The sequence below is a fragment of the Citrobacter koseri ATCC BAA-895 genome (assembly GCF_000018045.1).
GTDB lineage: Bacteria > Pseudomonadota > Gammaproteobacteria > Enterobacterales > Enterobacteriaceae > Citrobacter_B > Citrobacter_B koseri.
This window is the reverse complement of record NC_009792.1, coordinates 922,742-1,038,084: the sequence shown is the minus strand read 5'-3', so window position 1 is coordinate 1,038,084 and position 115,343 is coordinate 922,742. Positions and strand designations below refer to the sequence as shown.

114 protein-coding genes, 6 tRNA genes and 1 pseudogene (2 of these 121 running past the window's edge) are annotated in these 115,343 nt (G+C 51.2%); 56 read left to right on the top strand and 65 right to left on the bottom strand.

What is annotated here, in order from left to right:
• Together flhC and flhD are read right to left on the bottom strand one after the other, a co-directional pair.
• Positions 1–222: the 5' end (the start) of a flagellar transcriptional regulator FlhC gene (flhC, locus tag CKO_RS04605; RefSeq protein WP_024130246.1), read on the bottom strand. Its footprint begins 357 nt before the window's first position; the window shows 222 of its 579 coding nt (coding positions 1–222); it begins with the start codon at positions 220–222; the stop codon falls past the left edge of the window.
• Positions 223–224: 2 nt separating this feature from the next.
• Positions 225–575: a flagellar transcriptional regulator FlhD gene (gene flhD / locus CKO_RS04600; protein WP_024130245.1), complete on the bottom strand. Its 351-nt coding sequence runs from the start codon at positions 573–575 to the stop codon at positions 225–227.
• A 793-nt stretch (positions 576–1,368) separates the two neighbouring features.
• Between flhD and uspC the strand changes: the two genes are divergently transcribed.
• The gene (gene uspC, locus CKO_RS04595) at positions 1,369–1,797 is read left to right on the top strand and encodes a universal stress protein UspC (RefSeq protein WP_012131952.1); all 429 of its coding nucleotides are present in this window, start codon (positions 1,369–1,371) and stop codon (positions 1,795–1,797) included.
• A gap of 6 nt (positions 1,798–1,803) precedes the next feature.
• Here uspC and otsA read toward each other — a convergent pair whose 3' ends face one another.
• The 6 genes from otsA to CKO_RS04565 form a co-directional block, all read right to left on the bottom strand.
• The gene (otsA, locus tag CKO_RS04590; protein ID WP_024130244.1) at positions 1,804–3,225 is read right to left on the bottom strand and encodes an alpha,alpha-trehalose-phosphate synthase; all 1,422 of its coding nucleotides are present in this window, start codon (positions 3,223–3,225) and stop codon (positions 1,804–1,806) included.
• Entirely contained in the window at positions 3,200–4,003 is an 804-nt protein-coding gene (otsB, locus tag CKO_RS04585) for a trehalose-phosphatase (protein ID WP_024130243.1), read from the bottom strand. The genes otsA and otsB overlap by 26 nt, the downstream gene beginning before the upstream one ends.
• A 165-nt stretch (positions 4,004–4,168) precedes the next feature.
• The gene (gene araH, locus CKO_RS04580) at positions 4,169–5,155 is read right to left on the bottom strand and encodes an arabinose ABC transporter permease AraH (protein ID WP_024130242.1); all 987 of its coding nucleotides are present in this window, start codon (positions 5,153–5,155) and stop codon (positions 4,169–4,171) included.
• A gap of 15 nt (positions 5,156–5,170) precedes the next feature.
• Positions 5,171–6,685 (bottom strand): arabinose ABC transporter ATP-binding protein AraG, encoded by a 1,515-nt coding sequence (araG, locus tag CKO_RS04575; protein ID WP_024130241.1) that lies wholly within the window; start codon positions 6,683–6,685, stop codon positions 5,171–5,173.
• Positions 6,686–6,799: 114 nt separating this feature from the next.
• Positions 6,800–7,789: an arabinose ABC transporter substrate-binding protein AraF gene (gene araF, locus CKO_RS04570; protein ID WP_012131947.1), complete on the bottom strand. Its 990-nt coding sequence runs from the start codon at positions 7,787–7,789 to the stop codon at positions 6,800–6,802.
• A 318-nt stretch (positions 7,790–8,107) separates the two neighbouring features.
• Positions 8,108–8,665 carry a DJ-1/PfpI family protein gene (locus CKO_RS04565; protein ID WP_012131946.1) on the bottom strand — a complete coding sequence of 186 codons (558 nt, stop codon included), beginning with the start codon at positions 8,663–8,665 and terminating at the stop codon, positions 8,108–8,110.
• 487 nt (positions 8,666–9,152) lie between these two features.
• Between CKO_RS04565 and CKO_RS04560 the strand changes: the two genes are divergently transcribed.
• Positions 9,153–9,656 carry a non-heme ferritin-like protein gene (locus tag CKO_RS04560; RefSeq protein WP_012131943.1) on the top strand — a complete coding sequence of 168 codons (504 nt, stop codon included), beginning with the start codon at positions 9,153–9,155 and terminating at the stop codon, positions 9,654–9,656.
• 62 nt (positions 9,657–9,718) lie between these two features.
• Here CKO_RS04560 and yecJ read toward each other — a convergent pair whose 3' ends face one another.
• Positions 9,719–9,970: a DUF2766 family protein YecJ gene (yecJ, locus tag CKO_RS04555; RefSeq protein WP_012131942.1), complete on the bottom strand. Its 252-nt coding sequence runs from the start codon at positions 9,968–9,970 to the stop codon at positions 9,719–9,721.
• 111 nt (positions 9,971–10,081) lie between these two features.
• Positions 10,082–10,720, bottom strand: a complete 639-nt coding sequence (locus tag CKO_RS04550) for an RpiB/LacA/LacB family sugar-phosphate isomerase (protein ID WP_012131941.1) — start codon at positions 10,718–10,720, stop codon at positions 10,082–10,084.
• A 259-nt stretch (positions 10,721–10,979) separates the two neighbouring features.
• Between CKO_RS04550 and CKO_RS04545 the strand changes: the two genes are divergently transcribed.
• Entirely contained in the window at positions 10,980–11,315 is a 336-nt protein-coding gene (locus CKO_RS04545) for a YecR-like family lipoprotein (protein ID WP_012131940.1), read from the top strand.
• A gap of 194 nt (positions 11,316–11,509) precedes the next feature.
• Positions 11,510–12,007: a non-heme ferritin gene (gene ftnA, locus CKO_RS04540; protein WP_012131939.1), complete on the top strand. Its 498-nt coding sequence runs from the start codon at positions 11,510–11,512 to the stop codon at positions 12,005–12,007.
• A gap of 33 nt (positions 12,008–12,040) precedes the next feature.
• Here the strand turns inward: ftnA and CKO_RS04535 are convergent, their stop codons facing one another.
• Complete coding sequence (locus CKO_RS04535; protein ID WP_012131938.1) at positions 12,041–12,280, bottom strand: YecH family metal-binding protein; 240 nt, start codon at positions 12,278–12,280, stop codon at positions 12,041–12,043.
• Between the two features lie 228 nt (positions 12,281–12,508).
• Between CKO_RS04535 and tyrP the strand changes: the two genes are divergently transcribed.
• Complete coding sequence (tyrP, locus tag CKO_RS04530; protein ID WP_024130240.1) at positions 12,509–13,720, top strand: tyrosine transporter TyrP; 1,212 nt, start codon at positions 12,509–12,511, stop codon at positions 13,718–13,720.
• A 32-nt stretch (positions 13,721–13,752) separates the two neighbouring features.
• On the opposite strand, the gene CKO_RS04525 is transcribed toward tyrP, so the two are convergent.
• The 7 genes from CKO_RS04525 to uvrY all read right to left on the bottom strand — a co-directional run bounded on the left by CKO_RS04525 (position 13,753) and on the right by uvrY (position 18,145).
• Positions 13,753–14,418, bottom strand: a complete 666-nt coding sequence (locus tag CKO_RS04525; RefSeq protein WP_012131936.1) for a YecA/YgfB family protein — start codon at positions 14,416–14,418, stop codon at positions 13,753–13,755.
• Positions 14,419–14,602: 184 nt separating this feature from the next.
• A tRNA-Leu gene (locus CKO_RS04520) sits at positions 14,603–14,689 on the bottom strand.
• Between the two features lie 12 nt (positions 14,690–14,701).
• Positions 14,702–14,775, bottom strand: a tRNA-Cys gene (locus CKO_RS04515).
• Positions 14,776–14,827: 52 nt separating this feature from the next.
• Positions 14,828–14,903, bottom strand: a tRNA-Gly gene (locus CKO_RS04510).
• Between the two features lie 151 nt (positions 14,904–15,054).
• Positions 15,055–15,603 (bottom strand): CDP-diacylglycerol--glycerol-3-phosphate 3-phosphatidyltransferase, encoded by a 549-nt coding sequence (pgsA, locus tag CKO_RS04505; RefSeq protein WP_012131934.1) that lies wholly within the window; start codon positions 15,601–15,603, stop codon positions 15,055–15,057.
• 56 nt (positions 15,604–15,659) lie between these two features.
• Positions 15,660–17,492, bottom strand: a complete 1,833-nt coding sequence (gene uvrC / locus CKO_RS04500; protein WP_012131933.1) for an excinuclease ABC subunit UvrC — start codon at positions 17,490–17,492, stop codon at positions 15,660–15,662.
• Complete coding sequence (gene uvrY / locus CKO_RS04495) at positions 17,492–18,145, bottom strand: UvrY/SirA/GacA family response regulator transcription factor (RefSeq protein WP_012131932.1); 654 nt, start codon at positions 18,143–18,145, stop codon at positions 17,492–17,494. The genes uvrC and uvrY overlap by 1 nt, the downstream gene beginning before the upstream one ends.
• A gap of 395 nt (positions 18,146–18,540) precedes the next feature.
• Between uvrY and CKO_RS23775 the strand changes: the two genes are divergently transcribed.
• Both CKO_RS23775 and CKO_RS04490 read left to right on the top strand, forming a co-directional pair.
• Positions 18,541–18,588: a hypothetical protein gene (locus CKO_RS23775; protein WP_418222342.1), complete on the top strand. Its 48-nt coding sequence runs from the start codon at positions 18,541–18,543 to the stop codon at positions 18,586–18,588.
• A gap of 19 nt (positions 18,589–18,607) precedes the next feature.
• Entirely contained in the window at positions 18,608–18,832 is a 225-nt protein-coding gene (locus tag CKO_RS04490; protein ID WP_012131931.1) for a DUF2594 family protein, read from the top strand.
• Positions 18,833–18,898: 66 nt separating this feature from the next.
• Here the strand turns inward: CKO_RS04490 and sdiA are convergent, their stop codons facing one another.
• The 14 genes from sdiA to CKO_RS04420 all read right to left on the bottom strand — a co-directional run bounded on the left by sdiA (position 18,899) and on the right by CKO_RS04420 (position 34,486).
• A complete protein-coding gene (gene sdiA, locus CKO_RS04485) occupies positions 18,899–19,621 on the bottom strand; it encodes a quorum-sensing transcriptional regulator SdiA (protein ID WP_012131930.1) in 723 nt (240 codons plus the stop codon).
• A 233-nt stretch (positions 19,622–19,854) separates the two neighbouring features.
• Positions 19,855–20,607, bottom strand: coding sequence for an L-cystine ABC transporter ATP-binding protein TcyN (tcyN, locus tag CKO_RS04480; RefSeq protein ID WP_012131929.1), 753 nt, complete (start codon positions 20,605–20,607; stop codon positions 19,855–19,857).
• Complete coding sequence (gene tcyL, locus CKO_RS04475) at positions 20,604–21,272, bottom strand: cystine ABC transporter permease (protein ID WP_012131928.1); 669 nt, start codon at positions 21,270–21,272, stop codon at positions 20,604–20,606. Before tcyL ends, tcyN begins: the two co-directional genes overlap by 4 nt.
• Positions 21,273–21,293: 21 nt before the next feature.
• Complete coding sequence (gene dcyD, locus CKO_RS04470; protein ID WP_024130239.1) at positions 21,294–22,280, bottom strand: D-cysteine desulfhydrase; 987 nt, start codon at positions 22,278–22,280, stop codon at positions 21,294–21,296.
• A 107-nt stretch (positions 22,281–22,387) separates the two neighbouring features.
• A complete protein-coding gene (gene tcyJ / locus CKO_RS04465; protein WP_024130238.1) occupies positions 22,388–23,188 on the bottom strand; it encodes a cystine ABC transporter substrate-binding protein in 801 nt (266 codons plus the stop codon).
• 87 nt (positions 23,189–23,275) lie between these two features.
• Positions 23,276–23,827: a flagella biosynthesis regulatory protein FliZ gene (gene fliZ, locus CKO_RS04460; protein ID WP_012131925.1), complete on the bottom strand. Its 552-nt coding sequence runs from the start codon at positions 23,825–23,827 to the stop codon at positions 23,276–23,278.
• Positions 23,828–23,887: 60 nt separating this feature from the next.
• Positions 23,888–24,607 carry an RNA polymerase sigma factor FliA gene (gene fliA, locus CKO_RS04455; protein WP_024130237.1) on the bottom strand — a complete coding sequence of 240 codons (720 nt, stop codon included), beginning with the start codon at positions 24,605–24,607 and terminating at the stop codon, positions 23,888–23,890.
• Positions 24,608–24,753: 146 nt separating this feature from the next.
• Entirely contained in the window at positions 24,754–25,926 is a 1,173-nt protein-coding gene (locus CKO_RS04450; RefSeq protein ID WP_024130236.1) for a DegT/DnrJ/EryC1/StrS family aminotransferase, read from the bottom strand.
• Positions 25,927–25,970: 44 nt separating this feature from the next.
• Positions 25,971–26,660 carry a WbqC family protein gene (locus CKO_RS04445; RefSeq protein ID WP_012131922.1) on the bottom strand — a complete coding sequence of 230 codons (690 nt, stop codon included), beginning with the start codon at positions 26,658–26,660 and terminating at the stop codon, positions 25,971–25,973.
• Positions 26,657–27,724 (bottom strand): FkbM family methyltransferase, encoded by a 1,068-nt coding sequence (locus CKO_RS04440; RefSeq protein ID WP_012131921.1) that lies wholly within the window; start codon positions 27,722–27,724, stop codon positions 26,657–26,659. The genes CKO_RS04445 and CKO_RS04440 overlap by 4 nt, the downstream gene beginning before the upstream one ends.
• Before the next feature lie 11 nt (positions 27,725–27,735).
• Entirely contained in the window at positions 27,736–29,016 is a 1,281-nt protein-coding gene (locus CKO_RS04435; protein ID WP_012131920.1) for an ATP-grasp domain-containing protein, read from the bottom strand.
• Positions 29,003–30,013: a hypothetical protein gene (locus CKO_RS04430; RefSeq protein ID WP_134863674.1), complete on the bottom strand. Its 1,011-nt coding sequence runs from the start codon at positions 30,011–30,013 to the stop codon at positions 29,003–29,005. The genes CKO_RS04435 and CKO_RS04430 overlap by 14 nt, the downstream gene beginning before the upstream one ends.
• A 66-nt stretch (positions 30,014–30,079) precedes the next feature.
• A complete protein-coding gene (locus tag CKO_RS04425) occupies positions 30,080–33,322 on the bottom strand; it encodes an O-linked N-acetylglucosamine transferase family protein (protein ID WP_048902382.1) in 3,243 nt (1,080 codons plus the stop codon).
• A 291-nt stretch (positions 33,323–33,613) separates the two neighbouring features.
• Complete coding sequence (locus CKO_RS04420; RefSeq protein WP_012131917.1) at positions 33,614–34,486, bottom strand: flagellin N-terminal helical domain-containing protein; 873 nt, start codon at positions 34,484–34,486, stop codon at positions 33,614–33,616.
• A gap of 337 nt (positions 34,487–34,823) precedes the next feature.
• On the opposite strand from CKO_RS04420, the gene fliD reads away from it, so the two are divergent.
• The 4 genes from fliD (at position 34,824) to amyA (ending at position 38,589) form a co-directional block, all read left to right on the top strand.
• A complete protein-coding gene (fliD, locus tag CKO_RS04415) occupies positions 34,824–36,251 on the top strand; it encodes a flagellar filament capping protein FliD (protein ID WP_012131916.1) in 1,428 nt (475 codons plus the stop codon).
• Positions 36,252–36,260: 9 nt separating this feature from the next.
• Entirely contained in the window at positions 36,261–36,671 is a 411-nt protein-coding gene (fliS, locus tag CKO_RS04410) for a flagellar export chaperone FliS (protein WP_012131915.1), read from the top strand.
• Positions 36,671–37,033 (top strand): flagella biosynthesis regulatory protein FliT, encoded by a 363-nt coding sequence (gene fliT / locus CKO_RS04405; RefSeq protein WP_012131914.1) that lies wholly within the window; start codon positions 36,671–36,673, stop codon positions 37,031–37,033. The genes fliS and fliT overlap by 1 nt, the downstream gene beginning before the upstream one ends.
• A gap of 68 nt (positions 37,034–37,101) precedes the next feature.
• Positions 37,102–38,589, top strand: a complete 1,488-nt coding sequence (gene amyA, locus CKO_RS04400; protein WP_012131913.1) for an alpha-amylase — start codon at positions 37,102–37,104, stop codon at positions 38,587–38,589.
• 80 nt (positions 38,590–38,669) lie between these two features.
• Here the strand turns inward: amyA and yedD are convergent, their stop codons facing one another.
• Positions 38,670–39,083 (bottom strand): lipoprotein YedD, encoded by a 414-nt coding sequence (gene yedD / locus CKO_RS04395; protein ID WP_024130233.1) that lies wholly within the window; start codon positions 39,081–39,083, stop codon positions 38,670–38,672.
• Positions 39,084–39,269: 186 nt separating this feature from the next.
• Here yedD and yedE point away from each other — a divergent pair, with 186 nt between their 5' ends.
• A complete protein-coding gene (gene yedE / locus CKO_RS04390) occupies positions 39,270–40,475 on the top strand; it encodes a selenium metabolism membrane protein YedE/FdhT (RefSeq protein WP_012131911.1) in 1,206 nt (401 codons plus the stop codon).
• A complete protein-coding gene (yedF, locus tag CKO_RS04385; protein ID WP_000790504.1) occupies positions 40,472–40,705 on the top strand; it encodes a sulfurtransferase-like selenium metabolism protein YedF in 234 nt (77 codons plus the stop codon). Before yedE ends, yedF begins: the two co-directional genes overlap by 4 nt.
• Before the next feature lie 63 nt (positions 40,706–40,768).
• On the opposite strand, the gene fliE is transcribed toward yedF, so the two are convergent.
• The gene (gene fliE, locus CKO_RS04380; protein WP_012131910.1) at positions 40,769–41,083 is read right to left on the bottom strand and encodes a flagellar hook-basal body complex protein FliE; all 315 of its coding nucleotides are present in this window, start codon (positions 41,081–41,083) and stop codon (positions 40,769–40,771) included.
• A 216-nt stretch (positions 41,084–41,299) separates the two neighbouring features.
• Between fliE and fliF the strand changes: the two genes are divergently transcribed.
• The 14 genes from fliF to rcsA all read left to right on the top strand — a co-directional run bounded on the left by fliF (position 41,300) and on the right by rcsA (position 52,796).
• A complete protein-coding gene (gene fliF, locus CKO_RS04375) occupies positions 41,300–42,976 on the top strand; it encodes a flagellar basal-body MS-ring/collar protein FliF (RefSeq protein WP_012131908.1) in 1,677 nt (558 codons plus the stop codon).
• Positions 42,966–43,964 (top strand): flagellar motor switch protein FliG, encoded by a 999-nt coding sequence (fliG, locus tag CKO_RS04370; protein WP_012131907.1) that lies wholly within the window; start codon positions 42,966–42,968, stop codon positions 43,962–43,964. Before fliF ends, fliG begins: the two co-directional genes overlap by 11 nt.
• Positions 43,957–44,661: a flagellar assembly protein FliH gene (gene fliH, locus CKO_RS04365; RefSeq protein ID WP_012131906.1), complete on the top strand. Its 705-nt coding sequence runs from the start codon at positions 43,957–43,959 to the stop codon at positions 44,659–44,661. The genes fliG and fliH overlap by 8 nt, the downstream gene beginning before the upstream one ends.
• On the top strand, positions 44,661–46,031 hold the full coding sequence (gene fliI, locus CKO_RS04360) for a flagellar protein export ATPase FliI (RefSeq protein WP_012131905.1): 1,371 nt from the start codon (positions 44,661–44,663) through the stop codon (positions 46,029–46,031). The genes fliH and fliI overlap by 1 nt, the downstream gene beginning before the upstream one ends.
• A gap of 21 nt (positions 46,032–46,052) precedes the next feature.
• Complete coding sequence (gene fliJ, locus CKO_RS04355) at positions 46,053–46,496, top strand: flagellar export protein FliJ (protein ID WP_012131904.1); 444 nt, start codon at positions 46,053–46,055, stop codon at positions 46,494–46,496.
• A complete protein-coding gene (gene fliK / locus CKO_RS04350; protein ID WP_012131903.1) occupies positions 46,493–47,707 on the top strand; it encodes a flagellar hook length control protein FliK in 1,215 nt (404 codons plus the stop codon). Before fliJ ends, fliK begins: the two co-directional genes overlap by 4 nt.
• Positions 47,708–47,811: 104 nt before the next feature.
• Complete coding sequence (gene fliL / locus CKO_RS04345) at positions 47,812–48,279, top strand: flagellar basal body-associated protein FliL (protein ID WP_012131902.1); 468 nt, start codon at positions 47,812–47,814, stop codon at positions 48,277–48,279.
• A gap of 4 nt (positions 48,280–48,283) precedes the next feature.
• On the top strand, positions 48,284–49,288 hold the full coding sequence (gene fliM / locus CKO_RS04340) for a flagellar motor switch protein FliM (RefSeq protein WP_012131901.1): 1,005 nt from the start codon (positions 48,284–48,286) through the stop codon (positions 49,286–49,288).
• A complete protein-coding gene (gene fliN, locus CKO_RS04335; protein ID WP_012131900.1) occupies positions 49,285–49,698 on the top strand; it encodes a flagellar motor switch protein FliN in 414 nt (137 codons plus the stop codon). The genes fliM and fliN overlap by 4 nt, the downstream gene beginning before the upstream one ends.
• 2 nt (positions 49,699–49,700) lie before the next feature.
• Positions 49,701–50,075 carry a flagellar biosynthetic protein FliO gene (gene fliO / locus CKO_RS04330; RefSeq protein WP_012131899.1) on the top strand — a complete coding sequence of 125 codons (375 nt, stop codon included), beginning with the start codon at positions 49,701–49,703 and terminating at the stop codon, positions 50,073–50,075.
• The gene (fliP, locus tag CKO_RS04325) at positions 50,075–50,812 is read left to right on the top strand and encodes a flagellar type III secretion system pore protein FliP (protein ID WP_012131898.1); all 738 of its coding nucleotides are present in this window, start codon (positions 50,075–50,077) and stop codon (positions 50,810–50,812) included. Before fliO ends, fliP begins: the two co-directional genes overlap by 1 nt.
• Before the next feature lie 9 nt (positions 50,813–50,821).
• On the top strand, positions 50,822–51,091 hold the full coding sequence (gene fliQ / locus CKO_RS04320; protein ID WP_012131897.1) for a flagellar biosynthesis protein FliQ: 270 nt from the start codon (positions 50,822–50,824) through the stop codon (positions 51,089–51,091).
• A 6-nt stretch (positions 51,092–51,097) separates the two neighbouring features.
• Entirely contained in the window at positions 51,098–51,892 is a 795-nt protein-coding gene (fliR, locus tag CKO_RS04315; protein ID WP_012131896.1) for a flagellar biosynthetic protein FliR, read from the top strand.
• 280 nt (positions 51,893–52,172) lie between these two features.
• On the top strand, positions 52,173–52,796 hold the full coding sequence (gene rcsA, locus CKO_RS04310; protein ID WP_012131895.1) for a transcriptional regulator RcsA: 624 nt from the start codon (positions 52,173–52,175) through the stop codon (positions 52,794–52,796).
• Positions 52,797–52,851: 55 nt separating this feature from the next.
• On the opposite strand, the gene dsrB is transcribed toward rcsA, so the two are convergent.
• Positions 52,852–53,040: a protein DsrB gene (gene dsrB, locus CKO_RS04305; protein WP_012131894.1), complete on the bottom strand. Its 189-nt coding sequence runs from the start codon at positions 53,038–53,040 to the stop codon at positions 52,852–52,854.
• A 130-nt stretch (positions 53,041–53,170) separates the two neighbouring features.
• On the opposite strand from dsrB, the gene yodD reads away from it, so the two are divergent.
• Positions 53,171–53,398, top strand: a complete 228-nt coding sequence (yodD, locus tag CKO_RS04300) for a YodD family peroxide/acid resistance protein (RefSeq protein WP_024130232.1) — start codon at positions 53,171–53,173, stop codon at positions 53,396–53,398.
• 170 nt (positions 53,399–53,568) lie between these two features.
• On the opposite strand, the gene dgcQ is transcribed toward yodD, so the two are convergent.
• From dgcQ to CKO_RS04285, 3 genes are all read right to left on the bottom strand, one after another.
• Positions 53,569–55,284 (bottom strand): cellulose biosynthesis regulator diguanylate cyclase DgcQ, encoded by a 1,716-nt coding sequence (gene dgcQ, locus CKO_RS04295; RefSeq protein WP_024130231.1) that lies wholly within the window; start codon positions 55,282–55,284, stop codon positions 53,569–53,571.
• A gap of 98 nt (positions 55,285–55,382) precedes the next feature.
• Positions 55,383–55,565 carry a YodC family protein gene (locus tag CKO_RS04290; protein WP_024130230.1) on the bottom strand — a complete coding sequence of 61 codons (183 nt, stop codon included), beginning with the start codon at positions 55,563–55,565 and terminating at the stop codon, positions 55,383–55,385.
• 78 nt (positions 55,566–55,643) lie between these two features.
• Positions 55,644–56,555, bottom strand: coding sequence for a DUF808 domain-containing protein (locus CKO_RS04285; protein ID WP_024130229.1), 912 nt, complete (start codon positions 56,553–56,555; stop codon positions 55,644–55,646).
• A 177-nt stretch (positions 56,556–56,732) separates the two neighbouring features.
• On the opposite strand from CKO_RS04285, the gene yedA reads away from it, so the two are divergent.
• A complete protein-coding gene (gene yedA, locus CKO_RS04280; RefSeq protein ID WP_012131887.1) occupies positions 56,733–57,653 on the top strand; it encodes a drug/metabolite exporter YedA in 921 nt (306 codons plus the stop codon).
• On the opposite strand, the gene CKO_RS04275 is transcribed toward yedA, so the two are convergent.
• The 3 genes from CKO_RS04275 to CKO_RS04265 form a co-directional block, all read right to left on the bottom strand.
• Positions 57,642–58,112: a very short patch repair endonuclease gene (locus CKO_RS04275; protein WP_012131886.1), complete on the bottom strand. Its 471-nt coding sequence runs from the start codon at positions 58,110–58,112 to the stop codon at positions 57,642–57,644. The two genes, yedA and CKO_RS04275, sit on opposite strands and share 12 nt — an antisense overlap.
• Complete coding sequence (locus tag CKO_RS04270) at positions 58,093–59,526, bottom strand: DNA cytosine methyltransferase (RefSeq protein WP_012131885.1); 1,434 nt, start codon at positions 59,524–59,526, stop codon at positions 58,093–58,095. Before CKO_RS04270 ends, CKO_RS04275 begins: the two co-directional genes overlap by 20 nt.
• 72 nt (positions 59,527–59,598) lie before the next feature.
• Positions 59,599–60,294, bottom strand: coding sequence for a phosphohydrolase (locus tag CKO_RS04265; RefSeq protein ID WP_012131884.1), 696 nt, complete (start codon positions 60,292–60,294; stop codon positions 59,599–59,601).
• Between the two features lie 408 nt (positions 60,295–60,702).
• On the opposite strand from CKO_RS04265, the gene ompC reads away from it, so the two are divergent.
• Complete coding sequence (ompC, locus tag CKO_RS04260; RefSeq protein WP_012131883.1) at positions 60,703–61,884, top strand: porin OmpC; 1,182 nt, start codon at positions 60,703–60,705, stop codon at positions 61,882–61,884.
• A 64-nt stretch (positions 61,885–61,948) separates the two neighbouring features.
• On the opposite strand, the gene CKO_RS04255 is transcribed toward ompC, so the two are convergent.
• Both CKO_RS04255 and CKO_RS04250 read right to left on the bottom strand, forming a co-directional pair.
• Positions 61,949–62,845: a siderophore-interacting protein gene (locus tag CKO_RS04255; RefSeq protein ID WP_012131882.1), complete on the bottom strand. Its 897-nt coding sequence runs from the start codon at positions 62,843–62,845 to the stop codon at positions 61,949–61,951.
• 15 nt (positions 62,846–62,860) lie between these two features.
• Positions 62,861–64,072 carry an MFS transporter gene (locus CKO_RS04250; protein ID WP_012131880.1) on the bottom strand — a complete coding sequence of 404 codons (1,212 nt, stop codon included), beginning with the start codon at positions 64,070–64,072 and terminating at the stop codon, positions 62,861–62,863.
• Positions 64,073–64,204: 132 nt separating this feature from the next.
• Here CKO_RS04250 and iucA point away from each other — a divergent pair, with 132 nt between their 5' ends.
• The 8 genes from iucA (at position 64,205) to mrkJ (ending at position 74,524) form a co-directional block, all read left to right on the top strand.
• The gene (gene iucA, locus CKO_RS04245; protein ID WP_024130228.1) at positions 64,205–65,929 is read left to right on the top strand and encodes an aerobactin synthase IucA; all 1,725 of its coding nucleotides are present in this window, start codon (positions 64,205–64,207) and stop codon (positions 65,927–65,929) included.
• Entirely contained in the window at positions 65,930–66,877 is a 948-nt protein-coding gene (gene iucB, locus CKO_RS04240; RefSeq protein WP_012131876.1) for a N(6)-hydroxylysine O-acetyltransferase IucB, read from the top strand.
• Positions 66,877–68,610 (top strand): NIS family aerobactin synthetase IucC, encoded by a 1,734-nt coding sequence (gene iucC / locus CKO_RS04235; protein WP_012131875.1) that lies wholly within the window; start codon positions 66,877–66,879, stop codon positions 68,608–68,610. The genes iucB and iucC overlap by 1 nt, the downstream gene beginning before the upstream one ends.
• A gap of 3 nt (positions 68,611–68,613) precedes the next feature.
• Complete coding sequence (gene iucD / locus CKO_RS04230) at positions 68,614–69,948, top strand: NADPH-dependent L-lysine N(6)-monooxygenase (protein WP_012131874.1); 1,335 nt, start codon at positions 68,614–68,616, stop codon at positions 69,946–69,948.
• A 25-nt stretch (positions 69,949–69,973) separates the two neighbouring features.
• On the top strand, positions 69,974–72,175 hold the full coding sequence (iutA, locus tag CKO_RS04225; protein WP_012131873.1) for a ferric aerobactin receptor IutA: 2,202 nt from the start codon (positions 69,974–69,976) through the stop codon (positions 72,173–72,175).
• A 176-nt stretch (positions 72,176–72,351) separates the two neighbouring features.
• Complete coding sequence (locus CKO_RS04220) at positions 72,352–73,065, top strand: flagellar brake protein (protein ID WP_012131872.1); 714 nt, start codon at positions 72,352–72,354, stop codon at positions 73,063–73,065.
• Between the two features lie 15 nt (positions 73,066–73,080).
• Complete coding sequence (locus CKO_RS04215; RefSeq protein WP_024130227.1) at positions 73,081–73,665, top strand: helix-turn-helix domain-containing protein; 585 nt, start codon at positions 73,081–73,083, stop codon at positions 73,663–73,665.
• 142 nt (positions 73,666–73,807) lie between these two features.
• Positions 73,808–74,524, top strand: a complete 717-nt coding sequence (mrkJ, locus tag CKO_RS04210; protein ID WP_012131870.1) for a cyclic-di-GMP phosphodiesterase MrkJ — start codon at positions 73,808–73,810, stop codon at positions 74,522–74,524.
• A 59-nt stretch (positions 74,525–74,583) separates the two neighbouring features.
• On the opposite strand, the gene CKO_RS04205 is transcribed toward mrkJ, so the two are convergent.
• From CKO_RS04205 to CKO_RS04180, 6 genes are all read right to left on the bottom strand, one after another.
• Complete coding sequence (locus CKO_RS04205) at positions 74,584–75,234, bottom strand: fimbrial protein (RefSeq protein WP_012131869.1); 651 nt, start codon at positions 75,232–75,234, stop codon at positions 74,584–74,586.
• 14 nt (positions 75,235–75,248) lie between these two features.
• Entirely contained in the window at positions 75,249–76,244 is a 996-nt protein-coding gene (locus CKO_RS04200; RefSeq protein WP_012131868.1) for a fimbrial protein, read from the bottom strand.
• Positions 76,235–78,721 (bottom strand): fimbria/pilus outer membrane usher protein, encoded by a 2,487-nt coding sequence (locus tag CKO_RS04195; protein WP_012131867.1) that lies wholly within the window; start codon positions 78,719–78,721, stop codon positions 76,235–76,237. Before CKO_RS04195 ends, CKO_RS04200 begins: the two co-directional genes overlap by 10 nt.
• Positions 78,722–78,732: 11 nt before the next feature.
• Complete coding sequence (locus CKO_RS04190; protein WP_012131866.1) at positions 78,733–79,434, bottom strand: fimbrial biogenesis chaperone; 702 nt, start codon at positions 79,432–79,434, stop codon at positions 78,733–78,735.
• A gap of 95 nt (positions 79,435–79,529) precedes the next feature.
• On the bottom strand, positions 79,530–80,138 hold the full coding sequence (locus tag CKO_RS04185) for a fimbrial protein (RefSeq protein ID WP_024130226.1): 609 nt from the start codon (positions 80,136–80,138) through the stop codon (positions 79,530–79,532).
• A 609-nt stretch (positions 80,139–80,747) separates the two neighbouring features.
• Positions 80,748–80,837, bottom strand: a tRNA-Ser gene (locus CKO_RS04180).
• Positions 80,838–80,930: 93 nt separating this feature from the next.
• Between CKO_RS04180 and mtfA the strand changes: the two genes are divergently transcribed.
• Positions 80,931–81,728 carry a DgsA anti-repressor MtfA gene (gene mtfA / locus CKO_RS04175; protein WP_012131863.1) on the top strand — a complete coding sequence of 266 codons (798 nt, stop codon included), beginning with the start codon at positions 80,931–80,933 and terminating at the stop codon, positions 81,726–81,728.
• A 100-nt stretch (positions 81,729–81,828) separates the two neighbouring features.
• Positions 81,829–81,904: transfer RNA gene (locus CKO_RS04170), tRNA-Asn, on the top strand.
• A 37-nt stretch (positions 81,905–81,941) separates the two neighbouring features.
• Here the strand turns inward: CKO_RS04170 and cbl are convergent.
• Together cbl and nac are read right to left on the bottom strand one after the other, a co-directional pair.
• Positions 81,942–82,892, bottom strand: a complete 951-nt coding sequence (gene cbl / locus CKO_RS04165; protein WP_024130225.1) for an HTH-type transcriptional regulator Cbl — start codon at positions 82,890–82,892, stop codon at positions 81,942–81,944.
• A gap of 101 nt (positions 82,893–82,993) precedes the next feature.
• Positions 82,994–83,911 (bottom strand): nitrogen assimilation transcriptional regulator NAC, encoded by a 918-nt coding sequence (gene nac / locus CKO_RS04160; protein ID WP_012131861.1) that lies wholly within the window; start codon positions 83,909–83,911, stop codon positions 82,994–82,996.
• Between the two features lie 327 nt (positions 83,912–84,238).
• Between nac and CKO_RS04155 the strand changes: the two genes are divergently transcribed.
• From CKO_RS04155 to aztD, 7 genes are all read left to right on the top strand, one after another.
• A tRNA-Asn gene (locus CKO_RS04155) sits at positions 84,239–84,314 on the top strand.
• 161 nt (positions 84,315–84,475) lie between these two features.
• The gene (locus tag CKO_RS04150; RefSeq protein ID WP_000059621.1) at positions 84,476–85,732 is read left to right on the top strand and encodes a tyrosine-type recombinase/integrase; all 1,257 of its coding nucleotides are present in this window, start codon (positions 84,476–84,478) and stop codon (positions 85,730–85,732) included.
• Between the two features lie 184 nt (positions 85,733–85,916).
• On the top strand, positions 85,917–87,890 hold the full coding sequence (locus CKO_RS04145) for a PhoX family protein (RefSeq protein WP_004175379.1): 1,974 nt from the start codon (positions 85,917–85,919) through the stop codon (positions 87,888–87,890).
• Positions 87,891–88,168: 278 nt separating this feature from the next.
• On the top strand, positions 88,169–88,906 hold the full coding sequence (aztA, locus tag CKO_RS04140; protein WP_000544020.1) for a zinc ABC transporter ATP-binding protein AztA: 738 nt from the start codon (positions 88,169–88,171) through the stop codon (positions 88,904–88,906).
• Positions 88,903–89,760 carry a zinc ABC transporter permease AztB gene (gene aztB / locus CKO_RS04135; protein ID WP_024130223.1) on the top strand — a complete coding sequence of 286 codons (858 nt, stop codon included), beginning with the start codon at positions 88,903–88,905 and terminating at the stop codon, positions 89,758–89,760. The genes aztA and aztB overlap by 4 nt, the downstream gene beginning before the upstream one ends.
• 31 nt (positions 89,761–89,791) lie before the next feature.
• The gene (gene aztC / locus CKO_RS04130; RefSeq protein WP_004175378.1) at positions 89,792–90,742 is read left to right on the top strand and encodes a zinc ABC transporter substrate-binding protein AztC; all 951 of its coding nucleotides are present in this window, start codon (positions 89,792–89,794) and stop codon (positions 90,740–90,742) included.
• A 38-nt stretch (positions 90,743–90,780) separates the two neighbouring features.
• Positions 90,781–92,031, top strand: a complete 1,251-nt coding sequence (gene aztD / locus CKO_RS04125) for a zinc metallochaperone AztD (protein WP_000746719.1) — start codon at positions 90,781–90,783, stop codon at positions 92,029–92,031.
• Positions 92,032–92,254: 223 nt separating this feature from the next.
• Here aztD and CKO_RS22235 read toward each other — a convergent pair whose 3' ends face one another.
• The 7 genes from CKO_RS22235 to thrS all read right to left on the bottom strand — a co-directional run bounded on the left by CKO_RS22235 (position 92,255) and on the right by thrS (position 99,815).
• The gene (locus CKO_RS22235) at positions 92,255–92,509 is read right to left on the bottom strand and encodes a hypothetical protein (RefSeq protein ID WP_001419900.1); all 255 of its coding nucleotides are present in this window, start codon (positions 92,507–92,509) and stop codon (positions 92,255–92,257) included.
• 363 nt (positions 92,510–92,872) lie between these two features.
• Positions 92,873–94,057 carry an NAD(P)/FAD-dependent oxidoreductase gene (locus CKO_RS04120; RefSeq protein ID WP_004175377.1) on the bottom strand — a complete coding sequence of 395 codons (1,185 nt, stop codon included), beginning with the start codon at positions 94,055–94,057 and terminating at the stop codon, positions 92,873–92,875.
• A 41-nt stretch (positions 94,058–94,098) separates the two neighbouring features.
• Positions 94,099–94,434, bottom strand: coding sequence for a hypothetical protein (locus CKO_RS04115; RefSeq protein ID WP_000230473.1), 336 nt, complete (start codon positions 94,432–94,434; stop codon positions 94,099–94,101).
• Between the two features lie 152 nt (positions 94,435–94,586).
• Positions 94,587–95,609: a porphobilinogen synthase gene (hemB, locus tag CKO_RS04110; RefSeq protein ID WP_004175376.1), complete on the bottom strand. Its 1,023-nt coding sequence runs from the start codon at positions 95,607–95,609 to the stop codon at positions 94,587–94,589.
• A 60-nt stretch (positions 95,610–95,669) separates the two neighbouring features.
• On the bottom strand, positions 95,670–97,016 hold the full coding sequence (locus CKO_RS04105; protein ID WP_004175375.1) for a dihydroorotase: 1,347 nt from the start codon (positions 97,014–97,016) through the stop codon (positions 95,670–95,672).
• Positions 97,013–97,864 (bottom strand): M14 family metallopeptidase, encoded by an 852-nt coding sequence (locus CKO_RS04100; protein WP_000595497.1) that lies wholly within the window; start codon positions 97,862–97,864, stop codon positions 97,013–97,015. The genes CKO_RS04105 and CKO_RS04100 overlap by 4 nt, the downstream gene beginning before the upstream one ends.
• The gene (gene thrS / locus CKO_RS04095; RefSeq protein WP_012131856.1) at positions 97,857–99,815 is read right to left on the bottom strand and encodes a threonine--tRNA ligase; all 1,959 of its coding nucleotides are present in this window, start codon (positions 99,813–99,815) and stop codon (positions 97,857–97,859) included. Before thrS ends, CKO_RS04100 begins: the two co-directional genes overlap by 8 nt.
• Positions 99,816–100,067: 252 nt before the next feature.
• Here thrS and CKO_RS04090 point away from each other — a divergent pair, with 252 nt between their 5' ends.
• Genes CKO_RS04090 through CKO_RS04070 form a run of 5 tightly spaced genes read left to right on the top strand, consistent with a single transcriptional unit; the run spans position 100,068 to position 104,310 of the window.
• The gene (locus CKO_RS04090) at positions 100,068–100,982 is read left to right on the top strand and encodes a metal ABC transporter substrate-binding protein (RefSeq protein ID WP_000939730.1); all 915 of its coding nucleotides are present in this window, start codon (positions 100,068–100,070) and stop codon (positions 100,980–100,982) included.
• A 3-nt stretch (positions 100,983–100,985) separates the two neighbouring features.
• Positions 100,986–101,807: a manganese/iron ABC transporter ATP-binding protein gene (locus tag CKO_RS04085; protein WP_000075719.1), complete on the top strand. Its 822-nt coding sequence runs from the start codon at positions 100,986–100,988 to the stop codon at positions 101,805–101,807.
• Positions 101,804–102,664, top strand: a complete 861-nt coding sequence (sitC, locus tag CKO_RS04080; RefSeq protein WP_000118630.1) for an iron/manganese ABC transporter permease subunit SitC — start codon at positions 101,804–101,806, stop codon at positions 102,662–102,664. The genes CKO_RS04085 and sitC overlap by 4 nt, the downstream gene beginning before the upstream one ends.
• Positions 102,658–103,485 carry a metal ABC transporter permease gene (locus CKO_RS04075; protein WP_004175372.1) on the top strand — a complete coding sequence of 276 codons (828 nt, stop codon included), beginning with the start codon at positions 102,658–102,660 and terminating at the stop codon, positions 103,483–103,485. The genes sitC and CKO_RS04075 overlap by 7 nt, the downstream gene beginning before the upstream one ends.
• Before the next feature lie 15 nt (positions 103,486–103,500).
• Entirely contained in the window at positions 103,501–104,310 is an 810-nt protein-coding gene (locus tag CKO_RS04070; protein WP_000709111.1) for a DUF1460 domain-containing protein, read from the top strand.
• 16 nt (positions 104,311–104,326) lie between these two features.
• On the opposite strand, the gene CKO_RS04065 is transcribed toward CKO_RS04070, so the two are convergent.
• The 5 genes from CKO_RS04065 to CKO_RS04045 all read right to left on the bottom strand — a co-directional run bounded on the left by CKO_RS04065 (position 104,327) and on the right by CKO_RS04045 (position 108,564).
• Positions 104,327–105,193, bottom strand: a complete 867-nt coding sequence (locus tag CKO_RS04065; RefSeq protein WP_001419903.1) for a tunnelling fold family protein — start codon at positions 105,191–105,193, stop codon at positions 104,327–104,329.
• A 129-nt stretch (positions 105,194–105,322) separates the two neighbouring features.
• Complete coding sequence (locus CKO_RS04060) at positions 105,323–105,883, bottom strand: LbetaH domain-containing protein (RefSeq protein WP_000944851.1); 561 nt, start codon at positions 105,881–105,883, stop codon at positions 105,323–105,325.
• A complete protein-coding gene (folE2, locus tag CKO_RS04055; RefSeq protein WP_000020322.1) occupies positions 105,873–106,808 on the bottom strand; it encodes a GTP cyclohydrolase FolE2 in 936 nt (311 codons plus the stop codon). The genes CKO_RS04060 and folE2 overlap by 11 nt, the downstream gene beginning before the upstream one ends.
• 63 nt (positions 106,809–106,871) lie before the next feature.
• Complete coding sequence (gene dksA, locus CKO_RS04050) at positions 106,872–107,294, bottom strand: RNA polymerase-binding protein DksA (RefSeq protein WP_000165782.1); 423 nt, start codon at positions 107,292–107,294, stop codon at positions 106,872–106,874.
• 70 nt (positions 107,295–107,364) lie between these two features.
• On the bottom strand, positions 107,365–108,564 hold the full coding sequence (locus tag CKO_RS04045) for a CobW family GTP-binding protein (RefSeq protein ID WP_000831732.1): 1,200 nt from the start codon (positions 108,562–108,564) through the stop codon (positions 107,365–107,367).
• A 97-nt stretch (positions 108,565–108,661) separates the two neighbouring features.
• Here CKO_RS04045 and CKO_RS22230 point away from each other — a divergent pair, with 97 nt between their 5' ends.
• From CKO_RS22230 to CKO_RS04025, 4 genes are all read left to right on the top strand, one after another.
• Positions 108,662–109,114, top strand: coding sequence for a Fur family transcriptional regulator (locus tag CKO_RS22230; RefSeq protein WP_000211298.1), 453 nt, complete (start codon positions 108,662–108,664; stop codon positions 109,112–109,114).
• A gap of 81 nt (positions 109,115–109,195) precedes the next feature.
• A complete protein-coding gene (gene cysS / locus CKO_RS04035) occupies positions 109,196–110,578 on the top strand; it encodes a cysteine--tRNA ligase (protein ID WP_004175365.1) in 1,383 nt (460 codons plus the stop codon).
• 70 nt (positions 110,579–110,648) lie between these two features.
• Entirely contained in the window at positions 110,649–111,779 is a 1,131-nt protein-coding gene (locus tag CKO_RS04030) for an NAD(P)/FAD-dependent oxidoreductase (protein ID WP_001075587.1), read from the top strand.
• Positions 111,780–111,790: 11 nt separating this feature from the next.
• Positions 111,791–113,440 (top strand): nucleoside recognition domain-containing protein, encoded by a 1,650-nt coding sequence (locus CKO_RS04025; RefSeq protein ID WP_012131854.1) that lies wholly within the window; start codon positions 111,791–111,793, stop codon positions 113,438–113,440.
• Between the two features lie 266 nt (positions 113,441–113,706).
• On the opposite strand, the gene zigA is transcribed toward CKO_RS04025, so the two are convergent.
• Both zigA and hisI read right to left on the bottom strand, forming a co-directional pair.
• A complete protein-coding gene (zigA, locus tag CKO_RS04015; RefSeq protein ID WP_000005768.1) occupies positions 113,707–114,930 on the bottom strand; it encodes a zinc metallochaperone GTPase ZigA in 1,224 nt (407 codons plus the stop codon).
• A gap of 36 nt (positions 114,931–114,966) precedes the next feature.
• Positions 114,967–115,343, bottom strand: a pseudogene (hisI, locus tag CKO_RS23715) (phosphoribosyl-AMP cyclohydrolase) (it continues 25 nt past the right edge of the window).

Below are 115,343 nucleotides of genomic sequence, written 5' to 3'. Positions count from 1 at the left end.
GGAGGCATGAATGTTTTGCTCCCATGTCATAAACCAGTCCGTTGAAAAAGGAAGCATACCTTTTGGCGGAGGACTGCCGCGTAACTCTTTGTATAATTTGATGAGGCGACCACGACTTAACTGCGTTTCGCTTTCCAGCATTTGCAAACGGGCGCCCAAAGAGATCAATTCCATCGCTAACTGGATATCGCGAGCTTCCTGAACAATGCTTTTTTCACTCATCATCAAGCCCTTTTCTTACGCGCCGCATCATCGGCCTGATTCACATCGTGTAACAGGCGTGTTGAAAGCATGATACCGGTATGAATTTGCTGAAGATCGTCAACGCGAGAATCCTGGGTCAGCTGGGTAACTGTCTGGTGGTTGTCAAAACGGAAATGACATACCAGCTGGTTTGTTTCGGCCAGTTTAACCATTTGTGGAAGAGTCAGAGTACCCAACGTGTTCGCCATCTCTTCACTGATACCAAGGCGGAACATCGCGGATGCTTTGTCCTGAACGATCAGACGCTGTGCAAGGAGTAAATATGACAGATTGATGTCATAAATGTGTTTCAGCAACTCGGATGTATGCATTGTTCCCATCCAGAATAACCAACTTTATTTTTATGCGGTGTAACCGCACCCCGTGATGTCGCCGGGAATCCCCGGTAAAAAAAGCAAAAAGGTCAAATGCATAGCCACGCCCAGGCACCGATGCATACAGTAAAACCCCCCTTAATGGGGTGTCAGGTTTTTACACGTTTACATGATTTATTACAAAATGCCTAAGATTTTTCCTAATTCGACGCAACTCTACTCGTCAGCACGAACACATACAACGGAGCCGGGCTGCGAATTTGAGAAATATGTGATCCAGATCACATAAATCATCCAAATACTTAACATAAATCCATCAGTTGAACTTTTATTTTGATTATTTTTTAGCCTTTCGTTCAGTTTTTCTATTCCAGATACACGAATATGTGCGTAAATAATCACTCATGCGTTATGTTTAGCACCGTTAAAATAACATCTGAAAATATCCCCCTTCCTGAATATTCCTGTCGGGGACGTAAAATAATTTAATCGTTTCTAAACAACCACTTAAATATTAAGCAGGGTTAACCAATAGACGGTATCTATGATGCATAACAAGTTAATTTTTGTTACATCGTAATTAACATTTTGTTTTCATAATTGGTCGATTTAAGTTAAAGCGCGCAATAACGTTTACAATGTGCGTTATGCCACTATTCCATTTATAAGAATAATTAATGAATTATTATGATAACCTTCACACTATCGTCACAGGAAAACATTGCAGAATTCGACTAAACAGAGTAAAGCTGAAGAAGAAACCTCATATTCTTGCAATAAGGAGCGAGTTATGAGCTATACGCATATTCTTGTCGCCGTCGCCGTTACCCCCGAAAGTCAGCAGCTGTTAGCGAAAGCTGTCTCCATTGCTCGTCCCGTCAATGCCCGCATTAGCCTGATTACCCTCGCCTCTGATCCCGAGCTGTATAATCAATTCGCCGCCCCCATGCTGGAAGATTTGCGGGAGGTGATGCATGAAGAGACGCAGGATTTTCTCGACAAACTGAGTGCGAAGGCAGACTACCCGATTGAACAAACATTCATTACTTACGGGGAGTTAAGCGCGCATATTCTGGATGTGTGTCGTAAGCAGCAGGTGGATTTGGTCATTTGCGGCAATCATAATCACAGCTTCTTTTCGCGAGCGTCCTGCTCAGCGAAAAGTGTCGTTAGCGCCAGTGAAGTTGATGTATTGCTGGTTCCGCTTGCCGGTGATTAGCGGGCGTCAGGCAAGCTTTGGGAAGGTGGCGACCTTATTGCGATGCAGCGTTTCTGCGCTACGTGGCGCGACATCCTTTAGGTCGCGAATAAACCGTTGCTGCCAGTGATTAATATCATTTTTAATAATCGTCTCAAGCATTTCCGCGTGGCGTGAAATGCGTTCGGCAAGCGGCATGGTCAACGCGCGGTGGAGCGCTACGGCCACATCATCCCGATCATAAGGGTTAACAATGAGCGCGGACGTCAACTCATTCGCCGCACCGGCAAACTGCGACAAAACGAGAACGCCGGGATTTGCCGGGTCCTGCGCGGCGACAAACTCTTTCGCGACCAGATTCATGCCATCCCGCAGCGGGGTCACTAACCCGACATCCGAGTAGCGGAACACCTTCATCAGCAGCTTGCGATCAAAGTGCTGGTTAAGATAGTAGAGCGGCGTCCAGCCAAGCTGTCCATATTTACCGTTGATACGCCCTGCTTCCGTCTCCAGTTGGTGGCGGATATCCTGATAAGCCTGCACTTCACCGCGCGAGGTCGGCGCTATCTGCGTGTAGCGAATTTTCCCGTGGTGCTGGGGGTATTTCTCCAGCAGCGCTTCATACGCCTGGAAACGCTCCGGTAATCCTTTGGAGTAATCCAGACGCTCAACGGAAAAAATGTTTTGCACATTTTTCAGCTCCGCTTTTAGCTGCGCCAGTTTCGGCGGTAACGGCCCGGAAGCCTGTTGTGCGATCTCGTCAGGTTCAATGCCAATAGGATAGACCTCAGTGCGGAAGGATTTCCCCCATGCCGAATGGCTCTTACTGCCGCGCGTGGTTACTCTGGTCTGACTTGACAGACTGTCCAGAAACGCCAGGCGGTCGTTTTCCGTCTGGAATCCCAGTAAGTCAAAATCACACAGTTGTTCCAGCAGCGTATCATGCGGCGGCAAAGCATTGAAAATTTCCGGCGTCGGGAAAGGGATATGCAAGAAAAAGCCGATGCGATTATTCACGCCCCGCTTGCGCAATTCACTGGCAAACGGCAATAAATGATAGTCATGAACCCAGATAATATCGTCATCTTTCAGTAAGGGCAGCAGCTTATCCGCCAGCAGCGCATTCACCCGTGAATACCCTTCCCACGCGGGGCGCTGGAACTGCACCAGATCGAGTCGATAATGGAAGGCAGGCCATAAGACCGCATTCGAAAACTGGCAATAATATTCCTCGTAGTCCTGCTCGCTCAGATTAAAAGACGCCCAGGTCATATTGCCTCGTGTGACCTTTTTTAACGGCTTATCCTCGTTGCCCGTCTCGCCACTCCAGCCGAACCACAATCCGCCCGCCGCTTTCAATGCGCCCAGTACGCCAACTGCCAGGCCACCCGCGCCGCCTTTATTATCCGGGGGAGCAATTCGATTAGATACTACGACTAAACGACCCATAGCCATCTCTCCTGTCATTCATTAATTTTTTTTCTTGTTGTGGATTGTTAATTTCTTCCAGCCAGCGCCAGACCTCAGGAACGCCTGCCAGACGTCCTGTTGCCCGGGTCGCCCCGGCACCCACTTTGACTGAAATCCCTCCCAAATTATTGACGACGTCAAAGCCCGCCTCATCCGTCAAGTCATCGCCCACAAAGACAGGGATACGCCCTGCAAATGGCGCTTCTTGCATAAACGCGGCAATGGCCTCCCCTTTGTTCGCGCCTTTCGGTTTAATCTCCACCACGCATTTACCCGGCTGAAGCGCAAGCTGTGGCCATTTCTGCGTAATGTGCTGCGCCAGCGCCAGCAACGTCGCCTCATGCTGCGGCGCCTGCCGGTAATGCAGCGCAAAGGCCATGCCTTTCGCTTCCAGTTCCGCCCCTGGAAGATTTCCCAGCGCGGCGTGCAGCTGCGCGCTGACATCGCGTGCTATCGCCTGCGGAAGGCGCACGATATGGGTATTACCATTGATGTCACGGCGTTCCGCCCCATGCACCCCGGCGAGGGGAAAGCAAAAGGGGGCTGAGAGCGCATCAAGTTCAGCCATTGAGCGCCCTGAAATCAATGCCAGCGCCCCTGCGTTATGCGTCGAGAGGCGGTGTAACAGCTGGAGAATATTGTGCGGCACCACCACCTGATCCGGGTGTGGTTTAATCTCCGCCAGCGTCCCATCAAGATCGAAAAAATAAGCATAGTTTGCGGACAGTTCGGGGGATACGGTTAACGGTTCTGCCACCCTGTTCTCCTCCTTAATCATCGTTTTTGAGGCGCGCGGATCGGCCCCATTAGCCATGTAAGTATAGACAGTGTGACGCTGCTCGCCATTTAGAAAGACAATAGCCAGCCGGGGTAGCGGCTGGCTATCGGGAGGAGCTAAACTAAATAGTTACGGTTTATTTCATTAAACGGTGCGCTTCGCCTTTTGTTTGTAACGGTCGAAGATTACCGCTGCCAGCAGGATTAAGCCGCGCACGACGTACTGTGCAAAGGGGGAAATGTTCAGCAGGTTCATGGCGTTTTCCACCGTCCCCAGGATCAACACCCCCGCGACCACATATGAGATTTTTCCGATGCCTCCCTTGAGGGAGACACCGCCTAATACGCAGGCTGAAATCACAATCAGTTCATAACCAATGGAGGTCATTGGCTGGCCGCTGGTCATACGCGACGCCAGGATAATCCCCGCCGCCGCCGACACCAGCCCGGAGAGAACGAAGATAATGATCTTCGTGCGTACTACCGGCACCCCGGCCAGACGCGCCGCTTCTTCATTCCCGCCAATCGCCAGCGTATTGCGGCCAAACGTGGTTTTATTCAGCAATAAACCAAAGATAACCAGGCACCCTACCGTTAACCAGATCGGCGCAGGCAGCCCAAACCAGTTGGCATACCCGAGGGTGAAGAAGCGCTCATCTTCAATCCCTACCGCTTTACCGTCAGAGATGATATAGGCCAGACCACGGACAATCTGCATCGTGGCGAGCGTGGTAATCAGGGCGTTGATCTTTAAACGCGCGATAACAAAACCGTTCACCAGTCCGCAGAGTATGCCCAGCAGCAGCCCGGCCGCCACGCCAATCCACAGGCTTTCGGTCATATTGATGACCACCGCGGTGGTGACGCCGGCACAGGCAATCACCGAGGCGACGGAGAGGTCAAAATCGCCGGACGCCAGACAAAACAGCATCCCGCACGCCACCATACCCGACATCGAAATCGCCAGCCCCAGCCCCTTCATGTTGATGAACGTGGCAAAGTTAGGCACAAAGATCGCACACGCCAGGAACAGGACGGCGAACACCACCAGCATGCCGTATTGATCCCAGATACGCCCGAAGCTAAACGGCGACTTAGGTGCGCCAGAACCGGATGTAGTTACAGAAGACATCTTACTCTCCTTTACTCAGGCGACAGCCTGGCTGACTTTAGGCATAGCAAGGCTCAGGGCCTGCCGTTCATCCGCCTGTTCGTGAAGTAATTCACCGGCGATCTCACCTTCACGCATCACCACAATACGGTCGGCAACACCAAGAACTTCCGGCAGATCGCTGGAGGCAAACAGCACGGCCACACCGCGCGCCGCCAGAGCGTAAATAACGTTGTAGATCTCGTGTTTTGCGCCGACATCAATACCGCGCGTCGGCTCATCAAGCAAAATGACCTTCATCTCTTCCGATAACCAGCGTCCCAGAATCGCCTTCTGTTGATTCCCCCCGGAGAGATTCATAATGAGTTGCTCAGCACCTGGCGTTTTTATATTGAGGGAGCGAATATGGTGTTCGGCATTGCTCTCTTCCCAACCGTTATTGATCAGGCACCCGCCCAGCACATGCTTACGCCGGGCGCTGATGTTGATATTGTCGCGAACCGAATGCACAGGAATGATCCCCTCCGCTTTGCGATCTTCCGGGCACAGCATCATGCCTGCCGCAATCGCGTGCGCCGGTTTGCGGATATCAATGGGCTGCTCATCAATGAACACCTGCCCTCCGGTGATGCGCGTTCCGCCGAACAGCCCTTTCATTAATTCACTGCGCCCGGCGCCAACCAGACCAAACAGGCCGACAATTTCGCCGCTGCGTACGGATAAGCTGACAGGCGCGCGAACGCCCGGCGCTTTCACCTCTTGCAGCCGCAGCCGCTCTGCGCCACAGGCGCGAGGCTGCCAGCCGTAGATATCGCCGAGATCGCGCCCAACCATCGCCTGAACCAGCGCGTCATGGTTAACCTGCTGCATATCGGTAAACGTTTTAACGTAGCGGCCATCTTTAAACACGGTAATGGCATCGCTCAGTGCAAAGATCTCTTCCATACGGTGCGACACATACAGAATGACGCGCCCTTCTTTGCGCAGTTCGCGAATTACCCGGAACAGGTTCTCGATCTCCCTGGCGGAGAGCGAGCTGGTCGGTTCATCGAAAGCGATAATTTTGGCGTTACGCGCTAACGCTTTCGCAATCTCCACCATTTGCCACTGGCCAATCGAGAGGTATTTCAGCGGGGTATCCGGGGAGATATCCATCCCCAGATGTTGTAACTGAAGACCGGCTTCGTAGTTGAGCAGCGTCCGGTTAACAATCCCCCCTTTATGCGGGAGCTGGCCGAGATAGATATTCTCCGCAACGGTCATTTCCGGCACGAGGTGCAGTTCCTGGTAAATAATGGCGACACCGGCATTCAGTGCAGCCGTGGTGTCGGCAAAGGTCATCTCTTGCCCACGGATCGCCAGCGATCCCGTGGTTGGCGCATAGTTGCCGCTGAGAATTTTTAAGAGTGTGGACTTCCCGGCGCCATTTTCGCCCATCAGCGCATGCACCTGACCGGCATAACAGTCAAAACTGATATCCGTCAGCGCCTTAACGCCAGGGAACGTTTTCCCGATGCCGCGAAATGAGAGATATGGGGTGGGCTGTTGCATAACGTCTCCGTGAGTCAGGATTTTGCCGGATGACGGCGTTGCCTTATCCGGCCTACTGAATACGCAATTCGCAGGCCGGATAAGCCGTTTTCGCGTCGCCATCCGGCATTTGTGTTACTTGCCGCCTAAACCTTTTTTCGCCAGTTCTTCTTTGAAGTTGTCACGGGTGATCAGCACCACGTCGGTCACTTCAGTGAATTTTGGCGGTTCCGCATCTTTGGTTACCCAGTTGTAGAGCATTTCACTGGATTTATAGCCGTGTACGTCCGGGCTGGGCAGCAACGAGCCGTAGAATCCTGTCGCCTGCGCTTTTGACAGTTCGCTGATCGCATCCACACCGTTAATGCCGATGCCGATAACGTCCGCCGCCTTAAAGCCCTGACCTTCGGTGGCGCGCACGCCGCCCAGCACGGTGTTGTCATTCATGCCGACAATCAGCCAGTGTTTCACTTCAGGGTGTTGAACCAGCATAGAGTTAGCGGCATCGAATGCGCCGGGAATATCATTGGATTTCGTTGGAACCTGATAGATCTGTTTTTCCGGGAAGCCCGCAGCTTTCAGCGCTTCCATCGAGCCGGACGTGCGGCGACGCGCGGTATCCAGTTCATTAGCGGTAATCGCCATCACCGCCGTTTCCTTCACATCCCAGCCGCGGTTTTGCATCTCCTTATACAGCTCCTGCCCCTGGCGCTCGCCAATTTTCGTGGCCGCCATCATCACCAGCGGTACGGTGTCCATTGGCTTACCTTTCGCGTTGACGAACTGATCATCCACAGCGATTACCTTCATGTCATACCCACGCGCTTTTGCAACGATCGCTGAACCCAGTTTCGGGTCCGGGGTACAAATAACGAAGCCTTTTGCCCCACTCGCCGCCAGGCTGTCGATGGCGTTCAGGGTTTTCTCACCGTCCGGCACCGCAATTTTAATGACCTCAAAACCCAGATCTTTCCCGGCTTTATCGGCAAATTTCCATTCTGTCTGGAACCAGGGTTCCTCCGGTTGTTTCACCAGAAAACCGAGCTTCATGGTTTCCGCGATAGCGGATTGTGACATAACGGCAGCCAGACCGATGGCTGCCAGCGCTTTAGTAAATTTGTGCATGGTTAACTCCAGCTTTAGCGTTCTTTTATGTAGGGTAAAATCGAACGATTCTTTGTAATTTAGCCGTAAAACAAGGTATTACCTTAAAAGCCAAGGATTGATACCCGTGCTGGTGTTAGTTGTAGCGGGAAATTGATTCTCCATAGGAGAGCGGCATCACACCGCAGAATTACAGTAATTGCGTACATAAATTCAGCGGAAAATGACATAAAAAAAGAAGGTTTTGTCAGACAAATAAAAAATGGGTAGCAGATTAGTCCATAACATCAGCCAGCAAATCCTTGTCCCCGAATGCAGGCGCATCCGGGGAAATATGCTTTACCAGGCATAGTAAATATGATCGGCATGATCGCGAACAGAAGCGTCATCCCCTGACAGACGAGCAGCCAGCATCAGCGCAAAATCAAAAATATGCCCTAACCCTTTGCCGCTCAAGAGATTGCCATCTTCCACGACCGGCGCATCAACATATTCACCGTCAGTCACATTTTCCCATAGGTCGCCAGAGCAAACGTAACGGCGCCCTTTCAGCAGACCATTGCCCCCCAGCACCCGCGCTGCGGCGGAGCAGACCGGACAGATCAATTTACCCGCAGCGTCATGGCGGGAAACGAAGTCGATCACCTGCGCGCTGGCGGCCAGATTAGCGCTCCCCTGCGGGCCGCCGGGCAAGACGATGGCGTCATACAACGTGTCCAGACGCCCGGCGAGGGTGTTGTCCGCAACCATTGGAATATCGTGATAACTCACTACCGCGCGAGATTCCGCGCAGGCCAGCGTTTCAACATCAATATTCAGGCGACGCAGAATATCAATAGTGACCACGGCTTCTGCTTCTTCGAATCCTGGCGCCAGCAGGACAGCGACCTTTTTCATTTACGACTCCTCGCTTTACTCGTGTTAATCACACCGAAATGACGAATTGTTCATTCGGTTATATTTAAAATAATGGGCAAAAATGATCTGGCGCAAAAAACGTTGTCGATAATTTCGGCCAGAACTGTTTCGCCCGCTAATTATTTGATCCTAACACGCCGGTGTATTTTCTTTTGTGATATGAAACATCATTTCAAAAATAAATATCAATTTAAAATCACGTAAAATCAATCATGTATATCAACATCCGTTATATTCTTACATTCTCCGTCAGCGATATACCTTCAGCAAACTGTAAAAAAATATAAACATTTGGATTTAAGGATTTTCTTATAGCCGTACTGGCGCTATGCTTATTTTCGATCGGCAACGGAATCAGCTTTTTGATCACATAAAGGACCGGCAGAACGGATTTATTCTGCTAACAGTATTCATTGCGCATACATGAGTAACGCGCATCACCCTTTCTGGAAATAAGGATATTGATATGGCGACAGCTGGAATGGTTCATAAGCTCAACACCCAAATGAACCTTGAATTTTACGCATCTAACCTCTACCTCCACCTGAGCGACTGGTGTTTTGACCACAGCCTGACCGGCACGGCGACCTTTCTTCGTACCCAGGCGCAGGGAAATGTGACCCAGATGATGCGCATGTTCAATTTTATGAAGAACGCAGGCGCCAACCCCATCGTGAGAGCCATTGATGTTCCCGGCGAAGAGTTAACCTGTCTTGAAGAGTTATTTCAAAAAACGCTGGATGAGTATCAGCAACGCGCCAGTACGCTCTCACGCTTAACCGACGAAGCCAAAGCAATGAATGACGCACCAACGCTCAACTTTCTCCACGACCTGGAAAAAGATCAGCAGCAGGATGGCGTTCTGTTACAGACGATTCTCGATGAAGTTCGCAGCGCAAAACGCGCGGGATTGTGTATGGTGCAAACGGACAAACACTTACTCAACGTCGTCAACTATCAACACCACTAACCGCTATATTGCCACGACGTTACGCCTCCCGTGCCGGGAGGCTGTTACGCAGTCGCTTTACTTTAGTGCGCTTCGTCCTGCGGCGTGAATTTCAGCTCAATCAACGCAATCGCCTTTTGAATGGCCCGCATAGTAACCGGGTCCGCAGCGGCAGGGTGGCTGGTAAAATCGATGTTTTTCAACTGGCTGGACATCTTCTCCCGAACTTCAACCGGGGCAATAACGTCAATAACATCCAGAATCTGTTTGATAACTAACTGGCAGGCGACAACGTCAGAGACCAGTTCCTGATCGGCGTTCAGTGGTTGGGACATAGTAAGCTCCTTATAGAAAGGCCGCCATAGTACCCATTCAGGAGAAGAAACGGTAGCAAAGCAAACGCGGTAAGCCGGATAAACGCCGCGTTATCCGGCTTACATGACACATTAACCGAGAATGTCGCGAACGAACGCTTCGATCTCTTTATCCTGGCAATTGTCAAAGAAACACTGCTGGAAACGTGGGCCGGAGACCGCCGTTTTCACCAGTTCAGGATCGATGGCGCGCAGCGTATCCAGATAGTTTTCTTTCACCACCGCCGCTTTCACCTGGTTCAGAATGCCCGCGTTACGTACCTGCGGTTCTTTACGTTCTGGTGGATACCCTTCCCCGTTACGGCCGGTGAATGCTTTTTCAAAGATGAAACGCACATTCAACTCCGCACCCCAGCCAAAGCCTTTTGCGAATGGCAGAGAAAGCGCATTACCGTTGTTAATCTGCGCAAACAGGAACGCATCCGCCGGGTCGATGCAGTAGCCGCACACCACGCCCGGATGAATATTCAGCGACATCAGCGCGCCCTGCCCGGTGCCGCAACCCGTCACAACAAAATCCACCGCTTTGGCGTTAAGCAGAATGCTGGCCATAATACCAAGGTGGATATAAGTCAGATGATGGTCGTTTTCATCGCTCATCCCGACGTTGAAAACAGGGAATCCCTTTTCATCCGCTACCGCTTTAAGCTCGCGATGAATGGTGGCATTTTTACCTGCCTGGCTGTTTTCCATCATCAGTGCAATTTTCATTCTGTCTTCTCCTGAATGCGTCGCGGGAAATCCCGCCGTGAGTCGTTGACGTATACGTCACATTACTATCTCGCAAACATACTTTCAAATTTAGTGAAAAATGGTTTTAAAAAATTAAGATGTGCTCACACTTTTCCCGTATCGCACAAAGAGCCGGTGTCGTTGGGATTAATCATGGGCAATTCTTAAGCTATTCAGGCCATTGAATGTCTACTGTTCAAGATAGGATGTGCTGTCACCGGATTCTCAGAGCGATATTATGAAAACCTTTATCCTTGGCCTCTCACTCATAGCCCTGACGGGATGTACCCTCACCAAACAAGCGCAGGTCAGTGAAACCAACCCGACAAGCGGGATTGTCCGCCTCAGTTATAACCAGGCGATGATGCAAACGGCGCGCGCGGATGACTATGTTGCGCACGGTACGGCGACACGCGAATGTCAGCAGATGGGATACGCCAACGCCATCGCATTCGGTCAGCCAGTGTCAACCTGTAGCGTTTATGCCGGTTCGCTGTGCATGAACACCAGAATCACGCTGTCTTATCAGTGTCAGGGCGTAGCCATCCAGCCAATATCCGTTGGCGGGTATTAATATCTTTAGCCAGCATGACGCTGCTGGCTTTAATTATTCTCATTGCATATTTTTATATTTAATAGCGTTAATGCGTTTTATTCCCATTCGCATTTTTAATAATTAAATTTATTATTTTACCTTTTGCAAATAATTAAATAACAAATTATAGTGACGCCACATCAACGTATAATGATTCTTTGTGGAGCGGAACCATGCTGAAAACAGAAATGATCGACAAACTGAATGAGCAAATGAACCTTGAATTATATTCTTCTCTGCTCTACCAACAGATGAGCGCATGGTGCAGCTACCATAGCTTTGAAGGGGCGGCAGCGTTCCTGCGTCGTCACGCGCAGGAAGAGATGACGCATATGCAGCGCCTGTTCGATTATCTGACCGATACCGGTAGCTTACCGTGCATCAATACGATCTCTTCGCCTGCTGCCGAATATGCTTCACTGGATGAACTGTTCCGCGCCACCTACGAACACGAACAATTAATTACGCAGAAAATTAATGAACTGGCGCATGCCGCGATGACCAACCAGGATTATCCGACATTCAACTTCCTGCAATGGTATGTCGCTGAACAGCATGAAGAAGAGAAGTTATTTAAATCTATTATTGATAAATTAACGCTGGCAGGGAAAAGCGGTGAAGGTCTGTACTTCATCGATAAAGAACTGTCTACGCTTGATACCCAAAACTAAAATTAAACGGTGAGGCCCCCTCACCGTTTAGGCTCAATGGCGGCAGATCTTGCTTTCGTGCGTAGAGAAGCCGTCATCCTTCGCAATAAACTTACCCTTCGCCGCCAGAAACGCCACCAGCTCCGCCGCCGTCATATCAGCAGCCGAACAGGTATGAAAACGCGCCTGTTCACCAAAACGCGCCGTAATCGCCGCTTCCAGGCTGGCATTCGAATACTGCTCGCCTGACTCAATCATCATATTCAGCACTTCGTGGCCGTGAATAGAATCCATACATCCTCCTCAATAAAGCCTGTAGCCTACCGGGAGCCGGTGAATAGCGCTTTGCGCTAACGCAGGTTTACATGCACAGCCGATGCAATCGTGGTGGCGCACGCCTTCATGCCAATTTTCGTAAACAATGGTATACACATGTTGTAACGGTCATTTGACGAAAATAATGTTATGCCTTACCCTGCGCCGCAGATATAACCGTTGATTATCTCTGGGACAGAGGAAAGCGTGAAAAATAGAACTCTGGGTAGTGTTTTTATCGTGGCGGGCACCACTATCGGCGCCGGTATGCTGGCGATGCCGTTGGCCGCCGCTGGCGTTGGTTTCAGCGTCACACTGGCGTTATTGATTGGGTTATGGGCATTGATGTGCTACACCGCGCTGTTGCTCCTGGAAGTATATCAGCACGTTCCGGCAGATACCGGGTTAGGAACGTTGGCAAAACGCTACCTCGGACGTTATGGGCAATGGATCACCGGCTTTAGCATGATGTTTCTGATGTATGCGCTCACAGCGGCCTATATCAGCGGGGCTGGCGAGCTGCTGGCCTCAAGCATCAGCGACTGGACGGGCGCCGATATGTCTCCGGCGATGGGCGTTTTGCTGTTCACCGTGGTTGCCGGTGGCGTCGTGTGCGTCGGAACCTCGCTGGTTGATCTGTTCAACCGCTTTCTCTTCAGCGCCAAAATTATCTTCCTGATCGCCATGCTGGCGCTGCTGATGCCGCATATTCATAAAGTGAATCTGCTTACGCTGCCGCTGCAACAGGGTCTGGCGTTATCAGCAATTCCGGTCATTTTTACGTCGTTCGGTTTTCACGGCAGCGTACCCAGCATCGTCAGCTATATGAACGGTAATATTCGCAAACTGCGATGGGTGTTTATCACCGGTAGCGCAATCCCGCTGGTGGCATACATTTTCTGGCAGCTTGCCACGCTCGGCAGTATCAACTCCTCTACCTTTATGGGCTTGCTGGCCGATCATGCCGGGTTAAATGGCCTGTTGCAGGCCTTGCGTGAGGTGGTTGCCTCGCCGCACGTTGAACTGGCGGTGCATCTGTTTGCCGACCTGGCGCTGGCGACATCGTTTTTGGGTGTGGCGCTGGGATTGTTTGATTATCTGGCAGATCTGTTCCAGCGACGCAACACCGTCGCCGGGCGTCTGCAAACCGGCGCGATTACCTTCCTGCCGCCACTGGCGTTCGCACTCTTTTACCCGCGCGGCTTTGTGATGGCGCTGGGATACGCTGGCGTCGCGCTGGCGGTGCTGGCGTTGCTGATCCCTTCCCTGCTCGCGTGGCAAAGCAGGAAGCATAATCCGCAGGCAACGTATCGCGTCGCGGGCGGCGTTCCGGCATTAGCCCTCGTCTTTACCTGTGGGATAGTGGTGATCGGCGTACAGTTCTGTATCGCCGCCGGGCTACTGCCTGAAGTGGGATAAAACAAAAGGGGCGTTAAGCCCCTTTTTTGTGTTTAGTGCAGACAGCACTGTTTATATTTTTTACCGCTGCCGCAGGGGCAAGGATCGTTGCGCCCCACCTTTACTTCCGCTCTTACCGGCACCTGCACCGGCGTTTCCTGCGGGTGCGCCATCCAGTACGCGTGTAAATCCAGGGCGGCCAGACGAATCGCGTTAACGCTCTCATCAAACGCTTCTGGTGACATTTTTTCAACCACGGCGAAGTTCTCTTCCGTACCGTGCAGCGCAATGGCTTTCAGCGCGGGTTGTAGCGTATCCGGTAAGGCGGACCAGTCAGAGAGCGCGACCCCGCGCATATAGCCAAAGCACCACTCTTCCACGATGGTCAGCTCATGACCTTCGACTTCACGCAGACCGAACAGCGGTTCAAACTGTTCCGGGAACTCATTAAGCCTGTCTGCCGTATCCGCCATATGCTGAAACGCCAGTTCCATAAAACGCGTCATCTCCTTTTCAGAGGACCAGCGCGGAACATACTGCGCCCCACCCCATACCGCGACCAGCCATTGCTCTGGCTCAATCTCATACGGCGAACTGAGTACAGCCGTCAGTAAACCATCCAACTCTGACACATCCAGAATCGCGTGATCGGTATTGTACTTTGTCAGTACATCATCCAGCCATTCCAGCTCGCTTTCGTTTAACGGTCCTGTTTTCATAACGCTTTTCCTCAGTGAAATACTCTCGCCCGCAATTATCTTACATGGCTGACGAAGTAAGGGATACTTATTGGGGAAGGAATGGCAGACAAGATCATCAGCGAACAGATGACAGACACAAAAAAACCACCCGGAGGTGGTTTTACGACACTGCTTATTGCTTTGATTATTCTTGTCTTTCCCATGGTACCCGGAGTGGGACTTGAACCCACACAGCGCGAACGCCGAGGGATTTTAAATCCCTTGTGTCTACCGATTCCACCATCCGGGCTCGGGAAGAAAGTGGAGGCGCGTTCCGGAGTCGAACCGGACTAGACGGATTTGCAATCCGCTACATAACCGCTTTGCTAACGCGCCATATTCTTCAGGCTTTTCAGCCAGACACCCGCTATTGCCGATGTCTTTAAACTGGAGCGGGAAACGAGACTCGAACTCGCGACCCCGACCTTGGCAAGGTCGTGCTCTACCAACTGAGCTATTCCCGCATCATCAAGTAACTTTGTTAATCACTTGATTTTGTTATCGTCTGGCAACCTGCGCCGCCGTTCGATGCGTTGCATTCTACTTACCTGACGCAACGAGTCAACGATATTTTTCGCCACCCACGATCGTTTGCTGAAATTTGCGGCGAAACGATCACTGATCAAGCAAATCCCCGCGTGCAGCGCTCAAATACTGGAACATAGACCACAGCGTCAGCACGGCAGCAACGAAGAAAAGCGCGATCCCGGCATATTCCACCCAAATGTTTGGACGCCACAGCAGCCACGCCAGCGCCGCCATTTGCGAGGTGGTTTTCACTTTGCCGATCCAGGAAACCGCCACGCTACTGCGTTTGCCCAGCTCGGCCATCCATTCACGTAGCGCGGAAATAATAATTTCACGCGCAATCATGGTCGCGGCAGGCAGCGTCACCCACCAGCTGTGATAATGCTCCGTCACCAGCACCATGGCGATCGCCACCAGCACCTTATCCGCCACCGGATCAAGGAACGCGCCAAAACGCGTACTCTGGTTCCAGCGACGCGCCAGAAAACCGTCGAACCAGTCGGTCACGGCGGCGATACAGAAGATTAGCGCAGTAACGAAGGGAGCCCATGTAAATGGCAGATAAAACACCAATACAAAGAATGGGATCAGAATGACGCGAAACAGCGTGAGCAACGTAGGGATATTAAATTGCATAGTGACGGGTAACTATCTGTTGTCAGAGAAATTACCCCTATGTTGCTACAGAGACCTCAATGTTTCAACGAGTAGAAGATCTTTTCTGCCAGACCTTGCGAAATACCCGGCACTTTTGCAATTTCCTCAACACTCGCGTTACGTAGTCCTTGCAAACCGCCCATATATTTCAACAGCATTTGTCGACGTTTTGGCCCGACGCCTTCGATAGTTTCCAGCGTGCTGGTGTTTTTCACCTTCGCCCGTTTTTTGCGGTGCCCGCTGATGGCGTGATCGTGCGATTCATCGCGGATATGCTGAATAACGTGCAGCGCAGGCGAATCCGGCGGCAGGCTAAAGCCCTCCCCCTCGGGTTCAAAGAACAACGTCTCCAGACCGGCTTTACGATCGGCACCTTTAGCAACGCCCAACAATAAAGGATGATTTTTATCCCACGGCACATCCAGTTCTGCAAAAACGGCCTTCGCCTGACCAAGCTGGCCTTTACCGCCATCAATCAGAATAACGTCAGGAATCTTACTTTCTTCAATCGCCTTGCCATAGCGTCGGCGCAGAACCTGATTCATCGCCGCATAATCATCGCCCGGCGTAATTCCGGTAATGTTGTAGCGACGATACTCCGCACGCAGCGGCCCGTTAGCGTCAAAAACCACGCAGGAGGCCACCGTCTGTTCTCCCATCGTGTGGCTGATGTCAAAACACTCCATCCGCTTCACCGCAGGCAGCTTCAGCACGCTTGCCAGCGCGGTCAGACGCTGCGTGATCGTCGATTGCTGCGACAGTTTGCTGATCAGCGCCGTCGCGGCATTGGTTCGCGCCAGCTTCAGGTAACGAGCGCGATCGCCGCGCGGTTTGGTCTGCACATTAATGCGCCGCCCGGCCAGTTCGGACAAAGAATCCGCCAGCAGCGTTTTATCGCTCAGGTTGAAATCCAGCAGGATCTCTCCTGGCAGCGTGCGCATCTGGCTGCCTTGCAGATAGAACTGGCCGACGAACGTTTCCACCACTTCGCCCAGTTCCGTCCCGTTCGGCACTTTCGGGAAATAGCTACGGCTGCCCAACACCTTGCCCTGGCGGATAAAAAGCACATGCACGCAGGCCATACCCGCATCGAACGCCACGCCGATAACGTCCAGATCGTCGCCGGTATTGGAGACAAACTGTTTCTCAGTAACGCGGCGCACAGCCTGAATTTGGTCGCGTATGCGCGCGGCCTCTTCAAATTCCAGATTCTGGCTGGCTTTTTCCATTCGGGCGATCAATTGGGTCAGAACCTGATCGTCTTTCCCGGATAAAAACAGCCGAACGTACTCCACCTGCTGCGCATACTCATCTTCACTCACCAGTCCTTCTACGCACGGCCCGAGGCAGCGGCCAATCTGATATTGCAGACAAGGACGCGAGCGGTTGCGGTAGACGCTGTTTTCGCACTGACGAATGGGAAAGACTTTTTGCAGCAGGGCCAGGGTTTCACGCACGGCATACCCGTTCGGGAACGGGCCAAAGTATTCACCTTTGGCATGTTTCGCCCCGCGATGCATTGCCAGGCGTGGATGGGTGTCACCGCTGAGAAAAATGAAAGGATAGGATTTATCATCGCGCAATAACACGTTATAGCGCGGTTGATACAATTTGATGTAGTTGTGTTCGAGCAATAGCGCTTCGGTCTCGGTATGCGTCACCGTGACATCAATTTGCTGAATTTGCGCAACCAATGCTTCGGTTTTTCGCGAAGCAAGGTTGCTGCGGAAATAGCTGGAAAGCCGTTTTTTCAGGTCTTTCGCTTTACCGACATAAATAACCGTACCACCGGCATCATACATACGATAAACGCCGGGTTGGCTGGTCACGGTTTTTAAAAATGCTTTTGCATCAAACAGAACACTCACTAGCTTGTTAACGTCTCCGCATTACACAGGCCGTGGCGAATTGCCAGGTGAGTCAACTCAACATCACCATGAATGTTTAGTTTACTGAACATTCTGTAGCGATAGCTGTTCACCGTTTTAGGACTGAGATTCAGTTGTTCCGAGATCTCATTAACCTTCTGGCCCCTGGTGATCATCAGCATAATCTGCAACTCGCGTTCAGACAAACTGGCAAAAGGCGTTTCTGTTTTCTCAGGCTCAATCTGGCTCAGCGCCATCTGTTGAGCGATATCTGAAGCAATATAACGCTGCCCGGAAAAAACCGAACGAATCGCGCTGACCACTTCCTGAGGCGCAGCGCCTTTACTCAGATACCCTGCGGCTCCGGCCTGCATGACTTTCGCCGGTAGCGGGTTTTCCGTATGGATCGTCAGCATGATCACTTTAATATCAGCGCTTGAGCGGGCAATTTTGCGCGTCGCCTCAAGACCGCCGATTCCGGGCATGTTCATGTCCATCAGCACAACGTCGACGGCGTTCGCGCGACACCACTTTACGGCGTCCTCGCCACAACAGGCTTCACCGACAACCTTTATGCCCTTTATATCTTCCAGAATGCGTCGTATCCCTGCGCGCACCAGTTCGTGGTCATCAACAAGAAGAACGTTGATCAAAGGAATATCTCCAGAATAGGGATAACGCTACTGATAGTTAATCGACCCTATATTAGCGGGTTTTATCTCAACTTTGAAACGTAAAAAACGTGGGGCATTCGATTTTGCTCTCGTTTTTGGAAATTAGATTGTACGCTTCGTGGAAACTCCCACAGCTAACGGCCTTTTTTACCCTCTATTTCTGCATAATAGTTTCAGAATAGTGACAAAAAATTCACTCACTTCCGTCGAAATGCTAAATAGGCAAGTAACTTTGTAACAATAATTAACGCGCGAAATACGCGAGGTAAACAAAAAAATGAGGAAAATATATGCCTCGCAAGGCGTTGTTTATTTTAATGGCGCTGGTTTGATTTGCGATCAAAAAACAACCACTGCTATTTTTGGCGCAGCTTATGGTATACTCCGCCGCCTTAACATTTGCCATCGCACTTTTTCACTGAAACATAACGAGGAAAATAAATGAGTACGCCTGATTTTTCCACTGCCGAGAATAATCAAGAACTGGCCAATGAAGTCACCTGCCTGAAAGCCATGTTGACCCTGATGCTACAGGCAATGGGGCAAGCCGACGCAGGGCGCGTGATTCTTAAGATGGAAAAACAGATCGCGCAGATTGAAGATGAAACGCAGGCCGCGGTATTTTCCAGCACTGTTAAGCAAATTAAACAAGCTTACCGCCAGTAACAGGAAACCGGCTGAGAGTGAAACTTTCAGCCGGTTTTGCGTCTGGCACGCAGAACATTCGTTTTTTCAGATCAGGCCCGTCGCGGCCGCATAGCAGGCAATCTGCGTTTTATTCGGCGCGTTAAACTTTTTCTGCATGTTTTTCTGATGAAAGTTAACGGTGTTCTCTGAGATTGACAGAATCATCGCGATCTCTGATGACGTCTTTCCTTCCGCCGTCCACTTCAGGATCTCTTTCTCTCGCTTACTGAAGCGCATTTCTGGCGTCATCACCATTTCATCCTCCAGCCGCGTCAGCGCCGACAGGCTCTCACGCACCAGCAGTTGCAACCGGAGTTCAATTTCATCATGTGCAAACGGCGCATGGCGGGCGCTCGCCCGGGAGACAGAGAGGAAGCCCAGCGCCCGATTCGGCAGCATCAGGCATTGCGTCGCCCCCCGGCGTAGACCGTGCGCGCGCGCCGCGTCCCATAGCGACTGCGCTTCGCTAAATAAGGCATCATTCCATGCCAGATGCCCCTGGCGGAAATTTTCCGGCTTTAATACCGGATCAATAGAGAAATAGTTTTCAGACTGATAATGCGCCACCCACGCTTGCGGGTACGTGGTGTGAACGGAGATTTTTGGCCGCGTAAACGGGACGGGATGGCGAACGCACAGCGCATAATAATCATATTCAAGCTGCTGTGTCTGATGTTGTAATTCAGTGTAGACATCTTCTGCCGTCGCCATTTCCTGAAAGCGTACCAGCATACTCCGTCGCCAGGTGAAGAAATCATTTTCCTGCATACTAAACGGTAACACCCCTGAGATTGATAATCATTATAATGTTTAAAACAAGCTAACACATAAATGAAGTTTATATGTAGAAAATATCGGTCAGATGGCGAATTACTTGAGGTGTGTTTCACCCGGCAGGAGAACACAAAGGGATTACGGCTATAATCAGGCGGGTATTATTGATATTTATTTAAATACACTCGCCCAAAACGGGATTATTTCAGGCGAGTGCGCAAAAACACTTATTGCATCAGGAACTTCTCAAGAAACTGACGCGTGCGTGGTTGCTGAGGATTGGCAAATAACGGTTTGGCCGCGCCCTGCTCCACAATGCGCCCCTGATCCATAAATATCACCCGGTCAGCCACGTCGCGCGCAAAGCTCATTTCATGCGTCACGATGACCATCGTGCGCTTTTCCTGCGCCAGCTGGCGTATCGTACTGAGCACCTCCCCCACCAGCTCAGGGTCGAGCGCGGAAGTCGGTTCATCAAACAAAATCACCTCCGGGCGCATCGCCAGCGCGCGGGCAATCGCCACACGCTGCTGCTGCCCACCGGACAGACGACGCGGATAGCTGGTCTCTTTCCCGGCCAGTCCTACCTTCGCCAGCAGTTCCCGCGCTAATGCCGTTGCTTCGGCTTTGGGCTCGCCTTTCACAATCACCGGCCCTTCAATGATGTTCTCCAGTACGGTACGGTGCGGAAACAGATTAAAGTTCTGGAATACGAACCCCACATGCTGACGCAACTGGCGAATTAGCCCTTTTTGCTTGTTTAACGAGCTTGCGGTATCAATGGTAATGTCGCCCACTTTGATGGTGCCCGCCTCAGGCTGCTCCAGCAAATTAATGCTGCGCAACAGCGTTGTTTTACCGGAACCGCTGGGGCCGATAATCGCCACCACCTCACCAGGTTTCACCTCCAGGTCGATGCCGTGCAACACCGTCTGACCGTGGAACTTTTTCACCAGGTTTTTAACTTCAATCGCACTCATTTTGGATCTCTCTCCTGGCGGTTAAGCTGCTCTTCAAAATAGTTTTGCAGCGCGGAAAGTACCGTCGCCATCACCCAGTAGATCAGCGATGCCGCCAGATACATGGTGAAGACTTCCAGCGTACGCGAGGTAATCAGCTGCGCCTGACGGAACAGTTCCGGCACCTGAATCGTCGCGGCCAGGGAGGTATCTTTCACCAGGCTGATGAAACTGTTGCTCAGCGGCGGCAACGCCACGCGGGCGGCCTGCGGCAAAATCGCGCGACGCAGCGTCTGCCACGGCGTCATACCGATACTTGCCGCGGCTTCCCACTGACCTTTGTCGATAGAAGAGATCGCCGCACGCAGCGTTTCCGAAGTGTAGGCTGCGGTATTCAGCGACAGGCCAATCATCGCCGCCGGGATCGGGTCCAGCTCAATGCCAAACTGCGGCAGGCCGTAGTAGATCATAAAAAGCTGGGCAATAAGCGGCGTACCGCGAAAAATGGAGATATAAAAACGCGCCAGCCAGCGGACAGGCAGCAGGGGCGACATACGCATCAGCGCGAGAATGAAGCCCAGCAGCAGGCCGAAAAACATCCCGCCAATACTCAGCTGTAGCGTAAACACCGCACCTTTAAGCAGATACGGCAGCGAGTCAATCACCAGTTGGATACTTTCTTGCATGAGTGTTTTTCTACCCGGAAGTTACACGTGAGGATGGTAGGCAAACAGCGCTGGCGCCCCACCGGTATGAATAAAGAGAATCGGGCCTTCATCTTTGAAGCGCTTCTGGCTGATGCCATCGATCAGGCCCGCCATCGCTTTCCCCGTATAGACCGGGTCAAGCAGAATGCCTTCCAGGCGCGCCAGCAGCTTCACGGCCTCCATCCCCTCTTCATTCGGCGTTCCGTATCCCGGCGCGAAATAGTCGTCCCACAGCAGGATGTCCGCCGAGGCAGTCAGTTCCAGCTCTTTAGCAATCGCTTGTTGCAGCGTAACCACTTTGGGCTTCTGATCGATAACCTTGCGCGACACGGTCACGCCGATCAACTCAACATCTGGCATCAGTTGTTCCAGACCTACCGCCAGCCCGGCGTGCGTACCGGCGCTTCCCGACGCCACCACCACGGAGGACAGCTGTACCGCGCCCTCGCACTGTTGAGCGATTTCCAGCGCGCTTTCCACGTATCCCATCGCACCTAATGGGCTGGAGCCGCCGACCGGAATCACATACGGCCTGAAACCCTGCGCCTCAATGCGGGTCGCCAGTTCCTGTAGCTGGGCATCAGGATCGGTCAGCGCGTCGCACATCTCAATTTGCGTGTTAAAAAGATCCAGCAGCAGACGATTGCCGTTGGTCAGGTAGTTTTCCGCCGTCGTACCGATGGGATTTTCCAGTAACGCAACGCAGTGTAATCCCAGTTTTGCCGCTACCGCCGCCGTCTGGCGAACGTGGTTCGACTGGATGGCGCCCGCCGTAATCAGTGTATCCGCGCCTTCACGCAGCGCATCGGCAGCCAGAAATTCAAGCTTACGCAGTTTATTCCCGCCCATTGCCATCGGCGTTACGTCATCGCGTTTAATGAAAATGTCGCGACCCAGATAATCAGATAAACGCGGCAGGTATTCGAGTGGCGTTGGCGCGCCAATAAATTCCAGGCGTGGGAACCGCGTTAAATTATGCAGTGGCATAAAGCCTCCGGTATTCATTGTTGTGATGTTCTTTTTATTATGCACGTTCAAACGGATGAAATAAAAAAGGCGCCGTATTAAAGCGCCTTTTTTTGCAATTATGACGATTATTTAGTCACATCTGCGCCAAACCATTTCTCAGACAGCGCTTTCAGCGTGCCGTCTTTCTGCATATCGGCAATGGCGCCATCTACCGCTTTCAGCAGATCTTCATTGCCTTTACGCAGCGCCACACCGGCTTCCTGACGGGAGAACGCTTCGCCGGTAACGGCCAGCGTGTCTTTGGTTTTCTTCACCAGATCCAATGCGGCCAGGCGATCCACCAGAATAGCGTCAATACGGCCTACGCGCAGATCCTGGTATTTCGTCGGATCGTCATCATAGGTGCGAATGTCTACACCCTGTACGTTCTGGCGCAACCACTCTTCGTAGTTTGTTCCCAGACCGACGCCGACCTTCTTACCTTTCAGGTCAGCCGCCGTGTTGATGCTGCCTTCATTGCCTTTTTTCACCAGCGCCTGAATACCAGAAATGGTATAAGGTGTTGAGAAATCGTATTTTTTCTTACGTTCGTCGGAGATGGTGACCTGGTTGATAACCACATCAATACGTTTGGAATCCAGCGATGCCAGCATACCGTCCCATTTGGTCGGTTTCAGCGAGGCTTTTACGCCGAGGTGTTTCGCCAGTTCTTCTGCGAACTCCACTTCGAACCCGGTCAGTTTGCCGTCATCACCCTGGAAACTGAACGGCGGGTAAGTCCCTTCCAGGCCTACCAGCAGCGTGCCGCGCTCTTTTACTTTGTTTAACAGACCTTCATCTGCATAACTCTTCACGCTCATCCCGGCGACAAGTGCAACTGCCATCACACCCATCAGAGCCTGACGTCCCAGAAGTGCTAATTTCATAGTTACCCCGAATGTTGTCATTAATGACCGTAGTGTAGAGGGTTTGCTGCTAATCACAAACACGACTCCGCTACATGTTATTCATTTTTAATATATATCAGAAGTAGCCATCCGGGATGATTTCTGCATCTGTCCGGCATGCGTATGCGTTTTATACTGTTCGTACTTACGCAGCGCGATCCGATAGTTATTGGTGCTGGTTTCGGGTAACCACGGGGCCAGGTTTTCATCAAGAAAACCTTCCTGTAGCAGGTCGTGAGAGATGTTCTGTTCGGTGAGATGGTTGCCCAGGCGACGCAGGCGCACGACATATTCACGCACGGTGCCGTGGCTCATTTCAGTTTGCTCAAACAAGAATTGTTTAAAACCGATGATGTCAAAGAAGTCACTCTGCTCTTTGCAGTGCAGATCGCCGCAGAAACGGCACAGCGCCGACCACTCCTTCTGCTCCTCCTGCCATTGTGCGTCGTCCATCAGCGTATCCAAGCGGGAAATCGCGATTTTATTGACAATCTGCCCCCGGCGAACCAACGTGATCCTGTCGAGCAATTTATGGCAATGAGCGCAATGCGTCTGGCTGTGTTTAAAGTCTTTGAGGTAGCGGCTTAGTGGCCGTCTTTTAGATTGCTGCACCGTCATGAGAACTCCTGGTAGTCAATACGTTGTGCGGCACTATTAAGGGGCGACGACGATCGCCCTTTATAACTTACCCAGCTTGGTGCGTAGACGTTTGATGGCCTGGCTGTGCAACTGGCTTACCCGTGACTCGCCGACTTCCAGCACCGCGCCAATCTCCTTCAGATTGAGCTCTTCCTGGTAATACAGCGTCAACACCAGCTGCTCGCGTTCTGGCAACGATTCAATCGCATCCATCACACGCTGGCGTAAATTGCTCTCAAGGAGCTGTTGTAACGGGTTTTCCTGCTGGTGTTCTTCCGTCACCAGCTCAATGCTATCGCCATGCTCTTCCCGCCACTCGTCATAAGAGAAGAGTTGGCTGTTATTGGTATCAAGCAACATCTGACGATACTCTTCCACAGGAATCGCCAGCCGCTCCGCCACCTCAGTTTCCGTCGCGTTGCGCCCTAATTCCTGCTCCAGTTGCCCCATCGCCTGCGCCACTTCGCGAGCATTGCGCCGGACGCTACGCGGCACCCAGTCACGGCTGCGTAGTTCATCCAGCATCGCTCCACGAATACGCTGCACTGCGTAAGTGGTAAATGCCGTTCCTTGCAGAGCGTCATATCGGTCAACTGCATTCAATAACCCGATACCGCCCGCTTGTAGCAGATCGTCCAGTTCCACGCTCGCCGGCAAACGCACCTGCAGGCGCAATGCTTCGTGACGCACCAGCGGTACATAACGCTGCCACAGCGAGTGTTTATCCATTACACCTTCAGCGGTATACAGTGAATTCACGATAAACAGCCCTGCGTTAGTTGAGTTATCGGCATGATTATCCGATTCTGGAGGGGTTTTAATCGGGTGAATAGTGGGTGAAATGAGGGGTTATTTGGGGGTTACCGTTATTTATAACCCCCAATTCCCCTCAGGGGATCTAAAAATCAGGCAACGCGCTCGGCAAAAATCTCACCAGTTTTCAACGCTGATGAGTCACTACTCACATTTTCGCTCACTCCTTTTAACAATGAAGCAATTTCTACCTGTACCTCTTTCTCAAGGCCAGGATAGAGAGGCAAACAAAGGACTTCATCTGCACGTAATTGCGCAATTTTAAGTTTATCTTGTCTGGCGCTCTCCAGCGCACGATACATTGGGAAGCTACTAATTAATGGGTAGAAATAACGGCGGGGCATAATATTGTGGGACTTTAATAAATCATAGACCCCATCTCGCGAAACAGGAAACGCATCCGAAACCATAATTGGGCAATAAGCATGATTCCATGCAATATTATCCGGCGGGATCAGCAGTGAGATACCAGGAATATCAGCCAGGAGTGTTTTATAGTTATCAAACAGCGCCGCGCGCTCAGCTAATGCTTTATCGATATGGCGAAGTTGCAATAAACCAAACGCTGACTGAACTTCATTCATTTTGCCATTTATGCCAGGCGCCACAACGGTGGTTTCCCCGGCAAAACCAAAGTTTTTCAAATAATCAATGCGTTGTTTCGTTTTTTTATCATGGCAGATAATCGCTCCGCCTTCTATCGTATTGAATACTTTCGTGGCATGGAAACTCAAGACAGATAAGTCGCCTTCGCGCAAAATGGTTGTCCCTTCCCGCTTAACACCAAAAGCGTGCGCTGCATCATAAATCACTTTCAGACCATAAATATCAGCAATCTGCTGAATATGCGCGGTGTCACAGGGGATGCCATAACAATGGACAGGCAAAATAGCGGTAGTTTGCGGCGTGATTGCCTCTTCAATTTTCCGTGGGTCCATATTACAGGTGACAGGGTCAATATCGACAAAAACCGGTTTTAAGCCATTCCACAGTAGCGAATGCGACGTTGCCACAAAGGAATACGGCGTGGTAATCACTTCACCTGTGATGCGTAACGCCTGAAATGCAGTTAGCAACGCCAGCGTACCGTTTGCAAACAGGCACAAATGTTCAACACCGAGATATTCCGCCAGCGCCTCTTCAAGTTGCTGGTGAAATGGACCTGCATTGGTTAATTGTTTGTTTTGCCATATTTCTTCCAGATAAGGAATAAACTCATCAAGAGGTGGCAATAAAGGACTGGTAACAAAAATGTTCTTATCCATAATTTCTCCGCCCGCACCGATAAACGAAAGCGCATCGCACCGCATTAAATTAACTGATACTGCCCCAATAACACTTTCACCTCAGAGGGGGAGCAGTTCATTAGCACATCAATAATTGACAATCCGGCATGGAATTTACCCCCACCCTGAGGGTAATGAACATCATCCATTTTAATAAATGACAGTTTCATTCCCTGAGCGACAAATTCATCAGAATGATAAAGATGCTGCCCACCAGGACTATTGATGTAATGGTCTCCACCGAGAGTTCGGCAAATGTTCATCACCTTCCCGCTTGCAGTTTCATCACATGAATAATTCAAATCACTCGCCATGTGAAGTGACACTTCAATGCCAAGCCAGGCAAATATCTCTTTAAACGCATACTGGCAAAGCGTGGGGATCTGGCGCTGCTCGGCGGTCAACACCTTCTCAACAATACTAAAAACTGGTTCAAAATATGGCCTTTTATGATACGCCTGATGAACTGTTTTCAGCACCTTAGCAACATTAACGTCAAAGCTTAACGTATTTATTTTTTTGAAAGATGAAGCGCCCGGCACAGCAACGGTAAAGCGCTGAGGAGAGTTCCCCATCAAAATGGTATTACGATTAATGTAGCCCTGACGGATATAATTTACGTCATCATAAATTACAAACTGATCGACCGCATTAATCAGCTGAAAATATCCCAGGTAAGGGAATAGATAGGGCTGCATAATGCCGATTTTCATTGTGCACCTTTTCTGGGGACAAAATAGTAAACGGTTTCCAGTAGCCCTTCCGTATAGTGACGCAGGTAAATGTCGTAGTCCTCACGATAACCCAGCACCTGCTCAGGCAATGTTCTGAAATCATCAGGTTTGTGATAGCAACAGACGGCAAGCAGTGGATGCTGTTGACGAATAATCCGTTTTGCTCCTTCCAGAGCCTGTAACTCAAAACCTTCGATATCCATTTTGATGAACGTCACTCGCCCTTTTAACACATCGTCAAGGGCTACCATTTCAACATCGATCCCCCCGTCTTCGCTCGCATGCGAAGTCGACCCCGAGGAAGAAAAACTCAGCTTCTGCTGGCTGTGCGAGACGCCACAGGGATAAACATAAACATTTTCCCTGCCCTGCATCGCCTGTTGAATACTCTGCGCCTGGCGCGGTTCTGGTTCAAAGATACATACTGTGTTATAGCTGGGAAATCGACGCATAAACTCAACGGAAGTGGCGCCGTCAAAACTACCGCAATCAATAAAATGTTCGGCATATTCGCCAATAAAGGGCAGATCGAAGTACTGATCGTTCAGGCAAATATTATACTGCGCAAGAAACTGTAGCTTGTTGGTAAGCCTGAAGTTGATGATATCGTCAAAAGTGCGCTTTGAAATATCATCCGCAAGGAGCGCACGGATACGCTCATAGGCTTCACGGTTCTCGGCGTAGTCGCGCACAAATTCGGGTTGATGATACCAGGTCGGCTTGCTTAACAGGTGGCTGAAATAGCGATAAAAGCTGAAGTAATCGATCTGTTTATGTCCCGCTGCCGACAGCGTTCGCCATGCCGATACCGGGCGGCCATCCATAATCGAAGAAACAATCAACGCGTCCGAAGGAACCTGACTTAGAGAGATAATCGGAAACCCGTCAATCTGAGTTTGCGTTGTTTTATTATCAATGATGCCCTCAACGTTAAATACCTTTGCCATTTCAATACCATAACTCGTCAGTCCAAAGATATAACGAGGTGAGGCTTTCTCGATAAACGCATGGCAAAAATCGGCAATTTGCTCGTCAGTCAACATAACAGGCTCTCTTAGCGCAAATAAAACTCAACGGCATCAACATCCAGAACGAGCACATCTTTCAGCGTTCGGACATCCATCCGCTCAGGAAAATAGTTATCAATAAACAAACTGTTTGGCTGTATATATTCTGACTTTCGCTCTCCAGAAGTCAGATGGATGACCTCATCGAAAAGGTTCAACGCAACCCCTGCGCACATAAGGGTTTCTTCAGGTTTTTGCGCATGGCGAGTAATCAGCGTAATGGCTTTTCCCTGCGCCCGACTCTGGTATAAAAACGCCATGACGGCAGGTACCGCAAAACCATCGATAATGAGGGTGTCGTCAAGATCGACATAGATTCGCTGATAGTTGAGTTCACTTCGCGTTCGGGACACAATGGTCCGATCAACGATACCGACACTCATTTCCGGGAGAGCGACAACATCGCGTCCCATAAAGTCATGGATAGCCATAAGCGGTAAATTCACCCCTCTGGCACGCTGAAAAACCATTGCGCCAGCAATCCTGCAGGCCACCTCCAGCAGTTTCCATTTCCCTGTTCTGTCGCGTTTTAGCTGTACAAACCAAGGGCCACGAAGCGCCAGTCGCGCATTTATCGTTTCGACAATGTCGGTTATTTCATCGTCAAGAACGACCTCTCGTGAACGCATGCTGATACCCGCCCGAACACGTTCACGGGTACGAGGCCCAGCCCAAATCAAACGGCGGTTTCGGTCAGTGAAACAGTCGACGGTGATCTCCTCTCCCGGCAGATATTCCACCACGATCGCCTGCGCGACGGATTCAATCGCCTGTTCCAGAGACAGGCGGTTATTTACTCGCTGTACACCATTTCCCCCCTGTCCACAGTCTGGTTTTACGATCGCCGGCCAGTCGTCAATTGTTGCAAGATCGCAGTATCGATGAGGGACCCAGTGGCAATCGTCAAATAGGGCATAGGTAGCGCTTTTATAACGTAGCGTCTCCGTTACCTGACGATCGCCATTAACCAAAAAGTAGTGCTGCCGGGGTTCATTAAGTTGTGCAAGTTTTAACGCGACAGAATCATGCGTAGCGAAAACGACATCAATCTGCTTCTCTTTCACCAGTCGCAGAAATTGTGCGTCGAAGTCGTCAGCATGAATATTGGGCATATCACCGGCATAATCGGGAAAACGAAACTCCCCGTGATCGCTTACGCTTGATGCCCCCAGCAGCAGACCAATATGGACGGAATAGCGCAGCGCGCTATAAATCTCACCCGCATTCTCTGCACCGCAAGGGAAAATAAGGACATTAATTTTTTTCATCAGAACCTTCCCCGGTATATGAGAGATACGCAATCACAAAATCTGCAAGAGATTGCATTTCATCCAGCCCATAACGATGGTCCACAGGCAACGGTAGGATGTGTCTGATGTAACGGTGTTCAATCGAATCGACACTCACTCTTTGCAAGGCATCAAGCCAGTAAACAGGAATAAAAATTCGGCGCTGACGAAGCGCTTCGCGCAGATTTTCATTTTCAGTCAGTAGTGGGTAGCAAAGCGGGCCGCATTCTGGCCTGGCAGGTAAATTTAGCGCATTGATACAGGCAAGACGCTGATACAGGTAATGGTAATTTTCAAGGCGTCGCTGCTCACAGGCTTGATAATCGATCCCGGCTAATAAACGATGAGTCAGCATAGACATGCCTTCCCCCGGTAGTTCCTCCAGCGTTTGCTCTGCCTGTCGGTAGGCGGTGTAACCAGCCTCTGCGCCCTGCGCCAGGCGAATAAGAAGATGCCCAGTGCGCTGAAGAGAACCTGATTCCTCTGTCGGAGGGATATCCACCGGTATTGCACCAGCCAGCATCCCGCCATCAGGAACGCCGAAAAATTTCCTGGGTGAGTAGATCGTTGCCAGACCGAGTTGCGGCGCGGAGAAAAAGGCCTGAGAGTGATCCCAGACGATCTGCTGTGGATTAAACCGTTCCATGAGCGACTGAGCCAGGTTATCGACGAGGCCAAAATAGTTAACCGCAAGCACCCAGTCACCGTTTTCTGGCTGAAGATCGTCCGCAGGAGCAAACGCGGCGTCCAGAGAATAAAAACGTACGGGAATACCTAACGTTTCGGCAGGCGATAACATTGCATTGCAGATCCAGCGAGGCATCCAGAGCGCTGAAGGTTGCCCTTTTTTCAATAGAGCATAAAAGGCCGCACGCGCAGAACTGAAACACTGCGCATCAGAATACAACGTCTGGCTTATTAACGCCGTTTCGAGGGGGAAATATCCACCTATAGCATCAGTCAATGTGTTATTCACTCTCTTCCCCCACCAGCCCTACATAACCTCTTCGCCGTAAATGCCTCACTCACACCAGTTCGCCCATTATGTATCGCTATTAATCACCACTGGCGCAGGCGGCAACCCCTGACAATAACGCTGCCAGATAATCTCCAGAGCCCGCTCGAAATAAATGGCTTCTCGCACCTGAGATACACTCTTCTCTTTCAGGCGAGAACGCAGCGACTGGCGCAACTCAGCCAACGCATGGGTTTGTTCAGACAACAAAACCGCCTTAGCGATGTACTGTTCTTTGTCAACGGCCACAAAATCCTGCAGCCCACAAAAATTCAGCCCGGCGCTGCACTGTCTGGAAGCGATGGTGTCCCCGGCAATAGTTAATGTAGGAACACCCATCCAGATCGCATGCCAGGTCGTCGTTCCCCCGGTATAAGGAAAGGTATCCAGCAAAACATCAATGTCGTTATGTAATGCCAGATACTCATGCAGCGACATCTTTTGCCTGAATAGCAACCGTTCCTCATTAATGCCCTGCTCTTTAAACAACATTCTGAAATGGTTAACCATATTGCTGTCAGACATATAGCCAATAAGCAAACGAGCCTCAGGTATGCTGTGCAAGATCTTGCTCCAGACGCGAACAACCTCATCATTGATTTTTTTCGGGCGGTTAAAGCTGGCAAAAGTGATAAAGCCATTTTTCAGCGCAGGCAATGGACCAACATCAGGGCTCTCTTTATTCGGATGGAACTGCTGAACCGCTGGAAGATAAATTAATTTTTCAACAAAGGCAGGATCCAGAACGCCCGGTTCCGCAAAACGACTATCAATAAGGTAATAATCTACCGTCGCCATTCCCGTGGTTCCGGGATAACCGATCCAGGAAAGTTGGACAGGTGCTGGTTTTAACGCAAAAGCCGGCAAACGGTTATAACCAGTGTGCCCGGAGAGATCGACAAGGATATCAATTCCATCCCTTTTAACCTGCTCAGCAAATTCGAGGTGGCTTAGATGTGTGACTTTTGACCATACGCAGGCACTCTCCATCAGTCGCTCGGTTACCTCATCCTGTAGTGGGGAGTTCTGGTAACCGTATATTTCAAAGCGATCGCGATCCAGCGAATACCAGACCGGCGCGAGAAAATTCGTCACCGGGTGGCGGCCAAAATCTCCAGAAACAAATCCGATACGTAAGCGAGATTTCTCTTCGCGCGTATGAGTGATAGTAAACGGCTGTTTACTCGCCCAACGTTCAGCGGCCAGGCCAAACTGCTTATGTTCTTCCAGCAGATCCTGCGCTGTAAGCTCTGTGCTGTGCGTCAGTCCAAACAGTAAGTTGGTGAAGGCATTAAAATTACCCGGCTCCAGCTCGACCACACGGCGTAAATAAGGGATCGCCTCGCTCATTTTTGACTGATCACCAAGGATCGTTCCCAGATTCTCAATAATGCCTGCAGAACGCGGTTCTATCTCTATTGCTTTACGCGAACACATTTCCGCCAGCGTATATTCCATCATTTCACGGTAAAGAGAACTGAGAAGATCCCATGCCGCAGCATACCCAGGTTCGGCGCGCAAGATCGCCCGTGCCAGACGCCCTGCTTGCCAACGCCAGTTTTTACGATAAAAAATAGCGGAGAGCTCATAAAAAATACGCCAGCTACTCGACTGCAACGAGAGCAACGACATACTGGCTTTCAGCCCGGCGTCATAATCGGAAGTACGCAAATAAAAATTTGCCAGAAGATAGTGCACATGGACATTATCTGGTCTCTGTGCAACCAACCGCTCAATGCTCGCACGCGCCTGCTGGAATCTGCCTTCCTGCATTAACTTTTCTAGCTGTCGATGAAAATCCTCTTCCACCGGGGCCAAAGCCGGCATGGATGTCTTTTTCTTGCCCGGCGTTGCTATGGCGGAAGGTAAAAAGCCGCCGTTGGCCTCCGTACCGGAATAAAGAATCAGCGAGAAAACAAGGGGCCAGGTTTCTTCAGCCGGAAAATGGCCGATAAGCTGCTGCAAAAAAGCCCGCCAGGCTTTGGGAGCAGCCGCCACCATCCCCTTCTTAACCAGACTAAACAAGATTTGCGCATTCTGCGCCGTTACCACCAGCGTCGGAGCAGACATCGCCGACAGCTCTTCGTCATTCAGTTCTACAGTTTCATGCCAGCGGTTAATGGCATATTTACCTCTTGTCGCCGCCACCCACTGTGCCGGCGCCGCCTGGCAGGTATCGTAAACGCTCTTATCCAGAGAGAAATGTAAGTCAGGTAACCCTTTCAAAAAAAGAGCCGACAGTGACTGGCTGATATCCTCCCGCCATGCTTTATCCTCTAAGTCGGGCTGACGAACGTTATAAACGAGCTGTTCGAAAGTGAGGCTTGAGGGCCAGCCGTCGCCGAGAGCATCAAGGAGAGCCAGCGTAGCGATATCATCCGTAGAGACAGGCGTTTCGCTATTTGCGGTTAACGTGTTGAGAATCCTTCCTTGCAGAGACTGACGGCGAAAACTTCCTGCCCAACGCAGATCTTTCAGTTTCGTCAGGTCCGGCAACACAGACACCGTTTGCGCATTGTCGCTATGGGTCAACAGGCTAAAACGCGTGCCGCGATTCACTGCGAAATCAAGATACTGTTGGATCAGAATTTTGTTATTGAGTGGACTGAGCACATTGTGTAGATGTTGGATCTTTTCATCATAATGCGCCGCAAGCTCTGTCCATGGTAGTAAGTCGCCGACATAAGCCAGGCCAAAAGTCTCGATCACACCCGCAAATTCAAGCAAGTAACGGTACTCGTTTGGTGTTTGCAGAAGGCTATGGCTAATCAGCAAATCTGATAATGTATCGCTACTTTTTAAAAATGCAGCCTCCCCGGTGACGCCGTTTAGCTTTAACCAGCTTAACATTGCCCGGGAACTGGCGATTTGCGTTTCGATATCATTCGCCAGACTGCTATGAATTTGTACCGCGTCGCGAATAATCTCGTTTATTTTTGCACCAGGATGGCATTCCCATTCAATGGCAATACACCCCTGAGGGCTTAAATGCTGTTGGCAAAACGCAAGGAGTTGGTCGCGAATATCATTACTCAACCAACTAAAGCTGCCATGAATAATAATATAATCATATTCACCGATATCCTGGCAGAGTAAGTCATCAAGAGAAAGTGAAAAAAGTGCCAGGTTATCCGGCGCACTGCCCAGTAGAGCCTGTTGCGAAGAAAGAGAGTTTTCGCTCTCAAGCTCCACGCCGACAAAGCGCGAGTTGGGATACATCAGCGCCTGCGAATACAGTGTATAACCTTCCCCTGCGCCCAGTTCAAGCACTCTGGCGGTATCAAGGACAGGCGTTGTCACGCCATACAAATGGTTAACAGCCCTGATATGGCCCGGGGTGGAATAGCAAATGCTGTAGCTCTTATCTGACTCTGTAGGCAATCCCAAAATTAATGCTCCCGCCGGTAATCTCTTTACAGTAATGACCAGATTTACAGTACAGGAGTGGGATATTTTTAATGGCGTAAGAAGAGACTTAATTTTTGCTTTATTCGTGGTATCTGCGCGGGAATAAAAAAACCAGTCCGAAGACTGGTTTTATAAAGAGGCTGGTCCGTGCGATTAACGCAGCAGGGACAGAACAGTCTGCGGAACCTGGTTTGCCTGAGACAGTACAGAAGTACCAGCCTGCTGCAGGATCTGCGCGCGGCTCATATTGGAAACTTCAGTTGCGTAGTCAGCATCCTGAATACGAGACTGTGCAGCAGACAGGTTGGTTACGGTGTTGTTCAGGTTAGAAATGGTGGATTCGAAACGGTTCTGAATCGCACCCAGGTCAGAACGCTGAGTATCAACAGCTTTCAGTGCAGTATCGATAGAGGACAGCACGTCAGTAGCCAGAACGTCGAAACCTTTGGTGGTAACGCTACGCGTTTCACCAGAAGCCAGACCCGTAGTAACACCAGCAGTACCGGTTGAATCAAATTTGTTCCAACCGCTGTTGCCATTAATGGTGATGTCGATTTTCTGAGTGTCGTTAGCGCCAACCTGGATAGAGATAGTTGTAGCAGAGTCAGTACCTGCCAGGATTTTAATGCCGTTGAACTGGCTCTGGCTGGCAACACGGTTGATTTCGTCCAAACGCTGGTTAACTTCAGACTGAATGGAGTCGATGTCAGAACCAGAGTTGGTGCCGTTCTGAGCCTGAACAGCCAGCTCACGGATACGCTGCAGGTTGTTGTTGATTTCGTTCAGAGAACCTTCAGCAGTCTGAGCAATGGAGATACCGTCGTTAGCGTTACGCGCAGCCTGAGTCAGGCCTTTGATGTTAGAAGTGAAACGGTTAGAAATCGCCTGACCAGCAGCATCGTCTTTAGCGCTGTTGATGCGCAGACCAGAGGACAGACGCTCGATAGCCGTGCCCAGAGCAGACTGAGATTTGTTCAGGTTGTTCTGAGTGGTCAGTGACATCAGGTTAGTATTGATAACTGCCATAATTTAATTCCTTCAAAAATGGGTTCTAAGTTCGGTGCCGAACACTCACGGCGTCTCTCACCGTCAACAAGGGTATCGGCGCAACTTCACAGTACTTTAGAAATAAACGACAAAAACTTTTAACTAATTATTTTTAAAGGTAATTAAATGCAGTTTTCACATTTTTTAGAATCAAGAACACGATTGTTTTGTATAAAAATAAAACAAAAACAATCCCTCTATATGCCCTTCTCACCCCGCCCTTTTCTGCCGATTATTTTTTTACGGTCAATGTAAACTTTCACCGAAAGTTGCCGATACAGAGAGCTGTACACCCAAGACTTTAAGGAAAAAAGACATGCCTACTATTAGTAACCTGGGGGTTGGCTCTAATCTGGATCTGACGACGCTCTACAACCAATTGGAAGCTGCTGAAAAAACAAAATTAACATCAATTACAACTCAGCAGACAAACTATAACGCCCAGTTGAGCGCGTACGGTAAGTTACAAAGCGCATTAACCAATCTGCAGACTGCCACTGCGGCATTGGGTAAAACAACAACCTGGAACTCGACAACCGTTAGCAGCACTAACACGGCATTCACTGCCACAACAACCAGTGAAGCTACTGCCGGAAGCTACACAGTCAACGTGAGTCAGGTTGCCAAAGCACAGGTATTGATGTCCGGCAAGATTGACAGCAACACAACAAAACTGGGCGAAACAACGACGAACGGTACGCGCACAATTACGATTACGCAGCCGGGAACCAAAGATCCTTTAGAAATTACATTGTCGGATTCCGACACCAGCCTGAACGGTATTGCGAAAGCCATTAATAATTCCAATGGTAACGTCTCCGCCACGGTAATGAAGGCTTCTGACGGCGACTATCGTTTGATGCTGACATCAAAAACGACGGGTACGGACTCAGACATGACCGTAACGGTAACCGGTGACGACACGCTCCAGCAGGTTATCGGTCACGATGCTTCAACAAATGCGCTAACCGAGCAGACCGCATCGCAGAACGCAAAACTGACAGTGAACGGCGTCGAACTTGAACGTTCAAGTAATATCATTTCTGATGCGCTGCCAGGCGTCACGTTGACGTTGAAGAATAAAAGCACCGCCGACGAAACGCTGGAATTAACCCGTGCAACAGAAGAGAACAGCAAAGCAATAAATGACTGGGTAACAGCCTATAATGCGCTACAGTCAACCATCGCCAGCGTGACGAAGTACGTCAAAGTTGAGCAGGGCAAAGATCAGTCAGCAACTAACGGTGCGTTAATGGGCGACACCAACGTGCGTTCCATTCAATCGCAATTACGCAGTCTGCTGACGGATGTACAAGGCGGCGCTTACGCCATTATATCTCAACTGGGTATTACTCAGGATCCGGTGACCGGCGCCGACGGTTCGACAGGTAACCTGAAAATAGACAGCACTAAGCTAACGAAAGCATTAACTGATAACCCACAGGCGGTTCAGGAATACTTTATCGGCGATGGCAAAACGACAGGTTTTGCTACAGAAATGAACAATATGTTGACCAAAATGCTGGATACCTCCGTCGATCAATCCGGGGTTATTAAAAACGCGCAGGATGGCATCAACAAAACGCTCAAGACATTAGAACAGCGCTATGACGCGATGGAAGCCTCCATAGAAGCAACTATGGCGCGCTACAAAGCACAGTTCACCTCACTGGATAAGTTGATCAGTCAGATGAACAATACTGCAAACTACCTGACACAGCAGTTTAGCTCATCCAGCAGTTAAGGAACTGATATGTATAGTAAAAGTGGTGTTCTTTCCTACCAAAAAGTCGGGGTGGAAAGTGCGGTAATGAGTGCCGACCCACACCAACTGATTGTTATGCTTTTTGACGGAGCACTAAGCGCTCTCGTCAGGGCACGACTATTCCTGGAGCAGGGAGAACTGTTATCGAAAGGTGAAGCGCTGTCAAAAGCGATCAATATTATTGATAACGGCCTCAAGGCGGGACTCAACATGGACGTTGAAGGAGACCTTTCCCGCAATCTGGCATCACTTTACGATTACATGATACGTCGTTTGTTACTGGCCAACTTACATAACGACGTCGAAGCTATCATTGAAGTAGAGGGATTGCTAACCAATATCGCTGATGCCTGGAAACAGATTGGCTCACCGGTTTCACCCGTTCAGGATACCCTTTGATGACTAACTTCATCCCGTCACTTACCGACTGGCATGCCCTGCATGCCCTTAGTATCACAATGTTGGATCTCGCTCATTCAGGGAAATGGGATGAACTGATTGAGCAGGAGATGAATTATGTGCAACTGGTAGAAGGTATTGCACGTAACCCCATCTCTCCCGGCAATACATTTCTGATAAACCAGGCAAAAGAGATCCTGAATGCCGTACTCCGTAACGAGGCTGAGTTAAAAACGCTGTTGCAGCACCGTATGGAAGAGCTACGTCAGCTTATAGACCAGACCGGAAAACAGCAGTCCGTCTCCACGACATACGGGAACCTGGCGGGAAATATTCTGTTCCCCAGTAACCTGAATCAATAATTTTTATCCACCTGTGAAAAATCATCCATACTCCAGAAGTTAGCCTGACGGCTTCTGGAGCACGGAAGATGAAAAACCCCACGCTATTGCAGTACTTCCACTGGTATTACCCTGACGGCGGCAAGCTCTGGCCAGAACTGGCTGAGCGCGCTGGCGGCCTCAATGATATCGGCATTAATATGGTCTGGTTACCGCCCGCCTATAAAGGCGCGTCCGGCGGGTATTCCGTAGGTTATGACTCGTATGACCTGTTTGATCTGGGTGAGTTTGATCAGAAAGGATCTGTCGCCACAAAATATGGCGACAAAGCGCAGCTGCTGGCCGCCATTGAGGCGCTAAAGCAAAATGACATTGCGGTTTTGCTCGACGTGGTCGTCAACCACAAAATGGGCGCGGATGAAAAAGAGGCCATTCGCGTACAGCGGGTCAATGAAGATAATCGCACGCAAATCGATGACGAGATCATCGAATGTGAAGGCTGGACGCGTTACACCTTCCCTGCCCGCGCCGGTCAATATTCGCAGTTTATCTGGGATTTCAAATGCTTCAGCGGTATTGATCACATCGAAAACCCGGACGAAGACGGCATCTTTAAGATCGTCAACGACTACACTGGCGACGGCTGGAACGACCAGGTCGATGATGAGATGGGTAATTTCGACTATCTGATGGGCGAAAACATCGACTTTCGCAACCATGCGGTCACCGAGGAGATCAAATACTGGGCACGTTGGGTAATGGCGCAAACCCATTGTGACGGCTTCCGCCTGGATGCGGTCAAACACATTCCGGCCTGGTTTTATAAAGAGTGGATAGAACACGTCCAGGAGGTAGCGCCAAAGCCGCTGTTCATTGTGGCGGAGTACTGGTCTCATGAAGTGGACAAGCTACAAGCCTATATCGATCAGGTGGATGGAAAAACCATGCTGTTCGACGCGCCGCTACAGATGAACTTCCACGAAGCCTCTCGTCAGGGGCGTGATTACGATATGAGCCAGATTTTCACCGACACGCTGGTGGAAGCCGATCCTTTCCATGCCGTAACGCTCGTGGCAAATCACGACACCCAACCGTTACAGGCGCTTGAAGCGCCCGTTGAAGCCTGGTTTAAGCCGCTGGCCTATGCGTTGATCCTGTTGCGGGAGAACGGCGTACCGTCAGTGTTCTACCCTGATCTCTACGGCGCACATTACGAAGATACGGGTGGCGACGGCGAAACCTACACCATTGATATGCCCGTTATTGGGCAGCTCGATCAACTGATTCTCGCGCGCCAGCGTTTTGCCCACGGCATCCAGACGCTCTTTTTCGACCACCCCAACTGCGTTGCCTTTAGCCGTAGCGGTACAGACGACGATCCTGGCTGCGTGGTCGTACTTTCCAACGGCGATGACGGCGAGAAGACCATTACGCTAGGTGAAAATTACGCCAACAAGACCTGGCGTGATTTTTTAGGCAATCGGGAAGAGCGCGTAACCACCGATGAAAAGGGGGAGGCCACGTTTACCTGCAACGGCGGCTGCGTCAGCGTATGGGTCATTGAAGATGTGCTGTAAGTTCAGGAGAGAACATCGGCCGGGTAAGCGTTAGCGCCCCCGGCATCAACATAATTACCGCCAGCGTTTACCGAAAATGTTTACGGTAACTGACTCGCGAGCGGATGTTTCGATAAATAGTCGGCGCATTCGGTCGTGGGTCGATCCACGCGTTGCAGCGTCATACCATCATATTCCAGCGTGTTCCCTTCACGCTCAATCTCATAGAGTTCGCGCTTCACCGTAACGTTGGTTAAATCACTGGAAAGCAGCGTCAGTTTACCCGGCAGGGCAATCACCCGCTGCCACTGACGGCAATCCAGGGTATCTCCTTCTTTGGTCACCACCAGACTGGCTATTGCCTCGGGGCTCACCAGTTTGCGCTGAGGACCTTTTGACTGCCAGTATCCTTCCAGACCGGCTGGCGCTGGCGTCTTCACCACATCGTTATAGTTCTGTACCTCTGCACACCCGGTAAGGACCAGAAATGCGCCAACGATCGCTATTTTTTTCATCATTCATCCTGCATGCGAAGAAAACAGGATTGTGGCATTAAAGCCCTGATGTCGCCAGCCTTTCAGGGCCAACAAGTAATATTGATCCAGTCGATATTACTTCTTATTAGTAGTAGGCAAAAAATCTGATCGGTGTACTATCCGCTCTTCTTTTATTTTCCTTCTGAGTTCAGAGGCTAAGAAAGCATGTCATGGCAACAATTCAAACAAGCCTGGTTAGTTAAATTCTGGGCGCCTGTCCCTGCGGTCATCGCAGCAGGTATTCTCTCCACTTATTATTTCGGTATCACCGGTACGTTCTGGGCTGTTACGGGCGAATTCACCCGCTGGGGTGGACAAATCCTCCAGCTATTTGGCGTTCATGCTGAAGAGTGGGGTTACTACAAGCTGATCCATCTGGAAGGCTCTCCCCTTACCCGCATCGACGGGATGATGATCCTCGGCATGTTCGGCGGCTGCTTTGCGGCGGCACTGTGGGCCAACAACGTTAAATTACGTATGCCGCGCAGCCGTATCCGCATTATGCAGGCGATTATCGGCGGGATGATTGCCGGTTTTGGCGCGCGCATGGCGATGGGTTGCAATCTGGCGGCCTTCTTCACCGGTATTCCGCAGTTTTCTCTTCATGCCTGGTTCTTTGCGCTGGCAACCGCCATCGGCTCCTGGTTCGGCGCACGCTTCACGCTACTGCCCATATTCCGTATCCCGGTCAAAATGCAGAAAGTCTCCGCTGCCTCGCCGCTGACGCAGAAGCCGGATCAGGCGCGCCGCCGTTTCCGTCTGGGGATGCTGGTCTTTATCGGCATGATCGGCTGGGCGCTGCTGACGGCGATGAACCAGCCAAAACTGGGGCTGGCCATGCTGTTCGGCGTGGGTTTTGGTCTGCTGATTGAACGTGCGCAAATTTGTTTCACCTCGGCCTTCCGTGACCTGTGGATCACCGGTCGCACCCATATGGCGAAAGCCATCATCTTCGGGATGGCGGTGAGCGCTATCGGAATTTTCAGCTACGTACAGTTAGGCGTGGAAGCGAAGATTATGTGGGCTGGCCCGAACGCCGTTATCGGCGGTCTGCTGTTTGGTTTTGGCATCGTGCTGGCGGGCGGGTGTGAAACCGGCTGGATGTACCGCGCCGTGGAAGGTCAGGTGCACTACTGGTGGGTGGGCCTCGGCAACGTTATCGGCTCCACTATTCTGGCATATTACTGGGATGATTTTGCCCCGGCGCTGGCAACCCGTTGGGACAAAGTGAATCTGCTCGACACCTTCGGCCCGCTGGGCGGCCTGCTGGTCACTTATCTGCTGTTGTTTGCCGCGCTGATGCTGATAATCGGCTGGGAAAAACGTTTCTTCCGTCGCTCCGGGTTAACCCCTGCTAAGGAATCCGCATGAAAAATATCGTTCCTGATTACCGTCTTGATATGGTTGGTGAGCCCTGCCCTTACCCGGCCGTCGCCACGCTGGAAGCGATGCCGCAGTTAAAAAAGGGAGAAATTCTGGAAGTGGTGAGCGACTGCCCGCAATCCATCAATAATATTCCGCTGGATGCGCGCAATCACGGCTATACGGTGCTGGATATTCAGCAGGATGGCCCAACGATTCGCTATCTGATTCAGAAGTAATCATTTGCCGGATGACGGCGCAAGCGCCTTATCCGGCCTGCATGCTGCATTCAGCAGGTCTGGCTACACCTGCATCGACATCACTTCCTGGTACGCCGACATCAGTTTGTTGCGTACCTGAATACCCATCTGCATTGAGACAGACGCTTTTTGCATATCGGTCATCACATCATTAAGCGCAATGCCTGGCTCACCCAGAGTAAATTTTTCTGCCTGTACGCGCGCGGTGGTTTGCGTGTCACTGATGCGATTCAGTGCCGCATGCAGTTGACCGGCAAAACTTACGGTTGGTTGCGGCAGCGCGTCTTGCGCCCGTGCGGACATCGCCGTTGCCTGTAGCTGGCTGATAACCCCTTCAATCCCCTGTATTGCTGACATGCTAATCCCCTGGATGATTTTTTACACAGCAGAGATTACCAGTTTGTCAATAAGATAAAGGCGCTAAATAGCGATAAAAAACCTCGGTTTTTGGCGCATAGAAAAATTCGAAACCGCAAATAATGAGACCGTCAATTTTTCGAGTTTGCTGACCCGGGAGTGAGTCTTGTTCCACTTTGCAAAAAACGCCGTCCACGATCAGTCACGAGGTGCGAGATGAGTGCGACTGCATCGACTGCAACCCAACCTAAACCTCTCGAGTGGCTTAATCGCCTGCGCGCGAATCCCAGAATTCCTCTGATTGTGGCGGGATCAGCCGCTGTTGCCATCATCGTTGCTATGGTTTTGTGGGCGAAAGCGCCAGATTATCGCACGCTGTTCAGCAACCTTTCCGATCAGGATGGCGGGGCCATTGTCACGCAGCTGACCCAGATGAACATCCCTTACCGCTTCACCGAAGGAAGCGGTGCGATTGAAGTGCCTGCCGATAAAGTGCATGAGCTTCGCCTGCGCCTGGCGCAACAGGGATTGCCAAAAGGCGGCGCTGTCGGCTTCGAGCTGTTAGACCAGGAAAAATTCGGCATCAGCCAGTTCAGCGAGCAGGTCAATTACCAGCGCGCTCTGGAAGGCGAGCTGGCCCGCACTATCGAAACCCTGGGGCCGGTAAAACGCGCCCGTGTCCACCTTGCGATGCCGAAACCTTCTCTGTTCGTGCGCGAGCAGAAATCCCCTTCCGCTTCCGTGACGGTCAATCTTGAACCAGGCCGCGCGCTGGATGAAGGGCAGATCAGCGCGGTGGTGCATCTGGTATCCAGCGCCGTTGCGGGTCTGCCGCCAGGTAACGTCACGCTGGTCGATCAGGGCGGTCATCTGTTGACTCAGTCCAATACCAGCAGCCGCGATCTGAACGACGCGCAGTTGAAATATGCCAGCGATGTGGAAGGACGCATTCAGCGCCGTATCGAATCGATCCTTTCGCCAATCGTCGGCAACGGCAACGTCCATGCTCAGGTTACTGCGCAGCTGGATTTTGCCAACAAAGAGCAGACGGAAGAGCAATACCGTCCGAACGGCGACGCATCGCAGGCCGTGCTGCGCTCACGCCAGCTTAATGAAAGCGAGCAAATCGGCTCCGGCTATCCGGGCGGCGTACCGGGTGCGCTGTCGAATCAGCCTGCGCCGGCGAATGCTGCGCCGATCAGCACACCGCCTGCTAATCAGCAAAACGCGCAGAACACGCAGACGACCAACAATACGAACAGCAATGTGCCGCGCAATACGCAGCGCAACGAAACCAGTAACTACGAAGTGGATCGCACCATTCGCCACACCAAACTGAACGTGGGCGATGTGCAGCGACTCTCCGTGGCGGTCGTGGTGAACTACCGCGCCCTGCCGGACGGCAAACCGCTGCCGTTAACCACGGAACAGATGAAGCAGATCGAAGATCTGACCCGCGAAGCAATGGGCTTCTCCGACAAACGCGGCGATACCCTTAACGTGGTGAACTCACCGTTTACCGCAACGGACGACCTGGGCGGCGAACTGCCATTCTGGAAACAGCAAGCCTTTATTGAGCAGTTGATCTCCGCAGGTCGCTGGCTCCTGGTTCTGCTGGTTGCCTGGATTCTGTGGCGCAAAGCGGTTCGACCGCAGCTTGCTCGCCGCGCTGAAGAGACGAAAGCCGCACAGGAACAGGCGCAGGTTCGTCAGGAAACCGAAGAAGCGGTAGAAGTTCGCCTCAGCAAAGACGAACAGACCCAGCAGCGCCGGGCGAACCAGCGTCTGGGCGCAGAAGTGATGAGCCAGCGTATTCGCGAAATGTCAGATAACGATCCGCGCGTCGTGGCGCTGGTCATTCGCCAGTGGATGAATAACGATCATGAGCAATAAACTTACCGGCACCGATAAAAGCGTCATCCTGCTGATGACCATTGGCGAAGACCGTGCGGCAGAGGTGTTTAAGCACCTCTCCACGCGCGAAGTGCAAACCCTGAGTTCAGCAATGGCGAACGTGCGCCAGATTTCCAACAAACAGCTGACCGATGTGCTGGCGGAATTTGAGCAAGAAGCCGAACAGTTTGCCGCACTCAACATCAACGCCAACGAATACCTGCGTTCCGTGCTGGTTAAAGCGCTGGGTGAAGAACGTGCCGCCAGCCTGCTGGAAGATATCCTCGAAACGCGGGATACCGCCAGCGGTATTGAAACGCTCAACTTTATGGAGCCGCAAAGCGCCGCCGACCTTATCCGCGACGAACACCCGCAGATTATCGCCACCATCCTGGTGCATCTCAAACGCGGCCAGGCCGCCGATATTCTGGCGCTGTTCGACGAACGTCTGCGCCACGATGTCATGCTGCGTATCGCGACCTTCGGCGGCGTACAGCCAGCCGCACTGGCGGAACTGACCGAAGTGTTGAATGGTCTGCTCGACGGTCAGAACCTCAAGCGCAGCAAAATGGGCGGCGTGAGAACCGCGGCAGAAATCATCAACCTGATGAAAACCCAGCAGGAAGAGGCGGTTATCAGCGCCGTACGCGAATTCGACGGCGAGCTGGCGCAGAAAATTATCGACGAAATGTTCCTGTTCGAAAATCTGGTGGAAGTCGACGATCGCAGCATCCAGCGTCTGTTGCAGGAAGTGGATTCCGAGTCGTTGCTGATCGCCCTGAAAGGCGCCGAGCCGCCGCTACGCGAGAAATTCCTGCGCAACATGTCGCAGCGTGCTGCCGATATTCTGCGCGACGACCTCGCCAACCGTGGCCCGGTACGTCTGTCTCAGGTGGAGAACGAACAGAAAGCCATTCTGCTTATTGTGCGTCGTCTGGCGGAAACCGGCGAAATGGTAATCGGCAGCGGCGAGGATACCTATGTCTAACGAATTGCCGTGGCAGGTCTGGACACCGGACGATCTCGTCCCTCCCCTGGCCGAGTTTGTGCCAATGGAGCACAGCGACGAACCGATAGCCATCGATGACGAACCGGAGCTGAGTGCCGAACAGCAGCTTGAGCAGCAACTGGCGCAGCTGAAAATGCAGGCGCACGAGCAAGGGTATAACGCGGGCCTCGCCGAAGGTCGCCAGAAAGGCCACGAACAGGGCTATCAGGAAGGATTAGCGCAAGGGCTGGAGCAAGGCCAGACGCAGGCGCGCGCTCAACAGGCGCCGCTGAATGCCCGAATGCAGCAACTGGTCAGCGAGTTTCAGAATACGCTGGACGCGCTGGACAGCGTGATTGCCTCGCGCCTGATGCAAATGGCGCTGGAAGCCGCTCGCCAGGTGATCGGCCAGACGCCAGCGGTGGACAACTCCGCGCTCATTAAACAGATCCAGCAATTGTTGCAACAGGAACCGTTGTTCAGCGGGAAACCGCAATTACGCGTTCACCCGGATGATTTACAGCGCGTCGAAGAGATGCTCGGAGCCACGCTCAGCCTGCACGGCTGGCGTTTGCGCGGCGATCCCACGCTGCATCATGGCGGCTGTAAAGTGTCCGCCGATGAAGGCGATCTGGACGCCAGCGTCGCCACGCGTTGGCAAGAACTCTGCCGCCTGGCGGCTCCCGGAGTCGTCTGATGACTACGCGCCTGACCCGCTGGCTGAATACGCTGGATAACTTCGAAGCCAAAATGGCGCAGCTCCCGGCGGTGCGTCGCTACGGGAGGCTGACCCGCGCCACCGGTCTGGTGCTGGAAGCCACCGGCTTGCAGCTGCCGCTCGGCGCGACCTGCGTCATTGAGCGGCAGGACGGGACGGAAACACGCGAAGTGGAAAGCGAAGTCGTCGGCTTTAATGGCCAGCGTCTGTTTTTAATGCCGCTGGAAGAGGTCGAAGGCATTCTTCCCGGCGCACGCGTTTACGCAAAAAATATTGCCGGGGAAGGTCTGCAAAGCGGAAAACAGCTGCCGCTCGGCCCTGCCCTGCTGGGGCGCGTGCTGGACGGCGGCGGCAAGCCGCTGGATGGTCTTCCCGCGCCAGACACCACGGAAACCGGCGCGTTAATCACTCAGCCATTCAACCCCTTGCAGCGAACGCCTATTGAGCATGTGCTGGATACCGGCGTCCGCCCCATCAACGCGCTGCTTACCGTCGGACGCGGACAGCGTATGGGGCTGTTTGCCGGTTCCGGCGTGGGTAAAAGCGTTCTGCTCGGCATGATGGCGCGCTATACCCGCGCGGACGTTATCGTCGTCGGACTGATTGGCGAACGTGGCCGCGAAGTTAAAGATTTTATCGAAAACATTCTGGGCGCTGACGGGCGCGCGCGTTCGGTGGTGATTGCCGCGCCTGCGGACGTCTCGCCACTGCTGCGAATGCAGGGAGCGGCCTATGCCACGCGTATTGCCGAGGATTTCCGCGATCGCGGGCAGCACGTACTGCTGATCATGGACTCCCTGACCCGCTACGCGATGGCGCAGCGTGAGATTGCGCTGGCGATCGGCGAACCGCCTGCAACCAAAGGGTATCCGCCTTCGGTCTTCGCAAAATTACCTGCGCTGGTGGAACGTGCGGGGAACGGCATTCACGGCGGCGGCTCCATCACCGCGTTTTATACGGTATTGACCGAAGGCGACGATCAGCAGGACCCAATCGCCGACTCGGCGCGTGCGATCCTGGATGGACACATTGTGTTATCCCGTCGTCTGGCCGAAGCCGGTCACTACCCGGCCATTGATATTGAAGCGTCGATCAGCCGTGCAATGACGTCGCTGATCACCGAGCAACACTATGCACGCGTACGGAATTTCAAACAGTTGCTGTCCAGTTTCCAGCGTAACCGCGATTTGGTGAGCGTCGGCGCGTATGCCAAAGGCAGCGATCCCATGCTGGATAAAGCCATCGCGCTGTGGCCGCAGCTGGAGGCGTTTTTGCAACAAGGTATTTTCGAACGAGCCGACTGGGAAGATTCTCTCCAGGCGCTGGAACTGATTTTCCCGACGGTGTGATGAAGCAGGAGGGCATAGGTCATGGCACAACATGGTGCGCTGGCAACATTAAAAGATCTGGCCGAGAAAGAAGTGGATGATGCCGCTCTCTTATTAGGGGAAATGCGACGCGGATTCCAGCAGGCGGAAGAACAACTGAAAATGCTGATCGATTATCAGCATGAGTATCGCAACAATCTCAATGCCGATATGGGCCAGGGGATTGCCAGCAACCGCTGGATTAACTATCAGCAATTTATTCAGACGCTGGAGAAGGCCATTGAGCAGCATCGCCAGCAGCTGACGCAGTGGACACAAAAAGTGGACGTGGCGCTGAACAGCTGGCGTGAAAAGAAACAACGGCTTCAGGCCTGGCAGACCTTACAGGACAGACAAAGTGCGGCAGCGTTATTGGCTGAAAACCGCCTGGATCAGAAAAAAATGGATGAATTTGCTCAGCGTGCTGCAATGAGGAAAACCGAATGATCACCTTGCCCCAACTGATCACGACCGACACAGACGTAACGACAGGCCTTCAGGCCGGTAAAACAGCCGATTCAGCCCAGGATTTTCTGGCGCTGTTAGCCGGTGCTTTGGGCGCAGGCGACGCGCAGGGTAAAGATGCCCCGCTTTCGCTTGCCGATCTCCAGGCGGCAGGCGGCAAACTGCAAAAAGGATTGCTGCAAAAAAATGGCGATACGCCGCAGACGACAGCGCTGGCCGATCTTCTGGCGCGCCAGGATCTGCTGACGGATGACGCCACAGCAGACCTGACCGAGGCACAGCAGTTGCTATCCACGCTGACGCCTTCGCTGAAAAGCAACGCCCTGAACGCGTTAAGTAAGACTGCCCGGCAGGACGACAACGCACCGGCGCTGAGCGATGAAGACCTCGCGAATCTGAGCGCGCTCTTCGCCATGTTACCGGGCCAGCCAGCGCTGACGCCAACCACGCGAACCGCGTCGGCTGAAGGCGCGCTCTCCGCCCCGGCATCGCTGCGTGGCGATACGCGCGCCGCTACGCAAGATGCGGTTGCCGGGCTGACGACTGGCGAGCTGAAAAAAGGGAAAGTCGATGCCGCGCCTGACGTCACCGCAAACTCAGCAAGCAACCAGCTGGTAACGCCGCTGGTCGCCGCCGCTACCGCTAAAGCCGACATGGAAAGCACGCCTTCTCCGGTCACGACCATTGGCGCCATGACCACGCCTGGCGGTATGACGACGCAGACGCAACCCGCGCCTGTCGCAGCCGCCCCGGTGCTCAGCGCGCCGCTGGGCAGCCATGAGTGGCAGCAGTCATTAAGCCAGCATGTGACGCTGTTTACCCGCCAGGGGCAGCAGAGCGCGGAACTGCGTCTGCACCCGGAGGAACTGGGGCAGATTCAAATCTCCCTCAAAATGGATGATAACCAGGCGCAACTGCAAATGGTGTCAGCGCATAGCCACGTTCGCGCCGCGCTGGAAGCCGCGTTACCCGTACTGCGTACCCAACTGGCGGAAAACGGCATCCAGCTGGGACAAAGCAGTATCAGCAGTGAAAGTTTCGCCGGACAGCAGCAGTCGTCATCCCAGCAGCAGCACGCTTCCCGCACACAGGGACAAGAGGCTTTTGCCGCCGAAGATGACATCGCACTGACGACGCCGGGCTCGCTCCAGGCTGCCGCTCGCGGCGATGGCGCGGTGGATATCTTCGCCTAACGCCAGAGGTAGCATGATTATCCGCGTCTTTTCCACGCTTTGCCGTGGACAGGACACGGGATAATCAGCCAATAAGCTGTACCGAAACAGGAAGCCCGTATCTGATGACTGACTCCGCGATTAACAGAAAGAGCAAACGCTCAATTTGGATCCCTTTGCTGGTGTTGATTACTCTTGCCGCCTGCGCAACCGCTGGCTATAGCTACTGGCGGATGCAGGAGCACCCGACCGCCAGCGCTACCGCGGCCCCGCCACCGCCGCCAGCGCCCGTATTTTTCGCGCTGGATACGTTTACCGTCAATCTGGGCGATGCCGATCGCGTGCTGTATATCGGGATTACGCTGCGCCTGAAGGACGAAGTGACGCGCGCGCGTCTGAGCGAATATCTGCCAGAAGTGCGCAGCCGTCTGTTGCTGCTGTTTTCGCGTCAGGATGCCACTGCGCTTTCGACGGAAGCCGGGAAGCAGACGCTGATCGCGGCAATCAAAGAAACGCTCTCTACTCCGCTCGTTGCTGGACAACCGAAACAGGAAGTCACCGACGTTCTTTATACAGCTTTCATTCTGCGGTAAAGACATGGGCGATAGTATTCTTTCTCAGGCTGAAATCGATGCGCTGCTCAACGGCGACAGCGAGGCCAAAGACGAACCCACCCCTGGCGGCGTGGGCGACAATGATATTCGTCCTTATGATCCCAATACACAGCGTCGCGTGGTGCGCGAGCGCCTACAGGCGCTGGAGATCATTAACGAACGTTTCGCGCGTCAATTCCGTATGGGGCTGTTTAACCTGCTGCGTCGCAGCCCGGATATTACCGTGGGCGCGATCCGCATTCAGCCATATCACGAATTTGCGCGTAATTTACCCGTACCGACCAACCTGAACCTGATCCATCTGAAGCCGCTGCGCGGTACGGGTCTGGTGGTGTTCTCGCCGAGTCTGGTGTTTATCGCCGTGGATAACCTGTTTGGCGGCGACGGGCGTTTTCCGACCAAAGTGGAAGGTCGTGAGTTTACGCATACCGAACAGCGCGTTATCAACCGCATGCTGAAGCTGGCGCTTGAAAGCTACAGCGACGCGTGGAAAGCGATCAACCCGCTGGAAGTGGAGTACGTTCGCTCTGAGATGCAGGTGAAATTCACCAATATCACCACCTCTCCGAACGACATTGTGGTGAACACACCGTTCCACGTCGAAATTGGCAACCTGACAGGCGAGTTCAACATCTGCCTGCCTTTCAGCATGATTGAGCCGCTGCGGGAGCTGTTGGTGAACCCGCCGCTGGAAAACTCGCGTCATGAAGATCAGAACTGGCGCGACAATCTGGTGCGTCAGGTTCAGCATTCAGAGCTGGAACTGGTGGCGAACTTTGCTGACATCCCGCTGCGCCTTTCCCAGATATTAAAGCTGAAACCCGGCGACGTGCTGCCGATTGAAAAACCCGACCGCATTATTGCTCATGTGGACGGCGTACCTGTACTGACCAGCCAGTATGGCACCGTGAACGGTCAGTATGCGTTGCGCGTAGAGCATTTGATCAACCCGATTTTGAATTCGCTGAATGAGGAACAGCCCAAATGAGTGACATGAATAATCCGTCCGATGAGAATACCGGCGCATTGGACGATCTGTGGGCTGACGCGTTAAACGAGCAAAAAACAACGACCAGCAAAAGCGCAGCCGATGCAGTCTTCCAGCAGTTGGGCGGCGGCGACGTCAGTGGAAACCTACAGGATATCGATTTAATCATGGATATTCCGGTCAAGCTGACCGTGGAGCTGGGTCGTACGCGCATGACCATCAAAGAGCTGCTGCGACTGACGCAGGGGTCGGTGGTCGCGCTGGACGGACTGGCAGGCGAGCCGTTGGATATTCTGATTAACGGCTACCTGATTGCCCAGGGTGAAGTCGTGGTGGTCGCCGATAAATACGGCGTGCGCATCACGGATATCATCACGCCGTCTGAACGTATGCGTCGTCTGAGCCGTTAAGCATGAAAACCCAGGCTACCGTTTCACAGCCCTCTGCCGTATCAGGCTCGCCGTTAGTTCAGGTGAGCGGCGCGCTGTTTGGGATCATCGTGTTGATTCTGGTCGCAGCCTGGGTCATTAAACGCCTGGGGTTTGCGCCCAAAGGCGCCGGTACGCGAGGGTTGAAAGTGTCAGCCAGCACCTCGCTGGGCCCGCGTGAGCGCGTGGTCATTGTCGATGTTGAAGACGCTCGGCTGGTACTGGGCGTCACGGCCACGCAAGTCAATGTGTTGCATACCCTCCCCCCTGCGCCTGTCGTTGCAGAAGAAAAACCGGCCGCCCCTGCGGATTTCCAGGCCATGATGAAGAGTTTGTTGAAGCGTTCCGGGAGATCCTGATGCGCCGTTTGTTATCCCTCACGCTGATGGCTTTGTGGTTTATCAGCCCTGCCGCGTTCGCACAATTACCCGGACTGGTCAGCCAACCGCTACCCGGCGGCGGGCAAAGCTGGTCCCTGCCGGTACAGACGCTGGTCTTTATTACGTCACTGACGTTCCTGCCCGCCATTTTGCTGATGATGACCAGCTTTACCCGCATCATTATCGTCTTCGGCTTGCTGCGAAACGCGCTGGGAACGCCCTCTGCGCCGCCAAACCAGGTGCTTCTCGGACTGGCGCTGTTCTTGACGTTTTTTATTATGTCGCCGGTTATCGACAAAATTTACGTGGATGCCTGGCAGCCTTTCAGCGAAGAGAAGATTTCCATGCAGGAAGCGCTGGAAAAAGGCGCTCAGCCGCTGCGGGAGTTTATGCTGCGGCAAACCCGTGAGGCTGACCTGGGCCTGTTCGCGCGTCTGGCAAACAGCGGTCCGCTACAGGGGCCGGAAGCCGTGCCGATGCGAATTTTGCTCCCGGCCTACGTCACCAGCGAGTTAAAAACCGCTTTTCAGATCGGTTTTACGATTTTCATCCCCTTCCTGATTATCGATCTGGTTATCGCCAGCGTGTTGATGGCGCTCGGGATGATGATGGTGCCGCCGGCCACCATTGCGCTGCCGTTTAAGCTTATGCTTTTTGTCCTGGTCGACGGCTGGCAGTTGCTCGTTGGCTCTCTTGCCCAAAGTTTTTACAGTTAGAGGCGCGAAATGACACCCGAATCGGTCATGATGATAGGCACGGAGGCAATGAAGGTCGCGCTTGCGCTTGCCGCGCCTCTGCTGCTGGTTGCGCTGTTTACCGGCCTTATCATCAGTATTTTACAGGCCGCCACCCAGATCAACGAAATGACGCTGTCATTTATCCCGAAAATTGTGGCGGTATTTACGGCGATTATTGTGGCGGGCCCCTGGATGCTTAACCTGCTGCTGGATTACGTGCGTACGCTGTTCAGTAACTTGCCGTATATCATCGGATAAGACGCGATGTTGCAGGTCACAAGCGATCAATGGTTATACTGGCTTAACCTCTACTTCTGGCCGCTGTTACGTGTACTGGCGCTGATCTCTACCGCGCCGATCCTCAGTGAACGCACGGTTCCCAAACGGGTAAAGCTGGGGCTGGGGTTTATGATCACTCTCATTATCGCCCCTTCACTCCCGGCGAATAATGTGCCTGTTTTTTCCACCGAAGCCTTATGGCTCGCCATGCAGCAAATCATGATCGGCATTGCGCTAGGGTTTACCATGCAGTTTGCCTTTGCTGCGGTGCGTACGGCGGGGGAATTCATCGGTCTGCAAATGGGTCTCTCTTTCGCCACGTTTGTTGACCCGGGCAGCCGCCTCAATATGCCGGTACTCGCCAGAATCCTCGACATGCTCGCCATGCTGCTGTTTCTTACGTTTAACGGCCATCTGTGGCTGATCTCGCTGCTGGTAGACACCTTCCATACGCTGCCTATCGGCGGCGACCCGGTCAACAGCAATGCGTTTCTGGCGCTTGCCCGGGCAGGCGGACTGATCTTCCTCAACGGACTCATGTTAGCCTTGCCGGTCATTACGTTACTGCTCACACTCAACCTGTCGCTCGGGCTATTAAACCGTATGGCTCCGCAGTTATCCGTATTTGTTATTGGCTTCCCGCTAACCTTATCCGTCGGCATTTTGTTAATAACCGCGCTCATGCCATTAATTGCCCCTTTCTGTGAACACTTATTCGGTGAAATTTTCAATTTGCTTGCTGATATCGTTAGCGAAATGCCGACAACCAATAACCCATAATTTTTATCCTGTCTTACTAAGGATTTTCCTAAATTTAAAATCTAAAAACATCTACCAGGATATATCTGCTGCGCTTTATTTGTTTTTACCTTACTCACATAACATAACATTTACTTTACTTTGAGAAGATTCCTGGCAAATTATACGTAACTTTACGGGATAGTAAGTTCGCCTGAAAACAGCGAAAGCGTCATCTTAGGTCACTATTATTGTTCCGTTGGGTTGTGATGAGATATTCAGGTAAGGGGAATTATCGTTACGCATTGAGTGAGGGTATGCCATGTCAACGATTATTATGGATTTATGCAGTTACACCCGGCTAGGTTTGACCGGGTATCTGGTAAGCAGAGGGGTGAAAAAAAGGGAAATCAACGACATTGAGACCGTTGACGAACTCGCCATCGCTTGTGACTCACAGCAGCCTTCTGTGGTGTTTATTAATGAGGACTGTTTCATCCATGAAACATCTAACAGTCAGCAAATAAAGCAGATCATTAATCAGCATCCCAACACGTTATTTATTGTTTTTATGGCAATTGCTAATGTGCATTTTGATGAATACTTATTAGTAAGAAAAAACTTATTGATTAGTTCAAAATCAATTAAGCCCGATTCTCTGGATGATATTCTTGGCGATATTCTGAAAAAAGAGACGGATATTGTAGGAGTAGTAAATTTACCTACGTTATCTTTAAGCCGTACTGAATCCAGTATGTTGCGAATGTGGATGGATGGACAGGGAACAATACAGATTTCAGATCAAATGAATATCAAGGCAAAGACGGTGTCATCCCACAAAGGGAATATTAAACGGAAGATAAAAACGCATAATAAACAGGTTATCTATCATGTCGTGCGGCTGACGGATAACGTGACAAACGGAATTTTTGTTAACATGCGATGAGGCCCCCTGACTGGTGGATATTCCACCAGTCAGGGTAAAAGCGACGAAAATCACATTACTCTGTTTTTTCCACAAAGATCCCATCCTGATGGCCTGACTCATTGAAGAACCAGATACCGAGCGGGTAGTCTTCCAGCGAAACCAGGTACATCGTACCTTCACTAAACTCTTCAACCGCCAATACCACGCCTGGCCGACGAGGGCCGCCGTCTGTTTTGACTGTTACCCGATCATTCACCTTCATCAATTATCCTCCTGTGGCTTTGTGCCAGTGTAGAACAAATTCCTTTTTCTGGCAGCGTCTGCCGCGCGTGATTGCTGGTTTTCTCAACGGTCTATACTTACAGATGCCACGGTTAAATGAGGTACTGAAGATGAAAACCGCGAAAGAGTACAGCGAAACGGCCAAGCGCGAAGTCAGCGTTGATGTTGACGCCCTGCTCGCGGCGATCAATGAAATCAGCGAGAGCGAAATTCATCGCAGCGCTGATGATCCTGAGAAAGTCAGTGTGGATGGCCGCGATTATCATACATGGCATGAATTAGCGGATGCGTTTGAACTCGATATTCATGATTTTAGCGTCACGGAAATCAATCGCTGATCTGGGGTGAAAAAAATCCCGGCTCGCAGAGCCGGGATCAAACTTGCTTATGCAAGAAGCACTTGAAAATTCGTTACACCAGAAAATCTGATGTGCGTTTTACCTTATCTGCAATTTTTTTGTATGACAAGCAAATATTTCTCGCAGAAATGATTAATACAGCTAATGGTTCAGCGTGTATCAGGCGACGGCGCGGGATGGTCGTCACGGACACAAACCTGATTGCGCCCGGCCTGTTTTGCCAGATACAACCGGCGATCCGCCAGCGACTGCAACTGTTCAAAATCGTAGTCTCCGTTCTCCTGCGCCCCGCTTACGCCCAGCGATGCACTAATGCGCAGAGTCGTGCCTTTTGCGATCAGGATTTCTTTGTCGTTCACGCGCTGGCGTATCCGCTCTGCGATCTGTGCTGCCTGCACCAGCGTCGTCCCCGGTAAGACAATACAGAACTCTTCGCCGCCTACGCGCCCGGCAAGGTCATGCGAACGTATTGTGCCGCTAATAAGCCCGGCGGCATGGGAGAGCACCCGATCTCCCGCCTGATGGCCGAAACGGTCATTGACGCTCTTAAAGTGATCCAAATCGATCTGAATAACGGAAAACGGCTGTCGCTGCTCGTGGCAGCGCTGTATCAGTACGCGCGCCCTCTCAAACAATGCGCCACGGTTATACAGCCGCGTCAAAGGATCGTGCCAGGCCTGCCATTGCAGGGAACTTTGCAGCACAAACATATTGCTGACCATCTTGCGGATAACAACCCATGAGATGAGCAACATCATCGTGAAAAGCGCCCACAGGAGACCAAGCGCAATACTGATACTGCCAAAAGCCCCCTGCACGCCTTCTCTCAGGGTATGAACACGCAAAAGCACGCCATCGAAATGATCCAGCCTTTCCCAACTGATATAGCGGCTGCCCATACGGATACCGCCATGCGTATCATGTTCGATGTCATTCGCGAGCAACGCCAGTTCAAGGTCATCAAAGGTATTAACCTGACGCTTTTCCGGCGTTGAGGTCGCCAGTAGCCTGAGCTGATAGTCGTAGAGCTGGTACTCCCCTTCGGAATCTTTTTCGACCGCATCCTCCAGGAAACGCTTCATGGATGACACGGGAATATCCATTGCCAGCACGCCATACCAGTGTCTTTCGTTATCCAGCGACAGGCTCACGGTGACTTTTTGTTGCACTTCACCGCCCGGCACCGGCGAGCTAAACCAGCGCACGCCGCGCGCTGAATTTTGTCGTTGGGATTGCCCGCTGAACCAGGGTTGGATCACATACTGGTAATAGCGGGACATAATGTCGCCGCCATTGGTTGTGGGTTCAGTTGAGACATAAAAGCCTGAACGCGAAACATACATTGTCCGCTGCGCCAGCATGGTAGAAGAATGCGCCAGCCGTAACAAATACCCCAGTTCCAACGCGGCGCTTAACTCGTTTGCCAGCGCATCGTTATCCCGCGAGAGAAGCGTTGTACGGTTAACAAACGCGTCAGAGACGCCGTTAAGCGGTAACGTTCGCCGTCTGTCTAGCTCCAGTTGCCAGAAACTTTTGCCGCGCAGTTGCGCAAATTGCGCCACCGCATCGTGCAGGTCGGCAAAATCGAGCGGCGTGACCAGCGCTTCGTACATACCGTTGCGCAGAAACAAGAGTTTATCCACGCTGAATTGCAGCTGTCTGTCCAGCACATTAGCGACGTTTTCCAGATGGTTACGTTGACTGGCCCGGTATGCCGACTCCAGCACGACCACTTCACGCCAGGTCAGCAATGTTGAACAAATCATCACAACCAGAAAACAGATATTTACGACATGGCCTGGCCCAAAGCGTCGTGCTAACGTTCTCAGCCAGCTCCAGTTTCCTGGCGTTGTTTCATGCGGCACCTGACGGCTCCCTACTTTTATTCCTGAACTATGTGTCGCGACTCAACGGCTATTTTCTGGGGTAACAAAACGCCCGGCATTAACCGGGCGTTCCTTTATCAGACATCTTCCCGCAACCGCCTGCCATCACCGGGCATAAGTTCATTCTCGTGGAATGCTTCCCGTTTGACGCCAAAACCGTCATACCAACGGCACTCCACCATGCCGCTGGAATAACCGGTTACGATCATGCGTGGACCACCTTCTTTTGCGATAACTTCCTCACTGACAAAAAAGACCATACCTGCCTCCTGTATCCAGTGAAACTTTTTCACCTTAGACGACGATGGCCTTTTTTGCATAATCCGGCGAGGCATAAATTAGTGCGAACCACCGCGAACGTTGGCAACAGTTTTTACCAGCCCTACCACCACGCTGCCGATGATGAAACCGAGCACCAGATTAATCAACATGGGAAGCGTGAGCGCAATAAGACCATTCTGCTGCTGAGCAAAATGTTCGATCGCGTGGTGTAATGGCGCGATGCCGTGCACCACGATCCCGCCCCCCACCAGGAACATCGCGAGTGTGCCGACAATGGACAGCGCCTTCATAAGCCAGGGCGCCGTAACCAGTAGCCCTTTGCCCACCGCCTGAGCCAGTACGCTGCGTTTTTCCGCCAGCCAGTACCCCATATCGTCCAGTTTTACGATGAATCCCACCAGACCATAAACGCCAATCGTCACCACCAGCGCGATACCGGACAACACCAGAACCTGATTGAGCAACGGCGCATCCGCGACAATTCCCAGCGTAATCGCGACGATCTCCGCAGAAAGGATAAAGTCGGTGCGCACAGCCCCTTTCACTTTCTCCTTCTCAAACGTGAGAGGATCTTGTGCGGCGATCGCGGCCAGACGCTGCTGACGCGCCTCCGGGCTCTCTTTGTGCTTTCGGGCCTCAAGCGTGTGTAAAACTTTCTCTACGCCTTCAAAACAGAGAAAAGCGCCTCCAATCATCAACAACGGTGTAATCGCCCACGGGATAAAAGCGCTGATCAGCAGCGCCAGAGGCACCAGGATGACCTTGTTGATCAACGACCCTTTCGCCACGCTCCAGACGACCGGCAGTTCGCGGTTCGCCCGCACGCCCGTCACCTGCTGCGCGTTTAGCGACAGGTCATCACCCAATACGCCTGCCGTTTTTTTCGCGGCCAGTTTTCCCATCATCGAGATATCATCCAACAGCGTGGCGATATCATCGAGCAACGTCAGCAAACTACTTCCTGCCAAAATAAATCCCTCAATATTTTTCTTTTGAAGAGGTAAGTATGAAGTAAAAAACGTAATGCCGAAACGGGTAGCAATCGTCAACAAAAATTTAACAAAAGAGTGCAATTATAACGCTCGCCAGCGCGATAGTTTTGACGTTTACTATGTTGCACCTTTTTATTTCCGCCGTGAGGGATTATGCGTTTCAGGCAGTTACTACCACTTTTTAGCGCACTCTTCGCGCTGTATATCATTTGGGGTTCCACGTACTTCGTTATTCGTATTGGCGTTGAGAGTTGGCCGCCGCTGATGATGGCGGGCGTCCGTTTTCTGTCTGCGGGGATTTTGTTAACAACATTCTTACTTCTTCGCGGGCACAAACTGCCCCCTTTGCGTCAATTGCTCAATGCCGCGCTGATTGGCATTCTGCTGCTGGCGGTGGGGAACGGTCTGGTTACCGTAGCGGAACATCAGGATGTACCGTCCGGCATCGCCGCCGTGGTGGTCGCGACGGTTCCATTATTCACGCTGTGCTTCAGCCATTTCTTTGGCATTAAAACGCGAAAACTGGAGTGGACAGGCATCGCCATCGGCCTGGCGGGGATCATCATGCTCAATAGCGGCGGAAATTTGAGCGGCAACCCCTGGGGCGCGCTGTTGATCCTGATTGGCTCGATGAGCTGGGCATTCGGCTCCGTGTTCGGCGCCCGCATCGCGTTGCCGACAGGCATGATGGCCGGAGCGATTGAAATGCTGGCTGCCGGTGTTGTGCTGATGTTCGCTTCCTTTATCGCCGGGGAAAAGCTGACGACGATGCCGACGCTCTCCGGCTTCATGGCGGTAGGTTATCTGGCGCTATTCGGTTCCATTATCGCCATTAACGCCTATATGTATTTGATCCGTAATGTCAGCCCGGCGCTGGCGACCAGTTACGCTTACGTCAACCCGGTAGTGGCGGTGTTACTGGGAACAGGTCTGGGGGGAGAAAGCCTTTCTTCCGTCGAGTGGCTGGCATTAGGGGTAATTGTTTTCGCTGTCGTCCTGGTGACGCTGGGGAAATATTTGTTTCCCGCCAGACCCGCGACTGCAGTGAGTGAATCGGAAAAATCACTCCAGTAAATGAATACCCTGCGTGTCGATCTGCGCGGTGGGGCCACCGCCGCAGATCCACTCCTCAAGCCGTTCCGCCAGTGCGGCGTCGCTGAGTTTCAACCGGCCACGCAAAGCACACTCCCAGACAATCAGCACACGCCAGCCAAGCTCGCGAAGCCTCAGCATGTCTCGCCGATCGCGCTCCACATTTTTACCGATTTTGTTCAGCCAGAACTCGGTACGCGTGGCGGGAACTTTGAACAGGTGGCAGTCATGATGATGCCAGAAACAGCCGTGCGTGAAGATAACGCAGCGATACTCATCCACGACAAAATCCGGGCGTCCGGGCAACGTGGCGTCCTGCACATGAAACGCCATCCCCTGCTCCTGCAACAGAGCGGCAAGGCGTTTTTCTATCGCCGTATCGCGCGTGGCTATCGCCCGCATATTCTTGCTGCGCGTCGCCTTATCGTGTACGTCCGCCATGCTGGCTCTCTTTCTGGCGCAATGTAACAGCCTGTTTAATTCTCGACTCCAGCAGTTTTGCTACTGCGGCAAATGCCGGAACCACGACGGAGTTACCAAACTGACGGTAGGCCTGGGTGTCTGAAACGGGAATGCGGAACTGATATTCCTGCGGCGATTCAAATCCCATTAACCGCGCGCACTCTCTGGGCGTTAACCGGCGTGGACGGTGCTGCTGATTCACCGGATCGTCGAAATTCGCCTCTCCTGCGGCCATATCCCAGCCACGGTCAATCAGTATCTCCGCGCCATCTTTATAGTAACGCGCCGACAATGTGCGCGTTACGCTGCCGGGATTCGCAGGATAGACCATCCCATAGCCAAAACCGTTACCCCGGGCCTGATGCTTTTTCGCGTAGCGGTACAAATACTTCCACAATACCGGCGTCAGCACATATCTCGCTTCAACCGCCGGTTCAAGCAGCTCCGCCAGCGTGATGCGCTGCTGCGGATAGCGTGTGGCAATATCCCGCAGCGTAAAATCGGTTTTCAGATTAAGATCGCGGCGGAACCCCACCAGCACAATCCTCTCCCGATGCTGGGGTAAAAAATGGCGGCCATCAATAATTTTCGGGTCGTCCGGCCCATTATCCGCAGCATCGGCGACGTCATACCCCAGTTCGTCAAGCGTTTGCATAATGATGCGAAACGTTTTTCCCTGGTCGTGGCTTTTCAGGTTTTTGACGTTTTCGAGCACAAAAATCGCCGGGCGTCGGGCGTCAATGACCCGCACGACATCGAAAAAGAGCGTCCCCTGCGTATCACAGGCGAAACCATGCGCCCGTCCCATCGCGTTTTTCTTTGATACCCCTGCCAGAGAGAATGGCTGGCAGGGAAAACCGGCCAGTAGAACATCGTGCTCCGGTATGTGCTGGCGAATATGCTCCGCCGCTTCGCTATCGCTCACGCCGTCGCGGTGGCTCAGAGTAATATCGCGAATATCTTCATTGAAATGATGCCGTTGCGGATCGCAGTAATAATTGGCTTTATAGGTGCGTACCGCGTGTTTATTCCATTCGCTGGTAAACACGCACTGCCCGCCTATCGCTTCAAAGCCACGGCGAATTCCGCCGATCCCGGCGAAGAGATCGACAAAACGAAAGGCATAATGCGGATGGTGTGCCGGAGGCGTTGGCAACAATGTCCTGAGGTGCGTATATTCGCTCTCGCTCAGACGATGCCACGCCGTTGCGTTCGCCACGACGCGTTTAAAAATAGCCGGGCTCCAGTGGTTCTCCCCAACGCCATTCAGATGCGCCACCAGCGTTTTCACATCATAGATTTCCAGCAGTTTGCCCAGCAGCGCCTGTACGGCAGCCCCGGCATTGTCCGTCATCAGATCCTGGAAACCTGTTACTGAAAGATTTTCCTGCATACATTTAACCGGCGAAATTGATATTCGACAGGTTAACACAAAATGAACGCGTTTACGTTTTGGGTATGGTTGCTACTTATCGCAGCTAAAAGCCTGAATTACCGTCTGATCCAACGAGTCGTACTCCCCCCTTAGCTCCGCGCTTAGCTTCGCCATCCAGGTCACCAGGAAGTCGGCGTTATGCTCTGCCAGCAGCTTTCCCCGCGCGGTTTGCATGGTTTGCGGCAAGGTCAGAAGTTTTGTCTGAAAATGGTCGAGGGCGAATTGCTTATCGTTAAGCGGGCGACGTTGCGCGAAGGGATCTTCAGCATCAAATAGCGAAACGCCCAGCCCGCCGGAAACGGCAAACACGCGCGCCAGACCGATTGCGCCCAGTGCTTCAAGCCGGTCGGCATCCTGCACAATCTTCGCCTCGCTGGTCATTGGCGCAATGTGGGCGCTAAAACTGTGCGCCTCAATCGCATGACTGACTGCCGCTAATTTCGCTTCAGGATACGCAGGGAAATCGTTCATTAATATGCGACGTGCCGCGTCAGCGGCCAGCACGGATGAACGATAGCGATCGGGATGATTTTTCGGCAGGCTGACGATATCGTGGAAATAACACGCGGTCAGCACAACAAGCCAGTCAACATCCTCATCCGTCGACAGCTTTTGTGCCGTTCCCCAGACGCGACGAAAATGAAAAATGTCATGGGCGCTATCCTGCTCGTGGTGATTTTTGCCCAACCACGCTTCGAACTGCGATTGCCAGTAGTGTAAATCCACGCTGCCTCCTCTGAATCAGAAAGCAACATTAGCAATATTCCGCCTTGTCTTCACGCTCAATGATTACGGGAGGAGGTATCAGACAAGTTAACGAAGGCAATAAATGGAATAAAAAGAAAATCCGAACGACGTTAAAATAGCGTTAATTACGATAAAACATTCACAAAATAAATTCCAAAAACGCAAATCATAATTTATTAAAAGAAAAACATAATACAGTTAAATATAAAGCAATAAATACATATTAAATTATTTATAATCACACCCAAGGAAATAATTAGAAATATTTTAAATACATTTGTTACATGTAATATTTAAAAAAGAATGAACTTCCTGGAATAGTATTCAACAGTGATCTTCAGGATTCGATCACTTATTCATATCAATTATTATTATAGGGAATACATAATGAAAAGAAAAGTTCTGGCGATGCTTGTCCCTGCTCTATTAATTGCAGGCGCTGCAAATGCGGCTGAAGTGTATAATAAAGACGGCAATAAACTGGACCTGTACGGTAAAGTTGATGGCCTGCGTTATTTCTCTGACGATGCAGGTAGCGACGGCGACATGTCCTATGCCCGTCTGGGTTTTAAAGGCGAAACGCAAATTGCCGAGCAGTTAACCGGTTACGGTCAGTGGGAATACAACATTCAGGCCAACGGTACTGAAGGTGATAAAGGTGACTCCTGGACTCGTCTCGGCTTCGCTGGTTTAGGTTTTGGTCAAAACGGTACTTTCGATTACGGTCGTAACTACGGCGTGGTTTACGACGTAGAAGCCTGGACCGATATGCTGCCAGAATTCGGCGGCGATACTTACACTCAGACTGACGTTTATATGTTAGGCCGTACTAACGGCGTAGCAACCTACCGTAATAACGGCTTCTTTGGTCTGGTTGATGGTCTGAACTTTGCGCTCCAGTATCAGGGTAATAATGAAGGCACCGGTTTTGGTCAGGAAGGTTCCGGCAATAGCGCAGGTCGCAAGCTGGCTAAAGAAAACGGCGACGGCTTCGGTATGTCCACCTCCTACGACTTCGACTTCGGTTTAAGCCTGGGTGCGGCATACGCCAATTCCGATCGTACCGATGCTCAGGTTGCTCGTGGTTACGGTGACGGCATGAACCAGCGTAATAACTATGCTGGTGGCGATAAAGCTGAAGCCTGGACCGTTGGTGCTAAATACGACGCCTACAATGTTTATCTCGCCGCCATGTACGCTGAAACCCGTAATATGACTTACTATGGCAATGGCGACAGCGAACTTAATGGCGGTATCGCCAACAAAACGCAGAACTTTGAAGTTGTTGCACAGTATCAGTTTGATTTCGGTCTGCGCCCGTCTATTGCCTACCTGCAATCTAAAGGCAAAGACTTAGGTGGTCAGGAAGTAAGACACGGCAACTGGCGTTACACCGATAAAGATCTGGTGAAATATGTTGATGTAGGTATGACCTATTACTTCAACAAAAATATGTCCACCTATGTTGATTATAAAATCAACCTGCTGGATGAAGACGATAGCTTCTACGCAGACAACGGTATCGCAACCGATGATATCGTAGCCGTCGGTCTGGTTTACCAGTTCTAATATTCATTAGATACTGCACTAAGCCCGCATAATGGAATAATTTCATGATGCGGGCTTTTTATTATCACGCGCGCCCTTTAGACCAATATGCCATAAAGTTAATCGCTTTGTGCTCAACGCCACGCTCGCCAATTAAATGGCGGCGCAGCAGTTTGACGACGGTGGACTCTGCGGCCACCCACCCATAAAACGCCGTGCTGCTGGTCGTGGCCTTATCCCAGAGAAGCTCCCCTTCGGCTTCTTCTTTCACCGTATCCACCGTATCGGGATGGCGACTTTCGGGTACTCTGGCATGCGTTTTTACGGCCTGAATCAGGCATTCACCGTGCTTCGCCGCTGCGGGGTTACGCGGCAACCAAAAAATGTCGGCGAACTTAAACTCGCTTAAATTCGCGCAGTCGCCCTGTTCAGGAACTTCAAAGAACGCCTGAACCTGTGGCGGATTGGTCTGTCTCGCCAGCATCTCAAGGATACCGCGCGCGGCGGGGAGCGCCGTCTCATCAGCAATGATTAACGCATTCCGCAGTCCCTGGGGAGGCGTCCATTCATAGCCGCCGCTGTCTTCAGCATACGCCGCGTCAGGCGCCACCATCTGAATGGCGTCGCCGGGTCTGGCGTTAATCGCCCATGCCGAAGCCGGTCCCTCTGTACCATGATTGATAAATTCCACGGTGACCTCCTGGCGAGCAGGATCGACATGTCGCAGCGTATAGGTGCGGATAACCGGGCGCTTCTCTTTTGGCATCCCCAGTACAAGCTGATACCAGTGCCCTTCGGCAGGCAACGACGGCGGCGTACCGTCTTCAGACGGAAACAACATCTTAATGCGCTGATCCGGCGAGTCGCATTTCATCTGCGCCACCTCCTGCCCGCTGAAAACCAGGTTCAGCAGCGAAGGGGAAACCTCCGTCTTACGCGCCAGTTGAACGTTGAACAGGCGGTAGCCCTGAACTCCAGCCATAACTTTTCCTTACGCTTAAATCGCGGAATGACGTGAACGGTAGCGGCTGCGCCAGATAAAGCCAGACACCACGGTAAATAACACAGCGACGAAAAAAGCCGCCACAATCAGCGCCGCTGCGGCGCCGGTTTTCGACACCAGCGGCACCAGCAATGCACAAAGCCCATAGCCAAGCGTGTGGCTGGTCGCGATCCAGCCCGCGCCTGCGCCGTCTGTCAGCTTATCATTCAGTAAAAGCTGATAAGCGGGTGTTGCCAGAGCAGCCCCAAACGACAGCACCGCACAGCCGAGGTAAAACAACCATAGCTGTTCGGCGAGCATTATCGCCAGGCCACAAATCATCAGCGCTCCGGCACTCAAGAGCAGCGCCATCGGCGTCAGGCGCTGCGGGCGGAGCACCCCGAACTGTGCGATAAGCGCGGCGACTGCGGCCAGCCCCAACAGCCACGCCACCTGATGGCTAATGGCGGCGGTATCCGTGGCGAACTGGCGAGTAAGGGCGGGTGAAAGACCAAGCTGCATCATGCTCACCGCCGCAGCTAATAACAGCGCGCAAAGCAGATAAGGCAGGCAATCCAGCCTCAGGCTGGCGCTCTTGCGCTCCGCTGCGGGCTGCGGTGGCGTGCCAGGCAACCGCAGCAGCATCACCAGCGCCAGCAGTGGCGCTGCCATCAGCAGCCCCATCGGCGCCAGAGGGTGAATTGCCAGCATCGCCGCTGCGCACAACGGCCCGAATAGTCTGCCGCAGCTCAAGCCGGAGCTAATGGTTGCCAGAGCGACCATACGATTCCCTTCCCCTGCTCTCTGCAATGCCCAGACCTGACAGGCTGGCACCATCGCCGACACGGTAAGCCCGTAGGCGATCCGCGCGATGATTAATATTCCCAGCCCCACCGCTGTTGTTACGGCGCCGGTCGCCATCAGCATGCTTCCCAGCCCAAGCAGAGTAAAGCTTGCGCCGTATCCCCCCAGTGCCCACAGCACCACAGGCTTACTGCCCACACGGGCAATTTGCTTTCCCCACCACGGGGAAGACGGCAGGAACAGCATTGAGCCAAGCATCAGCAAAGCCGCCCAAATCGACAGGCTCAGGTTTGTCTGAATCACCAGTACAGGGATCGCGACCAGCAGGCCGTTTTGCCCGACACCGAGTAACCCCGCGCTGAACGCAAGCGGCCAGCAGGACAATGGTTTTTGCGGCGTTTCCGCGCTCTCAAGAGACGTCACGATGTTGCAATTCCATGCATTAATTGTGTTTATTTGTAAAATTAATTTTACCGATTCTAACAATTGTTATTGATAATGAGAAACCTTATCGGCAAAATTCGCATTATCATAATGAGTGGGATCTGTTTGATTATGACTTTGCCAACTAAAACGTCAGCCCTGGATGTGGCTGCGCAGTGCTTCCTGAATTCCCTGGTTCGTGAAACCAAAGACTGGCGGCTGACGGAATACCAGCCAACCGAATTGATCATCCCGCTGGGCGAACAGCAGGCGCTCCATTTCAGAGTGGCTTATTTTTCCCCAACCCAGCATCACCGCTTTGAATTTCCGGCGCGTCTGGTCACAGCGTCCGGCAGTCACCCCGTCGATTTCGCCACCCTCTCCCGGCTTATTGTTGATAAGCTCCAGCACCAACTCTTGCTGCCCGCGACCAGTTGCGAAACCTTCCACCAGCGCGTGATGGAAAGCCACGCCCATACGCAGCAGGCGATTGATGCCCGCCATGACTGGGCAGCCCTGCGTGAAAAAGCGTTGAACTTTGGCGAGGCGGAGCAGGCTCTGCTGGTCGGGCACGCCTTCCACCCTGCGCCTAAGTCTCATGAACCGTTTAACCAGCAGGAGGCCGAACGCTACCTACCGGACTTCGCGCCCCACTTCCCGCTGCGGTGGTTTGCGGTGGACAAAACGCAGATCGCCGGTGAAAGCCTGCACCTCAACCTGCAACAGCGGTTGACGCGATTTGCCGCAGAGAATGCGCCGCAGTTACTCAATGAATTAAGCGACAATCAATGGCTATTCCCACTGCACCCGTGGCAGGGGGAGTATCTGTTGCAGCAGGAGTGGTGCCAGGAGCTTGTCGCTAAAGGACTGATTAAAGATTTAGGCGAGGCCGGCGCGCCGTGGCTACCGACCACCTCTTCCCGCTCGCTCTACTGCGCCACCAGCCGCGACATGATCAAATTCTCCCTGAGCGTGCGCCTGACCAACTCCGTCCGTACCCTGTCAGTGAAAGAAGTGAAGCGTGGAATGCGCCTGGCGCGCCTGGCGCAAACCGACGACTGGCAGACGCTACAGGCTCGCTTCCCGACTTTCCGGGTGATGCAGGAAGACGGCTGGGCCGGGCTGCGCGATCTCCACGGCAACATCATGCAGGAAAGCCTGTTTGCCCTGCGTGAAAACCTGCTGGTGGATCAGCCGCAAAGCCAGACTAACGTACTGGTCTCCCTGACCCAGGCCGCACCGGATGGCGGTGATTCGCTGCTGGTTGCGGCGGTAAAACGCCTGAGCGATCGCCTCGGCATCACTGCGCAACAGGCCGCCCACGCATGGGTCGATGCTTACTGTCAGCAGGTGCTGAAGCCGCTGTTTACGGCTGAAGCGGATTACGGCCTGGTGCTGCTGGCACATCAGCAAAATATTCTGGTTCAGATGCTTGGGGATCTGCCGGTCGGGCTTATCTACCGTGACTGCCAGGGCAGCGCATTTATGCCTCACGCGGCAGGCTGGCTCGACACCATTGGCGAAGCGCAGGCGGAAAACGTCTTCACCCATGAGCAGTTGCTGCGCTACTTCCCTTATTACCTGCTGGTTAACTCCACTTTTGCCGTGACCGCCGCGCTGGGCGCCGCCGGGCTGGACAGTGAAGCGAATCTGATGGCTCGCGTACGAACCTTGCTGGCTGAAGTGCGTGATCAGGTGACTCATAAAACCTGTCTCAACTACGTGCTGGAAAATCCGTACTGGAACGTAAAAGGTAACTTTTTCTGTTATCTGAACGACCACAACGAGAACACCATCGTCGATCCCTCGGTGATCTACTTCGATTTCGCCAACCCGCTGCTGGCTCAGGAGGGCTAAATGTCTAAGGCAAACATCGTTCACAGCGGATATGGACTGCGCTGTGAAAAACTCGACAAGCCTCTGAATCTTAGCTGGGGGCTGGACAATAGCGCGGTGCTGCGCTGGCCGGGGCCGCTGCCGACAGGGTGGCTGCGCGACGCGCTGGATCAGATATTTATCGCCGCACCGCAACTTTCAGCGGTGGTTCTCCCCTGGGCCGAATGGCGCGAGGAGCCACAGGCGCTGACGCTTTTCGGGCAGGTAAAAAGCGACATCATCCATCGCGCCGCCTTCTGGCAGTTACCGCTATGGCTGAGTTCTCCGGCAAACTGGGCCTCCGGCGAAATGTTTTTTGATGCAGAGCGTGAGATTTATTTCCCGCTGCGCCCGCCCCGTCCGCAGGGCGAGGTTTATCGCCGTTACGATCCACGCGTTCGCAAGACGCTGAGTTTCCGCGTTGCCGATCCCGTTCTTGATGCAGAACGTTTCACCCGCTGGATGAACGATCCGCGCGTTGAGTATTTCTGGGAGCAAAGCGGCTCGCTGGAGGTACAGACCGCCTATCTGGAGCGCCAACTCACCAGTAAACATGCGTTCCCGCTGATCGGCTGCTTCGACGATCGGCCGTTTAGCTATTTCGAAATCTACTGGGCGGCGGAAGACCGCATTGGCCGCCACTATTCGTGGCAACCCTTTGACCGTGGCCTGCATCTGCTGGTTGGTGAACAGCAATGGCGCGGAGCCCACTACGTGCAAAGCTGGCTGCGCGGGCTGACGCATTACCTGCTGCTGGATGAGCCCCGCACGCAGCGCACCGTACTTGAGCCACGCGCCGATAACCAGCGCCTGTTCCGCCACCTTGAGCCTGCGGGATACCGGACAATTAAAGAGTTCGACTTCCCACACAAGCGCTCGCGCATGGTGATGGCGGATCGCCATCACTTCTTCACGGAGGTCGGTCTGTAATGAATCACAAGGATTGGGATTTTGTTAACCGCCAGCTGGTGGCAAAAATGCTGGCCGAGCTGGAGTATGAGCAGGTTTTCCACGCGGAATCTCAGGGCGATGGCCGCTACTGCATTAACCTGCCGGGCGCGCAATGGCGCTTCAGAGCTGAACGCGGCATCTGGGGCTGGCTGTGGATTGATGCTCAAACGCTGCGCTGCGCGGACGAGCCCGTTCTGGCGCAAACGCTACTGATGCAGCTAAAGCCGGTGCTGTCGATGAGCGATGCCACCGTTGCTGAGCATATGCAGGATTTGTATGCCACGCTGCTGGGCGACCTGCAACTGCTGAAGGCACGGCGCGGGCTGAGCGCCAGTGACCTGATTGATCTTGATGCCGACCGCCTGCAATGCCTGCTAAGCGGCCATCCTAAATTCGCTTTTAATAAAGGCCGTCGGGGCTGGGGCAAAGAGGCGCTGGAGCGATATGCGCCAGAGTACGCCAACACCTTCAGACTGCACTGGCTGGCGGTAAAACGTGAGCATATGGTCTGGCGCTGCGACAGCGAGCTGGATATTCAGCAGTTGTTGACGGCCGCGATGGACCCGCAGGAGTTTGCCCGCTTCAATCAGGTCTGGCAGGACAACGGGCTGGATAACGACTGGCTGCCACTGCCGGTACATCCGTGGCAGTGGCAGCAAAAAATCGCCCTCGACTTCATCGCCGATCTTGCCGAAGGCAGGATGGTTTCTCTCGGCGAGTTTGGCGACTTGTGGCTCGCCCAGCAGTCGCTGCGCACCCTGACCAACGCCAGTCGCCAGGGCGGGCTGGATATCAAGCTGCCGCTGACCATCTACAACACCTCCTGCTACCGGGGGATTCCGGGCAAATACATCGCCGCCGGGCCGCTGGCCTCACGCTGGCTGCAACAGGTTTTTGCGACCGACGCCACGCTTAAGCAAAGCGGCGCGGTGATCCTCGGTGAACCGGCGGCGGGTTATGTGTCCCATGAAGGCTATGCCGCGCTTGCCCAGGCCCCCTACCGCTACCAGGAGATGCTCGGCGTTATCTGGCGTGAGAATCCGTGTCGCTGGCTGAAGCCGGACGAAACTCCGATTCTGATGGCGACACTGATGGAGTGCGATGAAAACAACCAGCCGCTGATAGGCGCATATATCGACCGCTCCGGGCTGGACGCTGAAACCTGGCTCACGCAGCTGTTCCGGGTGGTAGTGGTTCCGCTGTATCACCTGCTTTGCCGCTACGGCGTCGCGCTTATCGCCCACGGACAAAATATAACGCTCGCCATGAAAGAGGGCGTACCGCAGCGCGTGCTGTTGAAAGACTTCCAGGGCGATATGCGGCTGGTGAAAGATGCGTTCCCGGAGATGGACTCCCTGCCTCAGGAGGTGCGTGACGTCACCGCTCGCCTGAGCGCCGACTACTTAATTCATGATTTGCAGACCGGCCACTTCGTGACGGTTCTGCGCTTTGTTTCGCCGCTGATGGCTCGCCTTGGCGTACCGGAGAGGCGTTTTTATCAACTGCTGGCAGCAGTGTTGAGTGATTACATGCAGGAACATCCACAAATGTCAGCGCGCTTTGCGCTTTTCTCACTCTTCAAGCCACAAATCATTCGCGTAGTGCTGAACCCGGTAAAACTGACCTGGCCCGACCAGGACGGCGGCAGCCGCATGTTGCCGAATTACCTTGAGGATCTGCAAAACCCGCTGTGGCTGGCAACCAGGGACTGAATCATGACAAACACTGTAGATTTTATTGGCGTAGGCATCGGCCCGTTCAACCTGAGCATCGCGGCGCTGTCTCATCAGGCCGAAGGATTAAGCAGCCGCTTCTTTGACGGCCGCCCGCATTTTGCCTGGCATCCCGGCATGCTGGTACCGGACTGCCATATGCAGACCATGTTTCTGAAAGATCTGGTTAGCGCTGTGGCTCCCACAAGCCCGTACAGCTTTGTTAACTATCTGGTGAAGCGCAAAAAATTCTACCGCTTCCTGACCACCGAACTGCGTACCGTGTCCCGCGATGAGTTTTCCGACTACCTGCGCTGGGCCGCTGAAGGGATGAACAATCTGCATTTCAATCATACCGTTGAGAGTATTGATTTCGACGAGAGACGCCAGCGGTTTGTGGTGCAGACCAGCCAGGGCGAAAGCGTTGCCCGCAATATCTGCCTTGGCATTGGCAAGCAACCGCACCTGCCGCCTTGCGTAAAAACGGCGACGCAAACCTGCTTCCACGCCAGTGAAATGAGCCTGCGCCAGCCAGACCTCGGCGGCAAGCGAGTCACCGTGGTTGGCGGCGGGCAAAGCGGCGCCGACCTGTTCCTCAATGCGCTGCGCGGAGAATGGGGCGACGTTGCAGAGATCAGTTGGGTCTCGCGCCGCAATAACTTTAACGCGCTGGATGAGGCGGCGTTCGCCAACGAATACTTCACGCCTGAGTACGTTTCAGGCTTCGTCGGTCTGAATGAAAGCGCGCGCCAGAAGATGCTCGACGAGCAGAAAATGACCTCCGACGGCATCACGGCCGACTCGCTACTGACCATTTATCGCGAGTTGTATCACCGCTTCGAGGTACTGAGGCAACCGCGTAACGCCCGTCTGCTGCCAAGCCGCTCGGTCACAGGGCTGGAAAGTCGCGGCCAGAGCTGGCAACTGCTGCTGGAGCATCATCTGGATAACGGCTATGACACTCTGGAAAGCGACGTGGTGATTTTCGCCACCGGCTACCGTCCCGCGCTGCCGCAGATACTTTCACCGCTGATGTCGCGAATCGCCATGCGCGATGAGTGCAATTTCAAAGTACGCGACGACTTCACCCTGGAGTGGAACGGCCCGAAAGAGAACAACATCTTCGCGGTCAACGCCAGTATGCAAACCCACGGCATCGCCGAACCACAGCTCAGCCTGATGGCCTGGCGCTCCGCCCGTATTCTTAATCGCGCGCTGGGGCGTGATTTATTCGATCTCAGTATGCCGCCCGCCCTGATTCAATGGCGCAGCGGCAGCCGGGAAAAACCGCAGCCGGAGGCTGCTTCTTTAACTCGCTACACAGCATCTTTGGGCTGATTTTTTCCGCCCGTGTGAAGGAATAATGATGATAAGCAAAAAGTATACGCTTTGGGCTCTCAACCCGCTGCTTCTCGCCATGATGGCGCCAGCAGTCGCTCAACAAACCGATGATGAAACGCTCGTGGTGTCTGCCAACCGCAGCAATCGCACCGTAGCGGAGATGGCGCAAACCACCTGGGTTATCGAAAACGCCGAACTGGAACAGCAGATTCAGGGCGGCAAAGAGCTGAAAGACGCGCTGGCTCAGCTGATCCCTGGCCTTGACGTCAGCAGCCAGAGTCGCACCAACTACGGTATGAACGTGCGTGGCCGCCCGCTGGTCGTGCTGGTTGACGGCGTGCGTCTCAACTCTTCACGCACCGACAGCCGACAGCTGGACTCTATCGATCCTTTCAATATCGATCATATTGAAGTGATCTCCGGCGCGACGGCCCTGTACGGCGGCGGCAGTACCGGTGGTCTGATCAACATCGTGACCAAAAAAGGCCAGCCGGAAACCCAGATGGAGTTTGAGGCTGGCACCAAAAGCGGCTTTAACAGCAGTAAAGATCACGATGAACGCATTGCCAGCGCCATCTCCGGCGGCAATGACCATATCTCCGGGCGTGTTTCAGTGGCGTACCAGAAGTTTGGCGGCTGGTTTGACGGTAACGGCGATGCCACCCTGCTCGATAACACCCAGACCGGCCTACAGTATTCCGATCGCCTGGACATCATGGGCACCGGTACGCTGAACATCGATGAAACCCAACAGCTTCAGCTGATCACGCAGTACTATAAAAGCCAGGGCGACGACGATTACGGGCTGAATCTTGGGAAAGATTTCTCCGCCATTAGCGGGGCCAGCACGCCATACGTCAGTAAGGGGCTGAATTCCGACCGTATTCCCGGCACCGAGCGTCATCTGATCAGCCTACAGTACTCCAACAGCGATTTCTTTGGTCAGGAGCTGGTCGGCCAGGTTTACTACCGCGATGAGTCGCTGCTGTTCTACCCGTTCCCGACCGTAAATGCGAACAAACAGGCGACGGCTTTCTCCTCGTCACAGCAGGACACCGATCAGTACGGCATGAAACTGACCCTGAACAGCAAACCGCTGGACGGCTGGCAAATCACCTACGGGCTGGATGCCGACCACGAGCGCTTTACCTCCAACCAGATGTTCTTCGATCTGGCCCAGGCAAGCGCTTCCGGGGGGCTGAACAACCAGAAGATTTACACCACCGGGCGTTACCCGTCGTATGACATCACCAACCTGGCGGCCTTCCTGCAATCGAGCTATGACATCAATGATATCTTTACCCTCAGCGGCGGCGTACGCTATCAGTACACTGAGAACAAGATTGATGATTTCATAGGCTACGCGCAGCAACAGCAGATTGCCGCCGGGAAGGCGACATCCGCCGACGCCATTCCAGGCGGCTCGGTCGATTACGACAACTTCCTGTTCAACGCCGGTCTGCTGATGCACATCACCGAACGCCAGCAGGCATGGCTCAACTTCTCCCAGGGCGTGGAGCTACCGGACCCGGGTAAATACTACGGTCGCGGCACCTATGGCGCAGCGGTGAACGGTCACCTTCCCCTGACCAACAGCGTGAACGTTGGCGACAGCAAGCTGGAAGGCGTGAAGGTCGATTCTTATGAGCTGGGCTGGCGCTTTACCGGCGACAACCTGCGCACCCAAATCGCGGCCTACTACTCGATTTCCGATAAGAGCGTGGTGGCGAATAAAGATCTGACCATCAGCGTGGTGGACGACAAACGCCGCATTTACGGCGTGGAAGGCGCGGTGGACTACCTGATTCCAGATACCGACTGGAGTACCGGTGCGAACTTCAACGTGCTGAAAACCGAGTCGAAAGTGAACGGTAGCTGGCAGAAATATGACGTGAAGGTGGCAAGCCCATCGAAAGCGACAGCCTACATTGGCTGGGCGCCGGATCCGTGGAGCCTGCGCGTACAGAGCACCACCTCCTTCGATGTGAGCGATGCAGAAGGCTACAGCATTGATGGCTATACCACCGTCGATTTGCTCGGCAGCTATCAGCTTCCGGTGGGTAAACTCAGCTTCAGCGTTGAGAACCTCTTCGACCGTGACTACACCACCGTCTGGGGGCAGCGCGCGCCGCTGTATTACAGCCCAGGTTACGGCCCCGCTTCCCTGTATGACTACAAAGGACGTGGCCGCACCTTTGGTCTGAACTACTCAGTTCTGTTCTAAACCGCCCTCCTTGCCCGGCACATGCCGGGCAAATTCACCGAATGTCAATACGCAATCAATAGCATTGAACTATTTTTGAAAATTCAACAATAGGCCGCATCCTTTTATTTTTAATAAACAGGCGATCGCAACATGGGATAATAATCTGAAAGGACGTTGTATTTTAGAGAGATGGTATGTCAGAAGGAGTTTCGAAAAAATCCAGATATGAAATCATTGCTATCCTGAGAGAAGAATTCAGGGTTAAGTCTAAACTGGCTTTTAGTTTTAACGATCTGAGCTGGCAATCAGATTTACGAAAAGTTGACAGTTCATCTTTTTATATCGATCTCCCTCCCTCTTTTCAGCCTTCGTTATCTGAAAACGGCGATGTCTGTTTTCAGATCCACAGTAAACTTGGCAGGATTGAGTTTGCCACCGCGCAGATAAACACTGAGAACAATAGCCCGGATAATATTTTCCGCTTTGCCATTCCTGAGAGCATAAACATACTGCAACGGCGATCGTCCCCCCGACTTAAGACAAGAGAGAGTTATCAATTCTGTTGTTCTGGTCGTTATAAAAATGGCGTTACTTTTAAACATACGTTAAATGATGTCTCTGACGGCGGGTGTTCTTTCATATCCACCCAATCTCAACTTAAATTTATGCGTAAAGATAATGTGTTAGAAAATGTTGAGATGAGCTTTGGTGAATATGGCAGCGTAATGACTAACTTAAAAATCATCAGCGTAACAGAACTCCATAGCGAAAAATCGTATGAAGAAGCAGATTTCCGCATCTCTTGTATGTTTCAGCATAAAAGTGACGATTATAAACATTACATAGAGAATGTTATCGTCAAATTAATTATTGACAATAAAATTAAAAATAAGATTTTTTTAGTTTAACAGACCGAGAAAACATTGAGTAATTTATTATTTTACACTGATGATAATCTCATTGGGCAATCAATCCTGCATTACATGGTGGACAATGAGATAAATATTACCACGCTGGGCTATCAGGAGATCGCCGGGAGAACCTGTGCCCCTCAGTCGGGTACGATTATTATCAATGTCATTCATAAGGATATCTCTGCGGCCAGAACGGTCGCCTTACTCAATAGATTACGAATGTATCTCACGCACTGCACGCTGCTCGTTCTGATTGTAAAAAGCGACCTCGCCAGCTTATGCCGTGAACTTCTCGATCTTGAAAATGTATTGATTCTGACGGAAAACGCGTCTTGCTCCGATCTCTCGGCCATCTTCAAACATCCTTTAACGGCCCGCGAATATCAGCGCTTATACACCCGGCGAAAACTCACTACCAGGGAGCAGCAGGTGCTGGCGCTAATGATTGCCAACCATAACAATAAACAAATAGCAGAGCTTCTCAATATTGACTATAAAACAGCCCACACTCACAGAGCGAGTATTATGAGAAAGTTAGGCATGAATAACTCGCAAGTGATGAACAAAAGAATCGTCAATATGTTTCGATGCTAAACATATTAAATGTGCAGATGACCAATCAAAAACCGATAATTAATTGTTAACCAGCCCCCTGCCAATCATTTTCACCGACAAAAATATCACTTATATTAATACCACCCCCTCTCACCGCTGAACTGATTTCTGACGAGATATAATGGACGCACTTATGTTTTTCAATCATAATTTGTCACGTAGCGATATATCCGTTCGATATGTCTTCCAAAAAATGTTTTCACCTCTCGGGGCGCTTGTCGCCGTTGAGTGCCTGAGCCGCTTTGACCATATCCCTGTTTCTCCAGAAGAGTTATTTCGTTATGCCAATGCGGACTTACGGGAAAGTATCTTTATGGAACAACTGGCGTTAATAGAAAAACATAAAGCGTGGTTTATAAAAAACAATGTTTCTGCCACGATTAACGTTGACGACCATATACTCAGCGTCCTGCTACGGCCAGAAGTGAAAGCGAAAGTCAAAGCACTGGGCTGCGTTCACTTTGAACTCACGGAAAACTCTAACGAACTGTTGAATAACTCTCTCGCCGCCTGGTGTGATTCCCACAGCTCCTTACTCTGGCTCGATGACTTTGGCGCTGGCTACGCGGGAATTAACGCGATTCGTGGCTATCATTTTGACTATGTCAAAATCGACAGAAACTTCTTCTGGCATTTAATGCAGAAAGAGTCTGGTCGGCCATTAATGGATGCGCTGGTCACTTTCCTTTCCCGTAACCAACATAATGTGATTATTGAAGGCGTCGAAAGCGAAGCGCATAAGAAATGGTTGCAGGGTATGGAGTGGTTTGCCATTCAGGGGCATTACTGGAAAGAAGTCAGTATTGAACAACTGGTCAAAGAAGAGATTACGGTTTAAAAAAGGGAAAAAAATGCCGGAAGATTCCGGCATCAAAATCAACCTTCACACGCAAGAAATCAGTTATACACTAACTCCCAGGTTGCCCAACTGGTCAACGGGCCACTGGTCGCTTTCTCCGGCGCTGGCGTAACGTAACCGATGTAATAAGTAAACACACCGCCGCTTACCGCTTTTTCCACCAAAGGCACCCGGTTTTGCTGCGGGTCAGCCGGAACAATTTTGTTGCTTTTATCCAGCGTATTATTGTCGTTGGTCGACAGCGCCAGAAAAATATGGCTGGCCCCATCCGCTCGTGTATTCGCCAGATAACCGGCATTTTCGTTGCCGACGGTATTGACCGTGAATCCATCAATCCAGCGCACACTTACCGTGCTGATCTCATCGTTATTCGCAGCGCCACCATCATGACGTAACTGACAGTTCGACAATTCCAGGGTGAAGGATTGCGGTTTCATAAATGCGCCCGCGCCACGGGCATGTACTTCCGCCAGGCTTACCGGAGCCAGCCAGACGCTACCGCTGCCCGCATTGTCGCCCCCGTTGAGCGCCACGCTACAGGAGATATCCGTCACTCGTCCTGCGAAGTCCACCCGTCCGCTATCGTAATTGGTTTCAAATCCCCACGCTGAAGAGGCGACAAGCATTCCGCTTATCAGGGTCAACTGAGTGAGTCGTCTGATATTTTTATACTGTGCTGAATCACGCATACCCACCTCCCGAATTAATCGTACGTCAGGTTAAAGATCATGTGCGACTCCACCTCACCGGTACTTGTGGTCGATGCGTATTGATAGAAGCGTGCACGATAAGGCAATGTAATGTAACGGGTTTCCTGGGTCTGCAAGGTGCCGATATTATATTTCTTGCTAAATTCCAGCGGGGTGCCATCTTTCAGTACCTGGACGCCAATCCCTTTCGCCGCAGCGTTTCCGCTTTTTTCGTTGATGAGCACGCCCTGAGCGGCAGTGGTGCTTGTCGCCAGGTTGCCGGAAAATGTCGTATGGATATTGGCGAAACCGGATTCACTTACGCCGCCGCTGCACTGCAACTGGATATTAAAATCTTTGCCTCCCGCCGTGGTGCCAACGCCATTCAGATCGCTGCGCTTAATCGTACCGATATCAACGTTCATATTCTTACCGCTTAACACGGTACAGGAGGGCGAGACGACGGTGATGGCATTGGCGCTGAGGAACGTTTCAAGGATCGGGTTACTGCCGTTTTCCCAGTCATAAGAGGTATATTTCCCCGCCGCCAGGGTGCCACTGCCGGTCACGCTCGCAGTTTTAATCACTTCCAGCGTAAAACGGGAGCCTTCCAGTGAATAATTGGTCTGCCTGTTGACATAGGAGGAGTAGACATCCGGGTAGACAATATTGACCGTTGCGCCACCGCGACTAAAACGCAAGCCGATGCCGTCTACGTTTGTCGAATAAATTTTATTCCCCAGGTCGGTGGCTCCGGGCACGACAATTTTCGCCGCAAAACGGTTAGTACCGGCTGAACAGCTATAGCTTGCTCCACCCGACGCCGACATTGTCCAGTCACGGGACACAATCACTGAGCCCACCGGCAGATCCGGCGGAACAACCACTCGCCCGATGGCCATGTCTAATGTCACCGTCGGCTGTGAAAGGCGCGAGCAGAAAGCCCATGCCGACGTTGTCCCCAGCGCCATTAATCCAATAAAAAGCGTCAGTCTTTTACTCAGCGACATAGCGTTTCCTTTGTTTTTGCCTGACTCAGATCCACCGTACATTGCCCGCCATTCCACTTAACCGTGGCCTTTGACGCGCTGGCGTCGCTGATAAACATCATGCTGCCCTGCCCCACAACACCGATCTCTTTTCCGCTCGGGTCAAAAATCGTGGCGGCGAACGGTAACGGCAGGCCATTCGCCTGGCGCGCCTGCACCGTGATGTTGTTTTGCACCGTGGTATTGAAGGCAACTTTGACTACGCTCCCCTCCCACGGCACAACCTGCGCCACGGTACGGTCGAAAGCGATATCGTCATTACTGCCTTTCGGGTCAATTTCAACGGCGTTAATCCGGTAAGGCCGCAGATACGGCAGAATGGCGTAGCCGTTGCTGTCAATGCGGGTCCCCGGCGAACCTGGCAACATGGCGCCTGCGGCATCTTTCGCTTCGATCAGCGCCATCGTGGTGCCGCTTTCCGGCGAGAACACCACGCCATGCTGATGGGCAATCAGCGTCCCGCTGGCGCCCAGACCGCTCTGACGATACCCTTCGCCCTGGCTATAACTGCCGTTCAGCGTGGTCCACGGGGTACGATAGCTGCCGTTCAGCGCCACATCGTGCTGGCCTCCAGTCGCGGTGGTGGTCGATACGCCGTAGTTGAGGTTGTTTTCACTGTCCAGCGAGCCGTTGACGCCAATCTGCGAGCTGGCGAAGTGCGAGTTGTTGAACGAGGTATTTGACGTCAGATTCGCGGTGCGATTCTCGCCGAACCACAGCGGGTAGCTAAAGTTGAGCGAAACGCGATCGTCGCGACGATGACCGGAGCTGTCCGGCGTATAGACGCGCTGAGCGCTGACCGACCATGAGAGGCGACCGAACATATTGTTATAGCTGAGCTGATACTGCTTCTCCGTGCCTGAACGGTTCCAGTAATCCGAAACCCGACCGCTTAAGTAGAAACCGCCCCAGCCGTCCGGCAGGTTCTGGTTTACGGTAAAGGTCATGCTGTTTTTCTGTCGCCACACGGTGTAGTTGCTGTTGTGGTTCTTTTCCTGATCGACGGCGTACAGCGCGTCGTTCAGGTTGTAGTAGCCTTTGGTGGAGTAACGATACGCCGCCAGGACAATACTGGTCTGCGTTTCGGTGAACATACGGTTAAAGGTGGCGCGGTAGCTCTGACCATGCTCGTCAAGGGTATCGCTCTTCAACCGCGAATGGGTGACATCGAATGACAAGGCGCCGACGCCGGTGTTCATCCCGGTCCCCAGCAGGAATGCCTGATAGTCATCAAAACCGGTCACGCCAGCATAGCCGGTGAACAGGTTATTTAAGCCCTGTTGCCAGGTCGCCTGGTAGAGCATCGGTTTATTGCGCAGCGAACTATCATCAACCTTACCGGCAGAGAGCGCATAGCGGGTCATCCCCGGACGCAGTAATTGCGCTACCGAGGCATAAGGCACGCTGAACACCTGTACCGAGCCATCGGCTTCTTTTACTGAAACCTCAAGGTCGCTGCCATAGCCGGAAGGGTAAACATCCTGTAACGTAAACGGTCCCGGCGGCACGGTGGTCTGATAGATAATATTGTTGCCCTGACGTACCGTCACCAGCGCGTTACTTTGCGCCACGCCGCGAATTTCCGGGGCATAGGAACGCATACCGTCCGGGAACATATTGTCATCGGTCGCCAGATTTACCCCTCGCAGGCCGATGGTGTCGAAAAACTCACCGTTGGTAAAAATCTGCCCACCGCTGACAATCGAGTTAATTTGCGGAATCGGACGTTGCAGGTAGGTCTGGTTGCTGTTCCAGTGCGCCTTCCCCTGCTGCTGTTGCCAGTTCAGGTTACCAATGTGTTTGAGCAGCCAGCCGTCCCAGGAAAGACCCGCGTTAACGCCAAGATAGGCGCTGCTGTTATCTGACCCGTTGGCCGATGACGTGTGGCTGTTCCAGGCGTTCGCCATCCAGCCTAAATTCAGCGCCGCAACGCCTTTATCCCAGAACTCCGGGCTGACAAAATTCTTAAAGCGCTGATCTTCGTAGATTTGCGGTACGGAAATATCCAGCCTCAGAGAGGACTGAATCAGGTTGTCGCTGACATTTTCTTCGTTACGCCACTCTTGCAGTCGTCCGCAATAGCCCTCTTTCGCGCTAAGCTGTGGGTTAAATTTTTCTGGCGAGATACCGTATTGCATCAGCATCGCTTTGGTGTAGCAGACGCCCATTTTGCCGTCTTTTCCACGGGTGATATTCAGGTCGTAGCGGCCTTTCCACTCACCATTGGTATACACATCAAGTGAGTAAACGCCCTCGGAGATAGCGCTCGTGGAAAAGCGCGACAGATCGACCTTTTCGCGACTGCCGACAATAAAGCCATCGTTAAACTGATAAACCGTTCCTGGGTTTTCCTGGCCGCTTGAAAATGGCGGAAAGCAGTACAGTGCAATCGCAATTGCCGTACTTAATCTTTCCGGGCGGATTGACCTCTGCTTCATGATCGTTTCCCTTATTTAACGGCAACTTTCACTGCGACATCTGCGCCATAGTCATTAATGTTGTTAACAGTCAGGGTCTCGCCTTTGTTCACTGTCGAGGAAAGTGCGATGGTCTGACTGGACTGTGGGGCAAACATCACCGTTTTGCTGTTCAGCGCTTTGCCGCCGTCACGAGAGATACGGCTTACGGTGATATAAAAAGGCGTGGGATTGTTGACGGACAGGCTGCTGCCGTTGGCGGAAAGCACCAACTTTTCCGCCGCCGCATCACGGTTGCCTAATCCATTCGGACGATAGATAAACTTAAAGCGAGAACGAATCGCCAGTTGCAGAATATTCTGCCCTTCATTTTTCTGGTTAGCCTCTACCGGCGGAATTTCCAGAAGGTTCAGCCACCATAATGTCTCTTTATCTTTAGCGAGCCCTGCATTGCTGCCGAGCTTAATACGCAAAGTCTGACCGCTTTTAGCGTCAACGCGGGAAATAGGTGGTGTAATAATAAATGGTGTAGTAATCGTATCCGGCGTCGCATCGGCATTACCGTTATCCAGCCAGGCTTGTGCCAGTGCCGGACGATCTGCGGTATTAGAGAGCTGCACCGTTATTTCTTTTTCATTTCCTGGATAAATAAAGCGGGTGCCATTAACAATAATGTTATTAGCATTAGCCGCAAAACTAAAAATGAAACAGAAAAAAAGGGCAATAAGCTTCATGCTGACCTCTGAATAAAAAATAAGCGGCAGCAGCGGCCGCTTTATTATCGTTTTATACCGCCCCGGCGCGAGGCGGTTTTATCTCTCAGCCGATATTACTGGTAGGTAATTTCGTAAGTCGCATAGCTATTGACCACACCGGTTGTCACGCTGTCAGGCGTGCTGGTGGCATAACCAACATAGTAAGTGAAACGCGCGCCATCCTGAACGGCAGCCGCGTCGCCAGTCGCTTTCGGCTGAGCGGTGTCTCCCGGGATGATTTTCTTGGCCAGCGTGGTGGCGTTATCGGTAGACAGAACCAGTTGGATATCCTTCGCGCCAGCCGCTTCCGTATTGGCCAGGTAGCCCTGTTGTTTGCCGGAAGCGCCCGCCAGCAGGTTGCCGCCGGTCCAGTTCACACCCAGTTTGCTCACGTCATCTTGTGGATCACCATTCGCCGCCTGGCAGTTAGAAACATCGATGGTGAAAGATTTTGGTTTCAGATAGGTATCCGCAGCCGCAGCTTTAACTTCCGTTAACGTTACCGGAGACAGATAAACATTAGCATCGCTGCCCTGGCCGTTTACGGAAACAGTACAAGATACGTCGGTAACTTTACCGAAGAAATTAACCTGACCGCCGCCGACATTAGTATCAGCAGCATTTGCCGCAGCCATGCCAAAAAATGCAGTCGCGATTGCAGCAGAGAGAAGAACCTTTTTCATTGCCATTTCCTTGTCAGAGTGAATTAAGTATCAATGAGCAAACAGTGAGTTCACACAAAAATCAGAAGCGATATGCGATTCTTACTTGTGCGACTGTTAATAGAAACTTCGACTGACCGGAAGCTGCTATATTTAAGGTATCAAAAACGAACTCGATAAAAACTCGTTGATGCTGTCGGCGTCAAAGAATGCTATTTCGGAGTCAAATATACATTTTTTCATATCTTGATTGAGGCCGTTTAACAGGATTACACCTATTAATCCTCACCTGAAAAATAGAAAAATCCACTCAATGGCATATTGCTATCTTAAAACTTCTACAATTTCTCTCTGTACTGCCTGTCAGTGCTTCACCAATATTGCCAAATAAGATAACCGGTTAAATTCGCGGCGAACCCGGCAAAGAGAAGCCGTTATTCTCCGGTCATAAAACGGAAAGCCAGAGGTTTGTTGCCGATCGCAAAGCGCAAGTGTTCCCCGATGCTGACTCGTCCTGTTCTGGAAAAATCGGAGGAGGATGATGGCGAGAAGCATACCCGGTGAATATACCAACACTATACCAAGTGTGACGGGGGTCGTTGAAAGGGAGTGAACTAAGTGCTTGAATAGTGGCGGAGAGAGGGGGATTTGAACCCCCGGTAGAGTTGCCCCTACTCCGGTTTTCGAGACCGGTCCGTTCAGCCGCTCCGGCATCTCTCCGTTCTGGTGGTTGCCATGATGCCAGGTAATTTGGCATTTTAACAGACCCTGTTCCTGCAATTTTGTTCAAGTGACGAGTTTGCGAGCAAAACGATGATTAAGTGGCCCTGGAAAGTACACGAAACAGACCAGAATGCGGCCTTGCCGTGGGATGACGCCCTGGCAATTCCCCTCCTGGTCAACCTGACCGCGCAAGAGCAAGCCAGATTAATTGCGCTGGCCGAGCGTTTTTTACAGCAAAAAAGGTTGGTCGCTCTTCAGGGATTTGAACTGGATGCGTTGAAAAGCGCGCGTATTGCGCTGCTTTTTTGTCTCCCGGTTCTGGAGCTGGGCATCGAATGGCTCGATGGCTTCCATGAAGTGCTGATCTACCCTGTGCCTTTTGTTGTGGATGATGAATGGGAAGATGATATTGGTCTGGTGCATAACCAGCGCGTTGTCCAGTCCGGGCAAAGCTGGCAGCAAGGCCCAATAATTCTGAACTGGCTTGATATCCAGGACTCCTTCGATGCGTCCGGCTTCAATCTGATTATCCATGAAGTGGCGCATAAACTTGATATGCGCAATGGCGACCGGGCCAGCGGCATCCCGTTGATTCCTCTGCGCGAAGTGGCCAGTTGGGAGCACGATCTCCACGCGGCTATGAACAATATTCAGGATGAAATTGATCTTGTGGGTGAAACCGCATCCAGCATTGATGCTTACGCAGCAACCGACCCTGCTGAATGCTTTGCGGTTCTGTCAGAATACTTCTTCAGCGCCCCGGAACTGTTCGCCCCGCGTTTCCCGGCATTGTGGCAACGTTTTTGTCAGTTTTATCGCCAGGACCCCTTACTGCGACTGCGTGATAACCCAGAAGAGGACAATATACCGACATCACACGTCCATTAAATCGTGGTTTTGAAGATTAATTAACCAATTGAAATGACGTGCGAATTTTACTGTTGACACGTTACAGAGCGGTCAGTATTATTCGCCTCGTTCACACGATTCCTCTGTAGTTCAGTCGGTAGAACGGCGGACTGTTAATCCGTATGTCACTGGTTCGAGTCCAGTCAGAGGAGCCAAATTTAAAGAAGCCCGCTTTTTAGCGGGCTTTTTGCTTTATATCTGATAATCAATGACCGCCTCATCCGACTCCATCACCTGCCGCTTAATATCTTCGACAGACAGCCCCGCATTACACAACTCAATAAACCGCCAGACATAGTTGCGCTGTAACTGTCCGCGTTTCAGCCCCAGCCAGACGGTATTGGCATCAAATAAATGTCGGGTATCAAGACGCGTCAGCGCCCCCTCTTCCTGCTCGCCGCTGGATTGCTCGGCGACCAATCCAATCCCCAGCCCCAGAGCAACGTACGTTTTGATCACATCAGAGTCCTGAGCGCTCAGAACAATATCCGGCAACAACCCTTTGCGGGAGAAGGCTTCATCAATACGGGAGCGCCCTGTAATGCCCTGACGATAAGTGATTAGCGGCCAGTGCGCGATCGCTTCCAGCGTCAGTGGCGAGGTCTGCACCAGGGGATGATCGCGAGGTACTAATAAACTGTGGTGCCAGCGAAACCAGGGAAAGGCCACCAGCAACGGATCATTACTCAGACGCTCACTGGCAATGCCGATATCCGCGCCACCGTTTTGCAACAGCCCCTCTATCTCCTGCGGCGTGCCCTGAATAAGCTCCAGTCGGACTTCCGGGAAAATCTCGCGAAAGGCTTTGATCACTTCCGGTAAACTATATCGCGCCTGGGTGTGCGTCGTGGCAATGGTCAGTACGCCAGATGTATCATTGGTGAACAGGTCGGCCAGTCTGCGAACATTGCTGGCCTCATTCAGGATGCGCTCGGCAATGACCAGCAGCGCCTTACCCGGTTCTGTCATCCCGAGCAGGCGCTTGCCGCGCCGGATAAAAATTTCAATACCGAGCTCATCTTCAAGCTCGCGAATATGCCGACTCACTCCCGACTGAGAGGTATAAAGCATATTGGCGACTTCAGTCAGGTTGTAATCCTGACGGGCCGCCTCGCGGATGATTTTAAGTTGCTGGAAATTCACGCTTCGCTCCGAAGACATCAGACATGACGCTATTGTTAAAGTCTGAAGCCCGGCATAACAAATAATAAAAACCTGCATCTTATACCGCGATGGAATAACGCCTAGCTCACCAGCAGAAGTTCACGGTTTTCCAGCATAGGGCGGCTCACCAGCGACATCAGGATCTCTTTCACTGCCTGTGCCTGCGGTGTCAGACTCCCCCTCGCCGACATATTCAGCGACAGCGGTAAACTCATCGACGGCGTGGTGATACGCGCCATCCAGCCATTTGCCGCGCCGCTTAACGATCGGGCTGCCGACTCCGGTAACACCGTCACCCCCATCCCACTGGCAATAGCCGCTGTTAATGTCGCGATGGATTCGATTTCGCCAATCACTTTTGCGGTCAATCGGCGTAAGGAAAAGGCTTCATCCACGCGCGAACGAACGGCGCTATAGTCGCGAGGAAGGAACAGATTCATCTCCGCAACCGCCGTTAAATCCACGCTCAGCCCAGGGCAATCCCGGGTTCCCACCAGAAAAAGATCTTCTTTCAGCAGCGGCTGGCTGGTAATACCGGCCACCGGAGAACGCTCGTAAAGAACCGCCATATCAAGTTGGCCACTGAGTAATTTATCATTCAGCACCACCCCGCTGTTTTCATGCAGGTAGACCAACACCTCTGGCAATTCCGCCCGCACGGCCTGTAGCAGCGGCATCGTCACCGACGAAGCGGCCGTTCCCGGCGCCAGACCAATAGACACCTGCCCCCTCAGCGTTTGCCCGACGTTATTAACCGCCAGCTGTGCCTGTTCACACTGACGCAAAATCGTTCGCGCATGGGTATACAGGATTTTTCCTGCTTCAGTCGGCGTCACGCCGCGCTTTGTCCGAATCAATAATTGCTGATCCAGTTCCCCTTCCAGCGTAGCGACCTGCTGGCTGAGTGCGGGTTGCGCAATGTGTAATACTTCCGCGGCCTGCGTCAGGCTACCGATGTCGACGATTTTCACAAAGTATTTCAGTCGTCTGAAGTTCATTTTGCCTCCTGTCAGGAATACCAGTCATGATACTGGCTGTCATGTTATGGAGGATTTTGCAAAAGGCTTGCCAGTTTCTGGCCGACGCTGATTTTTATGCTAACCTGCTGTCAAATAAGAGAATGTGATTACAAGACAACGTTTTTAACGTTAACAACAGTTTCCGATCTGCCCCATAAGAGGTACGTTTGCACCAGAATGGCGCAAAATAGTGGCCGAATGAAAGATCATCGCTTTGTTGATTTTGTCAGCAAACGAACGCGCAATCGCATTTCACCCTTTGACAATGATCGTGGGCGTCGTTAATATGCGCCCCGTTCACACGATTCCTCTGTAGTTCAGTCGGTAGAACGGCGGACTGTTAATCCGTATGTCACTGGTTCGAGTCCAGTCAGAGGAGCCAATTTGCTGTTTTCATGCATCCTTGCGAATCATTATATGATGTTGGTTCAACAGGTTAGCGTGAAAACTCTTCCCGGTGCATTTTGATTTTACCCTCCGCATCGGGAAAAATTGGTGGTCAAATCTGGGGTCAGGTTAGTTCGATAATGGAGCGACCCCCATATGTCCCTTACCGACGCGAAAATCCGCACTCTCAAGCCTTCTGATAAACCCTTTAAAGTCTCCGATTCCCACGGTCTGTATCTGCTGGTCAAGCCGGGTGGCTCACGTCACTGGTATCTCAAGTACCGTATTAACGGTAAAGAATCGCGCATTGCGCTGGGTGCCTATCCTGCCGTCTCCCTCTCTGATGCGCGACAGCAGCGTGAAGGTGTCCGTAAAATGCTGGCGCTGAATATCAACCCGGTACAGCAGCGGGCTGCTGAACGTGGCTCACGAACACCGGATAAAGTTTTTAAAAACGTGGCGCTGGCGTGGCATAAAAGTAACCGAAAATGGTCGCAGAACACCGCTGACCGTCTGCTTGCCAGCATGAACAATCACATCTTTCCGGTCATTGGCAACCTGCCTGTATCAGAACTTAAACCCCGTCATTTCATTGACCTGCTGAAAAGGATCGAGGAAAAAGGTCTGCTGGAAGTTGCGTCCCGCACGCGGCAGCACCTGAGTAACATAATGCGCCATGCGGTTCATCAGGGGTTAATCGATACGAACCCGGCAGCAAATCTTGGCGGCGTGACCACACCTCCTGTCAGACGGCACTATCCTGCCCTGCCACTGGAGCGGCTGCCTGAACTGCTTGAACGTATTGAGGCATATCATCAGGGCCGTGAACTGACGCGGTTGGCCGTCCTGCTGATGCTGCATGTGTTCATTCGCTCCAGTGAACTGCGTTTCGCCCGCTGGTCAGAGATTGATTTCACAAACCGAGTCTGGACGATACCCGCGACGCGAGAACCCATTATTGGCGTGCGTTATTCCGGCCGCGGGGCAAAAATGCGAATGCCGCATATCGTCCCCCTCTCAGAACAGTCCATCGCCATTCTGAAACAGATTAAGGATATCACCGGTAATAATGAACTGATCTTCCCCGGCGACCATAACCCGTATAAGCCAATGTGTGAAAACACGGTCAATAAGGCACTGCGGGTGATGGGCTACGACACGAAAAAGGATATCTGTGGCCACGGCTTTCGGGCGATGGCATGCAGTGCGCTGATGGAATCGGGTTTATGGGCAAAGGATGCAGTAGAACGCCAGATGAGTCATCAGGAGCGCAATACCGTGCGCATGGCTTATATTCACAAGGCAGAACACTTGGAAGCCCGCAAGGCGATGATGCAGTGGTGGTCGGACTATCTGGATATATGCAGAAAAGCATATGTGTCGCCTTATATGATGGTTCAGGAGAACCGCTGAATTGTTAGTATAACGAAGCCGTCTCCGCTTAGGTGGGGACGGCTTTATTTATCAGTAATACAAAAATGCCAGTGAGCTTTTTCTCCTGAACCTCCGTTATTTCTCATGTTATAAATTTGTAACAAATTTTTTTTAAACTGTCCTGTATTGCCACGCAAATCTATGGAAATTACAGGAAAACGATATGAGCAGCCCCCTTAAATCGGTGTTTAAAAAGGAGCACAGCGATGAGATCAGTAACCACAGCGTGAACCCCGTCTTTTCTGAGGTAGTCAGCGCTTTTATGTCCCGTCGCCGCTTTCTGCAAATGGGAATGGTGGCGGGCGCTGCCGTCTCCTTTCCTTATCTAGTCAAGCCAGAAAACGCCTTCGCGGCGAAGGCAAATCCCTCAGCATTATCTAAAGCGGTGTCACTGGGCTTCACCAGCATTCCCGTTTCGACAGCAGACACTGTCACCGTGCCGGAAGGCTATATAGCCCGTCCGTTTTATCGCTGGGGCGATGCTGTGGGCATAAAGGGTAATCTGCCGGAATTTAAATTCGACGCTAGCAACACCACCGACGAACAGGCGGCGCAGGCCGGTATGCACCATGACGGCATGGCCTGGTTTAGCCTGCCGCAGGGCAAAGAGAACCCGGCACACGGTCTGCTGGCGCTCAACCATGAGTACATTGATAACGGCATGCTGTTTAAAGACGGTACCGCCAACTGGGATCTTGATAAGGCCCGTAAGGGTCAGAATGCGATGGGTATATCAGTTATCGAGGTGAAAAAAGATAACGTGGGCTGGCAGGTAGTCCGTCCCTCCAGCTTTGCTCGTCGCATTACCGTTAATACACCAATGCAACTGAGCGGTCCGGCGCGTCATCAGGCGTTGATGAAAACCGCCGCCGATCCGCAAGGCGAAGTGGTACTGGGCACCATGCAAAACTGCGCCAATGGTAAAACCCCGTGGGGGACGTACCTGACCTGTGAAGAGAACTGGTCGGATATTTTTGTTAAAAAAGCGCCGCGTAACGTGCTGGAGAAGCGCTACGGCATTAGCGATAGCGATGAATCCTACCGCTGGAACGAGGTTGACGAACGTTTCAGCGTCGATAAAACGCCCAACGAGCCGAACCGCTTTGGCTGGGTGGTGGAGATTGACCCCTACGATCCGACCTCCACACCGCGCAAACATACCGCATTAGGTCGCTTTAAGCATGAAGGTGCCGCCGTGACGCTGGCGGGGGATAATCGCGTTGTGGTCTATATGGGCGACGATCAGAAATTTGAATACATCTATAAATTCATCTCCGAGAACAAATATGACCCTGGCGATCGCAAGGCAAATATGCAGTTGCTGGAGTCAGGCACGCTCTATGTCGCCAGATTCAATGACGACGGTTCCGGCGACTGGCTGCCGCTAATCTTCGGTGAAAATGGCCTTGATCAAAGCAAGGGTTTCGACAATCAGGGCGATCTGCTGATCAAAACGCGCCTTGCTGCCGATACGGTGGGCGCAACAAAAATGGATCGCCCGGAATGGATAGCCGTTGATACCCATGCGAAAGGCAGCGTGTATTGCACGCTCACCAACAATTCCGATCGCGGTAAAGAGGGCAAAGCCCCGGTTGACGCAGCCAACCCGCGCGCCAACAACCAGTTCGGCCATATCATGCACTGGCGCGAAGAGAGGGCAGACCCCGCCTCAGCGAAATTTACGTGGAATATTCTGGTGCTCGCCGGGCGTACTGACAGTGACGATCCTAAAGCGAAAGGCTCCATGCAGGGGGCAGAATTCGGCAGCCCTGATGGGCTCTCCTTCGATCACCGCGGCGTGCTGTGGATCCAGACTGATGTTTCCTCCAGTACGATTAATAAAAAGGCGTATGAAGGGATGGGGAATAACCAGATGATAGCGACCCTGCCCGGCACCAATGAGTATCGCCGCTTTTTGACCGGGCCACGCGGGTGTGAAATTACCGGTATCGCCTTTACGCCGGACAACCGTACGCTGTTTATTAATATCCAGCATCCCGGCGAAGGCGGCGACGACATTACCGATCCGAGCAACCCTCGGGCTATCTCCAACTGGCCAGATTCAAGATCAGACGGACGACCACGTTCTTCAACAGTCGTTATCACTAAATCGAATGGCGGGATAATCGGTACCTGATGCATCTGGTGCCCTTTTGGGCACCATTTTTTATGGCAACAGCTTGATCCTCCCAACATTCCCTAGGTATCAAATATTTAATCTCGCTGTTATCTGAAGGAATTAACCTTAGCCTTTTATGTTTTCTCTTACTCGCTGAAACGATTATCAATTTTAACGCTACCTTAAGCCTGGCTTCGTACATGCACGTTCCATATCAAAAAATCGATTAAACGTTTACATTACATTTGTTATGTTATAACGTTACAAAAAGTAACTTATTATGTGGAATGGATGTCATGCACGACTACTCTTTGCGTTTTGCAAATCTGGCGCTGGGTTATGAGGGTTTACCTGCGATACAAAATATTACCGGGACGATACAAAAAGGGTCCCTTACAGCCATCATCGGCCCTAACGGTTCTGGTAAGTCAACACTGCTTAAAGGTATCGCAGGGATTCTGGCTCCGTTAAGTGGCTCCTGTACCGTAGAACCAAAGGCGCGCATTGCCTATCTGCCACAAATATCGGAATTGGATCGCACTTTCCCTGCAACTGTTTCAGATTTAGTTTCCCTAGGTTTATGGCCTGAAAGAGGGTTATTCCGTCATCACAGAATTGAGGATCGTAAACGGCTTACTGATGCATTGGGATCAGTAGGATTAGCAGGGTTTGAAAAAAGACAGCTTAGTGCATTATCCGGGGGGCAGCTTCAACGCGCGCTCTTCGCACGGGTCATTCTTCAACAGGCAAACATCATCTTGCTTGATGAGCCTTTTAATGCCATTGACGCCACTACTATTGATGACTTGCTTGTGCTGATAAACCGCTGGCATGCTCAGAAACGTACTGTCTTAGCTGTCATGCATGATATCGGTCTGGTTAGAAATCATTTTCCACAGGCCATTTTGTTAAACGGTAAATTAGTGGCATGGGACGAAACAGAACAAGTTCTGCGCCATACCTCACTTCTACCGGCACAGAATATGGGCACAGCACGTGCTTTACCTGGGCAACATGAGGCTACACATTCATGAACTGGCTTCATGAATGGGTTCTAGCACCTTTTGTCGGCTTCGGTTTTATGCGCCGGGCGCTTTATGGTTCATTTCTGCTTTGTTTAAGCGCTTGCCCGGTTGGCGTTTTTTTAACATTACGCCGTATGAGTCTGGTTGGTGATGCCATGTCACATGCTATCTTGCCCGGTGCTGCATTTGGCTTCTTACTCTACGGATTAGATATATTACCGATGACTATTGGTGGGCTTGTCTCAGGGCTGATAGTCGCTATTTTTGCAGGGGCGGTTTCCCGCTTAACAGTGCAAAAAGAAGACGCTTCAATGGCTGCTTTTTATTTAATCTCACTCGCAGTCGGCGTGCTCATTGTATCGCTTCGAGGCTCAAGCGTGGATCTTATGCATGTCCTATTTGGAACTGTGCTTGCACTCAATCACGAAGCGCTGTTGTTAATTTTCTCTGTCGCGCTGCTCACACTTCTGCTGGTTTCTATATTCTGGCGCGCACTTATTGCTGAGTGCCTTGACCCTTTATTTCTTCGCTCCGTTTCACGATTGGGATCGCCAGTCCATTTTATTTTCCTGGCCCTGGTGGTACTGAATCTTGTCGCTGGTTTTCAGGCACTCGGCACTTTGCTCTCTGTCGGGGTAATGGTCTTGCCAGCTGTGACGGCTCGTTTCTGGACGAGACGTGTAGCAACAATGTGCATAGCCTCTGTCCTGATAGGAATGCTTGCATGTATAAGCGGTTTGTTATTTTCATTTCATTTTTCACTACCTTCAGGACCGTCAATCATATTATCTGTGGGAATTATGTATCTTGTCTCTGCTGCTGCCATGATGGTGAAAAACATCCACTTAAAAAAACTTCGTTAATCTTTTCACTACAAATCGAGGAAATTATTTAATGAGAAAACCCGGTTTTATATCTTTATGCATCCTGACGACATCAATGCTTTTTTTACTTTTTACTTTCCCGGCGAAAGCGAAAATTAATGTCATAGCAAGCTTTTCTGTTATTGGCGATATGGCAAAAAACATCGGTCGGGACCGCATCGAACTGCGTACTATTGTCGGCCCTAATGGCGATGCCCATGTTTATGAGCCCTCTCCTGCTGACGCGATCGCTATGTCTAAAGCGGATGTCATACTGGTAAATGGTTTACAACTTGAAGGCTTTATTTCACGGTTGATCGAGGCAAGTGAAACTTCCGCACCGGTAATTGAAACAACAAAAGGAGCAAATATTCTCCAGGACCCGGCAGGCGGACACTATCATTTTTATGACGGTAAAGCGGTCTTTCATGCTGCACCGTTTGATCCACATGCCTGGCAATCAGTAGGGAATTCCAGAATATATGTGAAAAATATTGCAGAAGCCTTTTGTGCACAAGATAAAAGTAATTGTGATTTTTATCAGGCTAATGCCCGTGCTTATGATGCAAAACTTGCGGATCTGGAAAATAAAATTATTAAGACTGTCGCTACGATCCCACAGGAAAAGCGTACTGTCGTCGTAGGCCATAATGCATTCAAATATTTTGAACAGGCATATGGTATACATTTCCTTTCCCCTCAGGGTATATCCACCGAATCAGAGGCCTCTGCCGCTGACGTTGCCGGCATACTTAAGAAAATTAAAGAAAATAACGCATCAGCTGTTTTTTCTGAAAATATTTCCAATCCACGTCTGGTTGAACAAATTGCCAGAGAAGCTGGCCTTAACGTGGCTGGCGTGCTTTATACAGATGCCTTGTCAGAACCAGGAGGACCGGCTTCTACCTACCTGGAAATGATGGAACATAACGTAACGGCGATTGCGACAGCGGCGAGCAATAGCCGTAATACCCAGCCATAAATACCCGCCGAACAGTTTTATATATGATGGAGAACATTATGAAGAAACGCTTATTATCTACTTCAATCTCAACGCTGCTTTTGGGCCTTTCTGTGATGCCTGCTTTCGCAGATGAAGACGTAACCGCATGGCGTCTGTTCATCGCCGATCATGATAAACCCGTTGTGAATGTTATTGATGCACTGGATGGAGATAAGCTCGCAACATTTAATGTTAAAGGCCCTGCAAATTTATCTCGCAGCGAAAGTGGTGCCACAATTTTCGCTATCCAGGGTAGTGCTGGCGTAGTATCTACAATCGCTTCAGGCATTGCTTTCCATGATCACGGAGATCATGCAGACATTGATATTGACGCTCCCAAATTATTACCGCTGGAACTAACGGGTAAAAAACCTGGTCATTTTGTTGAACGTCAGGGCAAAATTGCCCAGTGGTTTGACGGGGAAGATAGCGCGCAAATCCTGGGTGAAAGCGCCGTTCTTAAAGGTCAGAAGAATATAACGAAAGTAAATGTTGTTGCGCCACATCACGGCGTTGCTGTTCCTTACGATAATTATGCTGTCGTATCCATTCCCAACCCTGATGATGCGTCAAAACGACCTGTCGGCGCTCGCGTGGTGGACCTGCAAGGTAAAAAAGTGGGTGATGATGCCTTATGCCCCGGACTTCACGGCTCAGCCGGCTCGGGTGATACTTTTGCCCTATCATGTGAGACTGGCCTCCTGCTGATTACGCAAAAAAATGCGGCACCGGTTATCAGGCACCTTCCCTACGCGAAAACGTTGCCAGAGGGAAGCACATCCACCTTGATCGGTGGTAAGGGAATGCAATATTTTATCGGTAATTATGGGCCAGACCGGATTATTCTGGTCGATCCTACCGAATCGGATAGCTTCCGTTTGATTCAGTTGCCTACCCGTCGAGTCCATTTCGTTGTAGACCCGGTACGCGCGAAATTCGCCTATGTGTTTACAGAAGACGGAAAGCTTAATCAAATAGATGTCCTGAAAGGGGAAATTTCGCAGTCAGTGCGTGTCACTGATCCCTATTCAATGGATGGCCACTGGAATGATCCAAGGCCGAGAATCGCAGTAGCTGACAATAAAATTTACGTCACCGATCCGTTGAAAAGTAAAATTATTGTGTTAGACGCTACTTCTTTTAAAAAGACCAGTGAAATTAGCGTCGAAGGGCAGCCATTTAATATTGTTGCAGTCGGCGGTTCAGGAAAAGTACATGGTGAACATCACGATCATGAAGCTCATCATCATGATGATCACGCTCATTAATACTTGTCAAACCTAACAACGCCTTTCATAGTAGATCTGCTGATAGCAGATCTACTTTCTGGCTTTAATAATCTTTTTGAATTTACCCTGGGAATAACATCCATGAATATCAAATTCCCTTTCATACTATTCACCTCACTTTACAGCATTTACTGCTCTAGTTGATTACACCAGAATCTTTTCAGCTTTCAGCTCTTACAAGTAATATATTTATTTAACTCTCTCAAAGCTTTTGATTACGCAACATTGAACAGAAAGGGCAATTGCATCCAGGTACTGCCACAGCAGCACAGGTTCCTAAAGTCGTCGTCTGAAACTGCCTGCTATGCTGGCTGTAAAAGTTACTGATGATGCTGTCTTCTGTTGCGCGCAACTGCTTTCCTGAAAGATCTGAACCAGTCGTATCTTTCGCCTGAAATGCCAGAGCCGGAGTCGAAGCCATTGTCAGGGAGAATGCAACTATCTTACTGATTTTCATGTTAACCTCTTGTTAAATCTTCCTCTGAAACTACAGTATGAGAAAACGCATAACAACTAGTTATCTTTCGGTATGCGGAATATGAGCCTGGATGTTATAAAATAACATAACACACCCACAAAAAAATGATACTATTGGGTAGTGATGTTCCTCTACAGAAGGCGTTCTGGCTGACTGTAACCAATGCGTACGCGGGCTATAATGGCCAGATATAGCCTGACATCACACACCTTGTCGTATTTTTGCAAGCTTAAACGCTTCAGGCCTGCCCATGTTGGACAGGCTTTTTGTTAATGCCGCTGAACAGGATCTAGTTTATTAGCTTTCTGATCCTCATTTCAGTGGTGAACATCGACTGAAAAATTACTGTGCAGCCGGGAAATGTAACGTAGTAAAAGCAGGAAAATCCTTTGCCGTTTTCCCAAGTAATCTTTCAGGAGAGAAATCACTCAAAAGCGAAGAACGCTTATCGTGGAGAATCTCTTCCGCGCAAAGCCGTCCGATCAACGGCCCCAGAGTCATACCACTGTGCGTCACCATGAGGTAGATTCGTCGCTTACCAGAGATATAACCAAGCCCTGGAAGACCATCTGCCGGTCGGGAACGCTGCCCAACAGCTATACGTTCCAGCTGTGCCATTTCCATATTATTAAATAGCTTCCGTAGCCTTTTGTGCATTTCTTCACCGATATAGCTATCTACCGGTGCCGGATTTGCAGGATTGGCAAAGCTGTCAAGGTCGGGACACTGAAGCAGTAATCGCCCCCCTCCTTCTGGCCGGACATTTAACCCTGGCGTGATTAAATTCGCCTGTAACTGGGTTAACACCGGGCGCGTATAGCCCAGAAAACCACATGCGATTTTATTCGGCTGGTTCGGATCGATCATTGCCAGTTGCTGCCCAAGTAGCGAAGCGAGTTCGGCAGACCATCTTCCCGCCGCAATGACTATACTGTCTCCCTGCCAACGTTCGCCATTGGCAAGGCTTATCTCTGCCCTATTTTTTTCTTCAGTTAACTCTGTCACTTCGCTTTGTGTTTTCAGTTCGGCGTTATGAACATGAAGCTCGGACACCAGCCATGCCATAAAAACGGAAGGTACCAGTAAGCATTCACCTGGAAAATACCAGATATCTCCGGCATGAGATCCCACGCGGATTTCAGGAACTTTGCGCTTAAGTTCATCTGCGGAAAGGTTCTGAACAGGATAGTTCAGTTCCAAAAGACGGCTGACCCGGTCTTGTAACCGTTTTTGCTCTGGCGCACCAGCCGCCCATTCATAAGTCCCAGTCGCTTTTAGCCAATGACCTTCTGTGGTCCGTTCCTGTTGTAGCCGGATATGCTCGTCAATCGCCAGGGCATTGAGATGATGATAACTTTCTGGTGTTTTGCCATTTGAATTAATCCAGGCAAAAGTCGTGCTGCTTGTCCCCGCCCCCACATGGCTACGCTCAAAAACAGTGACTTTTGCTCCCTGTTGCGCCAGGGAGCGGGCCACGGACAGGCCGAGTACGCCTGCACCAATAACTGCTATTTTTTTGACCGACATGCCTTTCCTCCTTTTTATCAGCTTCCTGACGTTGGGCTTTCTTATGGCTTATCGCCAAGTTCATTCAATACGATTTCCATTGAAGGGGCTGATGTAAGCTTATCTTTATATTCAGCCGATATGTCAGGAAGGCTGGTAAACTGACCATCAAGAAAAAGAAAATCTATCTTATTGGCAATATCCTCCAGCGCTTCGATTTCTGTTTTGAGATTTTCCCCCTTTTCCTTATTGCTATCCAGAAGCCAGTCAATGGTGCCGTTTTGTTTGGTTAATCCACCAAGATCAATGACATGACCATCGATATTCTGTGCAAGAATGCGGTTTTCACACAGGAAAAGTAGATAAGGCATACGGTCCTGTTTACTGGTTTCGACCATAACTGCTTCCTCCAGATTATTGGGCTGATACAAACGATTCGTCAGAATTCGCAATAAAGATAAGAATTAAAGTATAGAAATTCTCGCTGATTATGACGTTTACTCTCAGCGGTGCTCCTGCTTAGCGACTAAGGAATTTTGTCAACAGGGAATCAATATTCCCGTTTATGTTGATTAAGCAACTGGGCTACTGTATTGGCAAAATAAGTCAGTATTCCATCCGCCCCGGCGCGTTTGAAGCACATAAGTGATTCAAGCACCGTTTTTTCTTCGTCCAGCCAACCATTTCGGAAAGCGGCCATATGCATCGTATATTCCCCTGAAACCTGATAGGCAAAGACGGGTACTGCAAAAGTTTTCCTGGCTTCCCTGATAATATCCAGGTAAGGCATGCCCGGCTTAACCATCACCATGTCTGCCCCTTCCTGCAAATCCTGGGCAATTTCATGCATAGCTTCCATTGCATTCGCCGGATCCATCTGATAGCTTTTTTTGTCCCGTTTACCCAGTGATACAGCAGATTTCGTCGCCTCGCGAAAAGGACCATAATAGTTCGACGCGTATTTTGCTGAATACGCCATTATCTGGATATTAAGCAGTCCATTCGTTTCAAACGCTTGTCTGATATGACCGATGCGGCCATCCATCATGTCGCTTGGAGCGACAATATCTGCGCCTGCTTCGGCGTGGGTAAGCGCCTGTCTGGTGAGAATTTCTTTTGTCGGCTCATTAAGTACATATCCATTTTCGTCAGTGATGCCGTCCTGACCATGTGTCGTATAGGCGTCAAGAGCAACGTCAGTTATCACCCCGAGTTCAGGAAAAGCCTTTTTCAGCGCCCTTACAGCTCGCGGTACTAAACCGGATGGATCCCACGAAGCGTCTGCCATCAGCGATTTAGCAGAACTTTCTATACACGGAAATAGTGCAATAGCAGGTATACCTGCCTGAACAAATTGCGCGGCATCATGAAGCAACATATCAACCGACAGACGAAATACGCCCGGCATCGACGGCACTTCCTGTCGCAGGTTTTGCCCCTCAATAATGAATACCGGTAAAATCAGGTCATCTACGGTCAGCTGATTTTCAGCGACCAGACGGCGACTGAAAGAATGGGTGCGAGAACGGCGCAGTCGTCGTGCCGGGAAAGAACCAGGAATAATAATACTCACAAGATTTGCCTCTTCTGAATTCTCGGGGAGAAGTTATGCCTGAGCAAAATAAATACGTGGCTAGCGACAGAATTCCAGTGGCAGGCCGTACTTCTGCTGTATGGTGCGCCCATTCCAGATAACGTGGCCATTTACCAGCGTCATATCAACCGCCCCGCCTGACAAAATCCGGCCTTCAAAGGGGGACCACCCGCATTTGTATGCCACATCCTCCCGGATTATCTGTTGATGACTAAACGGATCGATAACCACCAGGTCCGCCCAATAGCCTTCTCTGATATAGCCACGATCTTTGAGCTGGAAGCGCTCGGCTACAGCATGGCTTGTCTTTCTCACCACCATTTCCGGGGTAAAAATCCCCCTGCTGCTCATATCCAGCAGTGCAGGAAGAGCATGCTGCACCAGCGGTAAGCCGGAAGGCGCAGCAAAATAGTCATTCTGCTTTTCCTCCAGCAAATGCGGCGCATGGTCAGTCGCGATAACGTCAATAATGCCTTCATTAACGCCTCTCCAGAGGGCTTCCTGATGAAAAGAGGATTTTACGGATGGATTACATTTGAGCTTATGCCCCAGCATTTCATAATCGTCATAATTAAAAAACAGGTGATGAACGCAGGCTTCAGTTGTAATGGTTTTCTGGCGCAGCGCCTCCAGCGTGGGAGCAGCATCAAAGAGAGCGAGTTCATCTGCGGTGGTGATATGCAGGACATGTAATCGGGTACGATGTTTTTTCGCCAGAGAGACGGCCTGGTGGGAAGATGTCAGGCAGGCGTCCACAGAACGAATAGCGGCATGTTCGCCAGCAGGAATAGCGTCCCCCAAACGAGCCCGCCATGTCTCCTCATTATGCTTTATTGTCGGGGTATGCTCGCAATGTGTTGCTACCAGGCAGGGTGCGTTGGCGAAAATACTTTCCAGGATCTGTTCATCGTCCACCAGCATATTTCCGGTAGAAGCTCCCATAAACACCTTCACCCCACAGGCTTGCGAAGCCGTAAGCGCTTTCAGTTCGTCAAGATTATCGTTCGTCGCGCCGAAGTAAAAACTGTAGTTCGCCAGCGAAGAATGCGAGGCACGTTGAAATTTCTCACGCAGCGCCTGAAGGGTCGTTGTTGGTGGCGTAACGTTAGGCATTTCCATAAAACTGGTAATGCCTCCCATTACAGCGGCAGCTGATTCACTGGCAATGGTTCCCTTATGCGTCAGACCGGGTTCGCGGAAATGAACCTGATCGTCAATCATACCGGGGATCACCCATTTCCCTCGCACATCAATAACCTGCCATTCCGTTCGGGAGGGAATAAGCGAGGCAATTTTCTGGATCCGTCCTTTATCAATGAGGATGTCGGCCGGATAGCGCAAGTCTTCATTGATTATTAATGCATTGGTCAGTAATAAAGGCTTCATGACATCCCGCTCCCGATGCTGTTGCGCTCCAGTATCGATGAGATAAACGCGCCGATTAAATAACGGTTTGCTTCTGCTCGTTTTGCAAAGGGTTGCAATCCCGGCGTTTCAGTGCACGCTGCGACGTCGGAACAGGAAGAAAACAACCATGATTCAAATGACGAATCGAAATGGTTAAAAATAATGCCATCCTCACATTCACAACCATCAACTCGCTCTTTTTCCATGACCGGGAAAAAGCGTTCAAGTTCATCACGTAATGCCACGCTGAAATGACCCAAGCGAGTAGCATGTTCGAAAGTGTAGAGATACGCCTTATGACGAAGAATATCTTCATGGCAACAGAGCACACCATGACTTGCTGCGTTTTTCAGAAGCGTTTCATAGTTGAGCAGTACTTTTCCTTCAATAGAAGGCTCGACTTCTGCACCTTTGGTAAAGCCTCGGTTTGGATTCTGTCCAAGACTATTAAGGCGGCTACCAGTGCGCAGACCAGAGAGGTTTACAAGCGGTAAAAAACTCACGGCTACGTTATCAAACAATTCAGGGGAGCCCTCGCGCAAAAAATCCAGCATCCCCCAACATCCCGCGGGTTCTTCTCCATGAAACCCTGCCGCAATCAGTACGTGAGGAACATCTGCCCCCTGATTAACAGACTGATAGAGTGATATTTCTCCATCACCAGTATTACTAAGAATGATCTCGGAAAGCCCCCATCGCCTGGACTGTTCTCTGAACGCCGTTTTATAAAAATCGATATCGTTGCTTTGGGTATCATCCTCCTTCACCGGCCAGACGTGACGACCGCTCTCGCGTCGGGGGATATCGCTTCTGCTTTGCTTAATCAAGGTGAACCTCCGGTGGCTGGCAACATATTTTGATAGCGTCTGCCGCCTCATTGAGTAACAGCGTCCCCATGCACCTCCCGGTACGATCGCGCACCGTGACACGCGCCGCATTCTCCTCCGCATCGCCAACGATCAGCAGGAAAGGAATGCGGGCCAGAGTCTGTTCACGGATTATAAATCCAATTTTTTCATTGCGGAGGTCGGCCTCACAACGCAGCCCTTTCTTGCGAAGCGCCTTCAAAACCTGCTCCGCATAGTGATGCTGCTTGTCGGTAATCGTCATGACCACGGCCTGAACCGGCGACAGCCAGGCGGGCAGTTTACCGACGTAATGTTCAAGAAGGATACCGGTGAACCGCTCAAGGGAGCCGAAGAGCGCCCTGTGCAACATCACCGGGCGTTTTGTCGAGCCATCCTCGGCAATATAGCCAATATCAAATCGCTCAGGCAGATTCATATCCACCTGTAGCGTTCCGCACTGCCAGTCACGACCAATCGCGTCGCGTAACACAAACTCCAGTTTAGGGCCATAGAAGGCACCTTCACCGGGATTTACCGACCATTGTAATCCCTGCGCTTCCAGAGAGGCTGAGAGCGCGTTTTCCAGCCTATCCCAGTCTGCGTCGCTTCCCATCCGCTTTTCAGGACGAGTGGATAACTTGATTGCGACCTCTTCAAATCCAAATTGCTTATAAATATCAAGCACCAACTGAAGGATACTTTTACATTCCCCCTCGACCTGTTGCAGCGTGCAAAAGATATGCGCGTCATCCTGAGTAAAATGGCGGACCCGTAATAAGCCATGCAGCGATCCAGAGGGTTCATAACGATGGACTTTACCAAATTCAGACAGGCGAACGGGTAAATCGCGGTAACTCTTGATCCCGTATTTAAACAGCGATACCGCCCCAGGACAGTTCATCGGCTTGAGAGCGAAATTCCGGCCATCCTCGGTTTGTGTCGTAAACATATGATCACGATAATTATCCCAGTGACCGGAAATTTCCCACAGGCTGCGGTCCATGACATCAGGCGTATTGACCTCAACGTAACCCGCCACCTCATGGCGGCTACGCATATAGGCAATAAGCGACTGAAAGATTGTCCACCCCCTGGGATGCCAGAAAACCGCGCCTGGCGCATTGTCCTGAAAATGAAACAAATCCAGCTCCCGACCCAGCTTGCGATGATCACGTTTCTCCGCTTCTGCCGTTTTCTCAAGCCAGCCATCAAGCTGTTTTTTGCTGGCCCATGCCGTGCCATAAATCCGCTGTAGCTGTACATTGTTGGCTTCACCACGCCAGTAAGCACCGGATACGTTAAGCAACTTCATATTTTTTAGAAAACGAAGATCCGGAACCAATGGGCCATTAAAGCCGTCCGTGAACTGCCTGAGATGGCATAGTGTCACCGACTTATCTGCCAGTATTTCCATCAACTCCGTTGATTTGAATTTCTCGCCCCGCTGCTCAAAACAGTCAATAGCCTGTGCCCGCGTGACCTGCTCTTTAATAATCGGCGGGTTTTCAGCGATCAGACTTGTCATGTGCTGCTCAATCATCCCCAGGTCATCGCGAGTAAAAGGTTTATCTACCGCGAAATCGTAATAAAACCCTTCCTTAGTCAGTTGCCCTTCAACCATCCTGGCCGAGGGAAACAGCTGTTTTACAGACGCTGCGAGAAGGAGAAGACAACCTCGGCGAATCGGGCCCAACGCTTCTTCATCAAAAACTGTAATGATATTGAGCTTTCCACTGTTCTTTGCTTTCTCAAGCAGATCCACACATTTACCATCAATTTCCGCGTACACAGCGCTTTTCGCGACGGAAGAACCGATGCTTTCTGCAACGTTCTGCAAAGTTGCCCCTTTTCTGACGTGCTTCAGAGAGCCATCAGGAAGAGTAAAAGTGAGAGGTTCTGACTCTGTTATAGGCGCTTCTGACATTTTCATATCCCAACATAGCTCAGTGATTAACAGCAACTATGTTGCATTAATGCACATTTTAACGCAACCATGTTGCATTAAAAGTGGCATGTCTGAGATATCAGCGCTTGCATAAGCCATGAAATACTGTGCCATCAGCTCTTAAATGATAAAGATAATTTTTCTCATTTAAATATAGCCTGTGCTATGTTGCATAGTATAAGCTATGTTATAACATTACTAATTATTAACAAACAGTGATTTCATCAGGAGATAACCATGCTTCAACTAAAGACGGTAAAGATAATCCTGTTAAGCACCTTTATCACAGGACTGACAGCTATTCATGGCGCTTATGCTGCTGAAAAGTTTAAGGTCATCACGACATTCACGGTAATTGCTGACATGGCACAGAACGTGGCAGGGGACGCCGCCGAAGTCAGTTCGATTACCCGGCCTGGCGCAGAAATCCATGAATATCAGCCTACAACCGGAGATATAAAGCGTGCTCAGGGGGCACAGCTAATCCTTTCAAATGGCTTCAACCTCGAACTCTGGTTTCAAAAATTTTATCAACGATTGAAAAACGTACCGGATGTGGTGGTCACTACAGGTATCACTCCAATAAGCATTACCGAGGGTCCGTATGATGGAAAACCAAATCCTCATGCCTGGATGTCGCCTGATAATGCACTGATTTATGTAGATAATATTCGTGATGCGCTGGTGAAATACGATCAGGGAAATGCTGAAACTTACAAAGCCAATGCGGACGCCTATAAACAAAAGATCCGTCAGACGCTTGAACCGCTGCGTAAACAAATAGAAACCCTCCCTGCCGAACAGCGCTGGCTGGTATCGAGCGAAGGCGCATTTTCTTATCTGGCACGCGATCTGGGACTGAAAGAACTCTATCTATGGCCGATTAATGCCGATCAACAGGGAACCCCGCAACAGGTTCGTAACGTAATCGATAAAGTCCGGCAGAATAAAATTCCGGCGGTATTTAGCGAAAGTACCGTTTCCAATAAACCAGCCCGTCAGGTCGCACGCGAAACAGGTGCACATTATGGGGGCGTACTTTATGTGGATTCCCTGAGCGCAGCAAATGGCCCGGTTCCCACCTACCTTGATCTGCTGAACGTCACTACCCGGACAGTGGTACAGGGTTTGCACAGCGGAATGAAGGAGTAAAAGATGAGCCAGGCGGCAGGCATCACAGTAGCGGGCTTAACTGTTGTTTATCGTAACGGCCATAAGGCATTACAGAATGCATCATTCAGCGTCCCTAAAGGTTCGAACGCGGCCCTGCTGGGGGTAAATGGTTCCGGAAAATCCACACTATTCAGGGCAATGATGGGATTCGTATCCCCTTCATGCGGAACGATTTCACTTCTCGGGATGCCTCCTGCACAGGCGCTTCGCCGCAATATTATTGCCTATGTACCTCAGTCCGAGGAAATTGACTGGTCGTTCCCGGTATTGGTGGAAGATGTCGTCATGATGGGCCGGTATGGCCATATGGGTATGCTGCGTAGAGCGGGTAAAGAAGATCGCAGGATCGTTAATGATGCGCTTGAGCGTGTAGATATGCTTCCTTACCGCCACCGGCAGATTGGTGAATTATCCGGAGGGCAAAAGAAGCGGGTGTTCCTCGCGCGTTCTATTGCACAACGGGGCAAAGTAATCCTTCTTGATGAGCCTTTTACCGGTGTGGATGTCAATACCGAAAAGAAAATCATCACGCTGCTTGGCGAACTGAAAGAAGAAGGCAGCACCCTGGTGGTTTCAACGCATAACCTTACCTCCGTATCCGAATATTGTGATTATACCGTTCTGGTGAAAGGCACCGTGCTGGCAAGCGGTCCTGTCGCCACGACATTTACGCCGGAAAATATAAAAAAGACGTTTAGTGCAAACATTGAGAGTGAGTCAGATATATTGCCAGTTCAGGGAGGATCAACACAGCCAAATTATCAACCTTCCGCTGAATATGAAGATAAAGGCAGGTCATCATGAGCTGGCTTCTGGAGCCTTTTGGTTATCAATACATGCTCAATGCCATGTGGATTTCGGCAATGGTCGGAGGAATATGTGCTTTTTTATCCTGTTATCTGATGTTGAAGGGTTGGTCACTAATTGGCGATGCGCTGTCCCATTCTATCGTACCCGGAGTAGCTGGCGCTTTTATGCTGGGACTGCCCTTCTCGGTGGGTGCGTTTGTTTCTGGCGGGCTGGCAGCAGGCAGCATGTTCCTTCTTAATCAACGTACCCGTCTAAAAGAAGATGTCATCATTGGTTTGATCTTTTCATCCTTTTTCGCGCTTGGATTATTTATCATCTCGCTGAATCCTGTTTCGGTAAATATACAATCAATCATTCTGGGAAATATCCTGGCGGTTCCGCCAGAAGATATTCTTCAGCTTACCGTCATTGGCATTATTTCGGTTATTACGTTGTTATTAAAATGGAGAGATTTATTACTGACCTTTTTCGATGAAAATCATGCGCGGGCGGTAGGATTACATCCGGAAAGGCTTAAGATATTATTTTTCCTTCTGTTAACCCTCTCCACCGTTGCGGCATTACAGACCGTAGGCGCGTTCATGGTGATCTGCCTTGTGGTAACGCCTGGCGCAACGGCCTGGCTGCTTACTGATCGCTTCCCCCGCCTGGTCTGTATTGCGGTGACCATAGGCAGTGTCACCAGCTTTCTGGGTGCGTGGGCAAGTTACTACCTTGATGGCGTAACGGGTGGCATTATCGTGGTCGCTCAGACCCTCATTTTCTTGCTGGTGTTCATTTTCGCCCCGGTACATGGCTTACTGGCGAACCGCCGATCGGTTTCTCAGTCAAAAGGACCGCGTAAATGCTGAATATGCTCATTGAACCTTTCCGCTTTGACTTCATCAATTATGCCCTGATAATCGCGCTGCTGGTCTCTGTTCCCTGCGCCCTGCTGTCTGTTTTTCTCGTGCTGAAAGGTTGGGCTCTGATGGGGGATGCCATGAGCCATGCCGTGTTTCCCGGGGTTGTACTGGCCTGGATTGTAGGGTTGCCATTAGGCACCGGAGCTTTTGTGGCTGGATTATCCTGTGCTTTACTTACCGGATATATTAAAGATAACAGCCGCATAAAGCAGGATACGCTGCTGGGTATCATTTTTTCGGGTATGTTCGCCTCCGGACTGATTTTGTATGTCTCAGTCCGTCCGGATGCTCCGCTTGAACATATCCTCTTTGGCGACATGCTTGGTATAAACGCCACCGACATACTCCAGACGGGCACCATTGCCTTATTTATACTGCTGATTACCGGAATTAAATGGCGTGATTTCCTGCTTTACTGTTTTGATATTCAGCAGGCCAGGGTCAGTGGACTACGGACGGGATGGCTCTATTACGGATTACTGAGCATGATTTCGCTTACTGTTGTCGCCACGCTAAAGTCCGTGGGGATTATTTTATCCGTCTCTTTGCTTATCGCGCCCGGTGCTATTGCAGTTCTTTTGACGCAACGATTTAGCAACGCATTATTCATCGCTGTGGCTTTATCGGCTCTGGTATCAACGACCGGCGTTTACCTCTCTTATTTCATTGATAGTGCGCCTGCGCCAACGGTTGTTTTGCTTTTTGCCCTGATATTTATAGTTATTTTTATATACTCAAGCTTTAAATATAATGAGAAATATCTCTGAGGAAGTTGATATTTTATGAAAAAAGCAATTATCTTTCTCCTTTCATTTTATAGCTGCGTGGGATTCGCTGAGCCTCAGCAGGCACGAAGCGACTATTCTATTGAAGAAAGTCAGGCGAAAGTTAACAAAATCCTTCATACCACTTCGTTGTACAGAAATGGCCTCAGCTATAATGAACGCGTTGCTGAGATATCCTCCCGTTTCCTCGGAACGCCTTACCAGGCGCATACACTGATTGGATCATCTTCGATGCAAGAGAGGCTGGTCACTAATCCCAGTACCGTGGATTGTTTTACTTTTCTTGATTATGTTCGCTCCATGGCGCACGCCAGTAGCTGGCAAACTTATGTATCTGAACTTGTTAAGACTCGTTATACAAACGGAATGATTGATTTTACTGGCAGAAAACATTTTTTCACGGACTGGGCGGTCATATCTCCGCGAAATGCACAAGATGTTACTCAGGACATCAGTCCGTATACTATTACTGTCAACAAACAGCTAAACCAAAAGAATAAAAAACAAGAATATGTTAAGGGTCTCGGCATTATCTCACGACGGATAAGTTACATACCGGCTTCTGCAATAGATAAAGAGGTAATAAATAAACTGCAAACAGGTGATTATGTGGGTATTTATTCAACAAAAAGAGGCCTGGATGTTTCACATGTTGGGATCATTATCAAAGACCACAATAACATCTGGTTCAGAAATGCATCGTCATTAGCGAAAAATAGAAAGGTAGTTGACTCACCTTTTATTAGATACATGGCTACAAAACCGGGTATTGTAGTTTTACGAGACAAAACAGATCAATACCCCTGAAAAGTAGAATAGTGTGTCAGGCAATAGCGCCTTTCCCCACTCCCTCAAAGGCATGGACTTCTATTTTCGCTGCGGGTAAACCGTGCTCAATTGACTGCCTGATAAATAAAGCCAGTGACTCAACCGTGGTATCACACGGCAGAATATCTACTACCTCAGAACAAAGCATGATTTCAAAGTATCCCTGAGAACTCCGCCAGGAAGAACATGTCAGCCCCTTATGCCAGTATGCAACGCCACGCGGTGAAAGTGTTGTCACTGTAACGACATCTTCCCGGCTTAATAGATAAGCGTTATTCCATCGCGTTGCCCACTTCTGTTCCCACATATGGCTTCGCTCACCATCCACAAAAATTCTGATCGCAGAGCGATGCCCATGCGCTATTCTCTGGCAATTTCCGCGGTGTTTTTTCAGTCCATGCGAATAGTGATAACTGTCCCCATTAATACTTTCCGGCCGTAACGTTATCGTTATGTCTTTTACTCCTTGCGGCAAACACGCCAGTAAATGTTTTTCTATTTGGGATTCAAGGCAACGGGAATTAATATTATCTGTTTGGACCAGCCAGAAACTCTCCTGCGGCCCGGAAATAAAACACTGGGTCTCCCCATTCTTACGCAGCATGGCGACTTCCGTCGTAGTGCCTGCATGACTAACAATAATATGACTATTTTGTTCCGGCACAATCAGGACATGATCGGCCAGTTTATCAATTTCATGTTTGATACTTTTTTTAGCATGTGAGAAATCCATTACCATTGACTCAGCATTCAGATCTCCCTCAAGAATAATATCAACAATAAGGCTATCGCCAATCAACCCGGATTCCGCATCAAGGAAACTAAAATCCATGACCGTCAGATCATTAATAAAAAGTTTCACCGCTACCTCTTTAATAAAACAGAAAAGCCTCTTCCGCAAAAGGAAAGAAGAGGCAAGTATCATTTTGCTACATTAATAACAAATCGTTAATAATACGGTGTTACGTTAACGGCACTAGCCGAGCCATACTCAGAATTCATTGCGTAACTTCTGATAACCTTCGACCAGTTTAACGTTGGTACTGGCCACTTCTTCTGAAAATTGTAAAGAAGCGGGGTCTACCCTCGAATAACTTTTAAGATCGGAATCAGGCCCCACGCGTTCCGTTGATGGAATATAGGTATTCTCAGGCAAGGTAACGCCATCCACAACTGCATTATAGCGAATAACACAACCAGTCTGAATATGACAGTTAAACAACACGCTGTTGAATCCAATAAATACCCGCTCGTCAACCTGACAGGGGCCATGCACTATTGCACGGTGGGCAATAGACGTTCCGCTTCCTATTGTCACTGGCGCGCCGCTTTTTGAGTGAATAACCACCCCGTCCTGAATATTAGAGTGGGAATGGATAATGATAGGATCCATATCCCCGTCTGCATTTAGCTCGTCAGCCCGGATAACCGCATAAGGTCCGACGTAAACATAATCATGAATAATGACACGTCCACAAATTACCGCGGTGGGATCGATATAGGCCTTTGTTGACACCACTGGGGTATGACCTGATGGGTTTTTACGTAACATTTTTACTTCCTTTCCAGTGAATACGGGCAACGGCATTATGAGGATGCAGGCTTTCCTGATGCTCAACCCTGATATCAAATGCTTCACAAAAGGGTGCACAACGAAAAACGTTATTGAGCCGACGGGCAGCATCTTCGCAAAACATCAGATTCTGACCGTTAGCCACCGCAAAAGCCTGTTCGTCGCTCCGCTTGACAACCGTTTGCACGGCTGTCCCGAGAGCAACTTCAGCATAATCAATCAGTTCAATCACAGGCAGTGATTTTGCTTCAGGATTAAGACGGATACTCACCCATGCCCAGCTTCGCTGGCTGTGCGGGGTTGCCGGCATTCCTTTCTCAACAAGCCAGTCGGCTATTTCTGCTGCCGGGAGCCTGTCGATCCTGTTACCAAAGTCTTTGCTAAACTGCAAACCCGCGACGTGGCGGCTAAGTGCAGCGGAAGCCGGGCAGGTGGACGAATAAGGGATACCCACTTTGAGGGTAACCGTAAAAGATTGCCTGAGTTCGGCGCTCAGAGTCAGAGGATAAGCTTTCCAGCCGGAGTGATTAGAATTTAACGACTTACGCGACAGTAACAAATCCCCTGAAATCTCAATACTGGCTTCATCACTACGTCCCTGATGAGATACCAGAAATGCTTTCAACACATGTTGCAATAATGCCGGTGTGATTTCCCCTTGTGTCAGTTCGTCCAGAAGAAGATAAAGACGAGACATATGGATCCCCTTTTCAGCTTCAGGTGAACTGAGAAGGTTTATGCCAGCATTGACCTTTGCTGATACCGGCCTGCCTGCGATGTCTATCGGCAGGTCAATTTGTTCCATGCCAACCCAGGATAATGACTCGCCCTCACCGTCACCCTTAGTGGACTGAATATCCGGTAGCATTCCGGGGCATAAGGTTTGTTTGGCTGCAATACTCATATATACCTGCCTGATCTGATATTTACTCTCATCCCTACCCTGCCCCCTGCCTGAGCCACCGCTTTATTTCTTTCGGTACTGAATCTCAACTTTTTCCTCCTTTGTTTTGGCTTCAATACTTAATTCTGCGGTGGGCCTGAGTAGCAGGCGTTGCAGACCGATAGGTTCGCCTGTATCCCGGCAGAAGCCATATTCTCCTTTTTCAAGCCGCATAAGCGCTGCATCATATTTCGGCAACAGGCGGCTTTCTCTGTCTATCTGTCTGAACAGCAGACGTAACTGCTCTTCACGAATGGCGATGTCACCTTCGTCACCCGTTTCTGGATTATCCTGCAGTTGTTGCTTCATCTGGTCTATATGATCAAGCACCTCCTGCCTTTCGTGGCGGATAAGCCGCCGGAAGTAGTCCTGTTGCACAGGATTCATGTAATCTTCTGGCAGCATCGCCAGGATTTTTTCTCGTTCAGCGCGGGTAGGTTTAGTCATGTCCTGTACCGATAAAATTGCGTAATGAAACGTTATAACATAACATTAACTGCCGCTGCAAAATAACCTGTTAAGCCAGCCGGGCCACTTTCGTGGGCCAGGGATCGTGGAAAATCCCCCCCTGCTGCCACCAGAGAATTTCCTCTTCAGTGAGTAAACACTGGCGCAATGCGAGGGCAAAATCGTCAATTTCGCCGCTCTCGCCAATAACAGTCAGGCGGCAGCGCCGGTCACCAAATCTGCCAGGCATTTTTGCCAGTTGCTGACGGATAGCTGCGCGTTCTTCCTTTGTCAATGAATTATCAGTGTGAGTCAGGACCCCGGCTTTCCAGTAGCTTATGAATTCGAGATTGATGCTCCCTGCTGCCTGGTTCCACAATAATGCCAGGTCATCCCTTCCCGGTAGCCAGAAAAACCCCTTGCTGCGGTAAACGCCTGCGCCCATGAAGCGATGGCAGGTATCCCACAGCCGCTGCGGATGAAATGGACGGTCATCCTCAATGACCCTCCACGAAATATCGTATTTTTTATCGGTTTCATCCGGCAAAACTGCGTCAATGGCATCCTGAAGCTCATCGATAAGTAACGCCACCCGATGAAAATCGTAATCCGGCATGGAAAGCAATTCATCCAGCTGTAAATTTCCCCAGGGCACGGCCATAATTGCAACCTGGGGATTAAGGGGATGTATGGCTCTGGCTACCTCAGTAACCACATAGAAGGGTAACCGGTCGTTTTTGGTTAATAAGAGCTTATTACAGAACATAATCTGTTCTGCCAGCAGGCTTTCCACTCCCCGGGTTCCTTTATTGAGGTGCTCCTGGAAAACCGGAATAAGCTTCTTTCCACCGTCGTAGTCATCATTAAGCATGACCGTATCAACAAGAGACAAAAATGCTTTGAGACTTACCTGGGTATGTTCTCGCAGATAGCGGACCAGGGGAAGAGGATGGCTGCTACCTGAGGTTTCCAGTAAAATAAAATCCGCAGACCGTTTTTCGAGCAGGTTTTTCAGCGCGGAATCCAGCTTCTGGATCCCGCTTCTGCTGCTGATACTGTCTGCTGAAATACTCACAAAATTGTTACTGGCTGCATCAACGATTTCTGTGTTGGCTATCAGGACGCCATCCACATCAAGTTCACTCATGTCATTAACGATGACGGATACAGTCATTCGCCGTTTGTGTGCCTGTGTAAGAAGGTTTTTTAGCAGAGTAGTTTTCCCTGCCCCCAGAAAACCATTAAGGATAATGAGCGGTGTTCTTTTCATAGCATCCAGCCTTATGCCGCTAAACGTTAATGCAATCAAGTTGCAATAATACCGGCTTCCTGCCAAAATTCAAATGACATGACTCGGAGGGGGAAATATGACAACACCAGTAGCCAAAACGTATGACTGGAAGCAAACGTTGCGCACACATGGTTTGCGGGCAACGCCATCCACCCTTGCTACACTGCAGTGCCTTGAACATGCCAGCCAGGCCATGAGCCATGACGATTTAACTCAGCAACTGGGCGAGCAGGCTCCCGATCGTGTGACCCTTTACCGAATACTGGAACGGCTAATGCAGGTCAGTATTGTCCAGCGTTATACCGACTCGGCAAGAACTCAGCGTTTCGCTCTGACCCAACGGGCTGCCGTAGGACTTTTTGAATGCGATAACTGCCATCATGTTATTCCTATTGAGCAGGATCCAGCCCTGGAAGCGGCCATTGAATTGGTAAAATCACATCTCACTGGACATGGTATGACCGAACGGGAAATTACCCTTTCCAGTCATGGTATCTGTCCGGACTGTAATCGTACTATCACCAAATAATTTTTTTCTTATTCCGGACGACTGTTAATTAGCGCCAGGCGTGTTCGTGTGCTGCTATCTAAAAATAATGAGGTAAACGTAATGATTAAACTAACAAACACGCTTGGTATGCAAAAGGAGCTATTAGTTCCGGTTAAAGAGAGCAAAATCGGCATGTATGTATGCGGCGTGACGGTTTATGACCTTTGCCATCTTGGGCACGCCAGAACCTTTGTAGCTTTTGATATGATTGTCCGCTATCTGCGTTTTCGCGGATACGATGTGACTTTCGTGCGTAACATTACTGATATAGATGATAAAATTATTCAGCGCGCCCGTGATACGGGAGAGGACTGGCGCAGCCTGACAGAGCGGATGGTGCATGAAATGCACATTGATTTTGCAAAGTTAGGCATCCTGCCGCCAAACATCGAACCTCGTCCCACAGAGCACATCCCACAAATCATCAGTATGATCGAACGACTTCTGCATCGACAATTTGCTTACATTGCAGAGAATGGTGACGTCATGTTCTCCACTGCATCGGCAAAAGGCTATGGAAAGCTTTCGGGACAGGATATTACCATGCTTCGTGCCGGGACCCGCATCGAAGTGAATGAGTATAAACGCGATCCGCTGGATTTTGTTCTCTGGAAGCGGGCAAAACCCGGCGAGCCCGTCTGGCCATCACCCTGGGGTGAAGGGAGACCTGGCTGGCATATTGAATGTTCCGCAATGAACTGCCATTACCTTGGTACCCATTTCGACATTCATGGCGGTGGTTCTGACCTGATATTTCCCCATCATGAAAATGAGATTGCCCAATCCACCTCCGCCAATGATGGCCCTTACGTAAATTACTGGCTTCACACCGGCATGGTGACGGTGAATAAAGAGAAGATGTCGAAATCGCTGAATAACTTTTTTACCCTGCGCGATATTCTGAATCGGTTCGATGCCCAGAGTGTGCGCTTCTTCCTGCTAAGCGCACATTATCGTAAGCCGCTGAATTATAGCGAGGAGAATATTCACCTCGCGCGCGCCTCGCTGACACGGCTCTACACCGCATGCCAGTTCGCTGACGGGTCTCGATCTGAACAGCACGATGCATGGCGGGCCAGATTCTGTGAGGCAATGGATGATGATTTCAATACACCCCAGGCGCTTGCCATTTTATTTGAACTGACAAGAGAGATTAACAGGCTTTGCGGAACGAATGATGATGAAGCCGCAGCACTTGCCACCACGCTGAAAGACCTGGGGAATGTGCTGGGTTTGCTTGAACAATCAGCGGATGCCTTTTTGAAAAACCGCAGTGATCTTCATCCTGCAGAACTGCAACTTATTGAAAAGTTAATTCACCAACGCAGTGAGGCACGACGTATGGGCAAGTGGGACAAGGCCGATCGTTTAAGAAATGAATTAGCGGAGCAAGGCATTGATCTTGAAGATGTCGGCGAAAATACCTCATGGCGTATCCGATAAGTTGTCCCTCTGGATGTAAAAAATTTCAATATCAATTGTTATGTTATAACGTAATGCAAAGGGTAATTTTATGAACCAACCACGCGAAGTCGTTATTGTCGGTGCGGGTCCGGCCGGGGTGGGTATGGCGGCGCTTCTTCGTCGTAGTGCCATACAGGATATCCTGGTCGTTGACAGTCACGAAGTAGGTGCCTCCTTTATGCGCTGGCCGGAAGAAACCCGTTTTATTACTCCTTCTTTTTTTTCCAATCCGTTTGGACAACCAGACCTGAACTCTGTGACCCCTGACAGTTCATTGGCGCTTTTCTGCGGTGAAGAACATCCTGGGGGGAAAACTTATGCCAGTTACCTTAAGGCCGTACTGGATGAGTATCAGATACCCGTCATGGCTCCCGCCAGGATTGCAAAGGTTGCGTTGCTCAGTTCCGGTAATTTTATACTGATAACAGAAGCAGGAGAGAAGCTGGAAACACGCTCTTTAATATGGGCTACAGGCGAATTCCAGTTCCCAGACCGGCAGATTTTTCCTGGAGCAGATATTTGTTGCCATTACGGTGATGTGACCAGCTGGAAGGATTTCAGGAAAGGTGAATACATTGTTATAGGCGGCTATGAAAGCGCGGTGGATGCCGCTGTAAACCTGCTGGAAAATGGCTCATCGGTAAAAATGTTAACCCGCTCAGCCCCCTGGTCAACTAACCACATCAGCGATCCCAGTCTATCGCTTTCCCCTTATACCCGTGAGCGTTTGAACAGAGTGATGAATCACCGTCTTTTCGAAATTTATGAAGATGCGGATGTCTGTGAAGTAATCAGAATGCCCGGCCCGGGAAGTTCGTACAAAGTCCATACCACAAACGGACGCGCCTGGGCTACTGACGAGGTGCCTGTGCTTGCTACCGGCTTCCAGTGTGGCGGAGGAGCAAGGCAACTGGCTGCTTTTTTTGAATGGAATGATGATGGCTATCCGGTCTTAACGGACGAAGACTGCTCAACCCTTTTTCCTGGTTTGTACCTTGTCGGCCCTCATGTGCGGCATGCCGGTAATATTTATTGCTTTATCTATAAGTTCCGTCAGCGCTTTCCCGTCGTGGCAGAAAGTATCACGCGTCATCTGGGCCTGTCCTCTGAAGGAGTACGGGACTGGTGGGTTCTGCCTTCAGAGCCTGACTGCTGTGCCGATGAGGACTGTGCGTGCTGAGGTCCGTGTTTATGCAATCATTCGTTTTAATGGGATTAGAAAGTGCAGGAAAATCTACCCTGTTTAATATCCTGACGGAAAGTGCTGCCAGTGATGAGCGTAATTTCAGGGGATCGACCGTTGTATGTCGGGAAGGTCTCATTAATGATGCAGGGATCTGCCTGGTTGATACGCCAGGCATACGTTTTCAGAGCGACAGTGAAACCACAAAACTCGCCCTTGATGCGCTAAATCAGCATGATGGCATTCTGGTGGTTCTGCGGGCCACGCACGCTCAGCAGGAGTGGCAAACGCTCTGTCACCTCATACCGCCACAGGCAAAACACGTTGTTATACTCCTGACCTTTGCTGATAAGATCAGAAAGGGCCTTCTGGAAGTGACTGAATACCTGAGTGAAACATCAGGTGCGCCGGTACTGGCAGTCAATGCCCGGGAAGCTGGCAGCAATGTTCGCCAGGGAATAGTGCAGTTGCTGTTGCAGGATAAACCTGCACCCTCCGCTGTCTCTTTACCCCGTCAAAAGATACCGGTAATTAATCTGCTGGCTGAATTTCCTCAACAAACGATATTTGAACATCGTTGGTGTGGAAAAGTTGCTGCAATAGTATGCCTTTTCCTGCTGTTTGCCGTTCCGGTATGGGGGGCATGGCTGCTGTCAGATTTTATTCAGCCTGTCATTGACAGTGCGGTTATTCAGCCGCTTAAGAATATAACGACGAGCTGGCCCGACGTTCTGAAGACACTATTTGTCGGCAATTACGGTCTTTTTAGTCTGGGACTTTATTCGTTTGTATGGGCATTTCCTGTGGTGGTACTGATAGGGTTGTCTCTTTCGCTGACTGACGACAGTGGACTTAAGGAAAGAATTACAGCGACGCTGGATCCCTGGTTGAGAAAACTCGGCCTCAGCGGTCAGGACCTTATTCCTGTATTAAGCGGTTTCGGCTGTAATGTCGTGGCGGTTTTTCAGAGCCGTTCGTGTTCGCGATGCACCCGGCATGCTTGTATAAGTATGATTAGCTTTGGGTCCGCTTGCAGCTATCAGACGGGGGCGACGCTTTCTCTTTTTAATGCCGCCCATCAACCATGGCTCTTTATCCCCTATCTCAGTCTGCTGTTTTTCACAGGCGCAATACATACGCGCCTCTGGAACGGGTCGTTGAAGCCTGGCCAAAACCAGCGTCTGACAGAGATCACCTGGCTACAATGGCCACGCTGGCGAAATGTGACATGGATGCTGAAAAATATCCTCCGTCAGTTCATTACGCAAGCCATGCCGTTATTCCTGATTATCTGCATTGTTGCGGGGATGCTTGATTACGCAGGGATCACTCGCTGGCTGAGTGAAACGACGGCACCTTTACTTCATCTTTTTAAACTGCCAGCAGAACTGATGCCCGGGATCATTTTTTCACTGCTAAGGAAAGATGGTTTGATGGTGCTCAATCAGGATGGCGGCAGCTTAATACAGTCTCTCAGCACATCTCAGTTACTGCTACTTGTCTGGCTCGCCTCTACGTTGATGGCCTGCCTTGTCACGGTATTTACCATCGCCCGGGAAATAAACTGGCGGTTTGCAGCAGCAGTGGCGGGAAAACAGGTATTAAGTTCTCTGGTGGTGGCTCTGGTGATATCCCAGTTATTTATTCATGAGGCATAAGTATGATCCCCAAGACTTACCAGCAATGGTACCGGTGCATCACAGAAGAATGTGGAATTCCCTTGACGCAGGCATTTATTGCATCCCGTCTGGCAGTCCTTGAGTCCCAAGATCATCAGGAAACCAGACGTTTTGTCTCGCTATATGGGCAACAACATCTGAATAGTGTTGTACAGTGGTTCAAAAAAGCTGGGGAAGAATTGTTGTAAATCTGCCCCCTTTTCGCTTTCATACGAAGGCACCCGACAAATGCGGGTGCCTTCGATTCATTCTTCGAACCAGGGCTCAACAGGATCGGAATAATGCCGCCACTTTTGAGGCCCTTCTGCCATTTCTGCATCCGTTAACAGGGCGGAATCCAGTCTGTTGCGCAGTTCTGATTCATTCATATCCATTCCAATAAAAACGAGTTCCTGACGGGCATCACCAATGCCATCTATCCAGTTAGACATGATGAACTTCAGTGACTCAGCATCCTCTGGCCAACGTCCTTTCGGCACACTAGCCCACCACATGCCCCCCAGCCCCTGGCGCGCAATGCCACCTGCCTGCGACCATGAACCTGCGAATTCCGGACGGCTGGCCAGCCAGAAGTAACCTTTTGATCTGACGACTCCATCCAGCTCATTTTCCATCACCTGCCAGAAACGGGTCGGATGAAAAGGCCGGCGGGCGCGAAAGACAAAGCTGGTGATCCCATATTCTTCTGTCTCCGGCGTATGTTCGCCCCGGAGTTCTTTAAGCCAGCCGGGTGCCTGAGCGGCCTGCTCGAAATCAAACAGCCCGGTATTAAGTATGTTGCCCAGCGGAACCTGTCCAAACTGTGAAACAACGATTCTGGCCCGTGGATTAAGCGAACGTAAAATCGCCATCAGTTTTTCTTTTTGCGCTTCACTGATAAGGTCAACTTTATTAAGGACCAGCACATCACAGAATTCAATCTGATCGATCAGCAAGTCAACAACGCTCCTTTCATCACCTTCACCTAACGATTCTCCGCGTGACTGAATGCTGTCTTCCGAACCGTAGTCTTTCAGAAAATTGTACGCATCCACCACAGTGACCATGGTGTCAAGGCGGGCCACCGTCGAAAGGCTTTCACCGTCATCGCCCGCAAAGGTAAATGTTTCAGCAACAGGCAGAGGCTCAGATATACCGGTGGACTCAATGACAAGCTGATCAAAACGCCCTTCTTTTGCCAGACGATTAACTTCGAGAAGAAGATCTTCGCGCAATGTGCAGCAAATGCAACCGTTGCTCATTTCTACCAGTTTTTCATCAGTCCGGGAGAGTTCTGCACCACCTTCCCTCACAAGGGCAGCATCAATATTCACCTCAGACATATCATTAACAATGACAGCAACACGACGGCCTTCCCGGTTGTTCAGAATATGGTTAAGCAGTGTCGTTTTCCCTGCTCCCAAAAATCCCGAAAGTACGGTAACCGGCAGGCGTTTATCGCCATGAAAATTTGCACTGACTTCGGACATTACCTTACATCTCCTCAGATATTCGTTGTGTTCGGATTAACCAGGATCGTTGAGCACGGTTAGCTCATCGCCTTTAATGGCGTTGTAAAAACAACTCCGCCGACCTGTGTGGCAGGCTCCACCTTTTTGATCCACAAGCAGTAGTACCGCATCTCCGTCACAATCCAGACGGATATCATGTACTTGCTGAACGCAGCCGGAGGTCTCACCTTTTCGTCAAAGGCATGATCGGGATCGCGACCAGTAACAGGCTCTGCCAGTCAATAAGGTTTCATCAAGAGCCTGTTGATTCATCCAGGCAAGCATCAACACCTCTCCAGTGTCATATTGCTGTGCAATCGCAGCGATCAATCCATGAGAATCCCAGGGTATTGATGCCAGGATATCTTCAAGTTTAAAAACTGCACCTGCAT

What these genes read in the sequence shown, in the direction of transcription:
- flhD (WP_024130245.1), bottom strand. Translation starts at nt 575, where the DNA reads ATGCATACATCCGAGTTGCTGAAACACATTTATGACATCAATCTGTCA.
- uspC (WP_012131952.1), top strand. Translation starts at nt 1,369, where the DNA reads ATGAGCTATACGCATATTCTTGTCGCCGTCGCCGTTACCCCCGAAAGT.
- otsA (WP_024130244.1), bottom strand. Translation starts at nt 3,225, where the DNA reads ATGGGTCGTTTAGTCGTAGTATCTAATCGAATTGCTCCCCCGGATAAT.
- araH (WP_024130242.1), bottom strand. Translation starts at nt 5,155, where the DNA reads ATGTCTTCTGTAACTACATCCGGTTCTGGCGCACCTAAGTCGCCGTTT.
- araG (WP_024130241.1), bottom strand. Translation starts at nt 6,685, where the DNA reads ATGCAACAGCCCACCCCATATCTCTCATTTCGCGGCATCGGGAAAACG.
- araF (WP_012131947.1), bottom strand. Translation starts at nt 7,789, where the DNA reads ATGCACAAATTTACTAAAGCGCTGGCAGCCATCGGTCTGGCTGCCGTT.
- CKO_RS04565 (WP_012131946.1), bottom strand. Translation starts at nt 8,665, where the DNA reads ATGAAAAAGGTCGCTGTCCTGCTGGCGCCAGGATTCGAAGAAGCAGAA.
- CKO_RS04560 (WP_012131943.1), top strand. Translation starts at nt 9,153, where the DNA reads ATGGCGACAGCTGGAATGGTTCATAAGCTCAACACCCAAATGAACCTT.
- yecJ (WP_012131942.1), bottom strand. Translation starts at nt 9,970, where the DNA reads ATGTCCCAACCACTGAACGCCGATCAGGAACTGGTCTCTGACGTTGTC.
- CKO_RS04550 (WP_012131941.1), bottom strand. Translation starts at nt 10,720, where the DNA reads ATGAAAATTGCACTGATGATGGAAAACAGCCAGGCAGGTAAAAATGCC.
- CKO_RS04545 (WP_012131940.1), top strand. Translation starts at nt 10,980, where the DNA reads ATGAAAACCTTTATCCTTGGCCTCTCACTCATAGCCCTGACGGGATGT.
- ftnA (WP_012131939.1), top strand. Translation starts at nt 11,510, where the DNA reads ATGCTGAAAACAGAAATGATCGACAAACTGAATGAGCAAATGAACCTT.
- CKO_RS04535 (WP_012131938.1), bottom strand. Translation starts at nt 12,280, where the DNA reads ATGGATTCTATTCACGGCCACGAAGTGCTGAATATGATGATTGAGTCA.
- CKO_RS04525 (WP_012131936.1), bottom strand. Translation starts at nt 14,418, where the DNA reads ATGAAAACAGGACCGTTAAACGAAAGCGAGCTGGAATGGCTGGATGAT.
- pgsA (WP_012131934.1), bottom strand. Translation starts at nt 15,603, where the DNA reads ATGCAATTTAATATCCCTACGTTGCTCACGCTGTTTCGCGTCATTCTG.
- CKO_RS04490 (WP_012131931.1), top strand. Translation starts at nt 18,608, where the DNA reads ATGAGTACGCCTGATTTTTCCACTGCCGAGAATAATCAAGAACTGGCC.
- sdiA (WP_012131930.1), bottom strand. Translation starts at nt 19,621, where the DNA reads ATGCAGGAAAATGATTTCTTCACCTGGCGACGGAGTATGCTGGTACGC.
- tcyN (WP_012131929.1), bottom strand. Translation starts at nt 20,607, where the DNA reads ATGAGTGCGATTGAAGTTAAAAACCTGGTGAAAAAGTTCCACGGTCAG.
- tcyL (WP_012131928.1), bottom strand. Translation starts at nt 21,272, where the DNA reads ATGCAAGAAAGTATCCAACTGGTGATTGACTCGCTGCCGTATCTGCTT.
- dcyD (WP_024130239.1), bottom strand. Translation starts at nt 22,280, where the DNA reads ATGCCACTGCATAATTTAACGCGGTTCCCACGCCTGGAATTTATTGGC.
- tcyJ (WP_024130238.1), bottom strand. Translation starts at nt 23,188, where the DNA reads ATGAAATTAGCACTTCTGGGACGTCAGGCTCTGATGGGTGTGATGGCA.
- fliZ (WP_012131925.1), bottom strand. Translation starts at nt 23,827, where the DNA reads ATGACGGTGCAGCAATCTAAAAGACGGCCACTAAGCCGCTACCTCAAA.
- CKO_RS04450 (WP_024130236.1), bottom strand. Translation starts at nt 25,926, where the DNA reads ATGGATAAGAACATTTTTGTTACCAGTCCTTTATTGCCACCTCTTGAT.
- CKO_RS04445 (WP_012131922.1), bottom strand. Translation starts at nt 26,660, where the DNA reads ATGAAAATCGGCATTATGCAGCCCTATCTATTCCCTTACCTGGGATAT.
- CKO_RS04440 (WP_012131921.1), bottom strand. Translation starts at nt 27,724, where the DNA reads ATGTTGACTGACGAGCAAATTGCCGATTTTTGCCATGCGTTTATCGAG.
- CKO_RS04435 (WP_012131920.1), bottom strand. Translation starts at nt 29,016, where the DNA reads ATGAAAAAAATTAATGTCCTTATTTTCCCTTGCGGTGCAGAGAATGCG.
- CKO_RS04420 (WP_012131917.1), bottom strand. Translation starts at nt 34,486, where the DNA reads ATGGCAGTTATCAATACTAACCTGATGTCACTGACCACTCAGAACAAC.
- fliD (WP_012131916.1), top strand. Translation starts at nt 34,824, where the DNA reads ATGCCTACTATTAGTAACCTGGGGGTTGGCTCTAATCTGGATCTGACG.
- fliS (WP_012131915.1), top strand. Translation starts at nt 36,261, where the DNA reads ATGTATAGTAAAAGTGGTGTTCTTTCCTACCAAAAAGTCGGGGTGGAA.
- fliT (WP_012131914.1), top strand. Translation starts at nt 36,671, where the DNA reads ATGACTAACTTCATCCCGTCACTTACCGACTGGCATGCCCTGCATGCC.
- amyA (WP_012131913.1), top strand. Translation starts at nt 37,102, where the DNA reads ATGAAAAACCCCACGCTATTGCAGTACTTCCACTGGTATTACCCTGAC.
- yedD (WP_024130233.1), bottom strand. Translation starts at nt 39,083, where the DNA reads ATGAAAAAAATAGCGATCGTTGGCGCATTTCTGGTCCTTACCGGGTGT.
- yedE (WP_012131911.1), top strand. Translation starts at nt 39,270, where the DNA reads ATGTCATGGCAACAATTCAAACAAGCCTGGTTAGTTAAATTCTGGGCG.
- yedF (WP_000790504.1), top strand. Translation starts at nt 40,472, where the DNA reads ATGAAAAATATCGTTCCTGATTACCGTCTTGATATGGTTGGTGAGCCC.
- fliE (WP_012131910.1), bottom strand. Translation starts at nt 41,083, where the DNA reads ATGTCAGCAATACAGGGGATTGAAGGGGTTATCAGCCAGCTACAGGCA.
- fliF (WP_012131908.1), top strand. Translation starts at nt 41,300, where the DNA reads ATGAGTGCGACTGCATCGACTGCAACCCAACCTAAACCTCTCGAGTGG.
- fliG (WP_012131907.1), top strand. Translation starts at nt 42,966, where the DNA reads ATGAGCAATAAACTTACCGGCACCGATAAAAGCGTCATCCTGCTGATG.
- fliH (WP_012131906.1), top strand. Translation starts at nt 43,957, where the DNA reads ATGTCTAACGAATTGCCGTGGCAGGTCTGGACACCGGACGATCTCGTC.
- fliI (WP_012131905.1), top strand. Translation starts at nt 44,661, where the DNA reads ATGACTACGCGCCTGACCCGCTGGCTGAATACGCTGGATAACTTCGAA.
- fliJ (WP_012131904.1), top strand. Translation starts at nt 46,053, where the DNA reads ATGGCACAACATGGTGCGCTGGCAACATTAAAAGATCTGGCCGAGAAA.
- fliK (WP_012131903.1), top strand. Translation starts at nt 46,493, where the DNA reads ATGATCACCTTGCCCCAACTGATCACGACCGACACAGACGTAACGACA.
- fliL (WP_012131902.1), top strand. Translation starts at nt 47,812, where the DNA reads ATGACTGACTCCGCGATTAACAGAAAGAGCAAACGCTCAATTTGGATC.
- fliM (WP_012131901.1), top strand. Translation starts at nt 48,284, where the DNA reads ATGGGCGATAGTATTCTTTCTCAGGCTGAAATCGATGCGCTGCTCAAC.
- fliN (WP_012131900.1), top strand. Translation starts at nt 49,285, where the DNA reads ATGAGTGACATGAATAATCCGTCCGATGAGAATACCGGCGCATTGGAC.
- fliO (WP_012131899.1), top strand. Translation starts at nt 49,701, where the DNA reads ATGAAAACCCAGGCTACCGTTTCACAGCCCTCTGCCGTATCAGGCTCG.
- fliP (WP_012131898.1), top strand. Translation starts at nt 50,075, where the DNA reads ATGCGCCGTTTGTTATCCCTCACGCTGATGGCTTTGTGGTTTATCAGC.
- fliQ (WP_012131897.1), top strand. Translation starts at nt 50,822, where the DNA reads ATGACACCCGAATCGGTCATGATGATAGGCACGGAGGCAATGAAGGTC.
- fliR (WP_012131896.1), top strand. Translation starts at nt 51,098, where the DNA reads ATGTTGCAGGTCACAAGCGATCAATGGTTATACTGGCTTAACCTCTAC.
- rcsA (WP_012131895.1), top strand. Translation starts at nt 52,173, where the DNA reads ATGTCAACGATTATTATGGATTTATGCAGTTACACCCGGCTAGGTTTG.
- dsrB (WP_012131894.1), bottom strand. Translation starts at nt 53,040, where the DNA reads ATGAAGGTGAATGATCGGGTAACAGTCAAAACAGACGGCGGCCCTCGT.
- yodD (WP_024130232.1), top strand. Translation starts at nt 53,171, where the DNA reads ATGAAAACCGCGAAAGAGTACAGCGAAACGGCCAAGCGCGAAGTCAGC.
- CKO_RS04290 (WP_024130230.1), bottom strand. Translation starts at nt 55,565, where the DNA reads ATGGTCTTTTTTGTCAGTGAGGAAGTTATCGCAAAAGAAGGTGGTCCA.
- yedA (WP_012131887.1), top strand. Translation starts at nt 56,733, where the DNA reads ATGCGTTTCAGGCAGTTACTACCACTTTTTAGCGCACTCTTCGCGCTG.
- CKO_RS04275 (WP_012131886.1), bottom strand. Translation starts at nt 58,112, where the DNA reads ATGGCGGACGTACACGATAAGGCGACGCGCAGCAAGAATATGCGGGCG.
- CKO_RS04270 (WP_012131885.1), bottom strand. Translation starts at nt 59,526, where the DNA reads ATGCAGGAAAATCTTTCAGTAACAGGTTTCCAGGATCTGATGACGGAC.
- ompC (WP_012131883.1), top strand. Translation starts at nt 60,703, where the DNA reads ATGAAAAGAAAAGTTCTGGCGATGCTTGTCCCTGCTCTATTAATTGCA.
- CKO_RS04255 (WP_012131882.1), bottom strand. Translation starts at nt 62,845, where the DNA reads ATGGCTGGAGTTCAGGGCTACCGCCTGTTCAACGTTCAACTGGCGCGT.
- iucA (WP_024130228.1), top strand. Translation starts at nt 64,205, where the DNA reads ATGACTTTGCCAACTAAAACGTCAGCCCTGGATGTGGCTGCGCAGTGC.
- iucB (WP_012131876.1), top strand. Translation starts at nt 65,930, where the DNA reads ATGTCTAAGGCAAACATCGTTCACAGCGGATATGGACTGCGCTGTGAA.
- iucC (WP_012131875.1), top strand. Translation starts at nt 66,877, where the DNA reads ATGAATCACAAGGATTGGGATTTTGTTAACCGCCAGCTGGTGGCAAAA.
- iucD (WP_012131874.1), top strand. Translation starts at nt 68,614, where the DNA reads ATGACAAACACTGTAGATTTTATTGGCGTAGGCATCGGCCCGTTCAAC.
- iutA (WP_012131873.1), top strand. Translation starts at nt 69,974, where the DNA reads ATGATGATAAGCAAAAAGTATACGCTTTGGGCTCTCAACCCGCTGCTT.
- CKO_RS04220 (WP_012131872.1), top strand. Translation starts at nt 72,352, where the DNA reads ATGTCAGAAGGAGTTTCGAAAAAATCCAGATATGAAATCATTGCTATC.
- mrkJ (WP_012131870.1), top strand. Translation starts at nt 73,808, where the DNA reads ATGGACGCACTTATGTTTTTCAATCATAATTTGTCACGTAGCGATATA.
- CKO_RS04205 (WP_012131869.1), bottom strand. Translation starts at nt 75,234, where the DNA reads ATGCGTGATTCAGCACAGTATAAAAATATCAGACGACTCACTCAGTTG.
- CKO_RS04200 (WP_012131868.1), bottom strand. Translation starts at nt 76,244, where the DNA reads ATGTCGCTGAGTAAAAGACTGACGCTTTTTATTGGATTAATGGCGCTG.
- CKO_RS04195 (WP_012131867.1), bottom strand. Translation starts at nt 78,721, where the DNA reads ATGAAGCAGAGGTCAATCCGCCCGGAAAGATTAAGTACGGCAATTGCG.
- CKO_RS04190 (WP_012131866.1), bottom strand. Translation starts at nt 79,434, where the DNA reads ATGAAGCTTATTGCCCTTTTTTTCTGTTTCATTTTTAGTTTTGCGGCT.
- CKO_RS04185 (WP_024130226.1), bottom strand. Translation starts at nt 80,138, where the DNA reads ATGAAAAAGGTTCTTCTCTCTGCTGCAATCGCGACTGCATTTTTTGGC.
- mtfA (WP_012131863.1), top strand. Translation starts at nt 80,931, where the DNA reads ATGATTAAGTGGCCCTGGAAAGTACACGAAACAGACCAGAATGCGGCC.
- nac (WP_012131861.1), bottom strand. Translation starts at nt 83,911, where the DNA reads ATGAACTTCAGACGACTGAAATACTTTGTGAAAATCGTCGACATCGGT.
- CKO_RS04150 (WP_000059621.1), top strand. Translation starts at nt 84,476, where the DNA reads ATGTCCCTTACCGACGCGAAAATCCGCACTCTCAAGCCTTCTGATAAA.
- CKO_RS04145 (WP_004175379.1), top strand. Translation starts at nt 85,917, where the DNA reads ATGAGCAGCCCCCTTAAATCGGTGTTTAAAAAGGAGCACAGCGATGAG.
- aztA (WP_000544020.1), top strand. Translation starts at nt 88,169, where the DNA reads ATGCACGACTACTCTTTGCGTTTTGCAAATCTGGCGCTGGGTTATGAG.
- aztB (WP_024130223.1), top strand. Translation starts at nt 88,903, where the DNA reads ATGAACTGGCTTCATGAATGGGTTCTAGCACCTTTTGTCGGCTTCGGT.
- aztC (WP_004175378.1), top strand. Translation starts at nt 89,792, where the DNA reads ATGAGAAAACCCGGTTTTATATCTTTATGCATCCTGACGACATCAATG.
- aztD (WP_000746719.1), top strand. Translation starts at nt 90,781, where the DNA reads ATGAAGAAACGCTTATTATCTACTTCAATCTCAACGCTGCTTTTGGGC.
- CKO_RS22235 (WP_001419900.1), bottom strand. Translation starts at nt 92,509, where the DNA reads ATGAAAATCAGTAAGATAGTTGCATTCTCCCTGACAATGGCTTCGACT.
- CKO_RS04120 (WP_004175377.1), bottom strand. Translation starts at nt 94,057, where the DNA reads ATGTCGGTCAAAAAAATAGCAGTTATTGGTGCAGGCGTACTCGGCCTG.
- CKO_RS04115 (WP_000230473.1), bottom strand. Translation starts at nt 94,434, where the DNA reads ATGGTCGAAACCAGTAAACAGGACCGTATGCCTTATCTACTTTTCCTG.
- CKO_RS04105 (WP_004175375.1), bottom strand. Translation starts at nt 97,016, where the DNA reads ATGAAGCCTTTATTACTGACCAATGCATTAATAATCAATGAAGACTTG.
- thrS (WP_012131856.1), bottom strand. Translation starts at nt 99,815, where the DNA reads ATGAAAATGTCAGAAGCGCCTATAACAGAGTCAGAACCTCTCACTTTT.
- CKO_RS04090 (WP_000939730.1), top strand. Translation starts at nt 100,068, where the DNA reads ATGCTTCAACTAAAGACGGTAAAGATAATCCTGTTAAGCACCTTTATC.
- CKO_RS04085 (WP_000075719.1), top strand. Translation starts at nt 100,986, where the DNA reads ATGAGCCAGGCGGCAGGCATCACAGTAGCGGGCTTAACTGTTGTTTAT.
- sitC (WP_000118630.1), top strand. Translation starts at nt 101,804, where the DNA reads ATGAGCTGGCTTCTGGAGCCTTTTGGTTATCAATACATGCTCAATGCC.
- CKO_RS04075 (WP_004175372.1), top strand. Translation starts at nt 102,658, where the DNA reads ATGCTGAATATGCTCATTGAACCTTTCCGCTTTGACTTCATCAATTAT.
- CKO_RS04070 (WP_000709111.1), top strand. Translation starts at nt 103,501, where the DNA reads ATGAAAAAAGCAATTATCTTTCTCCTTTCATTTTATAGCTGCGTGGGA.
- CKO_RS04060 (WP_000944851.1), bottom strand. Translation starts at nt 105,883, where the DNA reads ATGTTACGTAAAAACCCATCAGGTCATACCCCAGTGGTGTCAACAAAG.
- folE2 (WP_000020322.1), bottom strand. Translation starts at nt 106,808, where the DNA reads ATGAGTATTGCAGCCAAACAAACCTTATGCCCCGGAATGCTACCGGAT.
- dksA (WP_000165782.1), bottom strand. Translation starts at nt 107,294, where the DNA reads ATGACTAAACCTACCCGCGCTGAACGAGAAAAAATCCTGGCGATGCTG.
- CKO_RS04045 (WP_000831732.1), bottom strand. Translation starts at nt 108,564, where the DNA reads ATGAAAAGAACACCGCTCATTATCCTTAATGGTTTTCTGGGGGCAGGG.
- CKO_RS22230 (WP_000211298.1), top strand. Translation starts at nt 108,662, where the DNA reads ATGACAACACCAGTAGCCAAAACGTATGACTGGAAGCAAACGTTGCGC.
- cysS (WP_004175365.1), top strand. Translation starts at nt 109,196, where the DNA reads ATGATTAAACTAACAAACACGCTTGGTATGCAAAAGGAGCTATTAGTT.
- CKO_RS04030 (WP_001075587.1), top strand. Translation starts at nt 110,649, where the DNA reads ATGAACCAACCACGCGAAGTCGTTATTGTCGGTGCGGGTCCGGCCGGG.
- CKO_RS04025 (WP_012131854.1), top strand. Translation starts at nt 111,791, where the DNA reads ATGCAATCATTCGTTTTAATGGGATTAGAAAGTGCAGGAAAATCTACC.
- zigA (WP_000005768.1), bottom strand. Translation starts at nt 114,930, where the DNA reads ATGTCCGAAGTCAGTGCAAATTTTCATGGCGATAAACGCCTGCCGGTT.